Annotated in this window: 133 protein-coding genes and 1 other annotated feature (1 of these 134 running past the window's edge); of the genes, 93 read left to right on the plus strand and 40 right to left on the minus strand. The window is 41.1% G+C overall.

The window, feature by feature from the left end:
• The coding region (locus tag PQ511_RS16160; protein ID WP_273852942.1) for a transposase at positions 1-213 on the plus strand (213 nt) is incomplete at its 5' end.
• A gap of 101 nt (positions 214-314) precedes the next feature.
• Here the strand turns inward: PQ511_RS16160 and PQ511_RS16165 are convergent.
• A complete protein-coding gene (locus tag PQ511_RS16165) occupies positions 315-1478 on the minus strand; it encodes an MFS transporter (RefSeq protein WP_273852943.1) in 1164 nt (387 codons plus the stop codon).
• 184 nt (positions 1479-1662) lie between these two features.
• Here PQ511_RS16165 and PQ511_RS16170 point away from each other — a divergent pair, with 184 nt between their 5' ends.
• Positions 1663-2268, plus strand: coding sequence for a TetR/AcrR family transcriptional regulator (locus PQ511_RS16170; RefSeq protein ID WP_273852944.1), 606 nt, complete (start codon positions 1663-1665; stop codon positions 2266-2268).
• A gap of 20 nt (positions 2269-2288) precedes the next feature.
• Here PQ511_RS16170 and PQ511_RS16175 read toward each other — a convergent pair whose 3' ends face one another.
• From PQ511_RS16175 to PQ511_RS16190, 4 genes are read right to left on the minus strand one after another with little or no spacing between them, the layout of a single operon-like run.
• Complete coding sequence (locus PQ511_RS16175) at positions 2289-3014, minus strand: hypothetical protein (RefSeq protein ID WP_273852946.1); 726 nt, start codon at positions 3012-3014, stop codon at positions 2289-2291.
• 1 nt (position 3015) lies between these two features.
• On the minus strand, positions 3016-3711 hold the full coding sequence (locus PQ511_RS16180; RefSeq protein ID WP_273852947.1) for a fluoroquinolone export ABC transporter permease subunit: 696 nt from the start codon (positions 3709-3711) through the stop codon (positions 3016-3018).
• Complete coding sequence (locus tag PQ511_RS16185; RefSeq protein WP_273852948.1) at positions 3708-4565, minus strand: ABC transporter ATP-binding protein; 858 nt, start codon at positions 4563-4565, stop codon at positions 3708-3710. The genes PQ511_RS16180 and PQ511_RS16185 overlap by 4 nt, the downstream gene beginning before the upstream one ends.
• A gap of 3 nt (positions 4566-4568) precedes the next feature.
• On the minus strand, positions 4569-5147 hold the full coding sequence (locus tag PQ511_RS16190; RefSeq protein ID WP_273852949.1) for a TetR/AcrR family transcriptional regulator: 579 nt from the start codon (positions 5145-5147) through the stop codon (positions 4569-4571).
• A 349-nt stretch (positions 5148-5496) separates the two neighbouring features.
• Here PQ511_RS16190 and glaH point away from each other — a divergent pair, with 349 nt between their 5' ends.
• The 3 genes from glaH (at position 5497) to PQ511_RS16205 (ending at position 8517) form a co-directional block, all read left to right on the plus strand.
• On the plus strand, positions 5497-6429 hold the full coding sequence (glaH, locus tag PQ511_RS16195) for a glutarate dioxygenase GlaH (protein WP_273852950.1): 933 nt from the start codon (positions 5497-5499) through the stop codon (positions 6427-6429).
• A 20-nt stretch (positions 6430-6449) separates the two neighbouring features.
• Positions 6450-7661 carry an L-2-hydroxyglutarate oxidase gene (gene lhgO / locus PQ511_RS16200; protein ID WP_273852951.1) on the plus strand — a complete coding sequence of 404 codons (1212 nt, stop codon included), beginning with the start codon at positions 6450-6452 and terminating at the stop codon, positions 7659-7661.
• Positions 7662-7758: 97 nt separating this feature from the next.
• Entirely contained in the window at positions 7759-8517 is a 759-nt protein-coding gene (locus tag PQ511_RS16205) for an alpha/beta hydrolase (RefSeq protein ID WP_273852953.1), read from the plus strand.
• 42 nt (positions 8518-8559) lie between these two features.
• Here PQ511_RS16205 and PQ511_RS16210 read toward each other — a convergent pair whose 3' ends face one another.
• Genes PQ511_RS16210 through PQ511_RS16220 form a run of 3 tightly spaced genes read right to left on the minus strand, consistent with a single transcriptional unit; the run spans position 8560 to position 9680 of the window.
• A complete protein-coding gene (locus PQ511_RS16210; RefSeq protein ID WP_273852954.1) occupies positions 8560-8805 on the minus strand; it encodes a hypothetical protein in 246 nt (81 codons plus the stop codon).
• Complete coding sequence (locus PQ511_RS16215) at positions 8789-9325, minus strand: RNA polymerase sigma factor (protein WP_273852955.1); 537 nt, start codon at positions 9323-9325, stop codon at positions 8789-8791. The genes PQ511_RS16210 and PQ511_RS16215 overlap by 17 nt, the downstream gene beginning before the upstream one ends.
• Positions 9315-9680 carry a hypothetical protein gene (locus PQ511_RS16220; protein ID WP_273852956.1) on the minus strand — a complete coding sequence of 122 codons (366 nt, stop codon included), beginning with the start codon at positions 9678-9680 and terminating at the stop codon, positions 9315-9317. The genes PQ511_RS16215 and PQ511_RS16220 overlap by 11 nt, the downstream gene beginning before the upstream one ends.
• 130 nt (positions 9681-9810) lie before the next feature.
• Here PQ511_RS16220 and PQ511_RS16225 point away from each other — a divergent pair, with 130 nt between their 5' ends.
• Positions 9811-10383 (plus strand): hypothetical protein, encoded by a 573-nt coding sequence (locus PQ511_RS16225; RefSeq protein ID WP_273852957.1) that lies wholly within the window; start codon positions 9811-9813, stop codon positions 10381-10383.
• A 44-nt stretch (positions 10384-10427) separates the two neighbouring features.
• Here PQ511_RS16225 and PQ511_RS16230 read toward each other — a convergent pair whose 3' ends face one another.
• Positions 10428-10748 (minus strand): DUF3870 domain-containing protein, encoded by a 321-nt coding sequence (locus tag PQ511_RS16230; protein ID WP_273852958.1) that lies wholly within the window; start codon positions 10746-10748, stop codon positions 10428-10430.
• Between the two features lie 110 nt (positions 10749-10858).
• On the opposite strand from PQ511_RS16230, the gene PQ511_RS16235 reads away from it, so the two are divergent.
• The 5 genes from PQ511_RS16235 to PQ511_RS16255 all read left to right on the plus strand — a co-directional run bounded on the left by PQ511_RS16235 (position 10859) and on the right by PQ511_RS16255 (position 16585).
• A complete protein-coding gene (locus tag PQ511_RS16235; RefSeq protein WP_273852959.1) occupies positions 10859-11650 on the plus strand; it encodes an SDR family oxidoreductase in 792 nt (263 codons plus the stop codon).
• A 168-nt stretch (positions 11651-11818) separates the two neighbouring features.
• Positions 11819-13102, plus strand: coding sequence for a PucR family transcriptional regulator (locus tag PQ511_RS16240; protein ID WP_273852960.1), 1284 nt, complete (start codon positions 11819-11821; stop codon positions 13100-13102).
• A gap of 715 nt (positions 13103-13817) precedes the next feature.
• Entirely contained in the window at positions 13818-14735 is a 918-nt protein-coding gene (locus PQ511_RS16245) for a proline dehydrogenase (protein ID WP_273852961.1), read from the plus strand.
• Positions 14736-14765: 30 nt separating this feature from the next.
• Entirely contained in the window at positions 14766-16313 is a 1548-nt protein-coding gene (gene pruA / locus PQ511_RS16250) for an L-glutamate gamma-semialdehyde dehydrogenase (RefSeq protein WP_273852962.1), read from the plus strand.
• Positions 16314-16357: 44 nt separating this feature from the next.
• Positions 16358-16585, plus strand: coding sequence for a hypothetical protein (locus PQ511_RS16255; protein ID WP_273852963.1), 228 nt, complete (start codon positions 16358-16360; stop codon positions 16583-16585).
• An 11-nt stretch (positions 16586-16596) separates the two neighbouring features.
• Here the strand turns inward: PQ511_RS16255 and PQ511_RS16260 are convergent, their stop codons facing one another.
• Positions 16597-18189, minus strand: a complete 1593-nt coding sequence (locus PQ511_RS16260; protein ID WP_273852965.1) for an ATP-binding protein — start codon at positions 18187-18189, stop codon at positions 16597-16599.
• A gap of 218 nt (positions 18190-18407) precedes the next feature.
• Here PQ511_RS16260 and PQ511_RS16265 point away from each other — a divergent pair, with 218 nt between their 5' ends.
• From PQ511_RS16265 to PQ511_RS16285, 5 genes are all read left to right on the plus strand, one after another.
• Positions 18408-18728 (plus strand): YnfA family protein, encoded by a 321-nt coding sequence (locus PQ511_RS16265; RefSeq protein ID WP_273852966.1) that lies wholly within the window; start codon positions 18408-18410, stop codon positions 18726-18728.
• An 80-nt stretch (positions 18729-18808) separates the two neighbouring features.
• Positions 18809-19585 carry a class I SAM-dependent methyltransferase gene (locus PQ511_RS16270; RefSeq protein ID WP_273852967.1) on the plus strand — a complete coding sequence of 259 codons (777 nt, stop codon included), beginning with the start codon at positions 18809-18811 and terminating at the stop codon, positions 19583-19585.
• Between the two features lie 38 nt (positions 19586-19623).
• On the plus strand, positions 19624-20349 hold the full coding sequence (locus PQ511_RS16275; RefSeq protein WP_273852968.1) for a class I SAM-dependent DNA methyltransferase: 726 nt from the start codon (positions 19624-19626) through the stop codon (positions 20347-20349).
• Positions 20350-20605: 256 nt separating this feature from the next.
• Positions 20606-21385, plus strand: coding sequence for a TerC family protein (locus PQ511_RS16280; protein WP_273852969.1), 780 nt, complete (start codon positions 20606-20608; stop codon positions 21383-21385).
• A gap of 99 nt (positions 21386-21484) precedes the next feature.
• The gene (locus PQ511_RS16285) at positions 21485-21892 is read left to right on the plus strand and encodes an NUDIX hydrolase (protein ID WP_273852970.1); all 408 of its coding nucleotides are present in this window, start codon (positions 21485-21487) and stop codon (positions 21890-21892) included.
• Between the two features lie 50 nt (positions 21893-21942).
• Here PQ511_RS16285 and PQ511_RS16290 read toward each other — a convergent pair whose 3' ends face one another.
• Positions 21943-23232, minus strand: a complete 1290-nt coding sequence (locus PQ511_RS16290) for a histidine--tRNA ligase (RefSeq protein ID WP_337957778.1) — start codon at positions 23230-23232, stop codon at positions 21943-21945.
• Between the two features lie 270 nt (positions 23233-23502).
• Here PQ511_RS16290 and PQ511_RS16295 point away from each other — a divergent pair, with 270 nt between their 5' ends.
• On the plus strand, positions 23503-24426 hold the full coding sequence (locus PQ511_RS16295; RefSeq protein ID WP_273852972.1) for an aminoglycoside phosphotransferase family protein: 924 nt from the start codon (positions 23503-23505) through the stop codon (positions 24424-24426).
• 10 nt (positions 24427-24436) lie between these two features.
• Here the strand turns inward: PQ511_RS16295 and PQ511_RS16300 are convergent, their stop codons facing one another.
• Entirely contained in the window at positions 24437-25099 is a 663-nt protein-coding gene (locus tag PQ511_RS16300; RefSeq protein ID WP_273852973.1) for a DUF4396 domain-containing protein, read from the minus strand.
• Between the two features lie 119 nt (positions 25100-25218).
• Positions 25219-26202, minus strand: a complete 984-nt coding sequence (locus tag PQ511_RS16305; protein ID WP_273852974.1) for a zinc-binding dehydrogenase — start codon at positions 26200-26202, stop codon at positions 25219-25221.
• 199 nt (positions 26203-26401) lie between these two features.
• Between PQ511_RS16305 and PQ511_RS16310 the strand changes: the two genes are divergently transcribed.
• The 3 genes from PQ511_RS16310 to lspA all read left to right on the plus strand — a co-directional run bounded on the left by PQ511_RS16310 (position 26402) and on the right by lspA (position 27538).
• Positions 26402-26566, plus strand: coding sequence for a hypothetical protein (locus tag PQ511_RS16310; RefSeq protein ID WP_273852975.1), 165 nt, complete (start codon positions 26402-26404; stop codon positions 26564-26566).
• A 19-nt stretch (positions 26567-26585) separates the two neighbouring features.
• Positions 26586-26984 (plus strand): NUDIX hydrolase, encoded by a 399-nt coding sequence (locus tag PQ511_RS16315; protein WP_273852976.1) that lies wholly within the window; start codon positions 26586-26588, stop codon positions 26982-26984.
• A gap of 65 nt (positions 26985-27049) precedes the next feature.
• Complete coding sequence (gene lspA, locus PQ511_RS16320) at positions 27050-27538, plus strand: signal peptidase II (RefSeq protein ID WP_273853106.1); 489 nt, start codon at positions 27050-27052, stop codon at positions 27536-27538.
• Positions 27539-27557: 19 nt separating this feature from the next.
• On the opposite strand, the gene spx is transcribed toward lspA, so the two are convergent.
• Complete coding sequence (spx, locus tag PQ511_RS16325) at positions 27558-27953, minus strand: transcriptional regulator Spx (protein ID WP_159781425.1); 396 nt, start codon at positions 27951-27953, stop codon at positions 27558-27560.
• A gap of 247 nt (positions 27954-28200) precedes the next feature.
• Here spx and bcbE point away from each other — a divergent pair, with 247 nt between their 5' ends.
• The 3 genes from bcbE (at position 28201) to PQ511_RS16340 (ending at position 30923) form a co-directional block, all read left to right on the plus strand.
• Positions 28201-29397 (plus strand): bacillibactin exporter BcbE, encoded by a 1197-nt coding sequence (gene bcbE, locus PQ511_RS16330; RefSeq protein ID WP_273852977.1) that lies wholly within the window; start codon positions 28201-28203, stop codon positions 29395-29397.
• Positions 29398-29481: 84 nt separating this feature from the next.
• Positions 29482-29646: a hypothetical protein gene (locus tag PQ511_RS16335; RefSeq protein WP_273852979.1), complete on the plus strand. Its 165-nt coding sequence runs from the start codon at positions 29482-29484 to the stop codon at positions 29644-29646.
• 152 nt (positions 29647-29798) lie between these two features.
• Positions 29799-30923, plus strand: coding sequence for a M14 family metallopeptidase (locus PQ511_RS16340; RefSeq protein ID WP_273852980.1), 1125 nt, complete (start codon positions 29799-29801; stop codon positions 30921-30923).
• Between the two features lie 42 nt (positions 30924-30965).
• On the opposite strand, the gene PQ511_RS16345 is transcribed toward PQ511_RS16340, so the two are convergent.
• The gene (locus PQ511_RS16345; protein ID WP_273852981.1) at positions 30966-31265 is read right to left on the minus strand and encodes an MTH1187 family thiamine-binding protein; all 300 of its coding nucleotides are present in this window, start codon (positions 31263-31265) and stop codon (positions 30966-30968) included.
• A gap of 179 nt (positions 31266-31444) precedes the next feature.
• On the opposite strand from PQ511_RS16345, the gene PQ511_RS16350 reads away from it, so the two are divergent.
• Both PQ511_RS16350 and PQ511_RS16355 read left to right on the plus strand, forming a co-directional pair.
• Positions 31445-31738, plus strand: a complete 294-nt coding sequence (locus PQ511_RS16350) for a hypothetical protein (protein ID WP_273852982.1) — start codon at positions 31445-31447, stop codon at positions 31736-31738.
• Between the two features lie 75 nt (positions 31739-31813).
• Positions 31814-32101 carry a putative quinol monooxygenase gene (locus tag PQ511_RS16355; protein WP_273852983.1) on the plus strand — a complete coding sequence of 96 codons (288 nt, stop codon included), beginning with the start codon at positions 31814-31816 and terminating at the stop codon, positions 32099-32101.
• 163 nt (positions 32102-32264) lie between these two features.
• Here the strand turns inward: PQ511_RS16355 and arsC are convergent, their stop codons facing one another.
• The 3 genes from arsC to PQ511_RS16370 are packed head-to-tail and all read right to left on the minus strand — an operon-like array spanning position 32265 to position 34362.
• Positions 32265-32687: an arsenate reductase (thioredoxin) gene (gene arsC, locus PQ511_RS16360; RefSeq protein ID WP_273852984.1), complete on the minus strand. Its 423-nt coding sequence runs from the start codon at positions 32685-32687 to the stop codon at positions 32265-32267.
• Positions 32688-32711: 24 nt separating this feature from the next.
• Positions 32712-34004, minus strand: coding sequence for an arsenic transporter (locus PQ511_RS16365; protein ID WP_420541724.1), 1293 nt, complete (start codon positions 34002-34004; stop codon positions 32712-32714).
• 13 nt (positions 34005-34017) lie between these two features.
• A complete protein-coding gene (locus tag PQ511_RS16370) occupies positions 34018-34362 on the minus strand; it encodes an ArsR/SmtB family transcription factor (RefSeq protein ID WP_273852985.1) in 345 nt (114 codons plus the stop codon).
• A 195-nt stretch (positions 34363-34557) separates the two neighbouring features.
• On the opposite strand from PQ511_RS16370, the gene PQ511_RS16375 reads away from it, so the two are divergent.
• Positions 34558-34653, plus strand: coding sequence for a YjcZ family sporulation protein (locus PQ511_RS16375; protein WP_142329528.1), 96 nt, complete (start codon positions 34558-34560; stop codon positions 34651-34653).
• Positions 34654-34745: 92 nt separating this feature from the next.
• Here PQ511_RS16375 and desB read toward each other — a convergent pair whose 3' ends face one another.
• Complete coding sequence (gene desB, locus PQ511_RS16380) at positions 34746-35828, minus strand: Delta(10) desaturase DesB (protein WP_273852986.1); 1083 nt, start codon at positions 35826-35828, stop codon at positions 34746-34748.
• Positions 35829-36176: 348 nt separating this feature from the next.
• On the opposite strand from desB, the gene PQ511_RS16385 reads away from it, so the two are divergent.
• The 6 genes from PQ511_RS16385 (at position 36177) to bioB (ending at position 43420) form a co-directional block, all read left to right on the plus strand.
• Positions 36177-37010 (plus strand): basic amino acid ABC transporter substrate-binding protein, encoded by an 834-nt coding sequence (locus PQ511_RS16385; RefSeq protein ID WP_420541725.1) that lies wholly within the window; start codon positions 36177-36179, stop codon positions 37008-37010.
• 93 nt (positions 37011-37103) lie between these two features.
• Positions 37104-37763, plus strand: coding sequence for an amino acid ABC transporter permease (locus tag PQ511_RS16390; protein ID WP_224597650.1), 660 nt, complete (start codon positions 37104-37106; stop codon positions 37761-37763).
• Entirely contained in the window at positions 37760-38482 is a 723-nt protein-coding gene (locus PQ511_RS16395) for an amino acid ABC transporter ATP-binding protein (protein ID WP_273852987.1), read from the plus strand. The genes PQ511_RS16390 and PQ511_RS16395 overlap by 4 nt, the downstream gene beginning before the upstream one ends.
• A 56-nt stretch (positions 38483-38538) precedes the next feature.
• Positions 38539-38778 (plus strand) — a binding site (T-box leader).
• A gap of 46 nt (positions 38779-38824) precedes the next feature.
• A complete protein-coding gene (locus PQ511_RS16400) occupies positions 38825-39829 on the plus strand; it encodes a tryptophan--tRNA ligase (RefSeq protein WP_273852988.1) in 1005 nt (334 codons plus the stop codon).
• 65 nt (positions 39830-39894) lie between these two features.
• Positions 39895-42315, plus strand: a complete 2421-nt coding sequence (locus PQ511_RS16405; protein ID WP_273852989.1) for an EAL domain-containing protein — start codon at positions 39895-39897, stop codon at positions 42313-42315.
• A 109-nt stretch (positions 42316-42424) separates the two neighbouring features.
• Positions 42425-43420 (plus strand): biotin synthase BioB, encoded by a 996-nt coding sequence (gene bioB, locus PQ511_RS16410; protein WP_273852990.1) that lies wholly within the window; start codon positions 42425-42427, stop codon positions 43418-43420.
• Positions 43421-43454: 34 nt separating this feature from the next.
• Here bioB and PQ511_RS16415 read toward each other — a convergent pair whose 3' ends face one another.
• Together PQ511_RS16415 and PQ511_RS16420 are read right to left on the minus strand one after the other, a co-directional pair.
• Entirely contained in the window at positions 43455-44087 is a 633-nt protein-coding gene (locus PQ511_RS16415) for an STAS domain-containing protein (RefSeq protein WP_337957780.1), read from the minus strand.
• A 6-nt stretch (positions 44088-44093) separates the two neighbouring features.
• Entirely contained in the window at positions 44094-44297 is a 204-nt protein-coding gene (locus tag PQ511_RS16420) for a hypothetical protein (protein ID WP_273852992.1), read from the minus strand.
• Between the two features lie 323 nt (positions 44298-44620).
• On the opposite strand from PQ511_RS16420, the gene PQ511_RS16425 reads away from it, so the two are divergent.
• The 3 genes from PQ511_RS16425 (at position 44621) to PQ511_RS16435 (ending at position 48053) form a co-directional block, all read left to right on the plus strand.
• Complete coding sequence (locus PQ511_RS16425) at positions 44621-46138, plus strand: BCCT family transporter (RefSeq protein WP_273852993.1); 1518 nt, start codon at positions 44621-44623, stop codon at positions 46136-46138.
• A gap of 101 nt (positions 46139-46239) precedes the next feature.
• The gene (locus tag PQ511_RS16430; protein ID WP_273852994.1) at positions 46240-46947 is read left to right on the plus strand and encodes a Type 1 glutamine amidotransferase-like domain-containing protein; all 708 of its coding nucleotides are present in this window, start codon (positions 46240-46242) and stop codon (positions 46945-46947) included.
• A complete protein-coding gene (locus PQ511_RS16435) occupies positions 46944-48053 on the plus strand; it encodes a hypothetical protein (RefSeq protein WP_273852996.1) in 1110 nt (369 codons plus the stop codon). The genes PQ511_RS16430 and PQ511_RS16435 overlap by 4 nt, the downstream gene beginning before the upstream one ends.
• Positions 48054-48085: 32 nt before the next feature.
• Here PQ511_RS16435 and PQ511_RS16440 read toward each other — a convergent pair whose 3' ends face one another.
• On the minus strand, positions 48086-48910 hold the full coding sequence (locus PQ511_RS16440; protein ID WP_273852997.1) for an STAS domain-containing protein: 825 nt from the start codon (positions 48908-48910) through the stop codon (positions 48086-48088).
• A 124-nt stretch (positions 48911-49034) separates the two neighbouring features.
• Here PQ511_RS16440 and PQ511_RS16445 point away from each other — a divergent pair, with 124 nt between their 5' ends.
• Complete coding sequence (locus PQ511_RS16445; protein WP_273852998.1) at positions 49035-49364, plus strand: winged helix-turn-helix transcriptional regulator; 330 nt, start codon at positions 49035-49037, stop codon at positions 49362-49364.
• A 37-nt stretch (positions 49365-49401) separates the two neighbouring features.
• On the opposite strand, the gene PQ511_RS16450 is transcribed toward PQ511_RS16445, so the two are convergent.
• Positions 49402-50976: a peptide chain release factor 3 gene (locus PQ511_RS16450; protein WP_273852999.1), complete on the minus strand. Its 1575-nt coding sequence runs from the start codon at positions 50974-50976 to the stop codon at positions 49402-49404.
• Positions 50977-51118: 142 nt separating this feature from the next.
• Here PQ511_RS16450 and PQ511_RS16455 point away from each other — a divergent pair, with 142 nt between their 5' ends.
• The 3 genes from PQ511_RS16455 (at position 51119) to PQ511_RS16465 (ending at position 54038) form a co-directional block, all read left to right on the plus strand.
• On the plus strand, positions 51119-51529 hold the full coding sequence (locus PQ511_RS16455; protein WP_273853000.1) for a flavoprotein: 411 nt from the start codon (positions 51119-51121) through the stop codon (positions 51527-51529).
• Between the two features lie 337 nt (positions 51530-51866).
• Entirely contained in the window at positions 51867-53072 is a 1206-nt protein-coding gene (locus PQ511_RS16460) for an MFS transporter (protein WP_273853001.1), read from the plus strand.
• A 12-nt stretch (positions 53073-53084) separates the two neighbouring features.
• Positions 53085-54038 (plus strand): LLM class oxidoreductase, encoded by a 954-nt coding sequence (locus tag PQ511_RS16465; protein WP_273853002.1) that lies wholly within the window; start codon positions 53085-53087, stop codon positions 54036-54038.
• 24 nt (positions 54039-54062) lie between these two features.
• Here the strand turns inward: PQ511_RS16465 and PQ511_RS16470 are convergent, their stop codons facing one another.
• Positions 54063-56093: a sigma-54 interaction domain-containing protein gene (locus tag PQ511_RS16470; RefSeq protein ID WP_273853003.1), complete on the minus strand. Its 2031-nt coding sequence runs from the start codon at positions 56091-56093 to the stop codon at positions 54063-54065.
• A 173-nt stretch (positions 56094-56266) separates the two neighbouring features.
• On the opposite strand from PQ511_RS16470, the gene yfcC reads away from it, so the two are divergent.
• Positions 56267-57778, plus strand: a complete 1512-nt coding sequence (gene yfcC / locus PQ511_RS16475; protein WP_273853004.1) for a putative basic amino acid antiporter YfcC — start codon at positions 56267-56269, stop codon at positions 57776-57778.
• A 21-nt stretch (positions 57779-57799) separates the two neighbouring features.
• Positions 57800-58966: a beta-aspartyl-peptidase gene (gene iadA / locus PQ511_RS16480; protein ID WP_273853005.1), complete on the plus strand. Its 1167-nt coding sequence runs from the start codon at positions 57800-57802 to the stop codon at positions 58964-58966.
• Positions 58967-59006: 40 nt separating this feature from the next.
• On the opposite strand, the gene PQ511_RS16485 is transcribed toward iadA, so the two are convergent.
• Positions 59007-59525, minus strand: coding sequence for a ferritin-like domain-containing protein (locus PQ511_RS16485; protein ID WP_273853007.1), 519 nt, complete (start codon positions 59523-59525; stop codon positions 59007-59009).
• Between the two features lie 154 nt (positions 59526-59679).
• Between PQ511_RS16485 and PQ511_RS16490 the strand changes: the two genes are divergently transcribed.
• On the plus strand, positions 59680-60345 hold the full coding sequence (locus tag PQ511_RS16490; RefSeq protein ID WP_273853008.1) for a type 1 glutamine amidotransferase domain-containing protein: 666 nt from the start codon (positions 59680-59682) through the stop codon (positions 60343-60345).
• A gap of 127 nt (positions 60346-60472) precedes the next feature.
• On the opposite strand, the gene PQ511_RS16495 is transcribed toward PQ511_RS16490, so the two are convergent.
• Both PQ511_RS16495 and PQ511_RS16500 read right to left on the minus strand, forming a co-directional pair.
• Positions 60473-60754 carry a hypothetical protein gene (locus PQ511_RS16495; RefSeq protein WP_273853009.1) on the minus strand — a complete coding sequence of 94 codons (282 nt, stop codon included), beginning with the start codon at positions 60752-60754 and terminating at the stop codon, positions 60473-60475.
• 107 nt (positions 60755-60861) lie between these two features.
• On the minus strand, positions 60862-61620 hold the full coding sequence (locus PQ511_RS16500) for an MBL fold metallo-hydrolase (protein ID WP_273853010.1): 759 nt from the start codon (positions 61618-61620) through the stop codon (positions 60862-60864).
• A gap of 119 nt (positions 61621-61739) precedes the next feature.
• On the opposite strand from PQ511_RS16500, the gene PQ511_RS16505 reads away from it, so the two are divergent.
• The 5 genes from PQ511_RS16505 to PQ511_RS16525 all read left to right on the plus strand — a co-directional run bounded on the left by PQ511_RS16505 (position 61740) and on the right by PQ511_RS16525 (position 65061).
• On the plus strand, positions 61740-62153 hold the full coding sequence (locus PQ511_RS16505) for an Lrp/AsnC family transcriptional regulator (protein ID WP_273853011.1): 414 nt from the start codon (positions 61740-61742) through the stop codon (positions 62151-62153).
• 98 nt (positions 62154-62251) lie between these two features.
• Positions 62252-62428: a hypothetical protein gene (locus PQ511_RS16510; RefSeq protein ID WP_273853012.1), complete on the plus strand. Its 177-nt coding sequence runs from the start codon at positions 62252-62254 to the stop codon at positions 62426-62428.
• A 24-nt stretch (positions 62429-62452) separates the two neighbouring features.
• The gene (locus PQ511_RS16515) at positions 62453-63001 is read left to right on the plus strand and encodes a DUF3267 domain-containing protein (protein WP_273853013.1); all 549 of its coding nucleotides are present in this window, start codon (positions 62453-62455) and stop codon (positions 62999-63001) included.
• 13 nt (positions 63002-63014) lie between these two features.
• The gene (locus PQ511_RS16520) at positions 63015-63533 is read left to right on the plus strand and encodes a hypothetical protein (RefSeq protein WP_273853014.1); all 519 of its coding nucleotides are present in this window, start codon (positions 63015-63017) and stop codon (positions 63531-63533) included.
• A 202-nt stretch (positions 63534-63735) separates the two neighbouring features.
• Complete coding sequence (locus PQ511_RS16525) at positions 63736-65061, plus strand: cyanophycinase (protein ID WP_273853015.1); 1326 nt, start codon at positions 63736-63738, stop codon at positions 65059-65061.
• A 45-nt stretch (positions 65062-65106) separates the two neighbouring features.
• On the opposite strand, the gene PQ511_RS16530 is transcribed toward PQ511_RS16525, so the two are convergent.
• Positions 65107-65577 carry a nucleoside deaminase gene (locus tag PQ511_RS16530; protein ID WP_224597595.1) on the minus strand — a complete coding sequence of 157 codons (471 nt, stop codon included), beginning with the start codon at positions 65575-65577 and terminating at the stop codon, positions 65107-65109.
• Between the two features lie 92 nt (positions 65578-65669).
• On the minus strand, positions 65670-66896 hold the full coding sequence (locus PQ511_RS16535) for a glycoside hydrolase family protein (protein WP_224597593.1): 1227 nt from the start codon (positions 66894-66896) through the stop codon (positions 65670-65672).
• Between the two features lie 191 nt (positions 66897-67087).
• On the opposite strand from PQ511_RS16535, the gene PQ511_RS16540 reads away from it, so the two are divergent.
• The 5 genes from PQ511_RS16540 to PQ511_RS16560 all read left to right on the plus strand — a co-directional run bounded on the left by PQ511_RS16540 (position 67088) and on the right by PQ511_RS16560 (position 70218).
• Positions 67088-67438, plus strand: a complete 351-nt coding sequence (locus PQ511_RS16540; protein ID WP_273853016.1) for a potassium channel family protein — start codon at positions 67088-67090, stop codon at positions 67436-67438.
• Positions 67439-67628: 190 nt separating this feature from the next.
• Positions 67629-67898: a 30S ribosomal protein S14 gene (gene rpsN / locus PQ511_RS16545; protein WP_273853017.1), complete on the plus strand. Its 270-nt coding sequence runs from the start codon at positions 67629-67631 to the stop codon at positions 67896-67898.
• Between the two features lie 18 nt (positions 67899-67916).
• Entirely contained in the window at positions 67917-68255 is a 339-nt protein-coding gene (locus tag PQ511_RS16550; RefSeq protein WP_273853018.1) for a hypothetical protein, read from the plus strand.
• Positions 68256-68437: 182 nt separating this feature from the next.
• Entirely contained in the window at positions 68438-68863 is a 426-nt protein-coding gene (locus PQ511_RS16555) for a MerR family transcriptional regulator (protein WP_273853019.1), read from the plus strand.
• 71 nt (positions 68864-68934) lie between these two features.
• Positions 68935-70218 (plus strand): hemolysin family protein, encoded by a 1284-nt coding sequence (locus PQ511_RS16560; protein WP_273853020.1) that lies wholly within the window; start codon positions 68935-68937, stop codon positions 70216-70218.
• Between the two features lie 157 nt (positions 70219-70375).
• On the opposite strand, the gene PQ511_RS16565 is transcribed toward PQ511_RS16560, so the two are convergent.
• Positions 70376-71725 (minus strand): dipeptidase, encoded by a 1350-nt coding sequence (locus PQ511_RS16565; protein ID WP_273853021.1) that lies wholly within the window; start codon positions 71723-71725, stop codon positions 70376-70378.
• Between the two features lie 283 nt (positions 71726-72008).
• Between PQ511_RS16565 and PQ511_RS16570 the strand changes: the two genes are divergently transcribed.
• The 6 genes from PQ511_RS16570 (at position 72009) to PQ511_RS16595 (ending at position 79324) form a co-directional block, all read left to right on the plus strand.
• Positions 72009-73994 carry a hypothetical protein gene (locus PQ511_RS16570; RefSeq protein ID WP_273853022.1) on the plus strand — a complete coding sequence of 662 codons (1986 nt, stop codon included), beginning with the start codon at positions 72009-72011 and terminating at the stop codon, positions 73992-73994.
• Between the two features lie 102 nt (positions 73995-74096).
• Positions 74097-74969 carry an SMP-30/gluconolactonase/LRE family protein gene (locus PQ511_RS16575; protein WP_273853023.1) on the plus strand — a complete coding sequence of 291 codons (873 nt, stop codon included), beginning with the start codon at positions 74097-74099 and terminating at the stop codon, positions 74967-74969.
• Positions 74970-75041: 72 nt separating this feature from the next.
• Positions 75042-77042 (plus strand): penicillin-binding transpeptidase domain-containing protein, encoded by a 2001-nt coding sequence (locus tag PQ511_RS16580; RefSeq protein WP_273853024.1) that lies wholly within the window; start codon positions 75042-75044, stop codon positions 77040-77042.
• Between the two features lie 268 nt (positions 77043-77310).
• A complete protein-coding gene (locus PQ511_RS16585) occupies positions 77311-77835 on the plus strand; it encodes a DinB family protein (RefSeq protein ID WP_273853025.1) in 525 nt (174 codons plus the stop codon).
• A 12-nt stretch (positions 77836-77847) separates the two neighbouring features.
• On the plus strand, positions 77848-78762 hold the full coding sequence (locus PQ511_RS16590; RefSeq protein WP_273853026.1) for an alpha/beta fold hydrolase: 915 nt from the start codon (positions 77848-77850) through the stop codon (positions 78760-78762).
• Positions 78763-78766: 4 nt separating this feature from the next.
• A complete protein-coding gene (locus tag PQ511_RS16595) occupies positions 78767-79324 on the plus strand; it encodes a GNAT family N-acetyltransferase (protein ID WP_273853027.1) in 558 nt (185 codons plus the stop codon).
• A 39-nt stretch (positions 79325-79363) separates the two neighbouring features.
• Here PQ511_RS16595 and PQ511_RS16600 read toward each other — a convergent pair whose 3' ends face one another.
• The gene (locus PQ511_RS16600) at positions 79364-79519 is read right to left on the minus strand and encodes a Fur-regulated basic protein FbpA (protein ID WP_273853028.1); all 156 of its coding nucleotides are present in this window, start codon (positions 79517-79519) and stop codon (positions 79364-79366) included.
• 136 nt (positions 79520-79655) lie between these two features.
• Between PQ511_RS16600 and PQ511_RS16605 the strand changes: the two genes are divergently transcribed.
• Both PQ511_RS16605 and PQ511_RS16610 read left to right on the plus strand, forming a co-directional pair.
• The gene (locus PQ511_RS16605; RefSeq protein WP_273853029.1) at positions 79656-80396 is read left to right on the plus strand and encodes an alpha/beta hydrolase; all 741 of its coding nucleotides are present in this window, start codon (positions 79656-79658) and stop codon (positions 80394-80396) included.
• Positions 80397-80411: 15 nt separating this feature from the next.
• Positions 80412-80909: a GNAT family N-acetyltransferase gene (locus PQ511_RS16610; RefSeq protein ID WP_273853030.1), complete on the plus strand. Its 498-nt coding sequence runs from the start codon at positions 80412-80414 to the stop codon at positions 80907-80909.
• 77 nt (positions 80910-80986) lie between these two features.
• Here the strand turns inward: PQ511_RS16610 and PQ511_RS16615 are convergent, their stop codons facing one another.
• Positions 80987-81139 carry a YciI family protein gene (locus tag PQ511_RS16615; RefSeq protein WP_273853031.1) on the minus strand — a complete coding sequence of 51 codons (153 nt, stop codon included), beginning with the start codon at positions 81137-81139 and terminating at the stop codon, positions 80987-80989.
• A 213-nt stretch (positions 81140-81352) separates the two neighbouring features.
• Between PQ511_RS16615 and PQ511_RS16620 the strand changes: the two genes are divergently transcribed.
• From PQ511_RS16620 to PQ511_RS16735, 24 genes are all read left to right on the plus strand, one after another.
• Positions 81353-82777 carry a sodium:solute symporter family protein gene (locus tag PQ511_RS16620; RefSeq protein WP_273853032.1) on the plus strand — a complete coding sequence of 475 codons (1425 nt, stop codon included), beginning with the start codon at positions 81353-81355 and terminating at the stop codon, positions 82775-82777.
• The gene (locus tag PQ511_RS16625) at positions 82761-84443 is read left to right on the plus strand and encodes a sensor histidine kinase (RefSeq protein ID WP_273853033.1); all 1683 of its coding nucleotides are present in this window, start codon (positions 82761-82763) and stop codon (positions 84441-84443) included. Before PQ511_RS16620 ends, PQ511_RS16625 begins: the two co-directional genes overlap by 17 nt.
• Positions 84444-85820, plus strand: a complete 1377-nt coding sequence (locus PQ511_RS16630; protein ID WP_273853034.1) for a sigma-54-dependent transcriptional regulator — start codon at positions 84444-84446, stop codon at positions 85818-85820. It abuts the gene before it with no gap.
• A 139-nt stretch (positions 85821-85959) separates the two neighbouring features.
• Complete coding sequence (locus PQ511_RS16635; protein WP_273853035.1) at positions 85960-87189, plus strand: NRAMP family divalent metal transporter; 1230 nt, start codon at positions 85960-85962, stop codon at positions 87187-87189.
• Positions 87190-87207: 18 nt separating this feature from the next.
• A complete protein-coding gene (gene pxpB / locus PQ511_RS16640) occupies positions 87208-87945 on the plus strand; it encodes a 5-oxoprolinase subunit PxpB (protein WP_273853036.1) in 738 nt (245 codons plus the stop codon).
• Positions 87932-88705, plus strand: coding sequence for a LamB/YcsF family protein (locus tag PQ511_RS16645; protein ID WP_273853037.1), 774 nt, complete (start codon positions 87932-87934; stop codon positions 88703-88705). The genes pxpB and PQ511_RS16645 overlap by 14 nt, the downstream gene beginning before the upstream one ends.
• A complete protein-coding gene (locus PQ511_RS16650) occupies positions 88698-89648 on the plus strand; it encodes a 5-oxoprolinase subunit C family protein (RefSeq protein ID WP_273853038.1) in 951 nt (316 codons plus the stop codon). Before PQ511_RS16645 ends, PQ511_RS16650 begins: the two co-directional genes overlap by 8 nt.
• Before the next feature lie 14 nt (positions 89649-89662).
• On the plus strand, positions 89663-90121 hold the full coding sequence (gene accB, locus PQ511_RS16655) for an acetyl-CoA carboxylase biotin carboxyl carrier protein (RefSeq protein ID WP_273853039.1): 459 nt from the start codon (positions 89663-89665) through the stop codon (positions 90119-90121).
• Between the two features lie 11 nt (positions 90122-90132).
• A complete protein-coding gene (gene accC / locus PQ511_RS16660; protein WP_273853040.1) occupies positions 90133-91488 on the plus strand; it encodes an acetyl-CoA carboxylase biotin carboxylase subunit in 1356 nt (451 codons plus the stop codon).
• Complete coding sequence (locus PQ511_RS16665) at positions 91488-92243, plus strand: putative hydro-lyase (RefSeq protein WP_273853041.1); 756 nt, start codon at positions 91488-91490, stop codon at positions 92241-92243. Before accC ends, PQ511_RS16665 begins: the two co-directional genes overlap by 1 nt.
• Positions 92244-92372: 129 nt before the next feature.
• A complete protein-coding gene (locus tag PQ511_RS16670; RefSeq protein ID WP_273853042.1) occupies positions 92373-92567 on the plus strand; it encodes a hypothetical protein in 195 nt (64 codons plus the stop codon).
• 135 nt (positions 92568-92702) lie between these two features.
• Positions 92703-93083, plus strand: coding sequence for a hypothetical protein (locus PQ511_RS16675; RefSeq protein ID WP_273853043.1), 381 nt, complete (start codon positions 92703-92705; stop codon positions 93081-93083).
• A gap of 26 nt (positions 93084-93109) precedes the next feature.
• A complete protein-coding gene (locus tag PQ511_RS16680) occupies positions 93110-93598 on the plus strand; it encodes a GNAT family N-acetyltransferase (RefSeq protein ID WP_273853044.1) in 489 nt (162 codons plus the stop codon).
• Positions 93599-93673: 75 nt separating this feature from the next.
• Positions 93674-94219, plus strand: coding sequence for a GNAT family N-acetyltransferase (locus PQ511_RS16685; RefSeq protein ID WP_273853045.1), 546 nt, complete (start codon positions 93674-93676; stop codon positions 94217-94219).
• Positions 94220-94461: 242 nt separating this feature from the next.
• Positions 94462-94980, plus strand: a complete 519-nt coding sequence (locus PQ511_RS16690) for an SDR family NAD(P)-dependent oxidoreductase (protein WP_273853046.1) — start codon at positions 94462-94464, stop codon at positions 94978-94980.
• Positions 94961-95251 (plus strand): SDR family oxidoreductase, encoded by a 291-nt coding sequence (locus PQ511_RS16695; protein ID WP_273853047.1) that lies wholly within the window; start codon positions 94961-94963, stop codon positions 95249-95251. The genes PQ511_RS16690 and PQ511_RS16695 overlap by 20 nt, the downstream gene beginning before the upstream one ends.
• Positions 95252-95407: 156 nt before the next feature.
• Entirely contained in the window at positions 95408-95614 is a 207-nt protein-coding gene (locus PQ511_RS16700) for a hypothetical protein (RefSeq protein ID WP_273853048.1), read from the plus strand.
• 285 nt (positions 95615-95899) lie between these two features.
• On the plus strand, positions 95900-96466 hold the full coding sequence (locus tag PQ511_RS16705; protein ID WP_273853049.1) for a DUF4269 domain-containing protein: 567 nt from the start codon (positions 95900-95902) through the stop codon (positions 96464-96466).
• A gap of 59 nt (positions 96467-96525) precedes the next feature.
• Positions 96526-97182, plus strand: a complete 657-nt coding sequence (locus PQ511_RS16710) for a Type 1 glutamine amidotransferase-like domain-containing protein (RefSeq protein WP_273853050.1) — start codon at positions 96526-96528, stop codon at positions 97180-97182.
• 263 nt (positions 97183-97445) lie between these two features.
• Complete coding sequence (locus tag PQ511_RS16715; protein ID WP_273853051.1) at positions 97446-97808, plus strand: DUF948 domain-containing protein; 363 nt, start codon at positions 97446-97448, stop codon at positions 97806-97808.
• A gap of 190 nt (positions 97809-97998) precedes the next feature.
• Entirely contained in the window at positions 97999-98229 is a 231-nt protein-coding gene (locus PQ511_RS16720) for a hypothetical protein (protein ID WP_273853052.1), read from the plus strand.
• 138 nt (positions 98230-98367) lie between these two features.
• Positions 98368-98862 (plus strand): LURP-one-related/scramblase family protein, encoded by a 495-nt coding sequence (locus PQ511_RS16725; RefSeq protein WP_273853053.1) that lies wholly within the window; start codon positions 98368-98370, stop codon positions 98860-98862.
• 88 nt (positions 98863-98950) lie between these two features.
• Positions 98951-99460 carry a hypothetical protein gene (locus PQ511_RS16730; RefSeq protein WP_273853054.1) on the plus strand — a complete coding sequence of 170 codons (510 nt, stop codon included), beginning with the start codon at positions 98951-98953 and terminating at the stop codon, positions 99458-99460.
• A gap of 15 nt (positions 99461-99475) precedes the next feature.
• On the plus strand, positions 99476-99943 hold the full coding sequence (locus PQ511_RS16735; RefSeq protein ID WP_273853055.1) for a GNAT family N-acetyltransferase: 468 nt from the start codon (positions 99476-99478) through the stop codon (positions 99941-99943).
• A 92-nt stretch (positions 99944-100035) separates the two neighbouring features.
• Here PQ511_RS16735 and PQ511_RS16740 read toward each other — a convergent pair whose 3' ends face one another.
• The gene (locus PQ511_RS16740; RefSeq protein WP_273853056.1) at positions 100036-100467 is read right to left on the minus strand and encodes a hypothetical protein; all 432 of its coding nucleotides are present in this window, start codon (positions 100465-100467) and stop codon (positions 100036-100038) included.
• A gap of 3 nt (positions 100468-100470) precedes the next feature.
• The gene (locus PQ511_RS16745) at positions 100471-100665 is read right to left on the minus strand and encodes a helix-turn-helix transcriptional regulator (RefSeq protein WP_273853057.1); all 195 of its coding nucleotides are present in this window, start codon (positions 100663-100665) and stop codon (positions 100471-100473) included.
• Positions 100666-100868: 203 nt separating this feature from the next.
• Here PQ511_RS16745 and PQ511_RS16750 point away from each other — a divergent pair, with 203 nt between their 5' ends.
• Positions 100869-101504: a pyridoxamine 5'-phosphate oxidase family protein gene (locus tag PQ511_RS16750; RefSeq protein WP_273853058.1), complete on the plus strand. Its 636-nt coding sequence runs from the start codon at positions 100869-100871 to the stop codon at positions 101502-101504.
• Between the two features lie 74 nt (positions 101505-101578).
• On the plus strand, positions 101579-102187 hold the full coding sequence (locus tag PQ511_RS16755; protein WP_273853059.1) for a DUF7010 family protein: 609 nt from the start codon (positions 101579-101581) through the stop codon (positions 102185-102187).
• A 72-nt stretch (positions 102188-102259) separates the two neighbouring features.
• Here the strand turns inward: PQ511_RS16755 and PQ511_RS16760 are convergent, their stop codons facing one another.
• Together PQ511_RS16760 and PQ511_RS16765 are read right to left on the minus strand one after the other, a co-directional pair.
• Positions 102260-102493, minus strand: a complete 234-nt coding sequence (locus tag PQ511_RS16760) for a hypothetical protein (RefSeq protein ID WP_273853060.1) — start codon at positions 102491-102493, stop codon at positions 102260-102262.
• 20 nt (positions 102494-102513) lie between these two features.
• Entirely contained in the window at positions 102514-102726 is a 213-nt protein-coding gene (locus PQ511_RS16765) for a hypothetical protein (RefSeq protein WP_226659397.1), read from the minus strand.
• A 110-nt stretch (positions 102727-102836) separates the two neighbouring features.
• Between PQ511_RS16765 and PQ511_RS16770 the strand changes: the two genes are divergently transcribed.
• Positions 102837-103337 (plus strand): Hsp20/alpha crystallin family protein, encoded by a 501-nt coding sequence (locus tag PQ511_RS16770; RefSeq protein ID WP_273853062.1) that lies wholly within the window; start codon positions 102837-102839, stop codon positions 103335-103337.
• A gap of 8 nt (positions 103338-103345) precedes the next feature.
• Here PQ511_RS16770 and PQ511_RS16775 read toward each other — a convergent pair whose 3' ends face one another.
• Positions 103346-103567, minus strand: coding sequence for a hypothetical protein (locus PQ511_RS16775; protein WP_273853063.1), 222 nt, complete (start codon positions 103565-103567; stop codon positions 103346-103348).
• Positions 103568-103691: 124 nt separating this feature from the next.
• On the opposite strand from PQ511_RS16775, the gene PQ511_RS16780 reads away from it, so the two are divergent.
• Complete coding sequence (locus PQ511_RS16780; protein ID WP_273853064.1) at positions 103692-104072, plus strand: hypothetical protein; 381 nt, start codon at positions 103692-103694, stop codon at positions 104070-104072.
• Between the two features lie 182 nt (positions 104073-104254).
• On the opposite strand, the gene PQ511_RS16785 is transcribed toward PQ511_RS16780, so the two are convergent.
• The gene (locus PQ511_RS16785) at positions 104255-104890 is read right to left on the minus strand and encodes a spore coat protein (protein ID WP_420541726.1); all 636 of its coding nucleotides are present in this window, start codon (positions 104888-104890) and stop codon (positions 104255-104257) included.
• A 251-nt stretch (positions 104891-105141) separates the two neighbouring features.
• On the opposite strand from PQ511_RS16785, the gene PQ511_RS16790 reads away from it, so the two are divergent.
• Together PQ511_RS16790 and cypC are read left to right on the plus strand one after the other, a co-directional pair.
• A complete protein-coding gene (locus PQ511_RS16790) occupies positions 105142-105981 on the plus strand; it encodes an MBL fold metallo-hydrolase (RefSeq protein WP_273853065.1) in 840 nt (279 codons plus the stop codon).
• Between the two features lie 122 nt (positions 105982-106103).
• Complete coding sequence (gene cypC / locus PQ511_RS16795) at positions 106104-107369, plus strand: CYP152 family fatty-acid peroxygenase CypC (protein WP_273853066.1); 1266 nt, start codon at positions 106104-106106, stop codon at positions 107367-107369.
• A 41-nt stretch (positions 107370-107410) separates the two neighbouring features.
• On the opposite strand, the gene dacB is transcribed toward cypC, so the two are convergent.
• Together dacB and guaC are read right to left on the minus strand one after the other, a co-directional pair.
• On the minus strand, positions 107411-108886 hold the full coding sequence (gene dacB / locus PQ511_RS16800) for a D-alanyl-D-alanine carboxypeptidase/D-alanyl-D-alanine endopeptidase (RefSeq protein WP_273853067.1): 1476 nt from the start codon (positions 108884-108886) through the stop codon (positions 107411-107413).
• 253 nt (positions 108887-109139) lie between these two features.
• Positions 109140-110123, minus strand: coding sequence for a GMP reductase (gene guaC / locus PQ511_RS16805; RefSeq protein ID WP_273853068.1), 984 nt, complete (start codon positions 110121-110123; stop codon positions 109140-109142).
• A gap of 193 nt (positions 110124-110316) precedes the next feature.
• On the opposite strand from guaC, the gene PQ511_RS16810 reads away from it, so the two are divergent.
• The 3 genes in view from PQ511_RS16810 to PQ511_RS16820 are tightly spaced (at most 2 nt apart) and all read left to right on the plus strand, a layout consistent with a single transcriptional unit that may run on beyond the window.
• Positions 110317-110754 carry a VOC family protein gene (locus PQ511_RS16810; protein WP_273853069.1) on the plus strand — a complete coding sequence of 146 codons (438 nt, stop codon included), beginning with the start codon at positions 110317-110319 and terminating at the stop codon, positions 110752-110754.
• Between the two features lie 2 nt (positions 110755-110756).
• Positions 110757-111245 carry a GyrI-like domain-containing protein gene (locus PQ511_RS16815; protein WP_273853070.1) on the plus strand — a complete coding sequence of 163 codons (489 nt, stop codon included), beginning with the start codon at positions 110757-110759 and terminating at the stop codon, positions 111243-111245.
• Positions 111245-111284, plus strand: partial view of a VOC family protein gene (locus PQ511_RS16820; RefSeq protein ID WP_273853071.1) — the 5' portion only. The gene runs 398 nt beyond the window's last position; 40 of the gene's 438 nt are visible here — the first part of the coding sequence; its start codon is at positions 111245-111247; its stop codon lies beyond the right edge, outside the window. The genes PQ511_RS16815 and PQ511_RS16820 overlap by 1 nt, the downstream gene beginning before the upstream one ends.

Below are 111284 nucleotides of genomic sequence, written 5' to 3' on the forward strand. Positions count from 1 at the left end.
AAGAATATGATTCAACAGCTGCTTTCGGATGAAAAAACAGGTGAAATCTACGGTCAACGGAAAATCGATGTAGAGCCAGTTTTTGGATTTCTGAAGGCTATTTTGGGTTTCACTCGGATGTCCGTAAGGGGCAAAGAGAAGGTCAAAAATGAAATGGGCTTTGCGCTCATGGCGGTGAACATGAGAAAGTATACCGCTATGAGTGCGGAGTGATCCAATAATCTTAGGAATAACCAAACAAAAAAGGTTCCGTTCATCAAAAACGATGAACGGAACCTTTTTATCGATTTCAGGCTAGTTATGTCCCAGCCTCTTTATGCACTCATTTCGCTTTCAATTGTCGCAGGTTTCGGTTTCATCACCATGAGACCAATGCCCCCCACACTAAGTACGGCTGCCACAAGGAACGGCGCATGGGCAGAAACACTCTGACCAATTAATCCTGATAAGACAGGAGCAATGGCTGCACCAAGCCAGCGAAGGAAGTTATATCCCCCAGAAGTGATGCTTCGTTCGTATGGAGAAACTTCCATGACGTAGCTTGTAAACAAGGCGTTGTTTAGCCCAGAAGCAAGCCCTGATAGGATGACAAGTGTGATGAGTAACGGTGTTGATGGAACGACAAAGAGTAGTCCAAGTAACACAGCAAACGTTAGTAAGCTATACGGCAAGATTTTCTTCGGTAAGAACTTTTTCTCAAGCTGGTGACTTAAAATCGCTGAACCATACGCGAGCATGAGGCCCCAACCAAAGAATACAAATCCAATTTGAATGGCACCAAGTCCGATAATAAGCGGTGTATAAGCTAGAACGACGAAGAAACCATAGTAATAAAGCATCGCCGCTAGAGCAGATGTCACAAAAGGTTTGTAAGAAAACAATCCTTTTAATTCATGCATGCCAACAGGCTTTCGTTTTTGTTTTCCGTTAGGCTCAAACACAAAAAAGAGTACAAGGCAGAAAGCAGCTAGAATTAATACAGATGTAGCGAAGAATGGGAATCTCCATGAATAGCCACCAAGAATCCCACCTACAAGTGGTCCGCCTGCCATACCTAACCCAATAGCGGCTTCATAATAGCCGACAGCTTTTTGGGGGTCTTTTGATAAGGCGATTAACAATGTCATCGCAGTAGCAAAGAACATTGAGTTACCGAAGCCCCAACCGGCTCTAAAAATAGAGAGGCTTGCGATTCCGTTTGAAAGCGCACAGAGGAGCGCAAAGACGGTCACGATACACAAGCCAAATACCATCATGCGCTTATCGCCAAAGCGACTTGCGAAAATACCTGCAGGAATCATCATAATGGCCATTGTTAAAATGTAGGCAGTAAACAGCATTTCGACTTGCCAGTGGTTTGCCCCAATCTGCTCGGCAATCGTTGGAAGGATTGGATCAACAATCCCGATTCCCATAAAAGCAAGAAAGGTTGCTGCAATGGTAATCCAACGGGCTTTTGTAAATTTCTTCTCATTCATTCCATTTAACCTCCTATAAAAATCGTTCAAAAAAGAACAACGGTTGTTATTTATACAACAAGTGTCGTAAAATATTGTAACAGAGTCATGAAATTGAGCAATAATCAAGTTTTCGAGAAGTGATGTCTAAACGACAAGTCATAACAATTTGTTGAGAAAAAGATTAATTTGGAGGAGATTTCTTATGAGAGGGAAGGAAGACCCGCGCGTTACGCGAACGCGAAAACTCTTACAGGATGCGTTTATCCACCTAATGGCTGTAAAAGAATATGAGAAAATTACAATTGCCGATATTACTAAAGAAGCCACTGTTAACCGCGCTACTTTTTATTTGCATTATCAGGATAAAGAAGAGTTACTACTTCAAACAGTTGATGAAATGCTGAGGCAGCTTTTTGGCGAGGCGCTGACGATCCCACCTGGCAATTTGCCAATTGATGATTTGCAGCGATATATTGCAGAGCACATTTTCTCAAGCATTGCCGAATACGATAAGTTTTTTCACGTGATGTTAATTAAAAAAGGAATGCCGAATTTTCTTGATCATATGCGCAGCTTCTTCTTTGATTTCTATGACAATCGTATTGCGAAGGGGAGGTTTGACCCTCTGCCATTACCAAGTGAAGTGATTGCAAGCTATATTGCATCTGCTTATACAGGTATGATTTCCTGGTGGCTTGAAAATGACATGCCTTACACACCGAAAGAGATGGCTGAGCAAATGATTTTGTTAAATCAGAAAGGTCCTACAGGGATATTGAAGATGCACGTTAAGAAACAAAAAGAATGATAGGAAGTGAGAACTTCCTATCACATCGATCGCTCATATCGTTTTAAGAAATAGTGGAGCATGAGAAGATGATAAAGTATTCCTATGAAAAGAAAGAGGGAAGCGGAAAGGTTCCATCCATTTAAGGTAAGAAGATATCCTTTCAGTGGCCAGTAAGGAGGAAAGATTCCGGCAAGCATGAGGGCTGGATGATCAATGAAGTAAAGAGCAAGTGGAATGGCGAGGAGGATACTGACCACCTTTGCTACTGCTAAACCTTCTACCTTATTTTCCGCAATACTTGCCATGAAGAGTCCGATAATGGGGATTTCCAATAAGATTAGCAATAAAAAAGGCAGAAGCCGTAACGTTAAGATTTCTGTAAACCCTCCAATCAAGAGTACCGGAAAAGCGAGTATTAGACTAATGAGCATTGGCAAAGTAAGGCGATAGAGTAAATATCCTTTTAATTGAAATGGTGTAACGGCGATCGACATGGCGACGCCTTCATCTTTTTCATCGAGAAGAATAAATCCACTCATGATCCCAATCATGACAGGTGTTGAGAGTAGTAGAAGCAAACCGATGACCAGGTTTTGATCATGTGAAGTAAAGGATGTTCCTTCGAAAAACATATTATCTAAAATAGGTGTAACAAATCGAAAGAATAGCGCCATTAGAATCGGGGCGAGCATGGCGATTATCGTCATCAAGTCTTTCTGAATTGATCTTAAATCATAAGTTAAGAGAAAGAGAATACGCGTCAAATTAGACACCTGCTTTCTTATAAAAAGTACGTTCATAGTGATTGTTGGTCATAAAGAAGAAAAGAAAAATCCAACTAAATAAAACCATTAAATGAACTGCTGGATAGGAAATCGTGTGAAAACCACTTCCAATCAATTCAAGCGTACTATAGCCGGGTGTCCACTCGAGAAATGTTGGGGCTGCTGGCATGGAAAAGTAGTTTGCGAGCGGGAGAAAAAAGATTGGTACGAACAAAGGTGTGATGAGCAAGTACTGGTTAACAGATTTCACGTTAATGGCAATCGTCATCCCAAGAAACGTTGCAAATAAGGAGCAGCCAAATACGGCTAAAAGGATAGACGGATAATGAAGCAGGGGCCCAAAGCTTGCAAATAAAATAACAAAGCTTGCTGAAGTGGCAAGGCAAGAAAGAGATAACGCCTTGCTAAGGATATATTCAGATATCCTTAGTGGACTAATAAGGAGTTGATCAATCATTCCCTGGTCTTTTTCAAGAAGGATGATGCCACCGATGAAAAAAGATCCTAGAAAAGAACAATCAGAGAATATAAGGATGACAGCGCCAGTTTCTTTCCAGGCTAATGGGATGAATCTAAGAAAAATAATATAAATAATAGCGATTATAAAATAAGCAAGATAGAAACCATGTTTGATTTGAAAAGCAATATCTGTCTTTATCTGTGCCACGATCCTCACACCAGTTCCCTCCCTGTTACATCAATGAAAATATCTTCAAGGGTTGCTTCCTCCGTATACATCGATATCAGTCGATCACTTTGTATAATCTCCATAAATTGTTGGTTGCGAGCTAGATTTGTAGTTGGAAGTGTGAGTGATGACATTCCACCAGATTCTTTATGGAAAGTAAGGTGTAACGTCTTTTTGCTTCGCTCGCTCATAAGCTTTTGGGGAGAATCAATTAATTTTACTTTTCCTTCCACAATAAACGCCACGCGATCACAGATCTCCTCAGCAATGTGCATGTTATGCGTCGTGATGATGATCGTTTTTCCCTGTTGCTTTAAATCCAAAATGTAATCAATTATCATGCGTGCATTCGTAGGGTCAAGACCAGACGTAGGCTCATCGAGAAAAAGAATAGCTGGATCATGGAGAAGCGCTCTAACGAAGTTTAAGCGCATCTTCATGCCTTTCGATAAAGCGGATGCTTTCATGTGAGCAGCGTTCTCAAGACCAACGTGATTTAGAAGTTTAAGCGGTTCCTGGCCTTTTCTTTTATAAAATTTGGAGAATAGTTTCAAATTCTCAATCGCAGTAAACTTGGAATAAAAATTTGGAAATTCAAATGCCACTCCAATTTGTTCATAGAAATCAGAAGTCGTCTCGCGGATTTCATAGCCATTGACGGTTGCAGAGCCCTGGTAGTCTTTGATTAAACCAATCAAGATCTTTTGGATTGTACTCTTTCCAGCTCCAGAGGGTCCAAGAAAGCCGAAAATTTCTCCCTTTGGAACAGTAAAATGGAGTTCAGTTAAGGTTTGATGGTGAGAACGTGGATAACGATAACTTAGTTGATTGACCTTAATCATTTCCTAATCCTCCCTTAGTATTTCATGTGCTAGTGCCCTTGCATAAAAATGAAGCGTGTCTTGAAACTCGTCCTTCCCAATTTCCCTCTTATGCATCGTCAGAAGAAAGAATGCCCGTATCGCACTACTAATCGTCTTCTTTTTAGGATGATTTTGAATGGGAAGGATCTTCTCAATTGAAAACTGGTCTTGTCTCATATGACGATCAAATTGTTCCTTAGGTATTTTGCGAGAAAGTGCGCTCATTTGAGTAGGCGACATCATGAGCTCAATAAAAGGGTTATCACTGGCTAGCTCAATCCCTCTTAATAAGAAAGAAGCAATCTCGTCTGGTGATGTAACTTGCTCGAATTCATTCAACAAGGTTGCTTTAATTGACGCTTCTTCATTCTCGAGAATGGTAAAAATAAGCTCTTCTTTAGAAGTGAAAAATTTATAAAATGATCCAGGAGCGATTCCGATTGCATCCGTTACGTCTTTGATCCCGGTCTTAAATCCTTTTGTTTGGTACTGCTCTTTTGCTTCATCAATTAGTTGTTGACGAATCTCTCTTAATTCCTGTTCAGAAAAACCTCGTGCCATGTGTAAAACCCCTCCTTGTGAATATATGAATATTTTATATTTATATTCATATTAACATATTTCGTTTAAGGTGAATACGGTTTTTTATTTGACTAAAAATTCAATTTATTGTAAGGTGAAGAAAATACCTTATACTTCCCTTTAGAGAGGCATCCCCTTTCAAAATCAGGACAGTAGGGCATCGACTGAATGATAACAATCACAATAACTGATAAAACTGTTAAAACTCTTGCCGGAGTTTCGTACGCAGTTTAAAGCCAGTATATTTTTCTCGGAGGACGGGAGAAGTGTGCTGGCTTTTTTGTTTTTCTTGTCATTCTACTAACAATCTAAAGGAGAGATGTGTGCAATGGAACTTACAAGTACGAAGCAGGATGCAAGAAGTGGGAAGAAGGGCAAGGGGTATGAGATTAAACCGAGTGGTGCTCATGATCGCCTCTACGTAGTGGAGCTAGAACAAGAGGTCATCAGCCGCTTTTTTGAAGATGTTCGTGAGATTAGCAGTCAGCAGCTAGAATATATTCCTTACATGCGTTTTATTCTGACAGAGAAGCTATCACGGCTTCTAGATGAAAACTTTCAAAAAACAGTTCGAGCGATTCTTCATGACCGAAAGACGGGTGGATTTACCGTTGGAGTGAACAAGCAAACGACTGATCCAGAGGACTATGTGAAATTTTCAACGGCTTTTTCTCATCTTATTGGGATTCCTAATTTCGACGCCATGTCAGGAAACTATTACGCGCGTTTTTCAGTGAAACATACGGATACGAGTGATTCCTATCTTCGTCAGGCGTATCGTCTTTTTACGCTTCATACGGATGGAACGTATGTGGATGAAGCAACTGATTGGTTGTTGATGATGAAATTTGACGAGCAAAATGCGGTAGGGGGACGCTCACGACTTCTTCATCTCGATGATTGGGAAGAGCTTGAGCGATTCTATCAGCATCCGATGGCATCACAGCGATTGATCTATAAGGCCCCACCAAGCAAAAATGTGGTGAAGGAAGTGTTCCGAACAACATTCTATGAACAAAACAATGAACCTTGCATCTGTTTTATTGATCAGTTCGTTCATCCAGAAAATAGGGAACAGGCCATGTATTTACAGGAGCTATCACATTCGATGGAGAATTCGTCTGCAACAAAAGGACTTGAGCTTCCGGCGGGAGAATTGATTATGTTAAACAACCGGTTTTGGCTTCATGGAAGAGAAGCGTTTGAAGAAAACACTGGATTGCATAGAGAGCTTTTACGTCAGCGTGGGCGATTTGCTTAATTGGAATGGGAGGTAGCGACATGTATGATTATCTCGTGATTGGAGGAGGGATCGTTGGCTTATCCACAGCGCTTTCGATTCAAAAGCGCTATCCTCACGCTACTCTTGCAGTAGTGGAGAAAGAAAACGAATGGGCAAGTCATCAAACAGGCAGAAATAGTGGCGTGATTCATTCAGGTATTTATTACAAGCCAGGAAGCTTGAAGGCAATCTTAGCCAAACAGGGCAGTGAATCAATGGTTCGTTTTTGTGAGGAAAACGCCATTGCGCATGAAGTGTGTGGAAAGGTCATCGTAGCAGTTGATGATGCGGAAAAGGCAAATTTAAATCATTTGTACGAGCGGGGGATAGAGAATGGCCTTCATGTTCAGAAGCTTACAAAAGAGGCACTTTTGGACATTGAACCACATGTGAAAGGCGTTGAAGGAATTCGTGTTCCCTCGACAGGCATTGTTGACTATCGAAAAGTGACGAAAAAATTAGCAGAAATTCTAGAGAACCAAGGTGCTCACTTGTTTTCTGGAACAAAAGTAACAAACATAGAAGAAAATAAGGATGAAGCAATCATTGATACATCCAGGGGAACATTTAAATCCCGATATCTGATTAATTGCGCTGGTTTGCATAGCGACCGAATGGCCCGTCTCGCCAATATTTATACCGATCTTAAAATTGTGCCATTTAGAGGGGAATATTTTGAGTTAAAGAAAGAGAAAAGCTACCTGGTGAAAAACTTAATCTACCCCGTGCCGAATCCTGACTTTCCGTTTCTGGGCGTCCACCTTACCCGCATGATGGATGGAACCATTCACGCAGGACCAAATGCAGTACTTAGCTTAAAGCGTGAAGGCTATCATAAACTTTCGTTTAATGCCAAAGATGCACTTGACGTTCTTGGCTTTGATGGTTTTTGGAAAATGGCAGGAGGAAATCTAAAAGAAGGACTTAAGGAAATGGGTCGGTCGTTTCACAAAAAATCATTTGTGAGAAGTCTTCAGCGACTTGTTCCAGAAATTCAAGACCAAGACGTTATACCGACACACTCAGGCGTAAGAGCACAGGCACTCTTGAAGAACGGTCAGCTTGTGGATGATTTTTTTATCATTCCAGGGAATAGGTCCCTTCATGTTTGTAACGCCCCGTCTCCTGCTGCAACAGCATCATTGGAGATTGGAGAGGTGATCGCAGGAAAAGTGCCATCGTTTACTAGAAAAACAATATCTTTATCGTAATTTGTAAGCCATCGAGGAGCTCGATGGCATATTTTTATATAAAGGAAAATATGGGAGAGGGCTAGAATAGTCCTTTTTAAGGTGGAGGGGATGGAACGTGTTCATAATAAAGAAATATTGGGTTTCCGTGTTTGATGAAGAAAGATCGATTCGAATTTATTTACCAGAAGGTTATCAAGTATCTAAAGAGAGCTATCCTGTTCTCTATATGCATGATGGACAAAATGTGTTTGAAGATCGGGAAGCCGTAGGCGGAAGGTCATTACGAATGAAGGACTATCTTGAGAAAAACCATTTACCACTTATTGTTGTTGGAATTGATTCAGGTGCTAACCGGATGGAGGAATATCGCCTATGGGCTCCAGGAAAGCTGAGTGAGGAGCTGACAGGAAAAAGCGCTTCTCAGGAAGCAAAGGGGCGGGAATATCTCGATTTTATTGTCAAAGATCTAAAACCATTGATGGATGCTACGTACCGAACCAAGGGTGCCTCAACTTATATGGCTGGTATTTCTCTTGGGGGATTGCTAACAGTTTATGCCCTATGTCGTTACCCAAATGTGTTTACTAGAGGAGTAGGGCTTTCTTCTGCTTTTTTTCGCAATCAAGAGAAGTTGGAGGAGTTTATCTTAGAAGTTGATCGTGTTGGTCATCTCTATTTGGACTGTGGTGATAAGGAATCAGGTGATGAAAGAATTGATCATGCGTTTTTAACTTCAAATGAACGAATTTATGAGACGTTAGAAAAAATGGGAGCGAGCGTTGAATTTAAGGTGATAAAGAATGGGGAACATCACTATGAGTCATTCTCTCAGAGAGTTGATGACGTTATGTCATTTTTGTTGCGGGATGGCTGATGGAGTATAAAGGACCTGAATGAGGTCCTTTATGAATTGTCTCTACATGAAAAACAGTATGCCTGCTGAAAGACCAATCGTAAGGGCAATTGGAGCTAATTGAATTTTTAACAACAGCTCTGGTGTTAAGGCATGATGTTCCAAGGGATTTTGTACGGGGGCGCACACAAAATCCGCCACACGGTCTGCCTTTTTCTTCTGTAAGGAAAGCGGAGGAACATCGACGGTGTACTGATCGAGTTGGTCTCGGAGTTCTTTCGGTAGTGAGTGGTTATGGTGTGATTTCATCGTTTTCTCCCTCCAATAAATGTCTTAACCGTTTAATGGCTGTCGCTAACCTGGACTTTACCGTTCCAACGGGAATGTCTAGGATGCTTGCAACGTCTTGTTGTGTCATGTCGTGGTAATAGATTAGTAGAATAACCGCTCTCTGCTTCTCAGGTAGCTGCTTTAGAGCCCATTGAATCGTCATTTTTTCTACGGTATCAGAAGGAAAGACTGCTTCTTTTTTTACTAGAAAAGGGAGAAGTGATTGCCATTTTGCTCTTCGTTTCAATTTGTTAATCATGAGCTGATAACCTATTTTAAAAAGGTACGTTTTTAGAGAGGCACGCGTGACGTCATACCGATCCTGGAATTTATGGAATTTCACGAAAGTATCCTGCACAAGATCGATACTGAGTTGTTCATCACGAGTGTAACGATACAAAAAACGGTAGAGAGAATCTTTGTGAGTGAGATAAATGGTTTCGAATGTCATAGACAATGATTTCTCAAGAGGAATCGAGTTGTGTTCGTTAAAATTCATTCGGCCAGCGCTCTTTTATGCCTTTATACGTGTAGGCAAGACGGAAAATAAACCAGAGAAACGTAAGTAGTGGGAAGACAAACGTCTGATGCAAAAAAAACTGTACGAAGGGATTTTCAATGTTTTCTCCTTTAATGAGAAAGATAAATAGTCCTGTAATACATATGAAAGAATAAGCTGAGGACGCAATCATGACATAATCCCAGCGTGACCAATAGAAATAAAGCGTGGTCTTTTGAAAGTCGATTTTTCCATTTGTTTTGTGTACATGTTTTTGAAGCGTTGCGATTAAAACTGCAAAAACGGTTCCGAGAACTCCTGCCATCACTAACCCCATGATCCACCCAATCGCCATGTATTTCACACCTTTCATTTCTATATTTTCACATATTTATACAATTAAAAGGAAAGAAAAGTTCATTTTTCTAATGAGTTTTTTTAGGTGGGACAGACTAAGAGCATATTGTAGAAATTGGGTGAAACAATTGAATAAAAAAATAGGCGTGATTGCTAGCGGTCTTTTTATATTAATTCTACTGACGACTAGCATTGTTTCTGTCCAAGCAGAACGGCCGGTAAGCGAAGTCACATACATGAAATCTGAAACGAAAAAGGATACTGCGATTGAAAAAACATTCGCAAAAGAATTCGGACTTAAAAAGGGATCAGACTCCATACGCTATTTCTACAATAAAATTGATTTAAACAATGATCAGATACCTGAAACGTTTGTCTATTTAGTCGGTCCAACGGTATGTGGGACAGGGGGATGCAGTGGCCTGTTATTAGAAGAAAAGGATGGAGAGTATATAGTGAAATCTCGTTTTTCCTTAGTCAGAACCCCGATCATCATTCAAAACGAAATGACAAACGGGTGGAAGGACATCGTTATGTATGTAGCGGGTGGAGGGATAGAGCCTGGTTACCATCAGCTAAAATTTAATGGGAAAACCTATCCTTCTAATCCATCTGTTGAACCGATCATAAAAGACGAAAAGATAAAAGGAATTGGGATTTTAAACGATGAACTGACTCAGGATAATGGCATCGAGTTTTAAAAGAGGTAGAGGACAACTTTTTTTGTCCTCTACCTCTTCTATTTCTATGTGTTGATTGGTTCAGGATGCATCTCGTACTGCTTGTGGGCATCCTTAAGCGCAGCAGCTAGCGCGTTCCCTGCTTTTCCAAGATAGCCTTCTTTTAATTGATGAAGAGGTTCTGATATGCCATCTTTTAAACTGAAGCCTTTTAGTAATTGTTTGACGAACTGTTTGCTGTGTTCTGTTGCAAGGGTACAGGAGGCATCGACGATCACGCCATACTTTTTATCGACTTCAAGTGTGAGGGTTAAGGTGTCTGAAATGTTGTTAGCAGCCATGCCGGTTGGGAGTTTGGAGTGGCCGGCGACGAAAAGGGTGTTCATGAATGAAATCATCTCCTTTATTTGGTAACGTTTTCAATAGTGTAGCATAACAAGACTTGTTAGAGAGTGGTAGAATAGTAGAAAATGTCATTTGGAATGGAGTGTATAAGATGGATCTCAATCTAAAAGGAAAAACGGTCGTCGTAACAGCTGCAAGCAAGGGGCTTGGAAAAGCTTCAGCACGGGCATTTGCACAAGAAGGGGCACATGTGATCCTTTCAAGTCGAAGTGAAGATGAGCTTAAAAAAGCATGCGAAGAAATCAGCGAAGAGACAGGGAATGAGCAGGTTACCTGGATCGTTTGTGATATGACAAACGCAGATGAGATCAATCGATTGATGGCGTTTGCGGCGGACACGCATGGAACAGTCGATGTATTAGTGAACAACGCTGGCGGTCCGCCAGCTGGAGGGTTTGAGGATTTTAGTGATAATGATTGGCAAAATGCGTTTGAACTAAATCTATTAAGCTTCATTCGAACTTCAAGAGCTGCAATTCCATATATGAAGGAAAATGGATGGGGACGGATCTTGAACATTGCTTCATCTTCCATTAAACAATCGCTCGATAACTTGATCCTGTCGAACACATTTCGAGCAGGAATTGTGGGACTAGCAAAAAGCCTTTCACAGGAATATGCCGAGCATAATATTCTTGTAAATACCGTTGGTCCTGGACGGATTGCGACGGATCGTGTGGAGCAACTTGATCAAATCAAGGCAGATCAGTTAGGCATCAATGCTGCTGAATTAAAAAGCCAAGCGGAACAATCCATTCCGATGAAAAGATACGGAGAACCGGATGAATTTGCGAAGGCCATCGTATTTCTCGGCTCAGATGCTAATACGTATATGACCGGGCAATCGCTTGTTGTCGATGGCGGACTAGTGAAGGCATTGTAAAGAGGTGAGGGACGCGCTGCGTCCTTTTTTCTTTGAGAATCTCCCCCCTAATCATTTTTCTTTTAGGAAGAAACCGATATAATGGAAGAAGGTGAAAATGACTAATTCTGGTGTTGCTAAACCCTTTGGTTTCAAAGCAATTGTCGGTATAGGGAGGGTGATTGGCTGATGGATGTGAAAGAACGGATTCTAGAAGCGACGGATATTCATAAAGCAACTGAGATGATCAGCATTGCGACGAATAAGCCGGTGATTATTGAAAATAAAAATTTCGAATTGATTTCATATAGCACGGCGTCAGAGAGCTTTGATCAAACGCAACAAAAAACCATTTTATATAAAAAGTGTCCCGTTTTTATTATTGATCGTTTGAAAAAGGAAGGGATTGTCCAACAACTTGAGAGCAATGAAGCTCCAATCCGTATTGCTCCTATTGAGGAAATCGGTTTTTATCAACGCGTGGTTGTGAAAGCGGTTTATGAAGAGCGAACGATGGGGTATCTCTGGGTGCAGGAAACGAACAGTCCACTGACGGAAGAAGAGGTAGAGTTTCTAACTGAAATCACCCCCCACATCGGAAAGCTCATTCATGATTCCTATCAAAAAGGAAAAGAGCATGAGGGGAAGCAGGAGAAATTGCTGTGGAATGTGCTTCTTCATGAATATGAAAGCGAAAACCAAATGAGGCGAAAAGCCCAGGTGGCGAGCTTGCCATTACCTGAACGCTTTTCTGTACTTGTTATGTCCATTGGAGAGCCTTCTCAAGAACCGCTTTTGAATGAAGTGCTCGAGCTCCTGTCTAGGTTTAAGCGTCATAAGATTCAGGTGCTTAAAACGGAACTTCAAGTTGTCGCTGTCATCTCTGGGGATAAAAAGAGGAAGGGATCGGCTATTGAAAATAGTCGTGAGCTTGTTGAATATGTGAAAAGTGCCTTAACTCATGAAGAGTTTTATTCTTTCTTGATCGGAATTGGGAAAGAATATATGGAACTTATTGATATGAGGAAAAGTTTTCTAGAAGCTCTAGAAGTCATTGAGACAGCTGATTTTATTGGGCCAAGGCCCGACGTCATGCCGCGAGAATTTTCGAAGCTTGGAGTATACAGATATCTCGCCGCTCTTTATGAGAAAAACAATACGGAGCATTATTACAATCAGAATTTGCTTAACTTAATGGAGAAAGATTCAGTGAGTCATTCTAGTTTGTTGAAGACGCTAGAGGTGTATTTATCGAACAACGGTAAAGGTAAAAGCACAGCGGCAGAGCTGTTTATCCATCCAAATACGCTAAATTATCGCATGAAACAGATTCAAGATTTAACCGACATTGATTTTGATGATTTTAATATGAAAAGCCACATTTATATTGAGCTATTGTTGTTAAACAACATCCCGTCTTACTACAATCGGTACCTTTCCGCTGTAGAGGAGCAGAAAAGTACTGTGAAGTAGCGTATTTGGGGAGGATGGAGCTTGTTTATTGGCTAAACCGGGAAGCGGCACATTGTGCAGCTTCTTTTTGTCGTTGAGGGGATGGAAAGCGTGGTATAATCGCTGGTTTTCGTGGGGGAGAGAGTGGTTTATTGGCCAAAATGGAGATATATTGGCCAAAATCAGAATATATTGGCTAAAATCCAGATATATTGTCCAAATCGGAAATATATTGGCCAAAGCGAAAATTTCGCTCCTTAAAGGGGTGCCCCGCTTTTCCAGGCTCCAGCGCTTGTCGCCCCTAAACGCCCACTTCCGCTTTTCCTGAGATCCAGCTGCAGTGGGCAGGGGCTCGATTGCTTCACCCCACAAAATGAACACAAAGACCGTGTTCTTTTTGTGGGGCTCCAGCGCCTGTCGCCCCTAAACGCCCACTTCCGCTTTTCTGAGATCCAGCTACGACTCGCAGAAACTGCGATATTTCACTCTTTCACCAGAACACAAAGTGCGTGTTCTCGTTCAAGAGTTCCAATATCTTCGTTTCTAAACGCTCGTCTCCGCTTTTCCCATTGTGTGTAAACCACAAAATCTGAACTGAACTATTGTGTTTTGACCACGTTGCCAGATGACCCTTGAAATCGATATAATTTTCACAAGAAAACAAAAACTTTCTTTGGAGTATTTCACAAGCTTGATGAATGATTGGAGATATAGGGTGAAAAGGAGTGTGGTAGAGTTGGAAGCCATCAACAAGAGTTTTTTCCTTTTTCTCGCTAGTAGGCCCTCACTTGATCGGCTCGCCAAACGATGGGGAAGTAAGTTTGGTGCTGACAAAATTGTTGGGGGTGAAACCTTTGAGCATGCGGTGCCTCTTATTCAGAACTTGAATAGTCAGGGACTTCGGGTCACGGTGGATCATCTTGGGGAATTCGTTTCATCTGAAACAGAAGCGAAGGAACGGACACAAGAGTGTCTTAATACGATTCGCATGATTAGCGCTCATCAATTAAATTCTCAAATGTCTTTGAAAGTGACTTCACTAGGACTAGATATTAGTCGAGATCTCGTCTGGCAAAACATGATTGAGATTATGGAAGAAGCGGTGAAGCATGAGGTGTTCGTTACGATTGATATGGAAGATTCCACACGAACGGAAGCGACACTTGATCTTTACAAAGATTTGAAAAAGAAGTACGACAACATTGGCACCGTCATTCAGTCTTATTTATACCGATCTGATCAGGATCTGGATAAATTGAATGAAGTGAATCCGAATTTGCGTCTGGTAAAAGGGGCTTATAAGGAATCGGCGGATGTTGCCTTCCCAGCAAAATCAGATGTGGATCATAACTTGAAGCAGTTGATTAGAAAGCATTTAATGAATGGGAATTTTACAGCCATCGCAAGTCATGATGATGCCATTATTAACTACACGAAAGAATTCGTGAAAGAGCATAAGATTCCGAAAGACCAATTTGAGTTTCAAATGCTGTACGGCATGCGAAGCCAGAGTCAACTCGATCTTCTAGCGGAAGGTTATGCGGTAAGAGTATACCTACCTTATGGGAACGATTGGTATGGCTATTTTATGCGGCGGTTGGCGGAACGACCTGCGAACATCGCCTTTGCTTTTAATGGAATCTTTAAAAAATAAACTTCTTATATTTGAAAGGGGAATTTACTCATGGTAGTACCATACAAACACGAACCGTTTACTGATTTCACTGTTAAGGAAAATAAGAAGGCTTTCGAAGAAGCGCTTAAACTGGTGAAAGAAGAGCTTGGAAAAGATCATGATCTTCTGATCAATGGTGAGCGTGTCAGCACGGAAGATAAAATTGTTTCCATTAATCCTGCAAACAAAGAACAAGTCGTTGGCCGCGTATCGAAGGCAACAAAAGAGCATGCGGAACGCGCGATTCAGTCTGCAGATGAAGCATTTGAAGGCTGGAGAAAATGGTCGGCTCGCTCTCGTGCTGAGCTTCTATTCCGCGCTGCTTCGATTGTTCGTCGCCGTAAGCATGAATTTTCTGCTTATCTTGTCTATGAAGCAGGTAAGCCTTGGAAAGAAGCCGATGCTGATACAGCTGAAGCGATTGATTTCATGGAATATTATGCGCGTCAAATGATTGAGCTAGGGGAAGGCAAAGCGATTGAAAGCCGTCCTGGCGAGCAAAACCGTTACGTTTATACGCCAAGTGGTGTGGCACTCGTTATTCCACCATGGAACTTTGCTTTCGCGATTATGGCAGGTACAACGGTCGCTCCACTGGTAACAGGAAATACGGTTCTTCTTAAGCCAGCGAGTGCAACTCCGGTTGTTGCAGCGAAGTTTGTTGAAGTGCTTGAAGAAGCTGGACTTCCTAAAGGTGTCTTGAACTTTGTTCCAGGTAGCGGAGCTGAAGTAGGGGACTATCTCGTTGATCATCCGAAAACATCGATCATCACCTTCACTGGTTCTCGTGAAGTAGGTACGCGCATTTATGAGCGTGCGGCGAAAGTACAGCCTGGTCAGCAACACTTGAAGCGCGTTATCGTTGAAATGGGCGGTAAAGATACGGTTGTTGTTGATAACGACGCGGATCTTGAGCTAGCGGCACAGTCGATCGTTGTCTCTGCATTTGGCTTCTCTGGACAGAAATGTTCTGCAGGATCACGCGCGGTCATTCATAAGGATGTGTACGATCAAGTACGCGATCGCGTTGTTGAACTAACGAATGAGCTAACGATGGGCGAAACGACAGGACCAGATGTTTACATGGGACCGGTCATTGACCAGGCGTCATTTGATAAAATCATGAGCTACATTGAAATTGGAAAAGAAGAAGGTCGCCTTGTAGCTGGTGGTGAAGGTGATGATTCAAAAGGATACTTCATTAAACCAACGGTATTCGCTGATCTTGCTCCAAAATCTCGTATGCAGCAGGAAGAAATCTTTGGACCGGTTGTCTGCTTAACGAAAGTTGATAACTTCGATGAAGCCATTGAAGTAGCAAATAACACAGAATATGGCCTTACAGGTGCAGTCATCACGAATAACCGTGCACACATTGAGCAAGCGAAAATGGACTTCCATGTCGGTAACCTATACTTCAACCGTAACTGTACAGGAGCCATTGTTGGTTACCACCCATTCGGAGGATTTAAAATGTCAGGTACGGATTCAAAAGCTGGAGGACCTGATTATCTTGGCCTCCACATGCAGGCTAAAACAATTTCGGAAATGTTTTAAGCGAATAGGCTAAAAAGGCTGTCACCTACTAGTGGTGACAGCCTTTGTTTTTGTTCAAGCTTGAAAGGGAAAATGATGGAGAAGGAAGTGGTTTTATTGCAGCAGCATTAGTGATGATGATTGGCATTATCTCGGTTCGTGTGGTTGGTTTCTTTTCTCCATCATTTCTGGAGTTAAAAGGAAAACGTTTATCTGAAAGACAAAAGTATGCGGTTGATGCCCTAGCAATTGGAATTCTACTCATTACGCTCATTATTGTTTGTATGATGTAAAAGGTGGGTGTTTAGCTCTCTTCCTTGTGAAGTGGGAGAAAGAGGTTGGCAGTTGTACCAGCACCTTCAGTTGAATCGATAAGGATTTTCCCGTGATGAGCTTCCACAATATCAAAACAAATCGAAAGGCCGATCCCTAGTCCACTGCTTTTTGTGCTATAAAAGGGCGTTCCGAGCTGGTTAATCTCTTTTTCACTCATCCCCTGACCGTTATCATTAACCGAAATAATGACGTCTTTGTCTTTTTTTATTAAAGAAACCGTAATATCTCCACCGTTTGGCATGGCTTCTATCGCATTTTTGATGAAATTAATAAGCACTTGTTTGATCTGGGAAGAATCCATCCAAACAGTGATTTGCTCCTCTTCAGCATCTAAATAAAGTTCAACATTATGTAAATGAGCGTTACTTTTCATCAATTCAATCGTTTCAAATACGAGGGGATATAAGTGACATGCTTTTCGTTCGCTGCTCGTTTGTTTCCCCATCATCACAAATTGATTCACCAGGTTTTTCATTCGCTCAAGTTCAGTTCGGATAATATCAATATAATGTGATTGCTTTTTATCCACATCCAATAGCTGGGTAAAGCCGATGATCGAAGTGAGAGGATTGCGGATTTCATGAGCTAATCCAGCCCCTAATTTGCCGATAGCTGAAAGTTTCTCAGATTGAATCACCTGCTCTTGCAGTTGATAATAAGAAGTCATATCGCGAAACTGAGCAAATGCACCGCTTAATTGGTGATTGTGATCATAGAGAGGTAAAATATCAAGTAAACATTTTCTTTCATCTAGCATTGTAAAGGTGATCTCGATATTCTCAATCCCTTTTTTTCTTGTTAGCACATGATCGAAAAAGGGTTTAAGTACAGGAACCTTTGATATATGAGATCTGATCATATTCTTCTTGTTTAGACCGGTTAGCTGTGCAGCACTATTGTTAAATTCTCTGATTTGGCCAAACTGATCTGAAATGACAATACCAATGGGGGTTGTGTTCATCAGCATTTGATTATAGAGATGAAGCTGTTCGTTTTGTTCATTAAGACGAATTTCACGTTCAATCGTGTCGATTGAAGAGGAAAGCAGGCCAAGGTGTAATGAGGAGGCGTGCTCTTTTGGCGTCATAATGGAAATGGTACCGATTACTTCTCCATTACGATAGCGGTATGGAGCTGAATAACACGCCACATCGCTAAAACAGTCATGGTAATGATCATCGCCAATTAAGTGAAAAGGCTTGTTATGTTTTAGCGCAAGGGTAATGGCATTCGTACCTGCCTTTTCTTCATCGAATTTAACGCCATTTTGAATGCCGAGAGACGCTGTCATTTGTTTAAGACGTTCGTCTCCATAGGAATCTAACACAACGCCCTGGTCATCGGTCGTTACGATCACAGTGGGGATATCGGATAAAAAGCTTAAAAGTTTTGTCATGAATGTTTGAATGATAGAAAGCGCTCGTTCGTAATTTTGCAGGCGCTGACTTAACTCTTCTTCCGTAAGTAAAACGTGAAGAACAGGAACTGAGTTTGGATCCATTTGGTAAACATGCTCGCAGGTGTTTTTCGAGTTTTTAATGTACGTTTCACGTTGCGTCATGGGGCATCCTCTTTTCCTGGTAATAATGAAATTAGTTTTATATATAAAGTTTTAACTATATACAGTATTTAATCATTTTTTATAGATTATCATACTTTTGTACATGCTGGTTCATTTTTACTATAAATTAGGATAAAAGAAAATCAGTAGTTTGAGGATGCCATCAAGTAAAAAAGGATAACAAGATAAGCAGAAGACAGTAGAGAGGGGAAGATGGGATGAGAGCAATTCTCTTATTTGCATTAGCAGGCCTTGCTGAAATTGGTGGAGGCTATTTAATATGGCTTTGGCTACGTGAGGGATATTCAAGTTTACTAGGTTTAGCTGGTGGACTTGCTTTGGTTCTATATGGTGTCATTGCCACCTGGCAAGTTTATCCAGATTTCGGAAGGGTGTATGCGGCGTATGGAGGGGTGTTTATCGTGATGTCCATTCTTTGGGGATGGGGAATTGATAAAAAGATTCCAGATCTTTATGACGTAGTGGGAGGTGCGATTTGCCTTGTAGGCGTCGCTGTTATGCTCCTCCCTCGTCACTAGCAGGTTATAAAATGTGAAAAGGATTTTCATACCATTAAGAAGAATGAAAGAAAGGGGGAATGAAAGGAGAGTAACGTTCAATGAAAATCAATGAGCACAATCGGGTTGTATGGGATAAAAAAGTGGCCGATGGCGTTTCCTATACAAAGCCAGTCACAAGTAAAAGGATTGAAGATAGTAAGAAAGGAAATTGGCGCATTACTGTAACAACGGAAAAACCCGTTCCACGTGAGTGGTTTCCCACTACGCTAAAAGGGGTTAAAATTCTTTGTCTCGCGTCTGGTGGTGGGCAGCAGGGACCAATCCTTGCTGCAGCAGGAGCAGAAGTAACGGTTGTTGATCTTTCTGAGAAACAATTGGAGCAGGATCGTTTTGTTGCTGAAAGGGATCGTTTGCAGCTTACGATTGAAAAAGGAGATATGACGGACTTATCATTTATTCCTAATAACACCTTTGATCTGATTGTTCATCCGGTCTCGAATGTATTTATAGAAAATATTTTGCCCGTTTGGAAAGAGGCGGCAAGAGTATTAAAAGACGGTGGCACGCTTATTTCAGGATTTACGAATCCATTGCTCTACCTTTTTGACGATGAGCAGGAAGAGAAAGGAATTCTTGACGTGAAAAATAGGATTCCATATTCTCCGCTCGATCAATTAACTGAAGATGAGCTTCAGGTATACAAAGAAAGCAATCAAGCATTTGAATTTGGCCATACGCTAGAAGATCAAATTCAGGGTCAAATTGATGCTGGCTTTCTGATCGCTGGTTTCTACGAAGATGATTTTGGCGGAAGGCGCCTTATTGATCGCTATACTCAAACGTTTATTGCTACAAAAGCGATAAAATCAAAATAAAGTTGCCAGTCAAGTGGGATAAACAAGGGGGAGTTAACATGGAATACGGTGGATCATCGGTGTACGATCATAACGATTTCTACGAGCAATATATGGCTAGACGTCATCGCGAAGAAAGTCCCAACAAAGTAATTGAATATCCGGCATTAATGTCTTTACTCGGAGACGTAACCGATCAGACAATACTTGATCTAGGTTGTGGAGACGCCAGCCTTGGAGAAGCGTTACTAAACAAACAGTGTAAAGAATATGTAGGGGTGGATGGCTCTCAGAACATGGTGAAGCAAGCGGAATTAAAGCTAAATGGGACGAAAGGAAGCGTTGTTCACACCTCGTTAGAAACCTATTCTTATCCAGCTGATGCTTTTGATCGGGTCGTTTCTCAATTAGTCCTTCATTACATAGAAGATTTAGAAGCGGTTGTGAAGAACGTATACGAGACGTTAAAGCCTGGTGGAAGGTTCGTTTTCAGCGTTCTTCACCCGCTCATGACCGCTTCTTTTAAAAGTATGACGGGAAAACGAGCGGATTGGATCGTGGATGATTATTTTCATACGGGGAAAAGAATTGAACCATGGATTGGCGAACAAGTAGTGAAATTCCATCGGACGATTGAAGACTATTTTCTAATTCTTCAAGACGCTGGCTTTACGATACAGGGATTAAGAGAGGGAACGCCCCAACGTGAGAATTTCCAAGAGGAAGAAGAGTTTAAAAGAAGGCAGCGTATTCCGTTATTTTTAATCATTTCCTGCATAAAATAACAATTGACAGCGATGAAGAATTGACTTATGATCATCTCAACTAATTAAATAACGCAACTCCTAAAGGGGAGTAGCTTTTACAGCAAAGTCGTCATTCCAGAGCTTATTCGCTCTCGGCTTTGTTGGCAACATTCGTGTTGTTAGCAAGACCTTTACTTTTACGGTAAAGGTCTTTAATTGTTTCAATAGACCTTTTGCCAAGCGGCAGAGGTCTTTTTTTATGCAAGGTCATTTGAAAAATAAGGGGGATTTCCTAATGGATGTGTCAATGTTGTTGGAATACGGATGGGTTTTGTTACTTCTCATTGCACTGGAAGGGTTGCTTGCGGCCGATAATGCGCTCGTTTTAGCGATTATGGTGAAACATTTGCCAGAAGAAGAGCGGAAGAAAGCTTTGTTTTACGGGCTAGCTGGGGCTTTTGTTTTTCGCTTTGCCTCCCTATTTGCCATTTCTTTTCTCGTTGGTGTGTGGCAAGTGCAAGCGATCGGTGCGCTTTATCTCTTATTTATTGCGATCAATCACATTGTACGAAAGCTGTTACTGAAAAAGGGCAAAACGGAAGAGGAGAAGAAACCGAAAAAACAATCAGGGTTTTGGGGGACGGTTTTTAAAGTTGAACTTGCTGATATTGCATTTGCTGTTGATTCGATTTTAGCAGCTGTGGCATTAGCAGTAACGCTTCCTGATACACTGCTCCCAAAAATCGGTGGATTAGATGGGGGGAAATTCCTTGTTATTTTTGCAGGGGGACTAATCGGTTTAATTGTGATGCGTTTTGCAGCTAATTACTTTGTGAAACTATTAAAGGCGAAGCCCGGATTAGAAATAGCTGCTTTTATGATTGTTGGTTGGGTTGGTGTGAAATTATCTGTTTACACCCTTTCTCATCCAGAATTAGGCGTTCTCCCTGAAGCTTTTGCAAAATCTCCCGAGTGGAAAATCACATTCTATGCGGTACTACTGCTCCTTGCGATAGGGGGATGGTTCCTATCTTCTTCGAAAAAAACAGAGGTTGCCAGGGAAGAAACGCTATAAAAAGATTAGTTTCTAATGAGAGTCCCCAAATGGAGTAGGATATTTGGTAAACTATATAGGTAAAAAATGGTTGGTTGTATTTAAAATGGGAGGTATAGGATGATACGAGTGGATGTGGTGTATACCCTGCTTTATAACGAGAGCGACGATCGTGTAGTAATGGTTCAAAATAAAAAGCATGACAACTGGTCCCTCCCTGGTGGATCTGTGGAAGAAGGAGAAACACTCATGGAGGCGGCAGTTCGTGAAATGAGAGAAGAAACGGGGTTAACGGTCAAAGTGGGAGAGGTCTTGAGTGTAAATGAAGCATTTATAGGAAATCATCACGCTCACTTTTTTACGTTTCGAGGTGAGATCACAGACGGGGATATAGCCATTCAAGACATAGAAACGATTGCGGAAGCTAAATGGATGGATCGAACTGAGGCAGATAAGTGGATGCCTTATTATCAAGGCGGAATTCGTTCCCTATTACAAGCATCCGTGCCTTATGTCTTTCAAGGCTAAATGGAAAAGCGATAAGGGCAAAACCCTTACCGCTTTTTTAATATAAAAGTTTAAAAACGGAAGGAGATGCGTTCTTCTTTTCCTTCATTTAATGATTTTATAATAATCTCGCTATTCATTACTTCCTCGTTTCCAATAAGGATCACTTTTTCAATTCCTCGTTTACTCGCTCTTTCAAGCGATTTGCCAGTTCTCTTTTCACTCATATCCACTTCCATTCGATAACCTAATTTTCTATAAGCGGAGGCAACGATTAAGGCTTCACGCTTGGCGTCGATCGGAATGATCACATAGTCAGGCTTTTCATCTTTAACAATGGATGGCTCTCTTCTTTTTAACGCAGTGAGAATCACATCAAGACCGAATGAAATGCCAACGGTTGAAAAGGATTCTTCACTGCCAAGTAAACCAGCAATGGCACTGTCATAGCGACCGCCACTGCCTATGCTCGATGAGATGGACTGATCACTGAGAAAAATCTCGTAAATGGTTCCAGTATAAATATCAAGACCTCTTGCAAGAAATGGATTGAAAGCACAATTCTTCAGAATGTTAAGTCCATCTAAGTAGGAGGTTAATTCGGAAAGCTCATTTAATCCAGTTTGGACATTCTCATTCTTAGAAGCAAATTGTTGGAAATAAGCGAGGTTTTGACCGCTCCAGTCTTGCGCGTAGCGCTCAATGTTCCAAATGGCGTCTGCAGCGATGTCTTTTTGTTGAAGTTCTTTTTTAACACCTTCTATTCCAATTTTCTCGAGTTTATCCATTGTCAGGATAACATCATTTAATCGCGAGGAAGGGATCGATAGCGTCTGTAGCATTCCTGCAAGAAGCTTGCGATTGTTATATTGAATCGTTACGTTAAGTTCAAGTTGATTGAAAATATCAAGAGCCATTTCCAATAATTCGGCTTCTGCCATTTGCGAACTCACGCCAGTGATATCGACATCACACTGGGTGAACTCACGGAATCGTCCCGGTTTGACAGGTCCATCTCGAAATACCTTTCCAATTTCATACCGCTTGAATGGCATGCGTAAACCTGGATTCATTGCCACTACTTTTGCAAATGGAATGGTAAGGTCGTACCGAAGGGCAAGCTCTCTTTTACCACGATCACTAAGTGTGTACATTTCTTCTAAGATTTCATCGCCACCGGCGTATTTGGAAGCCATTAGTTTTTGTTCATTCAGAATAGGCGTTTCTAGTGGAAGACAATTGTATTGGATAAACGTATCCTCAAGCGTTCGCCTCACTTTTCTACGTATTTGCTCATCCTCAGGTAAATAATCCATGGTTCCTTTTACATTTTGATCTTTCAGCTTTTTCAAATCGCTCATCCTTTCGTTTTTGAATACAAAAAGCCGCATGAACGGGAGAAGATTTCTTCTCAATTCATGCGGTTACGAGTAATAGCCTTCCTATACGCGATTTTTTATAAATCGGATAGCAAGGCTAATTGTGATGATGAAGTTGTACGATGAATAAGTGTCTCATATCGCTCACCTCTTATTTTCAAACATATTAGCACACGAAGATTGTTATGGCAATCTTTCTTTTCTTCCGAATATTTGGTAGGATAATATTTCCTTTAGAAAGGTGGGGGAGAAATGAAAAATCTTACAAAAGAGAAAATCATCACGATGATCCCTGAATTAACAGATGAGACACTGATTCCAATAACTAAAGGGTATTCGTTTGATTTAAAATACATCACACAAATTAATGGAGAACGAGTATTGCTTCGAATTTATGAGCTAGCTTTAAGTGAACGTGTACAGGAAAAAGTAGCAAAGATGCGTGCGTTTAGGGAGAGTGGGGTTCGATGTCAGGAAGTGTTTGCTTTTGGTGAGATTTCTGAGGAAGATTTCTGTTATACAATTTTTTCGTTTCTTGAAGGAGAAGATGGGGAGGTAGCTTTACCTAGCTTAACAGTTGAGGAACAATATGCAGCTGGGTATGAAGCCGGCAGAGATCTTTGGAAAATGCACGAATTGCCTATCGTTGCTTCTAAATCCGCACATATGGCTTTTTTAACAACTAAATTTGAGAACGCGGTCGAGCGTTATTTAAAGCTTGAAACACGCATTCCACATGAGCAAATGATCATTGAATATGTAAGGCGGAACTTGCCTCTTATTGGAGAGAGTAAGCTTGTGTTTGCCCATCATGATTATCATGCGGGAAACTTGATTATTCAGCATGGAAAATATGGTGGCGTCATTGATTTTAATCGCTGTGGTGTAAACACGGCCTATTCCGAGTTTGATAAGCTCGAATTGTTTTCGAGTCGTTTGAGCATTCCTTTCTCAAAGGGGATGGTTCAAGGGTACTTCTCTGGCACTGTTCCTGACGTTTTCTGGAAGATTCGTTCGGTCCATATGGCCCAGCTTTTGATTTTTCATATGAATTGGGTCACAGATAGCTTTCCTGAAGATCTTCCGCTTGCCGAAGAGGCAATCGCGTATGTATGGAACATGTATGAAGGCTTTCAACGGAAAATTCCAAAATGGTATGAAGAAAGCCAGGCGTAGGCCTGGCTTATTACATGGCTTCTTTAATCCCTTTTTTAACAAGCCACCAATTCGCTGGATAACTTGTCGCAAATCCAAGAATCATCGCAATTTGCATCATAAACCAATAGACGGCTGAGTCGGGCTTTGGTGGCTCCGTAAATAAAACAAAATGAACAATGGCCATCCATCCAAACATGCCTACTTCAAAGGCAATCAAAGAAAGCGTATCTGCTTTTGCAGCTTCTTTAATCGCATTCCAAGCCCCTTCCTCTTTGTTCATTGGGTAAATCGCATAGAATTGAAAGAGGATACCAAAACCATAGGCGAGTAAGAATTCGACGAGGTAATGAGTATAAAGAATAGATCCAAGAAGCGCAAAACCCGTTAACGCAACAATTGGAACGCCAACAGCATCGCCAAGAGTACAGCCTGCAGAACAATGACTTGTAGACATAAATACTTTAGCAGGTTTTCCTCGATTGTCTTCATAGTCGAGGTTTTGTGCTTTTAATCGACCCCATTTAAAATAGGCCCAGATCGCAAAGGGTCCAAGAAACCAACCGTTAATTGGCCAAACGACATTCATGATTTTCATCATTTGAGGGTGTCTTATGATGTCAATAAGAATGACGAGTGAGGAAAGCAATCCAATTGAAAGTGCGAGAATGGAAATAAGCTGTATGGTTGTCACAAAATATCACCCCTGCTATTAATGTATGTACTTATGCTTTACCCACTAGGGGTATTCCTAAAACTGGAGTAACCTTTCACAATAAAAAGAACCGCTCCATTGAGAGCGGTTCTTACAAATTATTCGCTAATTTTCGTTACAATTTTCCCAGTCACATGACGCTCGGAAAGCTCAACTAACGCTTGTGGAACCTCTTCAAGTGAAATGGTTTTTGCAATCATCGGATCGAGGTAGCCACCTAGAAGAAGTTGAATCATTTCATCACCCATCATCGCAAGGTCAGCCTGTTCTGCTAAGTTAGGCGATTGATACACGCCTCCGAGTGCGATCTGGTGGAAAGAAAGTGGTCGAGCGAAAGAAACACCCTGTTGGAAGTCAGGGGCACCGGCAATGTAGGCAATTTGCCCGTTAAAGGTAAGGGTATCAAGTGATTTTGTTGCATTATCTCCGCTAACGGCATCAAGAACGGCGTGAACGCCAATTCCATTTGTGATTTCAAGCGCTCGCTCAACAAAATCCTCTTTTTTATAATCAATTGCATAGTCAGCACCGAGTTTTTTCACGAAGTCATGATTATGACTTGAAGCTGTGGTAATGACGGTTAGCCCCATATACTTCGCCATTTGAATAGCAAAACCACCAACTCCTCCAGCACCAGCGTGTATAAGGATCGTTTGTCCACGATGGATATGAAATTTGCGGAAAAGGGCCTGATAAGCGGTGTAACCTGCTGTTGGAAGCGCAGCGGCATCAACGAATGAAATAGCCTCAGGGAGTTTCGAAATCGTATGGGCTTGTGCAATGGCATATTCGGCAAATGTTCCTTTTTTCATAAGGTCGCCGTGGTACACAACACGATCCCCTGATTTCCAATCCGTTACTTCTTCACCAACTTCTTCAATCACACCAGCGCCGTCAAGGCCGAGGATATGAGGGTATTCCCAATTAGGATTTCCGTTTGTTGCTGTCTTATAATCAACGGGGTTTAATCCCGCAGCATGTATTTTAACTAGAACTTCACCTTTTTTCGGAGAGGGGGTTTCGACCTCATGTACTCCCATGGAATCCCACTGTTTTTTTTCTTTTAGTAACAGAGCTTTCATTTTTAATTCCTCCTCTAGTATGAATATGGATATGAATATGGATATGATTCACCTGAATTCGTTTTTGTAAACCTAAGCGTTTCGCCATTATAAAACAGATGGTTTTTTTTGATAAGTAGGCACTTTTTAGTAACTATGTGAAACAAAATACCTTCGAGAATCGTAGAAAGAGTAGAACATGTAAATAAGGAATGGAGAGATGACGCTAATTGGCTGGTCTTTTTGGGGAACGATAGCGGCAATAATTGTGATTGGTTTTCTATTTCAAAAAATGTTTGGAACAAAATCACCGATTCGAACGAAGAATGAAGTAGCGGAAGAAGAAGTGAAAAATCATACAAGTCAATGTGTTCATAAAGATTGAAATTAAAGGGTGAATGGTTATGCAAGAATGGATTGGTGCAGCAGCAGTTTGTACGAATGATCAGGGAGATTTGCTGATGATTCAAAATGAGAAAGAGGAATGGGCGGTTCCCTCAGGCGAAGTTGAAAAAGATGAAACGCCTGAGATGTGTTGCATTCGTGAAGTGAAAGAAGAAACAGGCTATGAGGTTGCCATTGAAAAGCCGCTATTTGTGAAAGATCAGGATAGGAATGGGTTTCATGTCACCACTTATTATTATGAAGTGAATGTGGTTGGAGGCATGATCTCACTTCCAAAAGATGAACAAGACGTAACTGAAATTGAGTGGAAAACAGTGGAACAAGTGGAGGCACTTGCTCATGCTTATCCTGAGGATGCCTCTTACTTAACGCATTTCTTATATGAAAAGACTCCTTAACAGGGTTAAGGAGTCTTTTGTACTTCAAACAGATCGTATAAAAGGATGTGTACAATTTGAAGCGAATGATCCTTCTCGTTACCGTCTTTCTTATGGTGGATCTTCTAACAAAACGTTGGATTGACTCAGTTCTCACGATTAATCAACGGATTGAAGTGATTGATGGTATACTAGGCTTCCAGCTTTACTATAACGCTGGTGCCACAATGGGATTATTAGAAGGATATACAGGTTTATTGCTCTTACTACAAACCGGAATCGTTATTTTGCTGATTTATGGGTACATACGCGCAACGCCAAAACGCTTTGCCGTGCAAGTAGCTTTCAGTTTGCTTATTAGTGGGGGGATCGGAAATTTAATTGATCGCCTTCAATATGGTCACGTTATTGATTTTCTTTCCGTCACGTGGAGTTCAGGTATTTTTAATGTCGCGGATATGGAAATTCGATATGGCTTTATCTTGATCGTCATTCTTTTCTTTATGAAAAAATTTACGATAAAAGGGTTGGATGATGAACCACATCAAAACATACAAAAAAGCGAGAGAGGATAATTCCTCTCTCGCTTTTATTTTATTGAGCTTCTTGAAGAATCTGTTCAAGTTGAAATGCTCGCACTTTCCTTGGAAGAAAGCTTCTAATTTCATCTTCATGAAAGCCGACCTGAAGGCGTTTTGTATCAAGTAAGATTGGTCGCTTTAAAATGCCTGGGTTTTCTTTGATCAAGCTATAAAGTTCTTGAAGCGTCAGTTCGTCGAGCTCTTTATCGAGTGCTTCAAATGCTTTTGAGCGCTTTGAGATGATTTCTTCTGTTCCTTTTTCAGTCATACGTATAATCGCTTTAATTTCATCTTCAGATAGTGGTTTCGCGAACATGTTGCGCTGTTCATACGGAAGATTGTGCTCCTCAAGCCATGCTTTTGCCTTTCTGCAAGATGTACAGCTTGGTGACGTATAAAGTGTAATCATGTGTTTGACCTCCAAACGGATTTTACATGGTTCATCTCCATGTTAAGTATACTCTAAAAAATGTTTCGCTGACTGTAAGCTATGTTACACATTTTTGACGATTATCTATGTTTGATTTGCGAAGAATGCAAATAGTGAAAGTGACGTAGATCATGTTGGATAGAGATAGCCAGGTTTTACTAAGGTATACCCACAAACAAGAGCAGGCAAACTAGATATGAAGTGCAGATGTTAATGGAGGATGCTCATGGATGATAAAAAAAAGTGGGATTTGATATCTCTTGCTTCGATTCCACTTGTAATGACTCTTGGAAATTCAATGTTAATTCCAGTTTTACCACTTATCGAAAAAAAGCTTGGCATCACGTCCTTTAAAGTATCGATGATTATCACAGTTTACTCAATCGCCGCTATCTTGTTAATTCCAATAGCCGGCTATTTATCTGATCGTTATGGAAGAAAAAAGGTCATCATTCCCAGTTTATTTATTGCGGGCATTGGTGGACTGGTGACAGGGTGGGCATCATGGTCTTTAAAGGACCCTTACATCATGATTCTAATTGGAAGGGTTCTACAAGGGATTGGGTCTTCTGGAGCAGCCCCAGTTGTTCTTCCTCTTGTAGGGGATCTATTTAAAAGTGATAAGGACGTAAGCGCAGGATTAGGGTTAATTGAAACCTCAAACACGGTTGGAAAAGTTCTTAGTCCGATTCTGGGGGCGTTTCTTGCTTCTTTTCTATGGTACTTACCGTTCTTGTCCATTCCGGTTTTCTCTCTTATTTCAATTATTCTTGTCATTTTCCTTGTAGAGTCACCAGAAAAAAAAGAAGAGCCACAAACTTTTTCATGTTTTTTATCGTGTTTAAAAAAAATTTTCCACAAAGATGGAAAATGGTTAACGGCGATATTTGCGATTGGTGGGGTCATTATGTTTGTTCTGTTTGGTATTCTTTTCTACCTCGCTGGTTTTTTGGAAAAAGAGTTTCAAATTGTAGGTGTTAAAAAAGGGGCGATCATTGCGATTCCACTTGTTGCCCTCTCTTTGACGTCCTATATCGCTGGGAAACGAATTGGTGAAAACAAGACGACAATGAAATGGTGTATCTTTGCAGGTCTTTCATTACTCGCTGCTGCCTCAATTGGTGTATCTTTTACCGAAAGACTTTGGTTCATGTTACTCATATTGTTTGTAGCTGGGATAGGAATTGGAATGTCCCTGCCGTGTCTTGATGCGCTTATAACAGAAGGTGTTAAAAAAGAAGAGCGAGGGACCATCACATCGCTTTATAGTTCCACACGTTTTCTTGGTGTAGCGGCTGGCCCACCAATCTATGCCATCTTGATGAAGCAATCTCATGAAATTGTTTTTTATACGTCAGCAGCTGTGACTGCTGTCGCCATTCTTCTTTGTTTTGTTTCAATTAAACCCGAAGCGGATGTTTAGAGTGCCGAAATAACGGGTATATAATTAATTCCCACGTAAAGTAACAAGGGGAATGGAACAAGTGAACAAGAGAGGAATGAAAGAATGTCTTTAGAATTAACTTTACAATTTTTAATGCTAAGCATTGGTTTTATTGCAGTAGCTGCACTATTTCTAAATGTAGATAAGAAACGAACTCAGAAACGTTTGGAAATAGAGTTAGCTGAGTATGAACAACAGCATGAACAAAATTATGAGCAGCACAAATAAGATGAAGACTCTGAAATGGGTTTTCATCTTTTTTTGTGCTTTCAGTAGGGATCTTTCAGCAGAAAAGTTTGATATTTGAACACGGTGGAATGTAAAGGTTAGCTAACTTATTCCGAACCGGAACAGATTACGTATAAAGGAGAGAATTCGACATGAACGATATTGACCATTATTTTGCTAAAAATTACGTGGAATCGCGCGAGAGTTTTCGCGATCATCTCGAATACATTCAGAAGAAGTGGCCCGATGCAACGTTAACCACTAAAAATATAGGGAAAGAAGATGATAATACAATTGATATGATCTATTCGGAAGCACTGTCATCAAACGATCGTGTGCTTTTTTTCACGACAGGTGAACACGGTATTGAAGGATATGCAGGTGCAGCGGTTGTCCACTATTTTGTAGAAAATTATCTCGATCAAATCGATGCATCCACAACAGGGATTTGCCTCATTCATGCTCTTAATCCATGGGGGATGCGCCACTTTCGTCGTGTAACTGAAAACAACGTCGATCTTAATCGTAACTATTTCTATGATGAAAATTCCGTTCGTAAAGATGTGAATAAGAATTATGCGAAAGAAAGTGATTTGTTTTTACCGAATGGAAGAATAACAAACTTGAAAGAAGAAAGGCATAAGCTCTATGCTCAGTTAATGAAAGGGCTCGCAAAAGAAGGCTATGCTGGACTGAAAAAAGCAAAGGGAATGGGGCAATTTCAATTTGAGCGAGGGGTCTATTATGGAGGGGATACGGCAGAAGAGTCAGCTGTGTTCTTAAAAGGAATGCAAGAAGAATTGTTAGGGACGTATCCGAACGTTATTCATATGGATTGGCATACGGCTCTTGGACCCACGAACGAGGTTACGATGGTCATTTCAGAACATGATGGCCGAAGCGTAGATGAATTAAAAGAGGCCTACGATCTTAAGAATGTTGAAAAATACACTCCTGAAAAAGTAAAAGGAGACTCCACAAATCATTTCTATAAATTAAAAGAAGAAGCATATCCAGAAACCTATCTTCTTTCCGCCTTGTTTGAATTTGGTACGTTTGGAACAAACAAACAGGCAGAACTGCGGGAATTCATGACTATTATTTTGGAAAATCATTTGTATCACGAAGGGGCAGAGTCTGTCGATGATATCCAGTGGATCCTTGGAGAATTTGAAGCCATGTTTTATCCAAACGATCCCGTGTGGAAGAAGTCTGTATTAAATGAAGCCCGTACTGGAATAGAAGGCGTATTAAAGCATGAAAGAATTCTAAAATAAAAGAAGGAGGTAGCGCCGGTAGCGCTACCTCCTTCTTATTGACTATCCAATTGAACTTCGAACTTCATTTACTTGTCCATCAATCGTAAGCGCTTTGTCCTCACGATCTTCGATTTTAATGTTTGTTATTACGCGATCTGTCCCTTTCCGAAGGGCGCTAGTATGAATGTCTCTCGCTAATTCAAAAAGTTCATCTACATTTCCTTCAAAGACAGTAGAGGTGGGGCCGATATGATAGGTGAAGCCCTCTTTTTCAGCGAGTCGAACGGCTTCTGTGACAAAATGACTCATGCTCGTTTGACTTGTACCAATCGGTGTGACACTAATTTCTAATAAAGCCATAAAAAATCTCCTCCAGTAAATTCATGATAGTAGTCTATTGACAGTTCTTTCTTTTTTAAAACATTGTATAGCTCAACTTACTTCAAAAGTACTAAATGAAAATTCCTTATTTTACAAAAAGTGAAACGTTATAGAGCCTCTCATCGTATAAAGACTATAAGCTACTGGAGGGATGCTCGATGTTGAATTTTATTCTCATGATTGCAGTTATCGTTGCCTCATTAACTGGATTCAATTGGCTAATGGGATATCGGAAAAACCATATTCAGATTGATTTGGACGATCGCTATATTGATTATAATGAGTATGTACGAGCATTAAAAAGTGAGTTGCGCGCCCAGGGGAGAGAGGTTGACTACCTAGGGGATCGTAGATTTAAAATCGATGGCAAAGCATACATGTTTATTGAAAGAAATGTAACGATGGGTGGAGTACCACTACAGCGAACGATTTTAAAACCAGTGAAGACCTAAGCATATCAATTGCTTTGATAAGATCATGCTTCTATGCTTATCCTAATCTTAAACAAGCATTGGAGGTAGAAACAAATGGAGCAAATCGCTGTTACGGCTATATTAAAGCCAAAAGAGGGGCAAGAAGAAAATGTATTGCATGTGCTTCAGGAAGTGCTCATTGGGTCACGTAATGAAGAGGGAAATATTCAGTATGATGTTCACCAGTCGATAGAAGAACCAACGTTTGTGATCTATGAAGTTTGGAAAGACCAGCAGGCGATCGAGACGCATGTTAACTCAGAGCACTACGAAAAATATCGTCAGGATATAAGTTCCTTGATTGAGAGTAGAGAAGTATACAAAATGAAAAAGCTGGATTAATGCGATCGTTGATCGTTATCGGTCTTCATTTCCGCGGAAATAACCGTGAAATCGCGGATAAATTTCGAAATTCGCGGAAAAAATCCCGAAATTCGCGGAAATAACAAAGAATTGCTTAGAAAAAGGCACGTTGGATGACCATCCAGCGTGCCTTTTATCCGTATTAGCGTCCTTCTTTTGCAAAACGTGCCATACGTTCTTCAATTTCATCGCGAACACGCTGGAAGAAAGCCCATTTTTCTTCTTCTGTTCCTTCTGCTTTCGCCGGGTCATCAAATCCCCAGTGATCACGCTTTACATGAGGAGGAGTAACAGGACATTTGTCATTAGCATCGCCACAAAGTGTGACAACAAAATCTGCATTGTTTAAAAGCTCCATGTCAATTTTATCAGAAGTCTGGTTAGAGATATCGATACCGGATTCCTTCATCGCTTTCACAGCATTTGGATTAAGACCATGAGCTTCAATTCCTGCAGAATAAACATCATACGTATCTCCGAGGTGTTTTTTACCAAAACCTTCCGCCATTTGGCTTCGGCATGAATTTCCTGTACATAAGAAATAAATTGATTTTTTAGTAGACATGATGTGCTCCTTTTGAATCGTATTTTAGAGGATAAGTAGCCAAATATATAGGCCAAGTAACGTAATAAGCAACGTCGGTATCGTTAAGATGATTCCGATTTTAAAATAGTAACCCCAAGAAATTTTAACGCCTTTCTGTGAAAGGACATGAAGCCATAACAAAGTGGCGAGGGACCCGATTGGGGTGATTTTCGGTCCTAAATCAGAGCCGATAATGTTTGCGTATATGAGCGCTTCACGAAGCGTACCTGAGGTAGTGGTCGCTTCAATGGCAAGCGCATCAATCATAACCGTTGGCATATTGTTCATGATTGATGACAAGATCGCTGCGATAAACCCCATTGAAATTGTTCCAACGAGCAAGCCCTGATTAGCTGCAGCTTGAATGACATTTGCAAGAATATCCGTCAGCCCCTGGTTTCGAAGACCATAAACAACGACATACATGCCAATGGAGAAGAAAACAATAGCCCATGGCGCTCCTTTAATCACTTTCTTCGTTTCAACAGCGCTACTTTGCCTTGCCATTAATAGAAAGAAGATGGCAACGATACCAGCGATAATGGAAACTGGAACACCGATAAACTCACTTGCAAAGTAACCAATTAGAAGGACAACAAGAACTATCCATGAAAGTTTAAACATGCGTGCATCTTTAATGGCCTCAGTTGGCACGCGGAGTTCATCAACATTATAGTTTGCTGGTAGATCTTTTCGAAAGAAAAGATATAGTACAAGAATGCTTGCCCCTAATGAAAAGAAGTTTGGCACAATCATCCGGGAAGCATACTCAACGAATCCAATGTTAAAGAAATCGGCGGAAACGATATTGACCAAGTTACTAACGACAAGTGGAAGCGAGGTTGTATCGGCAATAAAACCACTCGCCATAATAAATGGAAAAATCATTTTTTCCTTAAAGTTGAGGTTTCGAACCATGGCGAGAACAATGGGTGTTAATATCAGAGCGGCGCCATCATTTGCGAATAACGCTGCGACAACAGCTCCAAGCAAGGATACGTAAATAAACATCCGAAGGCCGTTTCCTTTTGCGGCTTTAGCCATGTGAAGAGCAGCCCATTCAAAGAAGCCAATTTCATCGAGAATAAGTGATATGAGGATAATGGCAATAAATGCAAACGTAGCATTCCAAACGATCCCCGTCACTGTTAACACATCCTGAAAGTCTACTACACCAACAAGTAAAGCAAGAATGGCTCCTCCGCAGGCGGACCAACCAATGCCGAGATTTTTAGGTTGCCAGATAACAAGCACTAAGGTAAGAACAAAGATAAGTATAGCTAGTGTAACGGTCAAGCAAATTCCCCCATTAATCGCAACAAATGCGTAATCCTTTTTTTTCTAATTCACTAAGTTTTTCCTTTTGTTCAGGAATATAGGTTAAAATTCCTTCAATCATCAAAAAGGCGTCATGATCTGAATTTAACGTGTAGAAAACCCACTGTCCTTTTTTTCGTTCCTTCACCAACCCGGCGTCTCTCAATTTCCTTAAATGCTGACTGACCGATGGTTGACTCATTTGAAGAACTTCGACAAACTCGCAAACGCAACATTCGCCATCTTTTAAAAGTCCAATGATCGTTAAGCGGGTTTTGTCTCCCAGTAATTTTAAAACAGAAGCTGCAGGTTCTAGATCAATCACTGTTTTCTCCATCATGTCACCTCCGACATAATTATATAAGCATGTACTTATATATGCAAGGGTTATGAAATCAATTCCATGACAACTCAGAACAGGATGGACAGAAGGAATTGAAAAGTATCCAGCAAAACTAAACAAACGCCCATCCATCGAATTGATTGTTGCATAGTATGTATTAAATCCATGATGGAAAGGAGGTCATACTCCATGGGATACGGTTACGGCAGTGGGTTTGCTCTAATTGTAGTGCTGTTTATTCTCCTTATCATCGTAGGTGCAGCTTTTGTTGGAGGAGGCTACTAATTCTCAAAACATAAGCTGTATTCAGCAGACTATGTTTGCTGAAAGAATATGGGTTGAATAATAAACGCGCAAGAAGGCTGATATCCATAGATTCAGCCTTTTCTTGTAGGTTTATGTAGGACAGGCTTCTTCATGGAATCGCTGTTCCGTAAAATATAGTTTAGGTTATTTCCAAGAGAGCCGTATGTTTTTTGGTTTCTCGGATCAATGAGGATTGTCTGCTTTTGATAAACACGGGGGGTTTGCCAGAGTGCATGTAATGCTTGCATCATCGGCATTTCATGGTAACGATCAGGCCACATCGCTTTAATGTGCTTCTTCACACTTGGATAGTATTTAGGATTCATTCCTGGGAATAGATGATGTTCCGTGTGATAAGAAAAATTAAAATGAAGAACATCTACAATTCTCGGAACGGTTACTGTAAGGCTGTTCGCAAGAGGGTCATTAACTGGTGTTAACGGATTTAATCGATGATTGGTTGAAATATAAGCCATGACAATAAAGTTTGCGATGAAAAGCGGAATAAGATAAGCGAAAATCCATTTGCGAAATCCGATGACAAGGATAAGACTTAACCAGGTGACCCAGGGGAGAATCATTTGTAGCCAGAGGTCTCTTTGTTTTTTTCGATTGAATTCATTTACATAAGTAAAAAACATTTTCATAGAATGAGCGCTAAATTGTACAGTAAGTGACATAAAGGAAATGAGTGATCGGATAAACAAGGGAAGGCCATAGACCCATTTAAACCATTTCATTTTCGAAATGCGCTCCAGCGTTGGCCAAGCGTCAGGATCGTTTTCATCATGCTGTGTATGTACGTGATGATTCAGATTGTGCCATTTTCTCCAAAGTGTCGGTCCCGTATTTAATGGCCAAAAAGCCACTGCACCTAGTAGATCACGAACCCATGCTTTTCGTATGACGGTACCATGCAAGATTTCATGTCCAAGAAAGCCAAGACCTGCAAAACACGAGCCAAGGATAACGGATAAAAAGAGCGAAATGAGCGGATGGAAATCGTTGAAGCTAATCAGTAAAAAAGTGATGATCGTGATTAAAAGATAGGTGAGTCCGCCATATAGTCGAGTTGGAACGGGCTGAAAGGCTTCAGGTGGAAGGTGTTTTTTTAATTTAGCAGCATACCAGCTAAATGAGTGTAGATCGTCCATCATATTCCTCCTTACAGGTGTTTCAGAAGTATTATTTTCCTAATCTAGGAGCAAAAAGCAAAAAAAATGAGTTAGATAAACTTACATTATCTGGGAGAGCACCTTCTGCTTTTTACATTTATAAAGCATGCCCAATTTATTTTGAAATAGCCTTATATTCTTCATTTGATGTAATATCCCCCAGTAAACGGTAATCATTTACATGTATTTTTGTTATTTAAATGATTTTAGCAGAGAAAAAGATAGAAAAATCATACTTTTTAGCAAATTTCAATATTGTTATTATAAAAGCGATGTGTATAATTTAAAATATTAGAATATTAAAAAAATAAAACCAGGGGGATTCTTATGAAGATGTTTATGAAAGGGTTATTGATTACTGTATTAGCCTGTTTGCTGGCGCTTACCACAGCTTGCGGTAGCAACCAAAGCAGTTCGACAAGCAATTCTGATGGCGATGGAGAGAAAAAAGAGAAATTAATTGTTGGAACAGACGCAGCCTTTGCTCCATTTGAATACATGGACAAAGGTGAAATCGTTGGATTTGATATGGATTTTCTGGATGCGGTTATGAAGGAAGCAGGGTATGAGTGGGAGCCGAAAAACATCGGTTGGGACCCGTTATTTGAAGCTGTGCGTCAGGGGAAAGAAGTGGACATGGCCATTTCAGGAATTACGATTAATGACGATAGAGAGAAAACATTTGATTTCTCAAACCCTTATTTTGAATCAACACATATGGTGATGTTTAAAGAAGGAACGGATATTCAGACGGCAAAAGATATCGAAGGCTTGACTGTAGGGGTTCAAAATGGAACAACTGGACAGGCAGCAGCAGAGAAGATTATGGGGGACAAAAGCTCAAATATTAAGAAGTTCGAAAACAATGTAGTCGCCATTATGGCGTTGAAAAACAATGATGTTGAAGCAGTCGTAACCGATAACACAGTTGTTAATGAGTATGTGAAGAATAATCCGGAAGATAATTTCAAAACAATTGAGGACCCTGAGAATTTTGAATCAGAATTTTACGGATTAATGTTTCCTAAAGATAGTGAATTGAAGGCGGAATTTGACGAAGCAATCAAAGAAGTGATCGAAAGCGGAGAATACGCGAAAATTTATGAAGAGTGGTTTGGAAAAGAGCCCAATACAGATCATTTACTTGAGCAAGCAAAATAAACCAATAAATCGACCTACGACGGTCTAAGTCATACAACGGCCGTCGTTGATCCGTCGGTTATCCATCGCAGAAAATCAAAAAGGAGATCGAATATGGGCGTATTTTCAATTGAAATTGTTCGTGAGTATCTTCCTTTCTTTCTAAAGGGAGCTATGGTGACAGTTGGGGCTTCTTTAGCCGGGATACTAATTGGAAGCATTTTAGGATTATTTATGGGAATTGGCCGAATTTCAAAATCATGGTGGATTCGCTATCCGTTTATCTGGTATATCAATGCATTTAGGGGAACACCGTTATTTGTACAAATCCTTTTGATTCATTTTGGTTTAATCCCGTTAATCATGGAATCCGTGAATCCGCTTGTATCACTTATTGTCACGTTATCTTTAAATGCCACGGCGTATATTGCTGAAATCTTCCGCGCTGGAATTCAATCAATTGATCGTGGACAAATGGAAGCGGCTCGTTCGCTTGGGATGACGCATGTCCAGGCAATGCGTTATGTGATTCTGCCACAGGCGTTTAAACGAATGATTCCTCCACTTGGCAATGAATTTATTGTGCTATTAAAGGACTCTTCGCTTGGCGCTATTATCGCTGCACCAGAACTAATGTACTGGGGCAGAGCAGCTCAAGGCCAATATTATCGCGTTTGGGAACCGTATTTAACCGTAGCGATCATTTATCTGATTCTAACCCTTTCGTTAACGTATTTATTGAATTACATCGAGAGGAGATTGGATACAGCATGATAAAAGTTGAACGTCTAAAGAAATCTTTCGGTGATTTGGAAGTGTTGAAAGAAATCAGTGTTGAAATTAAGCCTCAAGAAGTTGTCGTCGTGATTGGTCCTTCTGGATCTGGGAAGTCTACGTTCCTAAGATGTTTAAATCTTTTAGAATCGATCACTGGTGGAAAAGTGATGATTAAGGATCAGGATTTAACAGCGAAAGGGACCAATATCAATCAAGTGCGAACGAACGTTGGAATGGTTTTTCAACAGTTTAATTTATTTCCTCACAAGACCGTTCTTGAAAATATTATGATGTCCCCTATGAAAGTGAGGAAATGGCAACGCAAGCAAGCTGAAGAGAAAGGACTTGCTCTTCTCCGCAAGGTGGGTCTATATGAGAAAGCGCATGTCTATCCAGACTCCTTATCTGGAGGACAAAAGCAGCGAGTTGCGATTGCGAGAGCACTTGCGATGGAGCCTGAAATTATGCTGTTTGATGAACCAACTTCTGCTTTGGATCCGGAGATGGTAGGAGAAGTACTTGAAGTGATGAAAGATCTTGCTAAAGAAGGCATGACAATGGTAGTGGTTACGCATGAAATGGGGTTTGCTAAAGAAGTTGGGGACCGTGTGTTGTTTATGGACGGGGGATACATTGTCGAGGAAAACGTCCCAATAGCGTTATTTGATAATCCACAGCAAGAGAGAACAAAAGCTTTTTTGAGTAAGGTGCTCTAACAGTTGTTAAGAAACTCTTGCTCTTTTTCATTTAAACAAGTAAGATAAGAAAAAATAACCTGGCAATGAAGAAGAAAAGTAATCATGAGTAGTACTTCAGAGAGCTGATGGTCGGTGAGAATCAGCGTGCGCGAATGATGAATGGGCTTCTGAGCTTCCGGAACTGAACCATTTAGTAGGATTCGGCGGAACGTCTTACCGATACAAGAGACACCTTATTGAATTTCTGTAAGGGGTAAGTGCGTTTACGTCTGTAAACGAATAAAGGTGGCACCACGGGGTCTCTCGTCCTTTTTTAGAGGATGAGGGGCCTTTTTGTGTTGTCTGAAATGGAGGAGAACGATGAAGAAAACGGTTTTAACAGGTATCAAACCAACAGGCCGTGTACATTTAGGTAATTATATTGGGGCCATTAAACCTGCGTTAGATCAAGCAACGAATAAAGAGTTAGAACCTGTTTATTTTGTCGCCGATTATCATGGATTAACAAAAGTTCGAGATCAGAAACAGATGCAAGAACTGTCTTACGGGATTGCGGCCACGTGGCTTGCGCTTGGTCTCGACCCGGACCATTCTATTTTCTATCGCCAGTCAGATGTACCTGAAATCTTTGAATTATCATGGATTCTTGCCTGTTTTAGCCCTAAAGGATTAATGAATCGAGCTCATGCCTATAAATCAATTGTTGAAAAAAATCGCGTGGAAAATCGTGAAGAAGACGAAGGGGTGAATATGGGACTATTTACGTATCCGATCTTAATGGCCTCAGATATTTTGTTATTTCAATCGAATTATGTTCCTGTTGGAAAAGACCAAATTCAGCATGTAGAAATTGCACGAGATGTAGCTTTAGCTTTTAATCGTCAATTTGGGGAAACATTGACGCTGCCGGAACACATCGTTGATGAAAATACGCCGGTACTGCCAGGGTTAGATGGTCGGAAAATGAGTAAAAGTTATCATAATACGATTCCACTGTTTGAAGAGCCAGCTAAACTGAAAAAAATGATTAATCGCATTACAACAGATTCCTCTGGTCCTAATGAGGCGAAGAATCCAAATCATTCCACCGTGTTTGCTTTTTATAAAGCATTTGCTAGTGAAGAACAAACAATTGAAATGAGAAAGAAATTCCAGGAAGGGATTGGATGGGGCGAAGCAAAAGAAGAGCTTTTTCTTGTCATGAATGACTTCTTTACTAAGCCACGAGAAACATTTCATTACTATATGTCTCATACGGAAGAACTTGATCGTATTCTTGAAGCAGGGGCTAAGAAAGCAAGGGCGAAAGCGAAACCTCTATTAAAAGAAGTAAAAACAAAGCTTGGTATTCAAGGGCAACCTTAATTTCTTTTACATTTATGCCGATAAAGAGACTGTACTGATTTTTTTAACGTCGGAGGCACAGAATTATGATTGAAATGTCAGGACAGTACAATTGGTGGATTGTTTTACTGTCGTTAATTATAGCGATCTTTGCATCTTATAGTGCATTAGATCTTGCAGGACGCGTGGCTTATTCAAAAGGGATTCGAAAATGGATATGGGTTGTTGGAGGGGCCGGTACCATGGGGATTGGTATCTGGTCGATGCATTTTATTGGCATGCTGGCTTTTTCAATGTCGATGCCGATGACTTACAACGTTCCGCTCGTTTTCTTATCCATTGGAGCAGCATTCTTAGGGTCATTCATCGCTCTTGTGGCTGTGGGTGGCAAACAACTATCCATAAGGAGACTTGTTGTTGGAACACTTTTTATGTCAGGTGCGATTATCGCGATGCATTATATCGGGATGGAAGCCATGGAGATGGTCGAGATCACCTATAACCCCTGGCTACTAAGTTTGTCCGCTCTCATTGCGATTGTGGCATCCTTTGGAGCCCTTAAATTATCCTTCACTTTTTCAAGACCTAAAAAAACACGTCATATTATTCTTTTGAAATTAGGTAGTGCAAGTGTGATGGGAATGGCGATCGCAGGCATGCATTATGTGGGGTTAGAAGCTGCCACTTTTTATATGGCGCAATATCATAACCCTCTCATTAACAGTTTAGATACCTCAGCCCTATCAATTGTGATTGCAATTGGCACACTTTGTATTCAGACCATTTTAATTTTCGGGATTGTCACCGAACGTAAGTTTATTAAGCAAGAAACGGAATTGAAGGGAAACGACTACCGCTTGCGTTCTCTTTTAACTCATAGTATTGATGCCATCTTAACACTAACGGTAGACGGCAGAATTCGCTCGCTAAATCCTGCTGGAGAAGCATTGTTTCAAGTGAAAAAGAATCAGCTTAGTCGCATCAATCCCATCGATTTTTTTGGGGAAAAGGAACTTGAGCGTGTACGGGAATTCTTCCTCACCGTTCATAAGACGAGACAGGCGGTCAGTTTTAACACAAGTATTGTGACGCTTGATCAAGAGGTGAGTGAGCTAAATGTCACGTTTGTTCCCATTTATTTAAATGAGAAATTGGATCGGATCTATGCGATGACAAAGGATATTACAAGACAACAAAAAGCAGAAAGACAAACGCATCACATGGCTTATTATGATGCCTTAACTTCGTTGCCGAATCGTCGTTCATTTGTTGAACATTTAGAAAACTATCTAAAAGAAGATCAACGAGAAGAGTTGGCTGTCATGATGCTTGATTTAGATCGATTTAAAGTAATCAATGACGCTCTTGGTCACAATACAGGTGATATGTTTCTCTGTGCAGTCGCAGAGCGTCTACAAACATGTATCTCACCATATGGTTTTCTTGCTCGTCTTGGAGGAGATGAATTTGTCATTGTGCTAAGTCATTTTACTACCATTTATCCTGATGAACTGGCGAACCAAATTATTGAAGCGTTTGATACGCCTTTTCAAGTAGGCTCGCACGACCTTTCAACCTCGGCAAGTATTGGGATTGCTGTATCTCCAGCTGACGGGACCGATGGAGAATCATTAATGAAACATGCTGATATTGCCATGTATTCAGCGAAAGGACGCAACCGGAAGAAATACCAGTTCTATTCGAAATCAATGGGACAAAAGAGTGAATTAAGACTCATCGAAGAAAGCTCATTAAGAAATGCTTTACTTAATCGGGAATTTATTTTACATTATCAGCCGCAAGTGAAATGTCAGGATGGCTCCCTATCAGGGGTAGAAGCACTTGTGCGCTGGCAGGTGAGGGAGGGGGAACTTCGCTTTCCGGGTGATTTTATTTCTCTTGCTGAAGAGACCGGACTTATTGTAGAGCTAGGGAGACAAGTATTGGATATGGCTTGTCAGCAGGCAAAGAAATGGAGTGATCTAGGACATCCCTTGCGCGTTTCGGTAAATCTTTCCCCAAAGCAATTTCAAAGCGATGAACTGATTACCACCTTAAAAGAGACGTTAGCGTATTACAAGCTTGATCCAGCTTTAATAGAGCTTGAAGTAACTGAAAGTATGACGATGGAAAATTCAACTCGCTCTTCATGGATGATTACGTCGCTTCGAGATCTTGGTGTGAGTATTTCAATTGATGACTTTGGGACCGGACACAGCTCATTAAGTTATCTAAAAGACTTTTCCATTAATCAGGTGAAAATCGATAAATCCTTTATAGATGAGCTGACGCAAAATGTAAAATCAGATCAAATTACGAGTGCAATTATCGCGATGAGCAAGCAGTTAAAGCTACACGTCATTGCGGAGGGCGTTGAAACGAGTGAGCAAGTTGATTTTCTTTCGGAAAAAGGCTGCGATAGCATACAAGGCTATTTTTACAGCAAGCCCGTTTCTTCTCAGCAAATTGAAGAAAACTATTTAACAATCGATCAGGCACCTGCATAGAAACTTGTTAGACTTCAGTCAACCATACGATTGACAGTTTGTTAACCTGGTGATAATTTAATGTTAACTACTATTTTAATAGAGTTAACATATTGGCGGGAGGCGTATGATGCAAAAAGTACAGGAAGAAACATTGGGGAGCTGGGAGCATTTTGCTGATCTAGCACTAGCGGGAAAGGCCTTAACAAGGGAACAGGGGATATCGGTTCTATCATCATCGGACGATCAATTATTACCACTTCTACATGCCGCTTTTAGAGTAAGGAAGCATTTCTATGGTAAAAAAGTAAAGTTAAACATGATTATCAATGCTAAAAGCGGACTCTGTCCTGAAGATTGCGGCTATTGTGCTCAATCCGCTTTTGCTAACACGAACGTAAGTAAGTACCCTTTACTCGATCAAGAAACGTTGATAAATGGAGCAAGGGAAGCGCTAGAGCGGAAAGCCGGTACATATTGTATTGTGATGAGCGGGAGAGGTGCAACAAATCGAGAATTAGATAAAGTAATTGAGGCTGTCGAGCATATAAAATCGGAAATGCCCCTTAAAATTTGTGCCTGCCTTGGGATTCTTTCTGAAGACCAAACGGATCGCTTAAAGCAGGCTGGTGTAGATCGCTATAATCATAATGTTAATACCAGTAAAGGATATCATGGGAAGGTGACCTCCACCCATACATACGAACATCGTGTAAGTACCGTAAAAAATGTGAAAAAATCCGGGATTTCTCCGTGTTCTGGTTGTATTATTGGCATGGGAGAATCTTATGAAGATGTGTATGAGATGGCAGAAGAACTTCGCAAAATAGATGCTGATTCCATTCCTGTTAATTTCCTTTACTCTGTCCCTGGGACAAAGCTTGAGAAGATGGATGAATTGAATCCCCGCTACTGCTTAAAAGTGTTAGCGCTTTTTCGCTTCATGAACCCAGCGAAAGAAATTCGCGTTTCAGGAGGGCGAGAGGTGAATCTCCGCTCACTTCAAGTGATGGGGCTTTATGCGGCAAATTCTATTTTTGTTGGAGACTACTTAACGACAGATGGTGCGGATGCAACAGCTGATCATCAAATGATCGAAGATCTTGGTTTTGAAATAGACTCATAATGAAAACAAAGGACCGCAGCTGCGGTCCTTTGTTTTAGTTTTTAATGAGCCTGTACCCAATCCAGTTTAACGCCTGTTGCAAATTGGATTTTACGACAATTTGATCAAACTCATTTGTGGCCTGAACAGCTTTCATCGCAAGATCGGGACGAATGCCGGTGACAATCATTTGAACACCGATTAGCTTAAGAGATTGGCCAATTTTAAGAAGATGTGCGGCACTTTCCCTATGAATGTTCACTAAGCCAGAAAGATCAAATATGAGATAATCAATCTGGTTTTTAGCACTTTCAGCAAGCGCACGTTCCATTAATCGTTCCGTCCGTACTTCATTAACTTCACCAATAATTGGAAGAACGGCGACTTCCTTTGAAATCGGAACGATGGGAACGGAAAGGGATTCAATTTCGGAGTTTGCACGTTCTAATTCTAAAACATTTCCTAACAAATTGGCCATTGCTTTAAATAAGTCAATATGGTCCTCTGTGTAGTGAAACGGCTTTGTATCTAGACCGCATAGCGTCCCATAATTATCGCCATTTCGGTAATAAATTGGTGCACCGATTAATGAGCCACCACCGAGGTTTTTTGTTACTTCCATATCCTTAGTAGAATCATGAGTAGCTAGATTATCAATGATAAGGGGTTCACGACCGCCTTTAACAATGAATTGTCAGTAAGAGTCTCGATAAAGGGTTTCAAAACCAGATTCGAGAATGATTTCATCTCGATTAAAAGATGAAATAATATCGACATCGGTTTTATCGTTTTTTGCGATAAAAAACGTATTCACTCCAACGAATTTACTGATAACTTCTAATACGTCTTTTGAAGCATCTTCAATTGATGTATAGGTTGGGATATTTGATTGAATCAATTCATGCACCTCTTTTTCAAACGACATTAAACCAATACTATCTCTATAGTATCGTATCACTGAGCGGATAGATATGAAAAATTAAACCATTATAGAAGAAGAGGGTTTTTTAATGAAGACAAAAGAAATCGGATTGAAAAAAATTTTCATTCTTTTAAAATTCATAGCTTAAATCTTTTTGATTAGGGTAAATGAAGAAAAGGGATTTTGAACTGATTTACATAAGGAAAGAAAAATGGTTACAAAGAAGAGGGGGATCCGGTCGTTTCCTTCTTCATAGGTGCGTAACCCGAAAAAAAGTTAATTTTTTGAGAGGTGAGTTAATGAAAAATGCAACGCTTGTTTTTTGGTACAGTCTTATTGTCTGTGGATTCGTTGTATTATGGGGAGCAATTTGGCCAGACCATTTACAGTCCGTAACGTCCACAGCTACCACGTATATATCGAGTCGATTTGGATGGTATTATCTCCTTTTAATTATGGGGATTCTTGTTTTCTGCGTCTATTTGATTTTTTCGAGATTTAAAGATATTAAGCTTGGTGGAAAAGACGATAAACCAGAGTTTAGCTTGCCAACCTGGTTTGCGATGCTTTTCAGTGCAGGTATGGGAATGGGCATGGTTTTTTGGACGACTGCAGAGCCCATTTCTCACGCCTTTAAAAGTAGTCCGAGCGGGGAATTAGGAACAAATAAAGCGATAGAAGAATCGCTTCAGTATTCCTTTTTCCATTGGGGGATTCATGCGTGGGCTGTCTATGCCCTTGTTGCTCTTGTGTTAGCTTATTTTAAATTTCATAAAGGTTATCCTGGATTAATTAGCGCTACGTTGACCCCCTTGTTTGGAGAAAAACGAATGCAGGGTATGCTCGGATATATGATCGACACGCTTGCTGTTGTAGCGACAGTGGTAGGAGTAGCAGCAACGCTTGGATTCGGATCTGCCCAAATTAATCAGGGACTTAAGTTTTTGTTTAATACGCCAGCGAACTTCTCTGTTCAACTGCTTATTCTCGTCATCTCAACAGCATTGTTTATTGCTTCAGCATGGTCAGGGTTAAAGAGAGGCATTAAATACTTAAGTAATATTAATATGATTCTCGGATTTGCCCTCATGATTCTCCTGCTTATTGTAGGACCAACGCTTTATATTATGAATATGTTTACTGGATCTTTAGGAGGTTATATCTCTAACTTTTTTGATATGAGTTTTCATATTGAGCCAATTAATAACGATCAAAGATCTTGGGTTGATAGTTGGACGATTTTCTACTGGGCATGGTGGATCTCCTGGTCACCATTTGTAGGTATTTTTATTGCTAGAATTTCAAGAGGACGAACGATCAAAGAATTTATGCTTGGTGTTTTATTTGTTCCATCACTTGTCTGTTTCATATTTTTTGCGGTCTTTGGTGTATCTGCTCTCGATTTACAACAGAGTGGCATTGCTACGATATCGGACTATTCAATAGAAACAGCAACTTTTGCTGTTTTACAAGAATATCCCCTTGGTACACTCATGTCATTTATTACGATTTTCGTTATTGCCATTTTCTTTATCACTTCAGCTGATTCAGCAACGTTTGTCTTAGGGATGTTAAGTACAACAGGTTCATTGAATCCTTCAGCACTGATCAAAATTGTATGGGGATTAGCTCTGTCTGCGATGGCGGCGATTATCGTGTATTTTGGTGGAACACAGGGGTTGCAAAACATGTTAATTCTCGCAGCTTTACCATTTTCAATCGTCGTGATTTTGATGGGGTACTCCTTCTATCGAGCAGCAAGTAAAGAGGTATTATCAAAAAGAAGAAGAACGAAAGCACAACAAAAAGCGGTTTAATGAGATGGATAGCTGTGTCCCGATGGGGGCACAGTTTTTTTTGCAGGGAAAAAAGAAGTGGTATGGAATTGTTAATGGATACGGGAAAGGAATGAGTAACAGTGAAACAGATTATCGCAATTGGCGGTGGAGGGTTTTCGATGGAACCTGACAACCCGCTATTAGATCGTTACATCCTAAATCAAGCCAACAGCAAAGAACCAAAAATTTGTTTCATTCCGACTGCTAGTGGAGATGCAGACGGATACATAGCGAAATACTATGCCTTTTTTGAGAAACAATCTTGCGTGCCATCGCACCTGTCGTTATTTAAACCACATGTAAAAGATATAGAAGGCTTCTTGTTAAGTCAGGATATTCTCTATGTAGGAGGAGGCAACACTAAGAATCTCCTCGTGCTTTGGAAAGAGTGGGGACTGGATGGAATCATGAAAAAAGCCTGGGAGCGGGGCATTATTTTAGCTGGAATTAGTGCAGGAGCGATCTGCTGGTTTGAAGAAGGGGTCACCGATTCATTTGGGGATGAGCTCCATGCGATTGAGTGTCTAGGTTTACTAAGGGGCAGTAGCTGTCCTCATTTTGATGGAGAAGAAAAGAGAAAATTTGCTTATCACGATTTGATTAATTCAGGTCAAATCCAACCGGGAATAGCGCTCGATGATGGGGCGGCCGTTCATTACATTGATGAGAATCTAAAGCGAGCTGTAAGTTCACGTGAAAAGGCATACGCCTATAAAGTTGAAAGAAATCTCGTAGGAGAAGAACGAGTGGAGACAATTTATTTGGGAGAGGCAGAGGACATCAAATGAAATTCCTTACAACGCAAGCTGTGTCAGAACTTGACTTGATCAATCAAGCTATTACAAACGAGGGGTTACAGTCTATATCCCATCAAGCAGAAGTTTCTCTACTAGGAGAAGGAGCCTGGCATTTCGCCTTTTTGTTAGAGAAAGAACAACTTGTCCTTCGTATACCAAAGAAGATAGCCTATGAAAAAGAAGTTCTATTTCTTCAGAACGAGTTAACAGCAGAGTATGCTGCAACAAAGGCGTTTTATTCTCATGCGAATAGGGCGAAAGGAGGCGTGTGCCCCGAACAATTCACATTTTTCGTTCAAGAAGAATTAACGTATACGCTAGAATCGTACTTAGGCAAATCAAGTGACATTGGCGACCTCTCAACAAACGAATCACTTCAATATGGCATTGAAATAGGAGAATTTTTTCTTGCATTAGAAACGATGGAAGCTCCTTATAAAGGAATCGGATATTTAAAGTGTGATGAGGATGGTCAGTTAAATGGAGGGCTTGATATGACCCAAAAAGAGTTCTTATATGAAGAGACGAAAGAGTATGATGAGGAGTTAAGTCGTTTACTTGCGAGCGAGTATGAGTTTGATAAAAAAAGGGTGGAAGCAGTTGGGAGAGAGCTGATCTCTGCTCGATCCCTGGACGGTGAAAGAATAACGTTTACGAATCAAGATACTTCTCCGGAGAACCTGATCTTTTCAGAAAATGGCTTTAAGATGATCGACCCTTACCCGCTTCTTTCTCCTGGAGTTTCGCTAGCTGCCAATCACGTCTTTAATTATACCTTTTTGTTCCCTTTGTTTTATAATACGATTAGATATCGTAAAGGGAACTATCAACAATCTCTTCTGCAATTAAGAGCAAACGCTTCAGGATTCATAAAAGCATATGCTGCTCATTCAAGTCAGAAGCAAACCAATTTACATATTGAAATGTATTTAAAGCTTCTTACAATGGCGCATGAGCATGGAGAGTTGTTAAGCGCAACAACATTAAGTCGTGAACAGATCATTCGATATGGCACAAAAGCACAAATCGAAGAACGTTTCGTTTATTTTCTAAAAAACTTAGCACAATATCCAGTTGAAATCCCCTCTGTTTGTTAGCGAAAAAAAACCACAACAAGGTGTGGTTTTAGTTATCCATCAATCATGCCGAGAGACTTTAATGCCCCTTCTACATTCTGTTTAATTGTAAGGGATTGCAAATCGAGACCTAACGAAACAACGCCGATGGCAACTTCGGAACTCACGCCTGTGACAATGATGTCTACACCCATGACTTCAAGGGAATCCACAATCTTAAAGAGGTGCTGGGTCATCATCGTATCTAGTGTAGCCACACCCGATAGGTCAAGAATAAGGCAATGGATCTTCTTGGCGCTTGATTCCATCAACGTACGTTCAAGAATGAGGTTGGCGCGTTTCTCATCAATTTCTCCGATAATTGGGCAAATCGCTACACGCGATGAAAGCTTAATAATAGGTACAGATAAAGCATCATCCTGGGAATATTCAGATTGAATACTAAGTGTTTTTTGCTTTAAATAGCTTTCCGTATAAAACTGAATGTAATGATCAATTAACGGATCAATTAACTTTGTGACGGTTAGAACGTCCGAAGCGGTTAGGGAGAGCGTATGCTGGTTCTCTTCCATGTAGCTAAGGAGCGAATGTTTAACGACTGAAACGCTCATTAACATTGTATCTAAATAGCCAGGTATCACATCGTTTATTTTAACATTCGGAAGTTCCTCAGTAGGATAAGATAATTCGCCAGCTTCAACCGATTCGCCTAGTGCTTTAATAAACGTTTCGATAAAATGAACAGGCACAATAGCTGGGAGATTTTGTTCTTTGACGGAAATTTCAATTTGATGTCGCGCGCTTGCTGTGATTTGATCGATGTTTTGTATGATGGATTGTCCTAAAAGTTGGACAGTGTGTGAAATGTTTTCGGACATAGAAACTCCCCTCTAACTTTGTAGTCAACTTATGATAAAATAAGAGTATTATATGCTTATCTTACTACAATGCACGGTTTTGTGAAGAAGTATATTACTATATACCTGGAGGTGCAGGGGGAATTTGAACAGATCCGTTGAGGATATGAAAACGACGCTTGATGTTGTCTGTGGGAAGTGGAAAGCTGTTTTGCTGCTAGAATTAGTGGAGACGCCTCTTCGATTTAGTGAGATTAAAAAGGCGATTCCGCGCATTCCTCATCAAACGTTAATTAAACATTTAAAAGAACTTGAGCATGATGGATTAATTAACCGGGTCGAATCGGATGATGTACCTCCGAAAGTCGAGTATTCGTTAACTTCATATGGTTATGCTCTTGAACCATTGCTTCAAGAAATGGAAAAATGGGGAAGAGTTCACCGCTCTCGTTCAGAAGAAACGATTGCAAACTAAAAGGAACGTGCAGATGCACGTTCCTTTTTTCGTCTACTTATCTTGACTCTCTTAGTGGAATATCCGGGTTTTTATCCTGGAACCATCTAAGCGCAAAGTCATTTTGAAATAGAAGAACAGGTCGCTTAAGCTGATCGTAAACAAGCATATTACGAACACTGTCTACTTTTTCTTCTGGGTTATCCGTTTCAATCCATCGAGCATGCTGATGCGGCATTGTATCAAATTGAATATCGACGTTGTATTCACCTTTCATACGATATTCAAAAATCTCAAACTGTAGACGTCCTACTACACCGATGACGATTTCATCCCAGTGAGCGGTACGATAGACTTGAATCGCCCCTTCTTCTGAAAGCTGCTGTACGCCCTTGTAGAAATGCTTCTGTTTCATCGCTTTTTGGGCACGAACCTTCGCGAAATGCTCTGGTGGGAACGTTGGTAAGGCACCGAAGGAATAGACGTTTTTCGAACCAACGAGCGTGTCGCCAATTTGATACGTTCCTGAATCATAGAGTCCAACAATATCACCAGGGTATGCTTTTTCTACATTGCCTCGAGAGGAGGCGAAGAAAAGTTGCCCCTGCGATAACTTCAGGCTCTTACCTGTACGCTCAAGCCATGCTTCCATTCCTTTTTCAAATGTACCTGACACAATACGTAAGAATGCCACGCGGTCACGGTGAGCGGGGTTCATGTTCGCTTGAATTTTAAAGATAAACCCTGAGAACGTTTCGTCATCTGGCTTCACTTCACCTTCAGAGCTCTCGCGAGGTGCTGGAGAAGGAGCGAGATCAAGAAAGTGGTTTAAGAATGTAGGTACACCAAAGCTTGAGATCGCACTTCCGAAGAAGACTGGCGTTTGCTTACCAGATTGAAGCGCTTCTTCGCTATAAGTTGCGCCAGCTTCGTCAAGTAGCATCACGTCTTCTTGCAGCTGACTTACAAGATCTTCACCAGCTTTTTCTTTCAGAACAGGATCATCAAGATCTGAAATTTGCATCGCCTGTTTGTTATCGCCTTCTGTATCATAAAACTCAACTGCTTTTTGATGACGATCATAAACGCCCTGGAATGATTGACCGATACCGATTGGCCAGTTCATTGGATAGGATTCAATCCCTAGAACATCTTCAATTTCTTCAAGAAGTTCAAGTGGTTCGCGACCCTGGCGATCCATTTTATTAATGAAGGTGAAAATCGGAATGCCGTGCTCACTAACAACCTTAAATAGCTTCTTCGTTTGTGACTCGACCCCTTTGGCAGCGTCGATAATCATGACGACACTGTCGACAGCAAGGAGTGTACGGTACGTATCTTCACTGAAATCTTCGTGTCCAGGTGTATCTAGAATGTTAATGGTATGACCTTTGTAATTAAAGTTCATCACACTGGACGTAACAGAAATACCACGCTGTTTCTCGATTTCCATCCAGTCAGATGTGGCGTACTTAGATGATTTACGAGATTTAACGGTTCCTGTTGAACGAATCTGTCCACCTAAAAACAACAGTTTTTCTGTTAATGTCGTTTTACCAGCATCGGGGTGAGAGATGATCGCAAAGGTCCGTCTCTTTTTTATTTCTTCTTGTAATTCTTTATGGTTACTCATTATGTCATTTAGTCCTTTCAATATCACTTCTTATGTAATATAACATATTCTTACGGTTGTTCCTATTGCTTGAAGGGGATGAAGAGAGAAGGGATTTCGATATCGGAGCACGAATGTGGGTAGAGAAAGGAGATGGAATGGGATGAGTGGATTTCAAGAATTTTTAGATGATTTTCTAACGAGCTGGAAGAACTCTTCATTAGAGGAAATAAAGAGTAAAATAAACGATACGTATCAAGCTAGAGAAATTTCAAGTCAATCTGAATTATACGATTTTGGGTATGAGGAATCGATTGAAGGCTGGGATCAAGCGTTTACGTCCTTTCAAAAAGATGGGACGAAGTGGATTCTAGAAAAGCTTACGGTTACACCGCTTCGACGAAATGAAATGCTTGCCATTATTTTTGCTTCGATTGAAGTAGATGGGGAAAAAAGTGAAACAGGAAATCTCTTTTTTAACACTTTTCGAAAAGAGGCCCAAGGAAATTGGAAGCTTGTTAGGAGTTATATTGAAGCTGGAATTCCAGGTGAACATGTAAGAGCATTTGAATAGAGCAACTCAAAACCTCTCGCTAAATTTTTAGCGGGAGTTTTTTGTGTGCAGTTCCTGATGCGAATCATTAGGCACTTATAGGTGCCTATATTACAGGAAAGTACGTACTTTTCAGATGGATGGAACGAGCGCATAATCAGAGTCAGCTTGTTCCTAGTGGTTTTGACCAAAGGGATAGGCACTAATAAGTACCTATCATACTTTTTGGGTACTGCGTTACAAAAAAGTACGTACTTCCATTGTTGTCTAGAAGGTTGCATAATCAGTTGTACTGCCGAATGGGGAGGCGCCTCCCTTTCATTTCGGCACTAAAAAAATTCAAGGAGGAATTCGCTTTATGAGTTCTCAAACACATACAATGTCAAAATCAAAAGAAAAATCCAGCGGCACTCTCGCTCTTTTAGCACTCGCGATTAGTGCATTTGGAATTGGAACAACCGAATTTGTTCCTGTTGGGCTTCTTTCTTCTATTGCAGATGACTTATCGATTTCAATTACACTGGCTGGGCTGCTGATTTCAGGCTACGCCATTGGGGTAGCGATTGGTGCTCCGGTTCTTACGGCTTTAACTGGAAAGATGAATCGGAAAACGCTCTTGATGTCATTAATGGTCGTTTTTATTATTGGTAACCTTGTTGCAGGAATATCGACATCGTTTGGCTTGTTGCTTGTTGCGAGATTTATTACGGCTTTTTCACACGGGATTTTCTTCTCAATCGGTTCAACGATTGCAGCAGATCTCGTTCCAGAAAATAAACGGGCAAGTGCGATTGCCTTTATGTTTACAGGATTAACCGTTGCAACCGTGACAGGAGTTCCACTTGGTACATTTATTGGCCAAGCGTTTGGGTGGAGAGCCACATTCCTTGGAGTCGCTCTTCTAGGTGTAATCGGTATTATCGCAAGTGCGATTCTCGTGCCGAAAGATTTGAAAGAGGCGCCACCAGCAAAGTTTAGTGAACAGTTGAAGATTTTAACAAATGGAAAATTACTATTAGCTTTTGCGATTACAGCACTAGGTTACGGTGGTACATTTGTTGCCTTTACGTACCTTGCCCCACTTCTTGAAGATGTGACAGGTCTTAGTGCAAAATTTGTTAGTGTCATATTACTTGTCTATGGTGTGGCCGTTGCAATTGGAAATATGGTTGGGGGTAAAGCATCGGATAAAAATCCATTAAAAGCATTGTTCTGGATGTTTGTCCTGCAAGCGATCATTCTTTTCGTGATGACGTTTGCCATCCCGTTTAAAGTGGCTGGTATTGTGACGATCTTCTTTATGGGATTGTTTGCTTTTATGAATGTTCCTGGTTTGCAAGTGCTCGTCGTTAACCTTGCTGAAAAGTATGTACCATCAGCGGTAAACGTCGCATCTGCCCTCAACATTGCTGCCTTTAACGTTGGGATTGCCATTGGCTCATTTGTGGGGGGCGTCATCGTAGACTCCATTGGTCTCATTCACACTCCTTGGATTGGTGGCATTATGGTCGTCGGAGCCGTTGCACTTACAGGCTGGCTTCGAGCAATGGAAAGAAAAGCATAGGAGGTTCAAAATATGAATGTATTTGAAAATCATAATGCTTATAATCGAACGTATCAAAAAGATGAGCTAACGCTTGGTCTTCATATTCCGCTTGAGAACTATCAGTTCAGTACACCGACGATGGAAAAGCAGGTAGAGCTTGCGCAGGCTGCGGAAGAGTATGGCTTTACAGCATTGTGGTTGCGTGATGTTCTTCTCAATGATCCGCAATTCGGTGATCCTGCCACAGGTCAAATTTACGATATGATGATTTATTTAACGTATCTCGCCTCGAAAACAACAAAAATTGGTCTTGGAACGGCAGCGGCTGTTTTGCCGCTGCGTCACCCATTGCGAGTCGCCAAGGAAGCAGCAACGATTGATCAGCTTTTCCCAGAAAGGCTTTTTCTAGGTGTTTCATCAGGTGACAGACAATCGGATTTTCGTGGGTTAAATGCGTCCCATGCAAACCGAGGTCATGATTTTGTCGAGGCATTTCACTATTTAAACGAAGCTTTGTATCAAGAGTTTCCATCGATTCACTCTGAACAGGGAACGGTCCATGGGGCAAATCTGGTGCCAAAGCCGACAAAACGGGTCCCCACATTTATTACAGGATTTGCCCAGCAATCGATGAAATGGTTCGCGGAACACGGTGATGGATGGATGTACTATCCTCGAGGACCAGTACAACAAAGAGAAGCCATTTCAGCATGGAGAGAGCTTTCAGAGAAATATCATCCCGGTGTGTTTAAGCCATTCAGTCAGCCGATGCATCTTGATTTGGCAGAAGATCCGAATGAGCAGCCAACACCGATTCGTCTTGGTTTTCGGATTGGACGGAACGTGTTGAACGAGCTTCTCAACATCTATAAAGAAGCAGGAGTTAATCACCTCTTCTTTGCGCTCTTTGACAGCAACCGTCCTGCAGATGAAGTGATTCAAGAGCTTGGAGAAGAGGTTGTTCCTTATTTTCCAGCACGATAAGACGAAAGCCGTTAGGGAAGCTCCCTAACGGCTTTTTTCGTATGATGTTAACTGAGCTAAATATTGCTCGCCTTCTAAGGTGATTTGGGATCCTGCCCGGCCGCGTCCTTTTATAACATATCCTTTGCTTTCAAGATCGTTTAAGCGCAAGCGGATTTGCTGAGGAGAAAGTGGGTGTGAGAAGGTAGCACTTTCTTTTGAAAGAAAATCTCGACTGGCGGATTTGCCATCGTCATTCCGATTTTTCATGATTTGAAGGATAACATAGTGATCCTTGGCATCGATGCTACTTACCGGGAGGGGAACCTGTTGTTTTGACGATTGAAGCCGCTGATGTGGAAGGTCATCCATCGTAATCGTTGAGCCACTTGCCACAACCAGGGCATAGTCGATCATGCTTTTGAGTTCTCGTATATTTCCTGGCCATTGATGGTTCGTAAATGCTTCAATGACTTTTGGATCTACTTTCATCCAGGTTCCACTTTTCGTCACAAAATAGTTTGTCAGTAATTGAATGTCGCTTAGACGCTCACGTAATGGCGGGATGGAAAGCTGAAGAACATTTAACCGATAAAATAAATCAGATCGAAATGTGCCTTCAATCATTTTTTGTTCAAGGCTTTTGTTTGTTGCGGCTATGACCCTCACATTAATCGGAGTAATTTTTCTTCCACCAATTCTTCTAATTTCTTTTTCCTGAAGCACTCGTAATAAATGCGCTTGAACGGTTGCGCTAATGTCGCCAATTTCATCTAAGAAGAGCGTTCCGTTATCCGCAAGTTCAAATAATCCTTTCTTGCCACCGCGCTGTGCTCCCGTAAACGTCCCTTCTTCATATCCAAACAGCTCACTTTCTAAAAGCGTTTCGGTTAAAGCACTGCAGTTAATCGCAATAAACGGTCCATTTTTACGAAGAGATGTCCGGTGCATGGCATGTGCGAAAAGCTCTTTGCCTACACCTGTTTCCCCATTAATGAGCACTGGATGTTCAGCAATGGCTAGTTTTTTTGCGATACGAACACAGTCAAGAAGAAGCGAATGTTCACCGAGAATGTCTTCAAAGTCATATTTGGCAGAAAATCCTTTTTTTTGTTGCTCTCGCTGGGCCGTTTTTTCGATTTCGAATGCTTGATTTACGCTTTTAAAAGTGACAACAGTTGTTTCTTCCTCTGGGATCGATTGACGAAAGGCGACCACATCGACACCGTTCATGGAGACAAATTTATTTTCTTCTTCTCCATTTAGAATAAATTCTTGTAGTTCATGATCGACTACATGCGAGAGTTCGAGACCGATAACATCGTTCGCATGGAGCTGAAAGAGGGCTTCAAGTCTATGGTTAAACAAGGTAATCTTCTTTTCTTTATTAACCGCTAGAATGCCATCATCTACCGTATTGACAACATTATGGTAATGCTCTGTTGTTCGTAAGGCATCTTGCTCAGCCACTAGAATTTTCCGATGTAAAACAATCATACTTCTGATGTAGCGCTCTGATACTTTGGAAGAAACAGAGTCGTCTAGTTGAAAATAGTTCATCACCTTAATGATGGTCGCCATATCAAAAGGTCTTACTCCGATATCGATGATTGTGGGGATATAGGAGGGGCATAAATGCGTTTCACCGGGCGAAACGGCAACATCAATATTATCGTAATACAATTGCCCGCGTTTAAATGGAACAAACGTCACGTGATTAATCCTTAGTTGGTAGAGAGATTCGATCACATCGATCGTGGAAGGATCATCATCATTCACCATTAATACCCTTTCACCTTGTGGAATCGTTAGCAAACGATCAATGTAGTCATGACGGATTGTTCGTTTTCCGACGATGGATTCGTCTCCTGCGATGTTACTTATTGAAGCAGCTTCTTTTTGGGTTGTTTCCGAAGAGTATAATATAACGCGATCTTCAATCTGATGAGGTAACATTTCGTCGATCGCAAAAGCTTTTACGGTTATGTAGTCGCCAGCTAATTGTTGTAATTGGTCATAAAGCACATTTTTCGTTTGTGTGCTCCCAGCAATGAGAGTTAAGGTCGGTCTTTTCAAATGGTTCACCCCTTTATGTTGGTTCTATTTTAACACCAGAAAGAACTCAGTAGAACCAATTATACGGTTTATTTTAATGACTTTTCGGACAATTCAAGGATTAATAGAGTTGGCATGAATCTTGCGAGTATATAAGTTAGAAACTCATGATCAAAACGGAAGGAAGGGGAAAAATGGAACAAGAAAAGAGAAAAAGAGAAATGAAAATGCCTCATACGTTTGTCATTGTCTTTTTTGTCGTACTGGCTGCTGCCGCACTAACGTACTTTATTCCAAAAGGGACGTTCGAAACGGAGGATGTGACATACATCCAGCAGGGAGAGGAACAAACGAAAACTGTTCTTATTCCAGACAGCTTTCAATATGTAACGGATGATGGGGGAGACGCCGTTCGAGAAGGGGTTTCCTTATTTGAACCATATGGTGGAACGGGTTTTCTTAATTACGTTTTTGAGGGGTTAGTATCCGGTGATAAATGGGGATCTGCAGTTGGGGTTGTTGCTTTTATCCTTATTATTGGCGGTGCGTTTGGGATCATTATGCGCACAAAGGCCATTGATCAAGGCATCCTTTCCATTATTGATAAAACGAAGGGTAGAGAAGTGCTCATTATTCCGATTATGTTCTTCTTATTTTCTTTAGGTGGAGCAGTTTTTGGAATGGGAGAGGAGGCGATTGCTTTTGCCATGATTCTCATCCCGCTTGTTGTTGCGCTAGGGTATGATGCCATTACTGGGGTAATGATTACCTACGTTGCGACACAGATTGGCTTCGCAACGTCGTGGATGAACCCGTTTAGTGTCGCCATTGCTCAGGGAGTATCTGGCATTCCTGTTTTATCAGGATCGCCTTTTCGAATGGTGATGTGGGTTGTATTTACGATCATTGGGATTGCCTATACAATGTGGTATGCGAATGGCGTTCGGAAAGATCCGAGAAAATCGCTTAGCACAGATGCCAATCGCTACTTTAAAGAGTACAATCAGAACCAGGATCTTAACAGCAAATTCACCCTTGGTCATGGACTTGTAATTTTAACTCTTGTCGCGGGAATTGGCTGGATTATCTGGGGTGTAATTGAGCATGCTTACTATATTCCAGAGATCGCAACGCAGTTCTTTACAATTGGCCTCATTGCTGGTTTAATTGCTGTCATTTTTAAGTTGAATGGCATGAAGGTAAATGATATTGCGGAAGGCTTTACAGAAGGAGCAAAAGATTTATTGCCAGCAGCATTAATCGTTGGGATGGCAAAGGGGATTGTCATTATTTTAGGTGGCGATGCAGCAGGAGAACCGTCTGTCTTAAACACGATGTTATATAGTGCAGGAAATTTAGTTGATGATTTTCCAGCTGCCATGTCGGCTTGGTTTATGTTTGTCTTTCAATCTGTTTTTAATTTCTTTGTCGTTTCTGGAAGCGGGCAGGCAGCACTTACGATGCCACTCATGGCACCGCTATCTGATATCGCCGGGGTAACCCGTCAAGTTGCCGTCCTTGCCTTCCAGCTTGGTGACGGATTAACAAATATTATTGTTCCAACATCAGCAGCTCTTATGGGGACACTTGGGGCAGCTAGAATGGATTGGGGAACGTGGTTTAAATTTATTATTAAGTTTCAAATCCTGCTGTTTGTTCTTGCGTCCGTCTTTGTGATAACAGCTTCGCTAATGAGCTTTCAGTAACAACCGTTTGGAGGAAAGACAATGCTTACAGTCATACGAAATGCCGAAGTTTATAGCCCAGATTATTTAGGGAAAAAGGATTTATTACTAGCTTTTGATAAAATTGCATTGATTGAAGAGGACATTCAACTACCGGATACCATCCCGCATGAGGTGATGGACGCGGAAGGAAAAATCATTTTTCCTGGATTCATTGACTCTCACGTTCATATTACAGGGGGCGGTGGTGAGGGAAGCTACCGAACAAGAACACCAGAGTTAACGTTATCGAAAGCGACGGGCGCTGGGGTAACGACGATTGTTGGGGTGATCGGGACCGATGGCACAACACGTACAATGCCAGATCTTATTGCGAAGGCAAGAGGGTTAGAAGAAGAAGGCATTACCTGCTATGTGCATACGGGGAGTTATCAAGTTCCAGTCAAAACATTAACGGGGAAGATTGAAGATGACATTATTTTAATTGATCGGGTCATTGGAGCGGGGGAGATCGCGATTAGTGATCATCGTTCGTCTCAGCCGACGATTGAAGAGATGGCAAAGATTGCGTCGGCTGCAAGGATTGGTGGTATGCTTTCAGGAAAAGCGGGTATCGTGAATGTTCATTTAGGTGACAGTCCATCCAAACTTTCTCTACTTGAACAAGTTGTAGAAACGACAGATATCCCAATTAAGACGTTTCATCCTACTCATATCAATCGAACGGAAGAACTTTTTAATGCGGGAGTCGCTTATGCAAAAAAAGGCGGGAACATTGATTTTACAACAAGCACGATTCCTCAATTTCTTGAAGAAGGGGAAGTGAAATGTAGTACTGGTTTAAAGCGTGCGCTTGAGGCAGGTGTTCCTGTGGAACGAATCACTTTTACCTCAGATGGACAGGCGAGCTTACCTGCTTTTAATGCTTCAGGCGAGTTTGAAGGATTACAAATCGGTTCTATTGCATCGCTATATAAAGAAGTGCGAGATGCCATTGTAGAAGATGAGGTGCCGATTTCAGATGCCATTAAAGTGATAACGAAAAATCCAGCGTCACTTTTAAGGTTAAGCCAAAAAGGTGAAATAGGCGTAGAGAAAGATGCAGATTTGGTGATTGTCGATGCGGATTTTCAGATTGATACCGTGTTTGCTCGAGGAAGAAAAATGGTTGAAGCGAGAGAGTGTCTTGTAAAAGGAACGTTTGAATAGAAGCGAAAGCTCCCCGTCAAGTGGCGGGGAGCTTTTTTCCTTATTGATACTGACTTAACCCTTTTTTAAACGCAGCAAGGTGGTTTTTCGAAGCATCTCCAAGCCTGACCATAACGGTTCGAACATCCTGCGGCAGGTCAGGTAAATCGGCTAACTTTTGGTACATCGCAATGTTATCAATCTCCCCTTGTACGCCAGCTTCAAACGCTTCTTTTAGCGTTTTTGGTGTCGTTGTATACTGACTAGCATTATCTTCTGGAACGCTAATGTTGTACCTTGTAAATAAGGGAAGAAGGGCAGTGATGTGCCTTTGTTCGGCGATTTTTATTTGAGAAAATGGCCTGATCTCGCCAAACTCTTTCATAATCGCATCGTATCTCGCTTGCGCAAGATATTCATCCTGTATGGCGTAAGTTAAGGCTTCCTGCAAGGAAATCGAGGAATCTTGTAAGGCACCTTTTGCTCCGTAGTCCTCGGGAGGGGCTTCGGCTTTTACATCAATTTGACTAAAGTTGAGAAAAATAAAGCTGATAATCGCAATTATGATCCCTTTTTTCAATGTGCTCATCCCTTCTTTGCTATATGTTGATTAAGCTTCCTATTAAGGGAATGTTTTATGTAAATTTTTTCGGGAGTCATTTTGTTTGATTTCGCATGAAAAACGAATTATGATTTTAACTGTAAAATGTATAATTACAGTAGGAGGTTCAGTCATGAGTAAACGAATATTAATGGTTGTCACAACCGCAGATACAATGAAAGAAGGACATAAAACAGGTCTCTGGTTATCCGAATTTGGAGAAGCGTATATTGAATTTGAAAAACGCGGCTATCAAATGACGGTAGCAAGCCCACTCGGGGGAAAAGTACCAGTAGATGAGCGCAGTCTAGAAGGGAGAGAAACGCCGCAGGAAATTCTTGATACGGTGAAATACCTTGAAGATACTGAAAAGCTAGAAAAGATTGTTGGTGCAATGACATTTGATGCGATCTTTATGCCTGGTGGGCATGGAACGATGTTTGATCTGCCAGAGAACGATAAACTTCAGCACCTGATTCGTGAATTTTATGAGTCCAACAAAATTGTTGCTTCTGTTTGCCACGGTCCTGCTGGGCTTGTTGGCGTAACACTCTCAGATGGAACACCGCTTGTATCTGGTAAAACCATTACAGCGTTCACAAATGAGGAAGAAAGAGAGACAACACTCGATCAATTTATGCCTTTCTTGCTTGAATCACGACTTCGTGAACTTGGTGCTAATTTTGTAGCAAAGCCAAATTGGAACGACCATGTTGAGGTTGATGGTAAGTTAATTACAGGACAGAATCCTCAATCAACAACAAGCGTGGCAAAAGAAGTGTTGAATAAGCTTAGTTAATTAGAGTCAAGAAATTGCACTCAATGTGATAGAGCCATCTAAGAGCTTTGCATCGCTAGATAATTGGGGATATCGTAAAGCATATAAAAAAGACTCCGATCATCTTTCGGAGTCTTTTTGTATGGGGTTATTCCTTTTCTTTTTTCTTTCCAAAAACCTTATTTGAAGCCCCTTTGAGTACATTTGAAGCCGTATCCACAGATTTTCCAACCACTTTATTTCCGGTTTTACTAACATTTTTCACAAAGTCCGTTGAAGCATCAGCCGCTTTCCCAACAAGGCCGCCTTCTCCACTAACAGACTTGACAAGATCGTTCGCAGTGTCAGCGGATTTATTCACAAGCTCGCTTGCGCTTTTTGATGTCTTCTTAATGATATTCTCTTCTTTTGTTGAATTCTTCTCCGACATCTCAATCCCCTCCTTCGCGAAATTTGGTACACCTCTATGCTTATGAAGAGGAGGAGGGGATTATGAATTGTAATAAACGAGTACCAGATTAAAAATATAACGCAGCTTTAGAATGAGAGGGTTTGATCATCGTTTGGAATAAGAACTTTAGTCGATAGCTTTTTCTCTTCGATAAACTGTTTTAATTCCTCACGTGTTAAAAGACAGTGGTTGAGTGATTCCATATGAACGGCTACAATCGTCGCATTTGGTGCTTCTTGATGCGTTTGTACGACATTTTCTTTTGTCATCGTAATTGGACCGCCCTCAAGAAATTGAGCAGCGCCAGCGTTCACCACAATAATTTCAGGATGATGCTTTTGGATCGCTTCCTGGACATCCTTATTGAAGAGCGTATCCCCAGCGATATAGATTGTTTTTTCTTGTGAATGAGAAAAGACGACACCCGAAACTTTGCCCGTCTGTTTTAAAATCTCACCTTCTCCGTGCTTTCCTTCTGTCCGAGATAATGTGATGTCTGCCAAAGAGGATTGTTTCTCAAGTGAAACGACATTTTGAAAACCTTCTCCTTTTATTACTTCGACATCTTCTTCGTTTTGTGCAAAAATGGTGATCTCTTTTGGAAGCACCTTTTTGGCTTTTGCATCGAAGTGATCAGGGTGAAGATGGGTAACGATCACTGCGTCTACATCGATTATTTCATTGATTGACGTTGAAAGCCCAACAGTCGGGTTGGAGAGATGTTGGTTTGCGGTATTTGAGAAAGGAGGCATCGCTCCTTTCTCAGATAAAAATGGATCGATTAAAAACTTCTTATCGGCATATTCAAGAACGAGTGTCGCGTTACGAATAAAATGAATCTTCATTATGTGTTCCTCCCTTTGATCTGATTCCTCTATAGGATAATATAAATGCTAAGAAGGCATACAGAGATAAAATCAAGTGTTTTCGGGATAATGCTTGATAAGTGAAAGGAAATGGTCCCATGTTGGATAAAACAGATCAGAAAATCATTGAAGAGCTAACGAACAATGGACGAATGACGATGAAGGAGCTAGGTGAAAAGGTGCACTTAACAGGTCAGGCAGCTTCATCACGAGTCGCTCGTTTAGAAGATGAAGGAATCTTAGAAGGCTATACAATTAAGGTTAACAAGCAAAAAATCGGATACTCCGTTCACTGCTTTATAAACATTTACACCCGAAATATTCACCATCAACCTTATCTTTCTTTTTTGGATTTGGAAAGCGAATATGTACTAAATAACTATAAAATTAGTGGCGATGGTTGTTACTTATTAGAATGCCGTTTTCCATCCAATAAGGAATTGGACGCGTTTCTTGTTCAGCTGAATGTCCACGTGAATTATAAGCTTTCCATTGTGATTAACCAGTCGTAGTCGAGAATGAAACCTTTTTGTTATGAAAATCGTAGCTATAGATACAGTGTTAAGAATTAGTTATTTATAGGAGATTGAGATGAAAAGGAGCGCGATCAATGGGATTAAATCTAAAATTAATCACAATGGTTTTATTCACTGCAATAGGCGTAACCATAGGCTATTTTATTTTCACTCCAATTGTAGACGATCTCATCTTAGGTCTAGTCATTGGACTATGCATAGGCGTAACGATTGGGATTTCCATTATTCCAAAGGTTAAACCCAAATCATAAAACTGACTTAAAAGGAGTAAAGATTTGATTCAATCTGATAAAACGGAAGCTCAGACGCTCGTTTGGGAAGAAATGAAAATACCTAGAATGCTCAATGTAACAATAGTAAGTCTTAGTCTTATTAGTATTTTAATAGGACACTACTTTGTTTCGATGATCGCCTTGTTCCATTTCATTAAACAGGAGCCTGCGATACTACTTGCCTTTTTATGCATCACTTTTGTTTATATCGCCCTACATGAGCTGATTCATGGGGGATGTATGAACTTTTATAGTGGCATAAAGGCCACTTACGGGATAAGCGGCCCGTTTATTTATGCGAAAAGTGAAGCGATTTTTAATAGAAAGGCTTACCTCATCATTACACTTGCCCCAATGTTGATTCTGGGACTTAGTGCTGCTGTACTAAGCGTTTTGTTACCTGGAATAGGATTATGGTTTGGGATATTTGTGTGGGTTCTAAACCTTTATGCTTCAAGAGGGGACTTGCAGGCAGTCATGGTCGTAAAAGAACTTCCGCGTACATATGCAATTCAGGACGATGGTCATTCTCTGCAGATTTACCACAAATAAAAGGGGGAGGAAGATGCGTAAGAAGTTATTTCTAGTAATCACGATAGGCTTATCTTTATTAGTAGGATGTTCGGAACCAGAGACTTTTGAAGACTATTTTCATAAAGAGATGGAAGAAAACAAAGCCCAAACGGATGATGCGAATGATTCCTATTCTTTAATCCATCATGAACAGGACGTTGTTCATCAAAACGATGCGATCGCCATCTATACAGAGAAGCAATTTCAAGAGGAACGCATCCTCATAGCTTACATTGAGAAAGAAAATGATCAATGGGAATGGAGACAAACGAGAGGGGCAGCGTGGGGTGATCCGGCGCATTGGTCTTCAATGAATTCAGAGCCTTACATTTATTCTGGGACGATACAGGATGATGCGGTGAAAGAAGTATATGCCGGAAGAGAAAAAGCCAAAATTATTAATGTGAGTGAGGGCAAGAGATTTTGGTATGCGGTAAGTGATAAAAAAGAAGTGGACGTCAAAATGGTAATGGAAGATGGCGCCGAAGAGGTCGTTGAGGAATTAGGTTGATACGAAAAGAGAATAGCGAATCAATGTTGTCATACCTAAAATGCATTTTCCTACTGGAGAATGCGTTTTTAGGTTTTTATTGGTTTCTAATACAACCAATAAAGAACTGATCCAAATGCTCATTCCTTCTATTACAGTCATTTTTCAGTTGGAACGGAACTTGCATAATAGTTTGACAATGATGATGAAGGGAGTGGAAATGATGGGGAAATGGAAAAGTGCGCTAGGTTTGTTTACTGTGCTTTTGTTAGGTACGGTGCTCATTACTCAGGAAATGGACGTCGAAACAAATGCAGCGGATAAACAGGAAAAAGGGTCTCTCGTTATCGTAGGGGGAGCCCTAAGTCCAGATAATGCAGAAGTGTATGACGCGTTTCTATCATTAGCAATGGATTATCGAAACAAACCAAAAGAAGAAGTAAAAATCGGGATCATGCCAACTGCAAGTGCAACACCGGTCCAAAGCGCAACTTCCTACAAGGAAGATTTTATTCGCTACGGTGCAGATGAGGAGAACATTGAGATCCTGCCGATTGCTGTAAGTGACGATCCGTCAACAGAAGAGGATGAAGCGAAGTGGAAAGATGGGGCGAATGATGAAAAACTTGCCGAACAAGTGAAAAAGTATGATGCAATCTGGTTTGTTGGCGGCAATCAGTTGGATTACACGGATACGCTTTTAGCTAACGGCAAGGATACGCCAGTATTGGCATCCATTCGTGAAAATTATTCAAACGGGGCCGTTCTAGGAGGGTCTAGTGCTGGTGCAGCCGTTATGAGTGATCCGATGATCGGTGCAGGGACGAGTATTGGTGCGTTAAATCAAGGTGTTACAAATGAAGACAATTACGGGGATGCAGAAGACAATCGCGTCTTCCTTACAGATGGCCTAGGTTTTTTTGAAGCAGGCATGGTTGATCAGCATTTTGTAAAGCGTGGGCGTTTTGGAAGACTCATCGTTGGGGCATGGGATGCTGGTAATGAAATGGGATATGGCATAGATGAGAATAGTGCGATGATTGTGCATAATGACAATCAATCAATCGAAGTCATTGGGGAAAGTGGACTTGTGATCGTTGATCTTTCAAATGCAAAGAAAACGAAAGAATATCCGACAGCAATGAAAGATGTCACCATTAGCTATATTGAAAAGGGAGATCGTTATTTCTGGGAATCGAAAACCTATCAGATCACTGAAGACAAACCACTTATAGAACAGCCTTATTATCCTGAGAGCACGACAAATACAGGGATTTTTGGAGAAGACGCGCTTAAGCAAGTTTTGACGTATGATTTGGTTGATAGTGATTCTGATGAAGCGGTAGGTCTAGCCTATGAATTGACCGACGAGAAAAAAGGAGAAGGGTTTAAATTAGTCTTCTCGGAAGTGGATCAAACAAAAGGATACTGGGGAAAGATCGATGGCGTAGAATCGTACGCAGCGATTAACGTTTCGCTAGATATCATTCCTATGGAGATCAAATTAAAGGTGGATAAAGTAAACGAAAAGAAAATGGAAAAATTCTAGTCGTGAGGATATGGAAAGAAGGATGTGCACAAGGCACATCCTTCTTTAGTATTCTACACGTTCTCCATGTTTGTGCCAGTTTTGAAAAGGCTCGTTCTTTTCTTCCATTTCAATATGATGAAAGGGAATCTTCCTTTGTTCAGGTTTTTTCTCAATTTCTTCATAGATGACTGCATCGTCAAACCCCGCATCGGCTGCTTCATGCCTTGAAGCAGCGAAGTAAACGCGATCAGGACGTGACCAGTAAATCGCACCGAGGCACATCGGGCAAGGTTCACAGCTTGCGTAAATGATGCATCCGTCAAGTTGATGTGTGCCGAGCTTTTGGCAGGCATTCCGAATGGCGACAACTTCTGCATGGGCAGTGGGGTCATGATCGCTTGTCACTTGATTAAAGCCTTCGCCAATCACTACGCCATCCTTTACAACGATGGCACCAAATGGCCCGCCATGATAATCTGTCACGCTTTTAGATGCTAATTGAATCGCGTGTGTTAGCCAATCCTTCTCTGTCATTTCATCACACTCCTATCTAATAGGTATTAGACATTTCTATCATCATTCCCTATCAATAGAAAAAATTTCAAGGAGAAGTGGCTATTTGTTCGTTACGTCACGCTGTTTGTCGCATAGCCTATGTTCAAGTCGCTTGTCGAACCGGCTGGTGCACCAGTCATCCAGAGCTTATAAAATACAGCGTCACCATTCCCATCAAATTTAGTCGGACTATAAAGAACAGAAGGAGTGTAATTTCTTCCTGAACGCCAGGGAACGCCATCATTAATGCTAAAAACGGGATTAAGTGGACTCTTCACCCAGTTGATGCCATCTGTTGATCGAGCACATCCGATTCCTTCGCTTGTATCCAACCTGCCGCCACTGTACCACATAACAAATTCGTTGGAAGATATCTGTAAAACTGACGCTTGTCCTGTAGCATAGCGATCATCCCACTCTCCAGCTGTTCCTTTCGCAAGAACTGGTAGTGGACCGACACGTGTCCAACTGATGCCATCTGAAGATACAGCAAGAGCGATTTGGCCGTCACTTCCATTATCAATTGAATAATACATCACGTAGCGGTTATTAAAAGGATTCACGGGATCGACTACAGCTGGGTTATCAGGATAATACAGAATATCTGCTGGTCCTACAGATTCGTAGTTTGGTGCTAGTGCAATTGGGACAATAAGAGGAGAAGTTGTATCTTGAATTAACGTTTGATCATTTGTCCATGTAATCCCATCGGTTGAAGTTGCTGTTCTTATCATGCGAAGAACACTTGGAAATAGTGGATCAATTTGAAAGTATTGCGAGTCCCAATACCATATTCTATATGGTGAGCCAATACCGAATCCATCAGGATCGTAGAGTACTTTAGAATGACGCTGGCGTGCAGCGAGCCCAATCATATTGCTTTGGAATGTCCAGGTTGTCCCGTCTGGCGACGTGGCAAGTGCAATTCCACCATTTCCATCAAAGTCATACCACATTTTATATACTTCAGAAGCAGCGAAATTCATTCCATCATATAAAACGCGATTATAGTAAGCTCGAGTGGCTGGGTTATAAACTGGATTTCCTACAAATTCATCCCACTCACAGTTAGGGCTCGGTTGTGGAGGAATAGGAGGTGTTGGTGAAGGAAAGGCATTTGTATATTGAATAGACGTTACTTTGGAACAATCGATCGTCACAAAAGCGCTATTAGCATCTAAGCCATTGACGCAACCATTTGAGACGTTTAATACTCTTACATAGACGGTCTCAGATACACCTAATAAAGTGAAACCGATAATTGTTCCTGGCGTCACTTTTTTAAAACAACAAGGCATTGCATGATCTCCTTTCATAGATTTATTACTAGAATATGATAGAGATGGAAGAATGATTGTGTGGTTTTCCTATTAGCGGGTGACAGGCACCACCCGGTTTAGCTCAGATGTTGTCGAATGAGCAGCGTGTGGTAAAATCAGTTTTATGCGATTATGACTGGTGGTAGGACACACTTAGCTGGGAGGCTTATATGATTTCGTTTCTGCTGACATTAAAGAGAATGCTATCTGCTTTATGGCGGGCAATTAAAGATAAAGAATTTCAGGTACTCTTCTTTTTAACAACAATGACACTTATTTCAGGAACGATCTTCTACCATACTGTGGAGCATTGGTCCGTGTTGGATTCACTCTATTTTAGTGTTGTTACGTTAACAACCGTAGGGTTTGGTGATTTTAGTCCGCAAACTGATTTTGGTAAGATTTTCACCATCATCTATTTGTTCACTGGAGTTGGATTAATCCTAGGGTTTATCAATAAACTTGCTTTGCATATGGGAAGAAGTAAGACGAGGGATCGCGAAAAGAAGAGCTCAACTTAAACAAAAATTGAGCTCTTGTTTAAACTCGAAGTTCAAATTCTTGCGTTATAACGAATAGAGGTTTACAATACAAAACGTAATTATTACGATTTGATGCGAGGAAGCTTCCTTGCTCGGTTGTGGATAAGTATATCGAGCACGCTGAAAAAATAAATAGCATAGAGTAAGATAGATGAAGGGATGAATTCATTTGGCTAAGAAGTCGAAAGTCGTAAAAGAACAAAAACGTCAGGAGCTCGTTATGAAGTATGCCGATTTACGTCAGGAGTTGAAAGCGAAGGGTGATTATGAAGCTTTACGGAAATTACCGCGAGATTCTTCGCCAACTCGTCTGAATAATCGGTGTGAAGTGACGGGACGACCTAAAGGGTACTTACGAAAATTTCAGATGTCTAGAATTGCGTTTCGTGAATATGCTCATAAGGGGCAGATCCCTGGAGTGAAGAAGTCAAGCTGGTAAAAGGGTAGGGGAAGATGGATGGAGTGCAATGAACATTTATTGAAGATGCTCATTCGTGATAGTGTGGCAAAGCTCCCAGAGAAGGAGAAAGCCCTTTATCAGTTCATTGATGAACTGGAAGTAAGATTAATTGAATCGGCAGCCACACCCGATCAATATATGAACCTTTTGAAAAAGTACTCTCCATATCATGCAGCAGCGAAGCAATTTGATATTTCTCCTTATAAAGCGAGAACCATGATGCATCGAATTGAGTGGAAGATTGCAGGGAGAGTGGAGGAAAAACTTCATAACCTCAAGTGGGTGGAGCAACCTTCTGGTGGAAAGAGAGTGAAAAAAGGTTATTTGATGTTATAAAATAAAGAGAAGCATCATGAAATATAGGATTCGGTTCATTTCAATATGGAAAATTTTCATTAAAAAGAGCTGCGAATTTATCAACCATTCGCAGCTCTTTTGATATATGTGTAAATGATGTGAAAAGTATAACGTTCTACTGTACAGTTCTTGTGTTTTAACTTAGAATGAATGATGAGGTGATGAATCTTGGGGTGTTGTTAAAAATAGGGGAGTTAGCTGAAGTTTGCCATGTTTCGAAACGGACAGTTGACTATTATACAAAAATGGGTTTATTACAGTGTGAACGCTCTGAAACAAATTACCGCTTCTATGGAGAAGATGCGATTGATGATATTAAATTCATTGAACAATGCAAAGAAATGCAAATGACGTTAAGTCAAATCCACCAACGTCTAAAAGTAAAAAAAGCTGATCAAGTTGATACAGAAATGGTTCATAGTCAGGTGAAACAAGTCATCGATAAAATGGAATATTTAGGGGCGGAACTAAAGGATATTCACGAAAGTGTTGGGAAGTTAGATGAAGAAACTCAAACGAAGATTAAGAAAAACCTTTCGCCTCAAACTGTCGCACTTATTCAATCGTTACTTCTGTACTCAACTTGATCGTGTGAATAGTAGAAATGCCATTTTTATAAAAAGTAAGGTTAAACAACAACTCAGGAGAGTGAAATTTTTTGAATGATATACCACTGGATTCGATTCTTTTATTAGGTTCCTTAATACTGTTATCTGCTTTTTTCTCATCAGCTGAAACAGCCTATTCAAGTGTTAACAAGATTAGGTTGAGAAATTTCGCAGATGAAGGAAGGCGTGGAAGTAAAAGAGCTTTAGCCATTGCTGAAAACTTTGATAAAGCCTTATCAACGATTCTTATCGGAAACAATATTGTCAATATTGCTGCTGCAAGTATTTCAGCTGCTTTAGCAACTGATTTATTTGGCGGAAACACAGGGCTGGTTGTTAGTACGGTGTTCATGACAATATTAATCTTAATTTTTGGTGAAATACTTCCTAAATCGTTAGCAAAGGAACACGCAGAATCTTATTCCTTAATGATCGCAACAGTGTTATATGTTCTCATTAAGCTGCTTGCACCTCTCAATTTCTTTTTTGTTAAATTGAAAGTGTGGGTATCAAGTCTTTTTGCGAAAAACAGCACAATGCCATCTGTGACAGAAGAAGAGTTAAAAGTGATGTTAGATATTAGTGAAGAAGAGGGCGTCATCGATAAAGAGGAAAGAGACCTCATTCATCGATCGATGGATTTCGACGACACGCTTGCAGGTGAGGTTTTAACACCGCGAATTGACATTGTGGCCATTGATATTGAACAGTCTGTAGAAGAAATGAAAGAAATCTTTTTTGAAGAAAGGTTTTCAAGAATTCCTGTCTATCAAGATAGTATTGATAATATAATTGGGATTTTAACGGAGAAAGAATTTTTTACTCACTTAATTAAGTATCAAACGGTTGATATTAAAGAATTAATTCGAGAGCCACTGTTTGTGGTAGAATCCATGAAAATTTCCTCTCTGTTACCAAAATTGCAAAAGGAAAAGGTTCACATGGCCATTGTCCTGGATGAATTTGGTGGTACTTCAGGAATTGTGACATTAGAAGACGTACTAGAAGAGATTGTAGGAGAAATCTGGGATGAGCAAGATGAGAAATTCAGTACCATGCAGCGGATCTCTGATCGTAACTATCGTTTTGATGCTCAATTTCAGCTAGATGATTTCTTTGATTTAATGGAAGAGCCTACACCTGAAAGTTCTTATCACACGATAGGTGGATGGGTCATTGAGAATCTCGGAACAGTTCCTAGAAATGGAGATTCCTTCTATTATGAAAATCTTAAAATTATCGTCGAACAAGTGGAAGAGCGTCGCGTCAGAAAAATACTAGTAGAAGTGCTTCCGAAAGATCAAACGTATGACGATATGATGGTAAGAGCTTAAAGGTCTTTTTTAGACCACATAGAAAACAACGGAAGCAGCTGATACGAATGGCTGCTTCTTTTAAATGAATGATCTGCAAATATACTAAGAAAAAAGGCAAGCAGTTGATCAATGATTCTAGTGCTTGCCTTCTTTTATCTTCATAATGAAGTTCCTATTAAAGCGATTTAAAATACGTACAAACCGTTTCAATTCCTTTTGTGAAATTTTCGATATGAAAATGTTCATTTGGCGCATGTAAATTCTCTGAAGGGAGTCCGAACCCCATGAGCACAACAGGTGCTTCTAGAACGCGCGCAAATACTTCAACGATGGGAATCGAACCACCTTCTTTAGGAAAGAGCGCACGCACGCCATATACTTCTTCATAAGCATCGGCCGCTTTTTGAATCATCGGATCGTTTGAATCAAGTGAGACAGGACGGGCCTGAATAAACTGATTCACGGTCATCGTTGTTCCTGCTGGTTGATGGTCGAGAAGGTGCTTTTCAATTTTTTCATAGATTTCTTGAGGGTTTTGATCACCAACAAGACGACAGCTAATTTTACCTGTTGCTTCCGATGGTACGATCGTTTTAATGCCATCACCTTGGTAGCCACCAGAAATTCCATTTAGTTCAAGTGTTGGGCGAATTCCCGTTTGCTCTTTAAAAGTGAACCCTTTTTCGCCAAATAAAGAAGTTAATCCAAGTTCTTTTTTCATTGCCTCTTCATCAGAAGGAATGCGGGCAATTTCTTCTCTTAATTCTTCTGTTGGTTCAGGCACCCCTTCGTAAAAACCATCAACCGCAATCCCGCCATCTTCTCGATGAAGGCTATCGAGTAGACGAACAAGCGAATGAACGGCGTTTGGAACACCGCCACCATACACGCCAGAATGAAGGTCGGTATTCGCTGTTTTCACGTTCACTTCCATTGCAAGGGCGCCACGTAGCGATGTACAAATGGCAGGTAATCCTTCTTTAATAAAGGACGTATCTGAAATGACAACCGCGTCAGCAGCGAGCTTATCGGTGTTTTCTTCAATAAATGGTCCAAGATGAGGACTCGCGATTTCTTCCTCCCCTTCAATACAGAACTTCACATTAACGGGTAACTTCCCATCTTCTTGCATCAAAAGTTCTATCGCCTTAATATGAATAAACAGTTGCCCTTTATCGTCTGTTGCGCCACGGGCATAAATCTTATTATCGCGAATAACAGGTTCAAAAGGAGGCGTTTCCCAGAGATCAAGCGGATCAGCGGGCTGGACGTCATAATGGCCGTAGATCAGAATCGTCGGCTTCCCTTCTGCATGAAGCCAATCAGCGTAGACGATCGGATGACCGTCTGTTTCGATGACTTCAACATTTTCCATATTCATGCTTTTAAGCGAGCTTGCTACCCATTCCGCCCCTTTTTTTACATCTGATTTGTGAGCACGAACGGCTGAAATACTTTGGATTTTCAAAAATTCTTCTAGCTCTTTTAGGTAGGTTTCTTTATGTCGTTCAATGGTATTTTTCATAAGTGATTCCCTCCTTGGTTAGCTTGTCCTTATTATAAGCGAGCGCGTGGCATTTGCACATGGATAGACCTATTGCGGCGTAAGAAAAGGATATTTCCGCGAATTTCGGAATATATCCGCGATATTTATTTTTATTCAGCGAAAATCATGATAATTCCGCGATATTCTCAAGTATTCCGCGAAATGCTCACTAATTGAAAATAAATAGGTCCTTAGAAGGGGTTTCCTTTTCCTGGATTGGGGAACAAATAGCTATCTTGTAAATAATGGGGGATGTATGAAAATGGAAACATCATTTTCTAATTCAGAACAGCAAAAGTTTGTCAGGACTCTTCAGTCATTCAAGGAAAACCGTCAGAATCCAGTTGTGTTAGAAGAATTGTTATCAGACGCTGCCGTTCTCATTGACCAGAATAAATTGGAGTCACTTTATCAGCTTGCAAGTGATTATGACCAAGCGGGCATTTTTGAAGGTGGACCGTGGGAAGAACCTCGTAAATTACAACCGCCCCTTGTAGGTGGATCGTTTAAAATAGACGGAAACTATTCGATCTTTGAAGTTCTAAGTGAGCTACGTATGCTTGCCATTGCAAAGGGTGAGTATAATCATCCAGACGTATCATCTGATCAAGCACGCACCTTTTTAAATAAAGTAATGTCTCTTAATCTTGATATGATTTTTCCAGCCGAAACAGAGGAATCGAGAATTAACCAGGGACAGGAACAAAGAAGAGGAATCATCTTATTTCAATTCTTAGCTGAAAAACTGTCGCTTGGATCCCTTTCAGCGACGTTTGTGGATGAAATCGATCGACTAACTGCTCAGCGCCCAATTATGGTAAAACGAATTAAAGAAATGATCGGTTATGCTGAAAACCTCTTATCATCAGACGACATCAGTCCGGAGGGACGAGAAAGCATTCAGCGTTATCTTGATAGTGTGCATGCACCAACAAAACTGAGCAAGAAATACCCTGAATTTGCTGACTACCAAAGTCAGTTTAATGCGCTATCTGAGACGGAAAAAGAATTAGAAGCAGAACGATTTGCAGACGTCATGCGCGATACAGGGCTTGTCTCGCCAGTTCATGCAAATCTTGCGCGTTTTCTTGCAGAAGAAGATGCTTCTCAATTGCTGGTGTTAACGCTCGGGTTGACTGAAAAGGGTGAAGCAAATTTAAATGAACATTTTACATTAGTCAAAGAGCTCAACTCTTTAGCAATCTATCCAGTCACAGCTCAGTCGCTTTACGGACTTGCACGCATGCTTGAGCGCGGCGTTTTGTCCTCTCCGCCTGTGATCCCAGGACTTGAACGTATGATCGAAATTGAGATGCTTCCAGAAGTCGAAAAGGATTTACTCGCATCACGGGACAATCCAGCGGACATCACACCGGTAGGAATTCTATTATCAGGACTTTTAAGCGTATTGGGGCAACCGCTTGGTATTGGACAGGGAATGAACCCGACTTGTCAATCTGCGAGAGGCATCAGCCTCTGGTCACAGCATGATCCTGGCTTTTTGCTTGAACTTGTAGCAAGAGCGTGTCGAGACGGAGAAATTGATATCTCATTCGAAGGCGCTGAAATTAATTCGTCTCTTATCGCGGGAGGACTTGCCCCAGATCTTCATAAAGAACTTGATGCCGTTTCGCTGATTCTCGTTCCCCATCTGGACCGCGTATACGACGAAATGATGAAGCGAAGTGCTCTACGTGGTGAAGATGGACATAAATTTGTGAACCCAGAGTTTTATGGGCAATGGATTTCAAAAGAGTTTTCGTCAGTGATTAATCCCGTAACGGGAGCCGTGACAAATTATGAGCAGTTTGCCCGACTTTTTTATGCAACACATCACCCGGATTACAATGAAGGACATCAGCTGATTTACCCGAATCCAGTTGGAATCTTCGTAACGACGGCAAATGCCGATTTACTTGGTCTTCATGCGATTAGCATTCAGCGCATCGTTGCAGATGCGTCTGGTGAAACGAGAGTCTACTTTTATAATCCGAACAACGATAGCGGTCAGGATTGGGGACAAGGGATTAAGTCAACGGTCCGAAATCACGGGGAAGAGGAAGGCGAAGCTTCCCTTCCATTTGATCAGTTTTTATCTCGTGTGTATGCGTATCATTACAATCCAAATGAAATGGGAGATCTTGAAGCGATTCCAAAGGAAATCATCGATCGCGTGACAACATTGGCAAAAGAGAGCTGGGGACAAAAATACCAGTGGACAGATTTAGCCAATCCATTTTTAATTTAAGGATGACATGGGTTCCCTTCTAACTTATAGAAGGTGGACCCTTTTCTTATTAAACGTTAAAGTAGAGAGAATAGAAGATTCACTAATCAGGAGGTACAATTTATGGAAGCAAAACTAGTCATTGATGCACGCGCAATACTCGGGGAAGGACCTTGCTGGGATGATCAGAGTCAGCTTCTTTATTGGGTTGATATCGAAGGAAAGAAGGTCCATGCCTACAACCCGATGACAGCTGGCAATATTGAAATGAAGCAGGAGCAAATGGTTGGGACGATTGCACCACGTGAAGCTGGTGGCCTTGTGATGGCGATGGCTGGCGGGTTCTACGCGATGAATCTCTCAACAGAGAATGTCGAGCCGATTACAGATCCAGAAAGTCACTTGCCTGATAATCGGTTTAATGATGGAAAATGTGATCCGGCCGGACGCTTCTGGGCGGGTACGATGCATTTGGAAGGATTAAAGGGTGAAGGCGCGCTCTATTGCCTTAATGAAAACCTTGAAGTGACGAAAAAAGTGGATCATGTGAGTACGTCTAATGGGCTTGCTTGGTCTCCGGATACACGATACATGTATTTTATAGATACGCCTACGAAAAAGGTCGTTCGCTATGACTACGATCTTTCCACAGGTGATATTCGGAATCCTGTTGAAGTGATTACGATTCCTGATGGGGAAGGCATGCCGGATGGAATGACGAGTGATGAAGAGGGAAATTTATGGATTGCGCATTGGGGCGGTTCAAAGGTTACCCGCTGGAACCCGGACACCGGTGAAAGATTGCTAGAAGTTGACGTACCGGCTGTGAATGTGACGTCATGCGTATTTGGTGGGAAAGAGCGAAATGAGCTTTACATTACAACAGCACGAACAAATACGAGTGAAGAAGATCTGAAGCAGTTTCCGTATGCTGGCGGAGTGTTTCGCGTGAAAACAAATGTCAAAGGAAGTCGCACTTACGCTTTTAAAGGATAACCCGTATCTCTTCCTTCTTGTCTTAAAGTCTTTTATAATAGTAGGAAAATAATTGAAAAAGAGGGACCGAGAGTGAAACTAAAATCTATCATAGCCATGGGGCTCTTTTTGCTGCTTCTTGCAGGCTGTTCGGATCAACCATCAGCCGTTGATGCATTTGATACATACGTGAAAAACTGGAACAAACAAGAGTTTAGTAGCATGTATGAGCAATTATCTCCAGCTTCACAAAAATCGATTTCGGAAGATGAGTTCGTTGAGCGGTATAAATCCATTTATGGAGATGTGGAAGTTAAGGATTTAAACGTTACTTTTAAGAAACCTGAAGAAGAACCTGAGCCAAATGATGAAGGAGAAGTGACATTTCCTTTTTCAGTGTCCATGCAGACACTAGCAGGGGAAGTTTCGTTTGATAACGAAGCAACACTTACCTTGACCGAAGGAGAAGATGCTGATTCTTTTGGCGTAAATTGGAATCCTTCGTTTATTTTTAAAGAATTAGAAGAAGGCGATGAGGTGGCTATTCGCTCTGCTACACCAGTGCGTGGTGAAATTACCGATCGAAATGGCGATGGATTAGCGGTTAATGGTACCGTGAAACAAATTGGTATTGTGCCACAAGCGATTGAGTCAGATCAAGAAAACATTGTGAAAGAGCTTAGTGAGACGTTAAAGCTTAGCGTAGAGGAGATTGAAAAGCAACTGAACCAGGGATGGGTTCAGGCTGATCCATCTCAATTCGTCCCACTGAAAAGCGTGTTGGAATCAGAGGAAGAACTGATTGATGGTGCACGTGAGATTACTGGCGTTCAGATTAACGATACAACCAAAAGAATTTATCCTTTTGGTGAAAGTGCAGCTCATTTAACAGGCTACATTCGACAAATGCAGAAAGAAGATCTTGAGAAGTATGCTGAAAAAGGATATTCCAGTTATGAAAGCATTGGAAAAGCTGGATTAGAACAAGTGTATGAAGAGGAACTGCACGGAGTAACCGGTTGGTCCATTGAAGTAAAAGGAGCCGATCCTGCGAAAGTAATTGCTAGTAAAGAGAAAGTGGATGGCGAGAACATCCAGGTTACGATTGATGGCGCGATTCAAAATAAGTTATTTGAAGAGCTAGGAAAGGCTCCTGGAACAGCGGTCGCTCTTCATCCGAAGACGGGTGAGACGCTTGCGTTAACAAGCTCACCCTCCTATAATCCAAATGATTTTACACTTGGCTTCGATGAAGGTGAATATGCGAAGTTGGCTGATAATGAAAATCGCCCCTTCTCAGCGAAGTTCAATAAAACGTATTCGCCTGGATCAACGATTAAGCCACTTACTGCTTCAATCGCACTTCGGGATGGTGATTTAGATCCGAATGCCGTTGAGAAAATTGATGGCTTGAAGTGGGGGGCTGATTCAAGCTGGGGCGGATATAAAGTGACGCGCGTAAAGCCAGCAGATCCTGAGGTCACACTTGAAGAAGCGCTTATGCATTCGGATAATATTTATTTTGCACGAAAAGCGCTTAATCTTGGTGCTGAAAAGTTCCAAAAAGGATTGGAATCGTTCCAAATTGGGCAGGAAGTCGAATTTCCTTTTCCAACTGAAAACTCATCGATCTCAAACGGTGGCCTCGCTGAAAATGACATTCTTTTAGCTGACTCTGGCTACGGACAGGGGGAGCTACAGATTTCCCCTTATCAGCTTGCGATGACGTATACGACGTTTGCGAACGATGGCGTGATGCTGAAGCCAACGCTTCGAGTGAGAGAGGGCGAGTCAGCGGAGGAGTATGAAGTGATCTCACCTGAAATTGCCTCGATTGTGAGCGCTGATCTTGCGAAGGTGGTATCCGATCCGGAGGGCACGGCTTATAATCCTGTAGTGAAGGGGATTTCTCTTGCTGGTAAGACAGGAACGGCCGAGTTAAAGGCGGCAGGTGAAGAAGAAGGTCCAGAAAATGGGTTATTTGTCGCGTATAATACGGATAAGAAAGACTTACTTGTCGCAATGATGGTCGAAGGAGCATCAAGTCACGATATTACAGGCAAAGTGAAAGACGTTTTCGCTGAAATGCAGTAATGCTTTGGTTGAGGCGATGGCGGGAGGACGGCCGTCGCCGTTTATTGTCCAAATTTCGGATATATTGGCCAAACTGCGTTTTTATTGTCCAAAATTTAATTATATTGTCTAAAACGAGATTTTATTGGCCAAAGGCACAAAACCCTCGATTCTACACAGAATCGAGGGTTTTTTCTGGAAAAGTAAGGAACTATAAAGGGATTTCCTTCTCTCCTATGGAAAGTAGTTAAGAATAAAGGAGATCCATTCGAAAGGAGGATGTCGAACGATGCTAAATCATCAGCTTTGTATGATTGAGCGTAAAGAAGGGTTCACGCCAGAGATCGGGCGACTCGTTTCAATGATGGATTATGCCAGATCGACAACCGAAGAAGCGATTAGAGGTTTAACAATCGAACAGCTCGATTTCCAATTAGACGAAAAGAGCAATTCCATTGGGATGCTTCTTCATCATATCTCTTCAATCGAAAAGGCCTTTCAAATCATGACGTTCCAAGAGCGGGAATTGAATGACGCAGAGTGGGAAGAACTTGAAACAGGCATTGATCTCGGTGAAAAAGCGAGAGCGGTGATTCGGGGGCGTGATCTTGATTTTTATTGGAGTGAGCTCAGTCTCGTTCGTGCGAAAACGTTCGATGAGTTAAGGGAGAAAGACGACGTATGGCTTGAAAAAGTGACGCCATACGGCTGGGATGAAAAGGCGAATCATTATTTTAAATGGTTCCATGTGATGGAAGATGAAATTAGTCATCGTGGACAAATTCGCATGATTAAAAGAAGGCTGATAACTTAGAGGTGAATGAAGGTGCATAACGGAACACTTATAACGATACGAGACAAAGCGTTATATATTGAAGAGCACGGCTCGAGACATCATCCTCCTCTTCTTTATTTACATGGGGGACCTGGGGAGAGCTGTTTTGATTTCTCTTACCATCAAACGGACCGACTGAAAGAGAAGTTTAGAATCATTGCGATTGATCAACGAGGCGTTTGTCGTTCAGAGGGAATCACTAACGAAGAAGAGTTTAGCTTGATGGATCTGATAGAAGACTGTGAGGCGATTCGAGAGCATTTTCACCTTGAATCCTGGTCAGTACTTGGTCACTCGTTTGGGGGATATCTTGGCGTTCTTTATGCCAGTCTCTATCCTGGATCGATCGCCCATTTGCTACTTGAATGCCCAACGTTTGATTTTACATTAACTTCAAGAAGCTTGTTGAAAAAAACGAGTGTTCTCTTAAACAAATATGGAAAACAAGAAAAAGCTAGGGAAAGTTTAGAGATTGCTTATGATTCTCGTATTAAAGATCGAGAGTTGGCGGAGCTTTATGCTTCGTATAGTGATGAATTGGAAGAGAATCGAATGGAGATTTACATTCATAATACGAGTAATCCTACCGATTATAGCTACTATAGTGAGGCGAAATGGGATGAGCTCTATGATAAATCTGAGGTTCACTATGATCTTCTAAGAGAAGAAGGGGCTATTTTTCATTCCTTGATTCCGAGCCTTTCAAAACTAACGATGCCAACTCTCTTATTAACGGGTGAACACGATCCCGTTACGTCAGAAGAGCAAATCAAAGCGTTTAACCAATTTGTCGAAAATGGTGCAATCTATCATTTTGCAAACAGCGGACATACCCCACACGATGAGGAAGCGGATCACTTTGCTCACGTTGTGACTCAATTCATAGGAGCTAAAAGAGGAGAATAGACAGATGTTTACTTATCAAATTAACCAGGATCTCTATTTAAGAATGTACACAATTGACGATGCAGAAGCACTCTATCAACTCATCGATGAATCAAGAGGTCACTTGAAAAAGTGGCTCGCATGGGTGGATTACAATACGGATGTTGAGTCTTCCCGTGATTTTATCCAAAGTACGTTAAAAGGCGTTAGTGAAACAGGTGGGTATCCGAAGACGCTCGGCATGTTTTATAAAGGTGAGCTTGCAGGAACCGTGGGGTTTAATGAAGTGAATCGTACCCATCAGTACGCAACGATAGGCTACTGGCTAAGTGAGAAATTCCAGCGAAAAGGGATTGTGACCGAGGCGTGCCGGGGAATCATTCATTTAGGATTTAATGAAATGGGATTAAATCGGATTGAGATACGGGCGGCAGCGGAAAATAAAAAAAGTCGTGCCATTCCTGAAAGACTAGGGTTTACGAAAGAAGGTGTTCTCAGACAAGTAGAAATTGTAAACGGAGAATTCTATGATCACGTGGTCTATAGCATGCTGGCGAGTGAGTGGTCGAAAACGAATATCTAGATGCACAAAAATAATCTCCAGGGGTATCCACTAGAGATGTTAAGGTAGCTCAACCATATAAACAAGTCGTTCTAATTCTTCCATTGTGCATTCATAAAGCTGTTTATCTTTTAATCTATAAATTCCTCGGTCTAATAGACGTTGAATAAATGACTGTTTTTGCTCGGGATCATGTTGCTCCACTTGATGTGACACGGTTCATTCCTCCTGTTAAGTATATCCAGGTAATATGTTCCACCTAACGAGTCGATTCAAACCTCGATTCGCACATTTCTTAAAAGGAATAAAGCGTTTTCTTGACGAATTACAAAAAACATTAGGAGGGATTAAAATGGAAAAATATACTGTTCAACAAGGCGCCGAGCCATTTTACTTTGAAGGAAATAAGGTCGGCGTTTTGGTTCTTCATGGTTTTACAGGCTCCACCCAAAGCATGCGGTATCTCGGAGAACAACTGGCTTCGGAAGGCTATACGGTATGCGGCCCAAGATTAAAGGGACATGGTACGCATTATGAGGATATGGAGCAGAGTACATATGAAGAGTGGATCCAGTCCGTTGAAGAGGGCTACCAATGGTTGAAGGAACGGTGTGATACGCTCTTTATCACTGGACTATCAATGGGGGGTACGCTAACGCTGTATTTGGCTGAACAGCACCCGGAAGTAAAAGGGATTATGCCGATTAATGCCGCCATTGACTTGCCTGATCTGGAACAAATGAGAGGAAAAACAGAGCCGCGCTTCCTGGATGCGATTGGTTCAGATATTAAAGCAGAAGGCGTGGATGAACTTGCTTATGAGAAGACGCCGACGAAGTCCATTCAAGAGATTCTTAAGCTAACAGAGCTAACGCGACGCGATCTTCCTTCTATTAAAATGCCAGCGTTAATTTTTAAATCAATCGAGGATCATGTCGTGCCACCAGAAAATTCAACGACGATTCTTGAAAAAATCGCTTCTACAAAGAAAGAAGTGATTGAATTACATGATAGTTACCATGTAGCAACGCTCGATCATGATAAAGAATTAATTGCAGAGAAGTGTAAGTCTTTTATGAAAGAACTCATTTAGTTTAGGAGGTTAGAGATGGAAGTCAGACAGTTAAAGGCAGATGATGCTGAAGCTTATTGGGAGCTTCGCTTAGAAGCACTAAAAAAAAATCCTGAGGCGTTCGCATCAAGTTACGAAGAGGCGATCTTAAAAGATGATCCGATCAAAAGCACAGCGAGAAACATGGAATCAGGTGCTACTTTTGGCGCTTTTGATAACGAAATTTTAATCGGTGTGATTACGTTCGTTAGAGGGTCTGGAATAAAGGTTCGGCATAAAGCAGATCTATATGCTGTCTACGTTACTCCAAAATATCGTGGTAAAGGGGTAGGGAGAGCGCTTCTATCTCGCGTCATTGATTATGCAAAGAACCAGGATGCGCTGCTTAAATTAAGTGTATCTGTCGTATCAACGAATGAACGAGCAAAGCATCTGTACAAGAGTTTCGGTTTTAAAACCGTTTATATTGAGGAGAAAGCGCTCTATGTGCAGGGGCAGTTTCTAAACGAAGAGCACATGGTGCAATATTTCTAATTAAAAGCAGGCGTCTATACGGCGTCTGCTTTTAATGTGTGGAAAATGATCGTTATAGAGGGCAACGGTGTAAGGGGTCAGCTTGCCTTCATGATGCCCTCTCGCACCGCAGGATCCTTTTTTATCAGTGCTTCTGCCACTTCTTCAGAGGGCTCTTTAACGACACTCCCAAATGAGGACGGATCATTGTTAAGCGTGCGTCCTGCCATCATGAGCGTATCGTTTTTCATAAGCTGCTGAAGTGCTCGGTGAGAATGAATGGTTTCCTTTTAGAAAAGGAAGCAAAGGCGCAATCGACAAAAAGTCGCGTCCTTTAAAGGAAAGCGGCTTTTTTATGCTATGGTTAGGAGAAGTGCCGCCTGGTTCATACAAGTGATTTTGTATATAATGAAACCTAGACAAAATGTGCGAATGAAATAGACAGAAAATGGAGGGGAGACGAAATGGATGAACTATTATATTTAAGCGTTTTCCTCATTTATACCATTGCCATTCTTATTCTAGGAAAGCATGGTTTTGATAAAACGGATGAACTGAAGGGCTACTTTCTAGCTGGAAGAAACCTTCCTTTATTTCCAAGTGTGGCTTCTTTCTGTGCAACCTGGTTTAGTGCAGCCTCTTTACTTGGATTGCCAGGATTGATTTATGAAGGTGGAGTCTCCGTGATTTGGACGACTGCCATCGCCTGGTTACTTGGCATTATAGGGTTATTTTTTCTAGCCTCCAAACTTTATACATATAACGTGGTCACCGTTCCGGAATTTTTTCTTGTCCGCTATGATTCAAAGTTTCTTCAAATTTGGGTCGGTGTCATTCTGAGCGTGAGCTACCTTCTCTATGTTGTGATCCAAATTCGAGGATTCGGGATTGTGGTTAGCCAGATGCTTGACATTCCTTATACGGTTAGCGTGTTTTTAATTTATCTTTTTGTTCTCTATACGACGTTTGGCGGTCTTCACTCTGTGGCAAGAACCGATATTTTTCATTTTTGCTTAATTCTCTTTGGATCCATCTTAGGCGGCGTTTTTATTGTGAAAGAAATAGGAGGAATAAGAGAGCTTGCGACAGGTCTCTCCACTCTAGATCAAAGTGGATCCGCTTCTTATTTAGCGCTCTTTCCTGAAGGCGGCTTATCGTTCTGGGCATTGGTAAGTGCGTTCTTCTCGCTCGGCCTTGGTGTAGCGGCGAATCCCCAATATGCGGTTCGTATTCTTTCCTCACGCTCTAAACAGGTTGCGCTAAAAATGGTCGGCACCAGTACTGTTTTTCTCGTGCTCATCTACTTTTCCATCTTTGTCATTGGGATTGGATCTCGAGTTCTTGATCCAAACGTTCCATTCACAAGCACGGATGAAATCTATCCGTTCATCATTGCATATTTACTAGAAACACCGTTAAAAGGAGTGCTGTTAATTAGCGTTGTCGCTGCGGCGATTTCGACAGCAAATTCCCAGCTACTGATTATGGCGACGAGTTTTGTGTATGATATCACCCTTCCTATTCGAAAAAAGAAAGCCCTTGATCTTAAAGTCATTTCATGGACAAGGTGGATGATTTTTATCTTTGCCACCTTTTCTCTTGTGATTGCCTTTACACCCCCACAGGGGATTGTCCAATTTAGTGGTCACATTTGGGGGATTATTGCTGTGTCCTTGTTCTTTCCGCTGTATGGAGGTCTCTATACGAACGTTAATCATCGTCAAGCACTTCTCTCAACATTTGGTGGGTTAATTACGTATATACTGGCTTTCCTCCTTATCCCAAATGCGTTACAGCCAGTGTATCATCCAGTTCTCCCTTCGCTTATCATTGCAGGCATTCTTTTCTTTCTAAAAGGAAGGGGGCGTTTAAATGCGTCATTCCATTGAACGAAAAATTTTAGTGCCGTTTTTAATTATTGTCCTCATCCCGATCTTTATTATTGGTGCCGTTTCCATGTGGTCAAGCTACCAATCAGAAAAGCAGTTGAAGCAGGCAACGGTCCAAGAACACTTAACGAGTCTCGACCGGTATGCAACGAAGCTTGAGAATCGTGTGAATAGCGGGATGATCAGTGAAGAAGAGGCAAAGTCACTCATCAAAATGATGATCAATGAAACGAAAGGTTTATATGTAGAAGAGGCAGACGGAACGCTTTCAACAGAAGGTGAAGTCGTTCAAGCAAGTGAACTTGATTGGTACAATGGAGAGGCAAAGACGAGCATTTTTACGGAGAGAACCGTTCTAACGAAACAAATCGAACAATGGGGCTGGACGCTGTATCATCCAATGACGTTCTCTTTTTATTCAGGCTCATTGCCTAATATTCAAAAGTACACGCTACTTATTAGTATTTTTACGGGTGTCATTGCGGTACAATTTACGATTATTCTTTCTTACCACCTTTCAAAACCGATTAAGAATTTAGCCGCTTTTTGTAAAAAAATTGCGTTAGGTGAGCGAACGAACGGCGTTGACATAGATAACCGAAAAGATGAGATCGGGGTTTTGTCATCGTCATTGAAAGATATGGTGGAAACGCTTGATGAACGGAACGCGCAAATCGATAAAATCAAGAAGTTGAATGAGACGATTTTAAATAGCGTTCATGTTGGCATGGTGCTTGTGATTGAAGGGGCTGATTCTGTTTATAATGAAGCGGCTCAAACGATGATGAACGAAGATCCGCTTTTAAAGGAACGGCTTGGCAAGCTAACGATTCATGAAACGAAAAGAAGAAGCGAGGAAATTTGGGATCATAAGCGGAAGGAAGAGAAAGTTTTTTATGCGGTGAGCTATAAAGTACTCGGAACGTCAGAAAAGCAGCGTTCCATTATTACATTTGAAGACATCACGCATCGTCGAAAATTAGAGCAGCGCGTGGAACGAATGTCTCGACTTGCTTCGTTAGGTGAGATGGCTTCTGGTATTGCCCATGAAATTCGTAACCCACTTGCGGGTATTAAAACGACGACGGAATTGTTAACTCGCAGACTTGAGCTAACGAAGGATCAGCTGATTTTAACGGAAAATATGCTGCTGGACATTGATCGGGTGAATAAGATCATCACGAATATTTTGCAGTTTTCAAGGCCAATGGAAACGAATCCTTCTTTGTTAAAAGTTGACGATACTCTGCATTCACTTGTGTTGCTCATGAAAACGATCGCGGATGATAAGAAGGTGGTTCTTCATCATATCGAAAACAACACGGAAATCTTCGTGGATCGCGATCATCTTCGTCAAATCCTTTTAAATCTCATTCTAAATGGAATGAATGCGATGCCCGATGGAGGAGAGCTGATTCTATCAAGTTTCCAACGAGATGATGATGTGACGATTTTGATCTCTGACACAGGTGTGGGAATGGAGGATGCCGTGATGGAGAAGATTTTTGATCCATTTTATACAACGCGTGCAGAGGGAACGGGACTTGGATTATCGATTGTTCATCAATTGGTTGTTCAAAACAATGGGGAAATTGATGTCAATAGTATAAAAGGAAAAGGAACAGAGTTTTCAATCACATTTCCAATAGGAAGGGAGGAGAAATAAATGGCTGTGAAAGTAGGCATTATTGATGATGAAACGACGCTTCGTCTCACGCTCCAAATGTTTCTAGAAGACGAAGGATACGATGTGAGGGCAGCAGCAACGCTTGAAGAGGGCTGGCACATGCTTGAAGAATTTAGTCCGCATGTCCTACTATTGGATATTCGCCTGCCTGATGGAAATGGACTTGATTCGCTCCATGAATTTCGAGAACGCTATCCTGAGATGGCCGTGATGATGTTAACGGCCTATGGAGATGCGAAAACGGCTGTTCGCTCGATTAAAGAAGGTGCCTTTGATTATCTAACGAAGCCTTTTGAGTTAGAAGAACTGAAGATCATTCTTCAGAAATGGATTAAACAGCACCATCTTGAGAAGGAAGTCGAGCGTTACCGTGAGGAAGAGCGACGGACGAAACTTGTTCAGATGATCGGTGAAAGTAAGCAAATGCATGAGTTAAAAGATAAAATTTCCTTAATCTCAGAAAGTAATAATACAACGGTTTTAGTTCGTGGTGAAACAGGTACCGGCAAGGAGCTTGTGGCAAGAAGCATTCATCAGCAAAGTAAGCGTCATGATGGACCGTTTGTCGCTGTGAATTGCGCCAGCATTCCAGCGGACTCAATTGAAATTGAGCTTTTCGGTCGAGAAAAGAATAACGCGACGGAGCAAGCGAATCCGAAAGTTGGCTTAATGGAGTGGGCAGATGGAGGAACCTTGTTTCTTGATGAAATAGGAGATCTTTCACTCGATATTCAAGTAAAGCTTCTACGTTTTCTTGAAGATAAAAAGATCAAGCGTCTTGGCAGTGTGCATGATATTGAGATCGATGTGCGCGTCATTGCTGCCACCAATCGTTCGCTTGAGGAAATGATCCAAGAGAAGAAATTTCGATCGGACCTCTACTATCGCTTAAACGTTGTCCCGGTAAAGTTAACACCTTTACGTGAGCGTGGCGATGACATTATCATGCTAACGGAGCATTTTCTTTATGAATTCTGTCAGCAAATGAGAAAAGAAACACCTTCATTACGAGCTGATGCGAAAAAGCGTTTAGTAAGTTATCACTGGCCGGGGAATGTTAGAGAGCTGAAAAACACGATTGAACGAATCGCGATTCTTCATCAGGAAAAAGAGCTTGCGGCTTATCACTTTGATTTTCTAAATCCTGTTGAGGGAAACGTGGAAGGTGCTAAATCAGTCGATGACGTCGTCTTTGATGAGCAATTTTCATTAGAAGATCATATTGAAGCGATTGAAAAGAAATACATCGAAAAAGCCATTCAAGAAGCGAAGTGGAATATTACGCAGGCAAGTAAGCTATTAGGAATGAGCCGGTACGCCCTTCAGCGGAGAATTGATAAATATGAGATAACATGAGCGAAATCGCCCGAAATGGGCGGTTTTTTTGTGCGGAATCTTATAAAATTATCTGAAAATTACGTGATATCGTAGAGGTAAGAGAAAAAACGCATCGATTCATGTAAAGAATGAATCATATAGAAAAAGGGGGAATTTGATGGGTATTGAAAAGCAAAAGCCAACAGAGCTGGAGAATGGCCCAACGAAAAGCAAATGGGGTGTCATACTAGGTGCAGCCTTCTTAATGGGCTCATCGGCTATCGGACCAGGCTTTTTAACACAAACGGCAGTTTTTACTGAGCAGCTACTCGCAAGTTTTGGATTTGTGATTTTAATGTCAATTATATTAGATATTGGGGTTCAAGCGAACATTTGGCGAATTATTGCTGTCTCTAAGAGAAAAGGACAGGACATTGCGAACATGGTTGTTCCTGGACTCGGTTATTTCCTCGCGTTTGCAGTCGCACTTGGTGGACTGGCTTTTAATATCGGTAACGTCGGTGGGGCAGGACTTGGTATGAACGTGCTGTTCGGCATTGATCCACGGATTGGCGCAGCGATTACCGGTGTGATTACAATTGGAATTTTCCTTTCGAAAGAAGCAGGGGTAGCGATGGATAAAATCGCACGAATTCTTGGTGGTATCATGATTTTACTGACATTGTACGTTGCATTTCAAAGTAACCCACCAGTTGGCGATGCGATTGTTCATACATTCTCGCCAGATAAGATCGATGTTTTTGCCATTATTACACTCGTAGGTGGAACAGTAGGTGGCTATATCACGTTTGCTGGTGGGCACCGTTTACTTGATGCGGGTATTTCAGGGAAAGAGAATTTACACCAGGTAACGAAAAGCTCGGTTTCAGGTATTTTAATTGCGTCGATCATGCGCGTCTTTTTATTCCTAGCGGTGTTAGGTGTTGTCGCTACAGGGTTTAAACTAGACCCAGCTAACCCACCCGCTTCTGTTTTCCAACAAGCAGCCGGTGCGATTGGCTATAAAATGTTTGGTGTGGTTTTGTGGGCAGCAGGAATTACCTCAGTCGTTGGCGCAGCGTATACATCCGTTTCATTCCTTAGAACGTTATCGAAGAAAGTGGATCGCCATCATTCTGGTGTAACCATTGGTTTTATTGCCGTATCAACCATCATTTTTGCCTTTATCGGTAAGCCGGTACTGTTATTAATCCTTGCCGGTGCGTTTAACGGATTGATTTTGCCGGTTGCACTTGGAACGCTTCTTGTAGCCGCTTATAAAAAATCCATTGTCGGTGACTACAAACATCCGTTATGGCTCACGATTTTTGGAGGATTTGTCTTCCTGATTACCGCTTACTTAGCGATCGTGACGCTCATTGATAAAGTACCACAGCTTTTTTCTTAATGGTTAGGAGGAACATGTGTGAAACTTGATTATTATCCTCTCGGGGATACAGGCATTCAGCTTGTATTTGGGACCGAGATTTCAGAAGAAACGAATCAAAAAATTAGAATGTTTGCCAATGAATTAGCGCAACATCCGATTGACGGTGTTGTTGAATGGGTTCCAGCGTATACCACTTTAACCATTTATTATCTTCCGAATAAAATTTCTTTCAAGGCATTAAAAGAAAAGCTAGAAGCGTTAGACGAACAACAACATGGAAGAGAAGCAGATGCTGCTTCTCTTGTTTATATCATTCCAACCTACTATGGCGGCTCAGATTTGGCGTATGTAGCGGAACACAATGGATTGAGTGAAGAAGACGTGATCTCGATTCACGCGAATAAAGATTATCTCATTTATATGATGGGCTTTGTACCTGGATTTCCTTATCTAGGTGGCATGCCTGAAGAAATTGCGACACCGAGACGTGAAAATCCGCGTGCTGAGATAGAGCCTGGATCTGTTGGTATTGCTGGTGCTCAAACGGGCGTTTATCCGCTAGAATCACCAGGTGGCTGGCAACTTATTGGACAAACCCCTGTGAAACTATATGACCCTACAGGAGAGCGACCGATTTTACTCGAGTCAGGGCATTATTTGCGGTTTGTTCCGATTAGTAAAGAAGAGTTTTTAACTATAAAAGAAGCGATCAAACGTGGAGAGTATGAAGTCGAAACCGAAGAAAAGAAGGTGAGCGTTCATGAAGTCGGTTGATTTAAATAGCGACTTAGGAGAAAGCTTTGGTGCTTACAAGATTGGAAACGATGAGAAGGTACTCGAATTTATTTCATCAGCGAACATTGCCTGCGGTTATCATGCAGGCGACCACAATGTCATGATGAAGACAGTGGCAGTAGCGAAAGAGCTTGGCGTTTGCATTGGTGCACATCCGGGATTTCCTGACCTTGGAGGATTCGGCAGACGGGAAATGAAGCTATCGCCTGATGAGGTGTTCAACCTTGTTGCTTATCAGATTGGAGCGATCCAGGGTATGGCGAATGTTCACCAAACAAAAGTCCAACATGTGAAGCCACATGGGGCACTTTATAATCTAGCAGCGAAAGACCCAGCTATTGCAAAAGCCATTGCAAACGCTGTCTACGCAGTGAACCCAGAGCTTATCCTCTATGGTTTAGCGGGGAGCGAATTAATTAAGGCAGGTAGAGAAAGTGGACTAACAGTTGCTCAGGAAGTTTTCGCGGATCGAACATATCAGCCTGACGGTACGCTGACACCACGATCTAAACCGAACGCCATGATTCTTAATGCCGATCAAGCGGTTGAACGTGTGATTCGCATGATCAATGAACAGCAGGTGAAAGCCGTCAATGGTGAAGACATTGCGATTCAAGCGGACACGATTTGTGTGCACGGGGACGAGCCTGAAGCCCTGCAATTTGTTCAACAGTTAAGAGAACGATTAGTAAATGAAGGAATTCGTATTCAACGGGTTGGAGTGAACGCCCATGTCTAAACCAATTTTTAAAGTTCGGAAATCTGGGTTGCTTTCGACCATCCAGGATAGCGGAAGAAAAGGCTATCAACAATACGGAATTGTGGTTTCCGGTGCAATGGATCCTTTTTCAATGAATGTGGCGAACTTTCTCGTAGGAAATAAAGGCGATGAAGCCGTTCTTGAAATTACCGTTATGGGGCCAGCTTTCGATGTGCTTGATGATGCTGTGATTGCGATTTGCGGTGGTGATCTATCCCCGAAAGTGAACGGAGAAAAAGCGCCAATGTGGAAAAGCTTTACTGTGAAAGAAGGCGATCGTCTAGAGTTTGGACAACCTCTCTCTGGTGCTCGTTCATATATTAGTGTCGCAGGTGGTTATGAGGTACCGCTTGTGATGGGAAGTAAGTCGACCTATTTGAAAGCTGGAATTGGTGGCATTGAAGGACGCGCGCTTGTAAAAGGGGATGTCCTTCAAACTTCTGGAAAGATAAAAGGAATTAGCGGACGTGCTCTTCATCCGGATGAAGTTCCTTCTTATAAAAAAGAATTAACCGTCCGAGTCGTACTTGGACCGCATCAGCATGCATTTACGGAAGAGGGGATTGACACATTCCTTTCTACCCCATATGAGGTAACGCCTCAGTCCGATCGCATGGGCTTTCGCTTAAAAGGGGAAAAGGTGGAGCACGCAACGTCTGCGGATATTATTTCAGAAGCGATTCCGCTTGGAGGGATTCAGGTTCCGGCAAATGGTGATCCGATTATTTTAATGTCAGATCGGCAAACGACAGGTGGGTATTCGCGTATTGCTACGGTAATCTCAAGCGATATTCCGTACTTAGCGCAAGCGATGCCAGGCTGTACGATCCACTTTCGTGAAGTAACCGTGGAACAAGCGCAGGAAGTATTTGAAACGAATGATCGCTTTCTTCGAACGTTAGAAAAAGTATCTGTGAGGTAAAGGGAGGACGCAGCATGTTAAGTTCAAAAGAAATCATTGAGATGATTAAATATGTCGATGGGTCAACAGTGGATGAAGTCCATTACGAGCACGATGGTTTTGTCGTTAAGGTGAAAAATCAGAATCCAGGCGAGCAGCAGGAAGCGAAAGCCCAGGTTCCTACCGTTGTTGCAGAGCGGGGGCAGGAGGATCTAACTCCTACTCCAGAGACAGAGCAACAGGAAACAACAGAAACGCATACGGTGAAAGCCCCTATGGTTGGCATGTTCTATTCATCTCCTTCTCCGGATGATCCAGCTTTTATTCAAGTAGGAGATACGGTGAAGGAAGAAACGGTCGTTTGTTGTCTTGAAGCAATGAAAATGTTTAACGATGTGCAAGCAGATGTGAACGGTGAGATTACTGATATTTTAGTAGAAAACGGAGATCTAGTAGAATTTGGCCAGCCACTCTTTACTGTCAAACCAGCTTAGGAGGGAATAAGATGGGAATCAAAAAAGTACTGATCGCGAATCGCGGCGAAATTGCTGTACGCATTATTCGCGCCTGTCACGAGCTAGATTTAACTGCCGTCGCCGTCTATTCTGAAGCGGATCGCGATGCTCTGCATGTGCAATTAGCGGATGAATCTTATTGCATCGGTCCTACGTCTTCTAGTGATAGCTATTTGAACGTCGGAAATATCATGACAATTGCTACGAATAGTGGCGTGGATGCGATCCATCCAGGCTATGGCTTTCTTGCTGAAAATGCCGACTTTGCGGAGATGTGTGAGGATTGTAACATTGCTTTTATCGGTCCAAGCAAAGCATCGATTCGTCAAATGGGAATAAAGGATGTAGCAAGAAAGACGATGCAGGATGCGAACGTCCCGGTCGTTCCAGGTTCAAAGGGCATTATTTCAAGTAAAGAAGAAGCGCTTGAGCTTGCCAACGTAATGGGATTCCCTGTGATTATTAAAGCAACAGCAGGCGGTGGCGGCAAGGGAATTCGCGTAGTAAGAGAAGAAGAGGAACTAATTAAAGCGATTAACATGACCCAGCAGGAAGCGGAAAAGGCATTTGGTAATCCTGGGGTATATATAGAAAAGTTTATTGAAGATTTTCGTCATATTGAAATTCAAGTTCTCGCGGATCTTTATGGCAACGTCATTCATCTCGGAGAACGCGATTGCTCCATCCAAAGACGGATGCAAAAGCTTGTCGAGGAAACGCCATCTCCTGCTTTAACAAAATCGATTCGATCGGAAATGGGAGAAGCCGCTGTTCGAGCAGCGAAAGCCGTTCATTATGCCGGCGCCGGAACAGTCGAATTTATCTATGACCAGGACGGAAACTATTATTTTATGGAAATGAATACGCGCATTCAGGTCGAGCATCCTGTTACGGAAATGGTCACGGGTGTTGATTTAATTAAAGAACAGATTAAAGTGGCTGATGGCGAGCGATTATCCCTCACGCAAAAGGAAGTAGAGATGAGCGGTTGGGCGATCGAGTGCCGCATTAACGCAGAAGATCCGGATAATGGCTTTATGCCTTCACCCGGAACAGTCGAAACGTATCTCCCACCAGGTGGCTTTGGCGTTCGAGTGGACTCGGCCGTTTATCCAGGATATGTGATCCCGCCATTCTACGATTCAATGGTTGCAAAGCTCATTACATACGGCGCAACTCGAACAGAAGCGATGCAGCGGATGAAGCGAGCGCTTAGGGAATTCAAAATCGAAGGCGTGAAAACAACCATTCCGTTCCATCAGAGATTATTTCATCATGAGAAGTTTGTAGAAGGCGATTTTAATACAAAGTTTCTTGAAATCTATGAACTTAAGGAGATGGTTTAATGGAAACGCCTTATACTCAGCGACGAAAGTATCGCGACAATCTTGAGACCGGGACAACATCAGGCGTCTGCGATGGCTACTTGCAGGCGAATATGATTACCCTTCCTTCAAAGTACGCTTTCGAGTTTCTCCTATTTTGTCAGCGCAATCCGAAGCCTTGTCCGATCGTTGATGTCCTTGAAGCGGGTCAGGTTAAGCCTCGCATTGCGGATGCAGATATTCGTACAGATCTTCCAAAATACCGCATTTACAAAAACGGAGAGTTGGAGAAGGAGACCTTTGATCTTAAGGACATTTGGCAAGATGACTATGTCACTTTTCTATTAGGATGTAGCTTTACGTTCGAAAAAGCGCTCGTAGAACGAGGCATTAGCCTTCTTCATCAGGAAATGGGTCTTGTTGTGCCAATGTATCAAACAAACATCCCTTGCGAAGAAGCGGGCCAGTTTAACGGGAATATGGTTGTCAGCATGAGAGCCATTCGAAAAGAAGAGCTTGATGAGACCATTGCGATTACATCAAAGTTCCCACACGCGCACGGTGCTCCGATTCACGTCGGTCACCCTTCGGAAATTGGCATTCAGGACATCGAAAAACCGGATTACGGAGAATTCCCTCCTTTTGATGAAGGAGAACGTATCCCTGTGTTTTGGGCGTGTGGGGTCACCCCTCAGTATGTTGGCTTGAACGTTAAGCCTGAAATGATGATCACCCATGCGCCGGGGCATATGTTGATTACAGATCAAAAAGAATAGTACGTGAAAGCCGTTTAGTCGAGGACCGCTTCTGACTGAACGGCTTTTTCTGTCCAGAATAAATGATTAGAGACATATGATAAAATGAAAGGTATAACCGTGTTGAGTTAAGTAGGAGGATGATACATCATGACAATCGTAAGCTTCTTACTTATTGCCTGGATTTTAAGCTGGTTTAAGTTTGAGCAGCTATTTATTCAAGCGTTTCAAGAGCTTTTTAATAAAACAATCACAAAAGCAAGCTATTATTTTATTTTCTTTTGTATCGGTGCACTTGGAGATATTGTGCTTCTTTTGAATGGAACGTTTTACGATAAGCTGTAATGGTGAAAAGGCTGAAGTTGAATCTTTAGCCTTTTTTTGCGTTAACCGATGAATCATTATCAAAAACAGATGACAAAATCTACCGGAAGTGAAAAAATGAAAATAGATGCTGAGCGAAAGAGAGGCGGCTAAAAAATGAAGAAAGCAAATCGACTGTCAGTGCTTTTATTTAGTTTTACGTTATTGAGCTTAGGTGTGATGGCTTACTTGATGTATTGGAATGATACTTATCTTTATGCACCAGTAGTGATTATTGGGTGTTTAGCTTACTTTTTTTTGTCCATTCTGTACTTCATTCTGATGGCGGTATGGAATACGAGAAAGCTACACAAGCACGAACGGAAGGAGCGAATCGGTGTGTTGATTAAATATTTTGCCGGACTGAGCGCAATTCACATGCTCGTCTCATTACTCACTTCTTCCAGCATTGACGGGTATCAGTTATTTACTTCCTTTGGTCTAGCAGCTGGAATTGCGTTTAGCGATTTGATTTTTCAGAAGAGAAGGTCTTTCTGAACCATATTTTAACGGGAGTTGAGTAAATGAATGTAACGCTACGTCTGATTAAAAAAGAGGATCTTCCGCTCATTCAACATTACCTATCCATAGAGGACGTTTCGAGAATGACAAATGTACCCGAACCATATCCACCAACTGGAGCGAAAGAGTGGTTTGAGATTGTTTCGGAAGCACATCAGGCAGAGCGCCACTATCCCTTCGCAATCGTAGTAGATGGAGAATTCGCAGGAAGCATTTCCGTTAGACGTGAACAGGATGGTAAAGGTGCAATCGATTATTGGGTAGCCCCACCGTTCTGGAAGAAAGGGATTGGAACAAAAGCTGCGAAACAAGCGGTAAACTTTGGTAGACATGAGTTAGGATTTAAATCGTTTGAAACGTGCTGTCTAATTGAAAATAGAAGCTCTGCTCTTCTTCTGGAGAGGGTTGGTTTTCAGAAAGGCGAGGAATTTCAAATTGAAAGCGGAGAGAAACATGAAGGGAAAATAGCGAGGATGTATTATTTGAATTGAGGGATTAGTAGTCGTCTACTGTTATTTTGGCATCATTGTGGAATTCACAAAAAACATAAAAGGAAGTGTGTAGTCGTGGATAATGAAAGTAAAATTACTATTTACCCTTTAAATAAGGAGTTAATAGAGGATATCAATAAAACAAATGATTATTTTAAGTTATATGGTAGAGTTGTCCCCAGTTTACAATCAGGAAAATGGTCTTATAAAGAGGTCCTTTTTGATGAAGTAAGAGAAACACGTTTTCCAGATGACGAACTTGATTGGAGTCAGTACATAAACCGTGATAATAAAACGATGTTTTTAGCATATATGAATAATACTTGCATAGGACAAATTAGAATCATTAAGGATTGGAATCGTTTTTGTTATATTGAAAACATTGCTACTAAAAATCAGTATCGAGGCATTGGAGTCGGAAAGTTGCTCTTAAATAAAGCGGAAGAGTGGGCAAAACAAAGAAAATTGATTGGAATGTCCTTGGAAGCACAAGATGATAATCTTGGTGCATGCAGATTTTATGAGAAACAAGGATTTATACTAGGTGGAGTTGACACACTAAAGCAGTCATCTAATCCTAATATTGGAACCACTTTATATTGGTATAAGTTATTCAAATAATGGTGTGCTTTTGTGGTATAAGAATTAGAATTAATTATTGTTCTTTGGTCAAACCGTACGAAGTTTTTGATAAGTCGCATATTAGTTAATAAAACGGAGGATTTTCTTCTTAAATGTTTAGCGCTAATAAATTTATGGGAATATAATCTCAACGAAGCCTACCATTAAATTATTGTTAGGCTACCGAAACCCCGGTGAAAAATAGTGTTTACATTTGCATATAAATGATAGGAGCGAATATGATGGCAGATCGAAAATTTGTAATGATTACAGGTTCAACATCCGGTTTGGGCTTTGAGTTAGCAAAATTATTTGCGAACGATGGTTATGATGTGGCGATGTCTGGATCTAGTGAGAACATTTATAACTCAGCCAAAGAAATTGAAAAATCAGGAGTAGAAGCTTACCCTTTTCAAGCTGATGCCTCAACGTATGAAGGGGTAGAAGCCTTTTGGAAGTTTGTAAAAAGCAAGAATAGAAAGCTAGATTCAGCTGTATTGAATGTTGGAATGAGTATTGGTGGTTCATTCTTAGATAATGATTTAAAAGAAGAGTTGAAATTAATTGATCTTAATATAAAAGGAACTGTACATATGGCGAAGCGTGTCGTTCGAGATATGGTCCCGAATAAAGAGGGAGATATTCTAATTGTTTCTTCTGTCTCTGCGACTTTACCGACACCTTATGAAACGGTATATGGTCCTTCTAAAGCATTCGGGTTTATGTTTGCAGAAAGAAGCTTTGAGAGAAGAGTTAAGTGAAACAGGCGTGAATGTAACAGCCATGCTTCCTGGTGCGACCAATACTAATTTTCATCTTAATGCTGGCATGGATTCTACTTACTTTGGGGACGAAAAGAACAAAAATGATAAAGAATTAGTAGCAAAACAGGGGTATGAAGCTTTAAAGAATAAGCTAGATCACGTAGTTTGTGGTGATGAAGCTACGAAAAAAGAAGCAGAAGACAATAAAACAACACCTGAAGATGTAAAAGCGTCGAGACATGCTAAAAAAGCCAAGCCTCAACAGTAATTTTCTAATCTCCCTAAAGAAGGAGCTTATCTAATCAGATAGGCTCCTTCTTAATTGTCATCAAAGATTGAGGTATGATGTGTTTTTTGAAATAATTGGTACTAAGGTTTTGGGAAGATAGTTTTGGGCGATTGAGTGGAAAGGGAGCTGAGCTTAATGGAAAAACTCCTAGGTAAACTAGTCTATTTACTCATTACTAGTTTGATCTTATACGGATTCTTTAAGATGATTCAATTCATTTACAATAAATATATACCTTACAGTTTTGCTACAGATGCAGTCGGCGTCATCGTATTTGTCATTATTTGCATTCCTCTTTCACTAGTCATCAGCCATAACTTATTAAAGGCAGCAAGGAAATAATCGTAACAAGGTGAAAAGATTTCTGTAAATGTAGGAAGAACCATGTGAATATTGAAGTTCTAGTAGAGGGATTGATTGGCAGCTGAGCCTTGGAAACTATAACTCATTCATTCCGAATGGCGATTGAGTGTGATAGCTTTAGCGGCATTTAGCGGGGGAAGTACAGGAAGTCAACTCGTGTTTCTTAAAGAGGTGCCCTATCTCCCACCTGATTATGATGAATGGTGATGGCTAATGTCATGTATGTGCTCTATAAGAGAAGGAAGAAAGGCAGGGCGGAAAACAATGATCATGGATAAGTTCCTACTGTACTGGGAGAATAACTTATTTAAGCCAATGAGAATAGGTAGTGATAAACAGAAGCAAGCATTTAAAGCAATAGAAGAACTGGGAATTTTAAACGAATTAGAGCCCTACCATCCAACATTGTGTGGCACCATCCCACTTGGTGTCGATGTCGAGGGCTCCGATTTGGACATGATTATGGAGGTCATGAATTTAGATGAATTCGAACATAAATTAAAAGCTTTGTATGGAAATAAACAGAATTTCAAAATGAAGCGAACCACGATAAGAGATAAAGAGGTTGTTAAAGCGAAGTTTGTTTTCAATGATTTTGAATTTGAGTTATTAGGCCAAAACGAGCCTGTCCATCATCAGAACGCCTATCTTCATATGATGATTGAATTTCAGTTGCTTCAAATGTTTCCTGACCTGCAACCAAAAGTATTAGCTCTTAGAAAACAAGGTTACAAAACTGAACCAGCATTTTGTAAGATACTCGAAATTACTGGAGATTCATATAGTGGGCTAATCCACTATGGAAGGAAAATGAAATGGGATCAAAAATGAATTGAAAGAATGGATCTGGAATAAATGATTACATCCAACACTTGGCTACGGAGGCACATATGAAAACTCATTATTATTTAGGTTGGTTTACCAATTTCTTTCCAAAGAAACTGAGCGAGGTGTTACAGGAGGAGCTAACGGATAGGAAATCGCTTGTTATGATTAGCTCGAATCCTTCTATGTATGAAGAAGTGGGGGCTACTGAACGCTCGTGGCTTGATCAGGCTGGTCTCTTTTTTGAAGAATATCACTTAATAAATGATCGTGTACAGAAGGGAGAGGCTCTAGCGAAAATTGAAAATGCTTCCGTCCTTTTCTTATTAGGTGGAGATACCATGAAACAAAATGATTTTTTGATGCGCTATGAATTATCGCAAGCAATAAAAGAAAGCAATGCCGTTGTGATGGGAGCAAGTGCGGGTGCAATCAATATGTCCACTAAATGGCTATGCTCGAAAACCTTCGGATATGAAGTGGACCAGAGCTCAGTTTATGACGGAGTCGGTCTTGATGATTTTTCGATCTTATCTCATTTTGACCTTGAAAATAATCTTGATGGGGTTCAAAGCGAGTTTTCTCTCTTATCGGAAGAAATGAATATTTATGCCTCGAACAAAGATTGTGCTGTACGTGTCAAGGGAGACAAGATTGATATTTTGGGAGATGTTTTTTTAATTTCTCATTCAACGATTCGGAAATTGGATGAGACGCTCTGAGTGGCGTATCAGTGTGATCCTCCTCGGTGGACTTCTTGGGACGTTTAGTACGATTTCATTCCTTCGACATGAATTGAACCTGACATACGCATTAGGATACCTGGCCGTTTGGGTATTCGTCTTGATTGGTAATGCGATTTACGTGATTTATAAAAAAAATAAAAACGGTTAGAACAAGAACCATCCTTCAGATAAGTTGTACCGAATAGAATGTCCGAACACCCCCCTTCATAGACTTAGAGAAAAGAAGGGAAGTGATCCTAATGTTTGGATGGAGTGCGGTTGTTGTAGCTGCAGCGTTTGTCATTCTCGTTGTCTATTTGATTCTGACGTTACGAAAAGTGATGGCAACACTGGCTGAAACGAAAGAAACGCTGTCAGGTGTCCGACATTCAGTTAATGGCATTACAGAAGAAGCGGAGGAACTGATTCATACCGCTAATCAAATTTCGGATGATGTGAAAGGGAAAATGGAAGCTGTTGATCCATTAATCGAGTCTGCTCATGATGTGGGGGATATGATACATGATGTCACGAGCAACATAAAACGAACGGCTTTACAGAAGAGTAGTCGGAAAACCATTCGTACTCAAGAAAGCAAGCCGGTGCAAGTGAGAGTGAAGTAAAGAAAGAGGCGCTTCCTTGACAATCGAAGGTTTCCTAATCTATTAGCAAAAAGAAGCCTGCGGGCTTCTTTTTTGAGTTGGGAAGAAAAGAGGATTGAGTTATCTGTCTTATTTTGGAATAATTGGTACAAAAGCATTGTAGATTGTGATGATCATTAATCTCAAATTAGAGGGGGCATAGAGCACAGCCATGTACACTTTACTTTGGATGGTAATAATTTTCTCAACAATTGGACTGATGATCCTTGTGTCTTTGAAGAAAAGGATGGAAAGTAAGCTAGCATTTATAAGAGCAGCTGGTGAAACTGAAGAAAGTGCCCGAGCGAGTCGGTCTATTATTTTATGGATCTGGAGTGCAGTAGCATGGGGAATCGTGAGTATGAGTCTTATTTCTTGGTGGTTTAATCACTATTTTGGATAACCGTGGTTTGAGCATATTATGACATTTACTAGGTTTAAGAGTGATTAACCAACGAATTAAGTTGAATGTCATGCATTTCTGGAACCAAACAGCGATCTAACTCGTAAGTCATAAAAAAGACAAACGGGAGGCATTGGTATGAGTCAACTTTACATAAAACAGAAGGTCTTCAGCCTTAGCGGGAAATATACAGTAAAGGATCACCAAGAGAACGATCAATACTACGTGGAAGGGAGCTTTTTACAGGTTCCAAAGACTTTCTCCATTATGAACACTTCACGAGAGGAAGTAGCCCTTATTGAGAAAAAAGTCTTCAGCTTTTTACCCAAATTTTTAGTTGAAGTAAACGGTCAGGAAATATTAACCATTAAGAAGGAATTTTCTTTCTTAAAAGCACGCTATACCATTGATGCAGCGGGGATTAAAGTGAATGGAAATTGGTGGGACATGGATTTTCAAGTGTTGCAAGATGATGAAATCATAGCGGAAGTGGGTAAGGAATGGTTCACCTGGGGCGACAGTTACAAAGTACAAATCCTAGACGATAAGATGGAAACAATTATTATTGCGCTCGTTGTTGCGATTGATTGTGTGAAGTCTGACCAGGCAGCTGCTGCTTCAGCATCGATGTAATAGGCAGAAATAAAGTGAGGAGCTTATCGGCAATAAGCTTCTTTTTAGTTGAATTAAGAATGAAAAATAAAAATGAAGAGGGAGTTAGATGAAGCAAAAACCTAAAACAGCGATCTTACCTGTGCTGCTATTATCTTTGGCTTTGAATATCTTTCTTACTTCTCACTATTTTTACGAAAAGAAGAGAGAAGAGGAAAGTTTAGGTCAGGTGATAAATTCCATCATGTTTAATATGAATGAAGCGGTCATACAATTAAATGATCTTGATCAAAGCAGCCCAGATGATAAGGGCCGTCTGATCATAGCTCAGAGTAAGGTTGCGGAAAATGAAGGATTGATCAATGCACATATAAAGGAAATGCCACAAAACCTCGTTTCCTGGAATGGTGGAATGGGTGTTGGGTTAGGTAACGGAATAGTTGGAGTAAGTGAAGTAGGCGCAAAAGAAGCAGTAGAGGACATTTTGAATTTTAAGAAGGGGTATGACAAGGAGATACAACACGTTAATCCAGAAGAGCAACCTTATGAAGCCATACAAGTGATTGAAAATGTTCTGAGTAGCAAGAAATATATGGGGGAGCGTTTTATATATAAATAAGGGAAGTGTGTCGAAATGTTGGATTTCAAAACCATCAATCTCTCAAAACATCGTGACGTAGCTATACAATTTCGCAAAGATTCCTTTCTCGTCAGTTTTGGCGACCTTACCGAGTTTGGAGATGAAAATGAATACATCAAAAGGCTAGAAGAAAAGATAAATGAATTTCCAAGTGGTTTTGTGATGGTAGAAAAAGATGGAGAATGGATCGGACAGCTTGAATTATCCGTAAAAGAATATGAAGGCAGAAAAATTGGGTATGTCAACTTATATTATTTGGTCCCTGAATTTCGTGGGAATGGAATAGGAAAAGAGCTGCATCAGTACGCATCAAATTTTTTTACTGCAAACCATTTAAACGAATTTCATTTAAGAGTTTCGCCTTCAAATTTAGCTGCATTAAAATTCTATCATAAACTTGGTATGGAAAAGATCGGAACAGAATTAGACGGCAAAGTGATTAGGATGAGAGGAGTTCTCTAATTACATTTTGTTGTATTTTTATTAACCTTTATCCTGCAAATGTAAGGTGGGAGCTCAAACATGAGGCTCCCGTTTTTGTAATAAACTCTTGGTTAGCTTTTAAGAATATGTCGAAAAAGAAATGGAGCGAATAAGGAGAAAAGCAGCACACTAAGTGTTATCCACCACCCAATTGATTGAAAGATGTCTTCGGGGCTAACAAACGTGTATCCTAAATAGGATAAAAACAAAAGCCCTTGTAGAGCCTTCAACGTTTTCGCTTCGGCTTCATTCTTCTCGGCTACAACTCTTTCATCTGTCTCAGAAACCATCCATTGAGGATGCTTTCTTATTTTCATCAGTTTAAGAGAGCTTGCGAGTGCTGCACTGAAAGGAATTAGCGATAGCGCTAAAAAGGCTTTGTTGTTAATAAAGAAAGTGCCTGTTGTTTCCAATACTACCCAGGTGGCAAAAAGGACTAAACTAACAAATAACGTAAACCAAATGATTAATTTCGTTTCCTTAACGAGCTTTTCAACACTCATGAATCATTCCTCCCAAAATAAATCATCTAACGTTTTATTTAAGACTTTGCATATTGCTGTACACAATTTTAGGCTTGGGTTATAGTTGCCACTTTCAATTAAATTAATCGTTTGCCTTGTTACTCCAACCATCGCTGCTAATTTTTCTTGAGAAACATCTGCTTCCACACGAGCGATCTTTATTTTTTTGTTTTTCAATAAGCATCAGCACCTCCTGTTGTTCTCAGTATATTATGTAGCATCTTACAAAATGTCACTTATAAATGACATTTTGTAAGGTGCTGCTTCCGATCGTTTGTAGGAGGGTTCGTGCCTTAGGACGTTGAATATACATAATGAGTCTATTTATTGGAGGAGCGTTAAAAGGCTCTACAGATAATAATCATACTTGGGGGACAAACATGATAAAGTTCGAATTAGAAAATGGCATTACGAATAAGGAAGAGCTGAGAGCGTTAGTCGGGGAACCGAGTGAAAGGGCTAAGAATAAAGTGATTTCTCATATAGATGAAAACTGTAGAAATTTCTTAGCGATGTCACCATTTCTCATGATGGCCACATCAGATTCAGAGGGGAATTGCGATAGTTCGCCAAGAGGAGATGCTCCTGGTTTTGTTCAAGTTATGGATGATCAGTGGCTCGTTATTCCTGAGCGGCCTGGAAATAAGCGACTGGATTCAATTATGAACATTCTCTCCAATTCACGTATTGGGTTAATTTTTCTAATTCCAGGATTAGAAGAAACGTTACGAATAAACGGAAAGGCGACGATCATGAAAGATGAAAAAGTCCTTAAGACCATGCACGTAGGTGGAAAAGTACCACTTCTCGGCATCGCAGTAAAAGTAGAAGAGTGCTTTATACATTGTGCAAAAGCATTGAAGCGATCCAACCTTTGGGATAGCGAGTCATGGCCGTCAAAAGAGGTATTGCCAAAACCGGCAAAGATTTTAGCTGAGCATACGAATTTACCAGGAATGACAGAAGAAAAGGTGGCGGAAGGTTTAAGAGAGAGTTATAGCAAGAGAATGTATTAAGCTTGTGAAACGGGAGATTCAAGGTTAAATGGAGAGGAGCGATGGATGAATTTTCTTGGGAAGGGGAGTGTGTAATGGAATCCACTGTTTCAAAATCAGATGTACGAGGTACTGCTTCAGGAGTTATGTTTATGGCTTTTTTTGGTACTGTATGGGCTGATGTTGGGATTGGAGGTTTACAAGAATTACGATCAGTATGGTTGTTGCTTCTAGCTATCTTGATTGGTGCCACTTTGTTTTTTTTCGGAGTTGCATTAATTAGAGCTTCGAGAGACTTGTCTAATACGAGGGCGTTCACGAATAAAAATGTTTATAAGTGGTTTAATCTTGTTTTTATAACCGAATTTCTTCTTATCTTTTTAGCTGCCTACGTCTGTCAGTCCACTGGACATTTTGATTGGTTTTTCCCAATCATGGCGGTAATTGTAGGTATCCATTTCCTTCCACTCGCCTATCTTTTCCAGGTGAAGGCATATTATTATACAGGTACGCTTATTACTTTACTCGCCATTGTAACGATGCTTTTTGTTCCTATGTACGTGACAATAGGAGGCTATCAAATTAACACATGGTGGTCATTAGTTGGCTTTGGTTCAATGTTGATCCTTTGGATTACTAGCGCGATGATCCTTTCGATGGGAAGAATGTTGCTTAGAATGTCTAGGAACAGCCGGAAAAACTAAAAAAGAGGAGGGGGATGCATGATTCAGACATCCTTCTCCTCTTTTTATTAGTTATTATTGATTAGTGATCTTCTAAACAACACTGTTCTTAATGGAGTTCGAGTCACTTACATCAGCATCAACAACGTAGCTGATGGGGATATATACAGCGGTAATGTCACCGTTTTCCTCTCCAAATCCCTGGTTTCGTTTCGTAGATAAAAACACATCGGCCTGTTGCGTTGCAGAAAAGTTAATCATGGAATTTCGTTCCAAAATGTTAACTTTAAAGCCTAACAAGTTGATGACCGTAGGTGCAAAAATCATGATGCCTCATCCTCTCTGTCTTACAGGTATTTGGTTGCGTTCGGATCCATAATGCTTGGCATATCGATTCCGTCCCGGTCATCGACAACACTTCTTGTTCCAAAGAAGCCGCTGTCATCCCCAAAATTTTGGCCATAACCTTGATTTTTCTTATCTGTGTTATTCCAGTCTGCCAGGAAGTTTTGCCCTACATTGACTGCCGAAGCATTTTCAAAGGAATTAATCTTAAACATGAAAATATTAATAACTATAGAAGGTGAACTCAATTTTTAACCCCTCCTCTGGTTAGAAATATATGTTTCCCTCTTCACTTTATGAGCTTCGAATTGATTGGGAGGTGAGAATGTTGGATCCTGAACGCCTCAAACAATGGATGGAAATGGCGAAAAGCTTTCAAGGAAATGATTTTTGGTCAAGTATCTTTGATAATGATCAGCCTGGAAACATGATGAATCCGTTTACTGATATGGGGAAAGGAAACCAAACGAAACCATCCCATCCTTCCCATCCTTTGCAGCCTTCATCGAAAAACGTGTATCCAAAAGTGGATATCTATATGAGTAATTACGAAATCGTCCTTGTGTTTGAACTCCCTGGTGTAAGAAAAGGGGACCTTGACCTTGCGATTTCTGGCCGACATATCATCATTAAAGGAATAGTGAAATCAGATAACAAAGACATTCGGGTCGTTCAAACGGAAAGGTTTTATGGACAGTTTGAACGAACGGTTGAACTGCCAGAACCTGCTGATGAAACTAGTGTGAGTGCTGTTTTTCAGGAAGGACTTTTAGAAGTGACTTATCCAAGGATTCAAAGAGAACAAAATAAGATTAATATTAAGTAACGCTCTTTTTACTTAATGGCGGTCGAATCATCGATGTCAGAATCATTTACGATATAACCTGGATTCACAAAAACGCATCGATCTGCATTATGAGAGCCAAATCCCTGGTTTTTTTTCACTGAAGAGTAAACCCCAATTCGTTGAGTAGAAGAGAACGAGAGGTTGGATAGATTATTGATCTGGTTAATTTTTAGATAAGGCATGTTAATTTGAGTGGACTTGAATTTCATCTTCTTTCCTCCTTTTCATTCATTTTTGGACAACCCCGTCATAGGTATTAAAACAGGGGTTATTTACACCTATATGCGAAGAAGGAAAAGGCCATTCATAAGTGAGAAGGAATAGGGTGTTACTATGGCGATGAAATCCTTTTTTAAATTTATGATCACAGGTAGCAAAGAAATGGATGCGATGAAGAAGAAAGTAGCTCTGCTCCAGGAAGAAGTGAAGAAAAAGGAAGTAGGAGAATCGCTTCATGTGGAGCATGTAACGATTGAGAAACTTATTATTGAAAAGCTAGAATATCAAAATAACTTTGGGGCGCTCGGAATTAAAGAGTTAAGTGGTAAATTGAATATAGGAGCAAATTATGATCATTTACCACTTAAAAACATGCCAGGAATGCCAGAAGAATTCACACCAATTGAAATAAAAGATCAAAAAGGAACGCCTCCTTCTAAGGAAGAGAATCCACCGACACCGAAATATAAAATCAGGGGGAGAAAACAGACGTAGTTGTGTGGTGATCGTTTATCAGTGCAACGTTTATTGGCCAAATTTTCGTTATATTGGCTAAAACTGAAATATAATGGCTAAAACTGAAATATAATGGCCAATTCCGAGTTTTATTGTCCAAACTCAAATGATAGTGTCCGAAAATATAAAAAGTTGAACGCAGTCGCGTTCAACTTTTTATATTACTGAAGGGTTCCCTGACTCGGAACGGGTGCATAGCTTTGGAGCATGAGTTGCATATCCTGTTGAGACAGCTGAGGAACTTGATAATAAGAATGCTTATTTTGGTACAGGAAAATTTCATAACTTAACTCAATTAGGTTTGGCACACTGTCACTCACAACGCGTCGTAAAATTGGATTCGTCATTTCAAGAGCGGTCATCGTGAATAAAGATGCTAGTGCTTTTGTGTGACCTAACATATAAGCGGTTAACCCTTTGTCAGAGAGGTCATTGACAGACTGGTTTGGTTTTTTCGGTTGGCCTGGTTTAAGGCCATACACAACCTCATTCGATTGTTGCATCGTATATTGTCCTGTTGGAACACTTGGATCCTGTCCGGTTTGAAAGCTCTGAACAATTGTATTATACATAGTGGTGACGAACTGAGATTGATGTTGGAGGATGCTCTTTAATTCAGGATCCTGGACATGTTGTTCGTACATTTGATAGTGATCCAATAAATTGATGATGCCGGCAATCACCTCATGAGCATCGAATAATTCGTGGCCACCATGATTGGTGTTGGTTATGTTTTGCATAGGCTGCTGTGCATTTGGCATTCCCTGATTTTGTTGATTTGGTCTTTGTTGCTGCATCCTTATTCCTCCTTTTTCGTTTCGAAAAGCTTCAGAAAAAAGCAGAACTCTTTCTAAATAGAATCCTCGAGAGAGATTTCTATGACAAAAAATTGGCTTCCTTAGTGAAGAAACACAATGCTTATCTTCTGCTTTACTGATGAATATATACAGGCGACTGGAATGAATTACTTACTCCAATTGAGAATGGTTTGATCTAAACTGTCAAAAACTGAATAGATCGGACTATGGGCAAAATAGGAGGAACGACTTTGAAACCATTAGATAGTGATTTTTCTAACGTTCATCTTCCGTTTACGAGTAAGAATAACGGTAAGGGGCAAGAAGTGTGTAGCGATCTTTATTATTGGACCAATCAGATTGTGAATATTTGTTTGTACGGTGATACCGATGCAGGTGAGTGGGTGTTGATTGATTGTGGAATGCCTCATTCAAAGCATGCCATTATGGAGGTTGCTGCAGAAAGGTTTGGACATTCAAAAAAACCTAAAGCGATTGTATTGACACATGGTCACTTTGATCATGTGGGGTCACTTGAGCCTTTGCTAGAAGAGTGGGATGTACCGGTTTATGCCCACAAAAACGAACTTCCTTATTTGAGTGGAGAACTGGATTATCCAAAGGGAGATCCGAAAGCGGACGGTGGTTTAGTTAGCGAGCTTTCTCCCTTGTACCCCCATCATGGAATTGACATTTCACCTAACCTGTCTGCTCTACCAGCCAATGGTGAAATTCCGTACATGAAGGACTGGACCTGGGTCCATACACCTGGACATACGCCTGGACATATTTCTCTTTACCGCGAAAAAGATGGTGTCTTGATTGCGGGTGATGCCTTTGTCACCGTGAAGCAAGAATCCTTGTATCGCGTGGTTCTTCAGAAGAAGGAAATTAGCGGCCCTCCAAAGTACTTTACGATGGATTGGGAAGAGGCGAGACAGTCTGTAGCTAAGCTTGCTGATTTACATCCTATCCTAGCCATAACGGGGCATGGAGAAGAAATGGAAGGGGAAGAGCTAGAGGCGTCTTTAAAAAGGTTAGTCAATCACTTTGATCAAATTGCTTTACCGGCGAATTATAAGCGACATTAAGAGAAGCAGCTTGCTGCTTCTCTTGTTTACGTTTCACACAGGAGTTCACGTTTCGTTCAGATACTTAAGTGGAAAATAATAGGGAGATCAGTAGCGAAATCATGTACCTAGGAGGAAGCGCTATGTCCAACCATAAAAGCATGCCAAAAGATAAAGGGTTAGATCACACGTTAAGTGTATTAAGGGAAGGGTATGAATTTATTCTTAATCGAAGCAATAAGTATGACTCTAACATTTTTGAAACGAAGGTATTGGGTGAAAAAACAATCTGTTTAACTGGGAAAGAAGCGGCAGAACTTTTCTACGACAATGCTAAATTTATGAGAAGCGGCGCTGCACCCAAACACGTACAAAAAACACTATTCGGTGAAAACGGCGTTCAGGCATTGGATGGAGAAGAGCATCAACATCGAAAGGCGATGTTTATGGCTCTCATGACTAGCGACGCGCTTAACGAAATAGCCGAATTAACGAAAAAGCATTTAGAAGCGTTTGCTGCTCAATGGGAAACGCAAGAGAAGATTATCGTTTATGAGGAAGCAAAGAAAATCTTAACCCATGTAGCTTGTGAATGGACCGGCGTGCCGCTTGAAGATGAAGAGGTAGACGAGCGAACGAATCAACTTGCAGATATGTTTGAATCTGCCGCTTCCATCGGGCCGGAATACTGGAAAGGACGGAGATCCAGAAATGCCGGAGAAGAGTGGATGGAGGAACTAATACAAAAAGTGAGGGACGGAGAGATGAATCCGCCTTCCCACCGTGCACTAAAACAGTTTTCCAACCACCGTGATCTAAACGGAGAGTTGTTAGATAAGCAAATTGTGGCAGTTGAACTTCTAAATTTATTGCGTCCGATTGTCGCGATTTCTGTCTATATGAGTTTCACAGTTCTAGCTATGATCGAGTATCCGGATCAAGTGCTGTCATTGAAAAGCGGGAATGAAACAGATAGGCAAAACTTTATCCAAGAAGTTCGCCGGTATTATCCTTTCTTTCCTTTTGCCGGTGCGAGAGTGAAAGAAGATTTTACGTGGGAGGGCTATAAATTTGAAGAAGGTACGCTGACACTTCTTGACTTATATGGTACCAATCATCATCCTGATTTATGGGATGACCCTAAGAAGTTCAATCCAGCTCGATTTGAATCATGGCAGGGAAGCCCATTTGATTTTATTCCACAAGGAGGCGGGGAGTTCGACTTTGGACATCGCTGTGCTGGGGAATGGCTAACGCTCGATGTATTAAAAGAAACGTTGAGCTACTTCGTAACTGGGTTAACCTTTGAAGTTCCGGAGCAAGATCTTTCGTATCGTATGTCTGAAATGCCAAGCTTACCAAAAAGTGGCGTTCAACTATCTAATCTCGTGCGTCAAAAAAATGGTTAACAAAGAAAAGGGGAGACCGATTTGGTCCCCCTTCCCATCTATTATTTATCCTCACCGTAAGTAGCTAAAACAACAGCGATTTCATCTTCTATGTCCTTTATATCATCCTCTTCAACAAACTGATTCAGCATAATCGAAAACACAAGACCGTTGTCGACATACCCTGAAAGAGAAGAGACGCCAGTTAACGAACCCGTTTTCGCGTGAACAACTTGTTCTGCAGCGGTATCCCTCATACGATAACGAAGAGTACCCCCTTCAAACCGATCGGCATCACCCGCAACAGGGAGTGAATAGTTAAATTCTTCAAACCAGTTTTTATCTTGTATGCGATACAGGTAATCGGAAAGCTGGCTTGGTTTGATTAACGAAACGTGAGAAATGCCCGATCCGTCTCTTAGTCGCATTTCCTCTGTATCAAGTCCAACTTCTTCTAGGAAATCGTTCATGACTTCCAAACCAGCTTCCCAGCTGCCTTCCTTCTTTTTCACTTTACCGATTTCTTTTACTAATAGTTCTGCGTGACCGTTATTACTAAGCTTCATGAAAGGGATTAGAAGCTCCGATAGTGGCATGGATTTCTTTTCAACGAGTAGAGTAGCCTCTTTAGGTGTAGTGCGCAGCACCAGGTCACCTTTCAATTGAATCCCAGCCTCCTTCAGGGATTGCTTCATTAAACTAAGCGCATATTCCGCTGGATTCCAAACCGCAATCCATTCGCGCTTACGCGTTGCATCCACAGATATTTCCCCTTCAACTAAAATGGTATTTGAACCATGTTCACGTGTAATGCTTAATTCCGCATCCTCGTCTGCACTGACCGTTTTCGCGCGGTTCTGTACTGTGATCACTTCTGAAGAAGGAGACAGACGAACATCAACTGGATCGCCAGGGTGTTTGCCAGGATAGGCTTCTACGATGATCGTACCGGCATCATAATCTTCATTTGGTGAAGCGGTTAAGGCAGAAACCTTGGCGCCGTAGTAGTTATCTTCATCTGACCAGGAGAGATCTTGGGACAGAGCTTCATCTTCATACCAGCTGTTATCCCCAATCAGATCGCCTTTAATTTTATGTACACCTTTTTCTTTGAGCGAGTGAGCGAGTTCATCGAAATCTTCTTTGAGGAGAGTAGGGTCACCTTTTCCTTTAAGGTAAAGATTGCCTTTCAAAAATTTGTTCTTCAATTGACCATCCGTTAGAAGTTCAGTCGTAAATCGGTAATCGGGTCCTAATGTTTCGAGTGCAGCCCCAGCCGTAAATAACTTCATATTCGAGGCGGGAGTAAGGCGAGTATCACCGTAGTTCTCATAAATTATTTCTCCTGAGCTCGCCGATCGAACACTAACGCCGGCAATCGCACCATCAAGCCGTTCATCGGAGAGGATCTCATTAAGCTGTGTGGATAAAGTACTATTCGTTTTGTCGGCACTTACATTCTGGTTTGATGATAAAGGGGGAAGGACAAGGAGGACGAGCAGTAGGAGAATCAGGCTTGTTTTCCATGCTTGTTTCAATTCATCAGCTCCTCTAATTTAGTATGTTCTAATAGCCTATTGCCTAAAAGGTATGAAAAAAGATTAATTTAGTTCACCTCCTGATCCATTAACTGAATATTCGCTTTACATGAACTTTCGTTTAACGCATTCAAATCCCCTTTGATTTCATGAAAGTTGAATCTTTTTACACATCGATCAAGAAGAGAAATAGTTCATTCATCCTATGCGAATAAAATATAAAAAAGCAGCTGCACGATCGCAGCTGCTTTTCTTAATAGACTTTATCCCCATTAAAAATAGAATTCTTTACGACAACATAATCCACAGTCCGGATTGATTCAAGCTTATCTCCACCGGAGTAAGAAATGGCTGACTGGAGATCCTGTTCCATTTCCGTAAGCGTGTCTTGAAGGCTCCCTTTATGTTCTACAAACATCTTCTTGCCTTCCACATTTTTCTTCTCGCCTTTTTGGAATTCAGAGGCTGATCCAAAGTACTCTTTGTAGCGCTTGCCATCGCGTTCAACCGTTTCGCCAGGAGATTCTTCATGTCCTGCAAAAAGGGAGCCGATCATGACCATGGAAGCACCAAACCGTACGGATTTTGCGATATCGCCATGTGTGCGAATGCCGCCGTCAGCGATAATTGGCTTCGTTGCTGCTTTTGCACACCAGCGAAGTGCTGCTAACTGCCAACCGCCGGTTCCAAAACCAGTTTTGATTTTTGTAATACACACTTTTCCGGGACCAATTCCAACCTTGGTGGCGTCCGCACCCGCATGCTCAAGCTCACGGACTGCTTCGGGTGTACCCACATTACCCGCAATGACAAAGCTATCAGGCAAGTGGTGTTTAATGTGGCCAATCATCTCGATAACCGCATTCGAATGACCGTGCGCAATATCAATCGTAATGTAATCTGGTGTAAGCCCCTGTTCTTTAAGCTGTTCGATAAACGCGTATTCCTCGTCTTTTACTCCAACGCTAATCGATGTAATCAATTCACGTGCGTTCATCTCTTGAATGAAAGCGATTCGTTTTTCTGGCTCAAAACGATGCATCACGTAGAAGTAGCCTTTTTCAGCTAGGGAAACAGCAATGCGTTCATCAATAATCGTCTGCATGTTCGCAGGTACAACTGGTAATTTAAATGTATGCTTGCCTAATGTGACGGAAGTATCACATTCTGATCGACTGTTTACGACACATTTAGCGGGAATTAGTTGAATATCTTCATAATCGAATACGTTTTCCATGAGATTCACTCCTAAAAACGAATAATACGTTTTGTATTTATTTTAACGTTCGTCCATTTGATAATTTACAGCAATTCTACATCAATGTCAAAGAGTATTTTTTTAACCTATTTTATGACTTCTATCAAAAATGGAAGGGATTTCATTCATATTTATGGAAAAGTACAGAAGAAAGAATGAAGGAGATGATGGGATGAAGCAGTCACTGCTTCGAATTGGTACGACTTATTTACCTGTTTCAAATGTTGAGAGAGCAACAGATTGGTATGTATCGAATTTACGTGCTGAGCTGCGTTATCAAGATCAGGATAAAGCGATTTTAAATATGGCCAACCAGAGCTTTTTTCTAGTAAAAGCCAAAGAAACGGAATGTGCGAACTTCTATGATCGTGAAGGAAGAGAACACTTTTCGTTAACATTTGAAGTGGATGGTCTTCAGGAGCTTGAAATGCTTCGAGATGAATTCGTTGCGAAAAAGATGAGGGTCGGTGATCTAGAAAACAGAGGACATGCCGGTAGAAACTTTGTCTTTTATGATCTTGATGGGAACATGTTTGATGTGTGGAGTGAAATCAGTCCGGAATTTAAAGAGCGTTACCTTGTCCCAGATCCGATTAATGAGGAGTCGTAGGATTGCTGGAGCGTATTGTTCACTTTGAAACGTTGGGTCAGCTTCATCTTGTCGGTATCAGAGTTCGCTGCTCGGGAGAGGAATATGTGTTGCAAATTCCGTTAGCGGCGAAACAGTTGGATGAAAGAAAAGAAGAGATTGCCAATGTCTTAAATCTCCCTTATCAAATTGGTGCCTTTGTCGTAGATGCTTCTTCTGAAGAAGAGGAAGGGTACTGGGTTTGCTACCAAGTCAAAAAAATAGAGAATGTCCCTGATGGGATGGTGACCTTAACAGTCCCATCTCAAAGCTATGCCGTGATGAAGCATAAGGGATCGAACAAGACGATTCTACATACGTATGAAGAACTTCACAGCTGGATCGAAAAGAGCGATTCGAGTAGAAAATTAGATGCCTGGCACCTTGAACGGTTTTATCATTATAAGGATACAGAACGGATTGAAGTCGATCTGATGGATACCATTCAGGAAGATACAAAGGAGATGATGTGATGATTCGTATTGGCAGTGTATTTATTCCAGTAACTGATC

The organism is Guptibacillus spartinae (assembly GCF_028610625.1).
In the GTDB taxonomy this organism is placed as follows: domain Bacteria; phylum Bacillota; class Bacilli; order Bacillales; family Guptibacillaceae; genus Guptibacillus; species Guptibacillus spartinae.

Excerpts from the sequence above, each read along its gene's own strand:
- PQ511_RS16165 (WP_273852943.1), bottom strand. The coding sequence starts at position 1,478 with ATGAATGAGAAGAAATTTACAAAAGCCCGTTGGATTACCATTGCAGCA.
- PQ511_RS16170 (WP_273852944.1), top strand. The coding sequence starts at position 1,663 with ATGAGAGGGAAGGAAGACCCGCGCGTTACGCGAACGCGAAAACTCTTA.
- PQ511_RS16185 (WP_273852948.1), bottom strand. The coding sequence starts at position 4,565 with ATGATTAAGGTCAATCAACTAAGTTATCGTTATCCACGTTCTCACCAT.
- PQ511_RS16190 (WP_273852949.1), bottom strand. The coding sequence starts at position 5,147 with ATGGCACGAGGTTTTTCTGAACAGGAATTAAGAGAGATTCGTCAACAA.
- glaH (WP_273852950.1), top strand. The coding sequence starts at position 5,497 with ATGGAACTTACAAGTACGAAGCAGGATGCAAGAAGTGGGAAGAAGGGC.
- lhgO (WP_273852951.1), top strand. The coding sequence starts at position 6,450 with ATGTATGATTATCTCGTGATTGGAGGAGGGATCGTTGGCTTATCCACA.
- PQ511_RS16210 (WP_273852954.1), bottom strand. The coding sequence starts at position 8,805 with ATGAAATCACACCATAACCACTCACTACCGAAAGAACTCCGAGACCAA.
- PQ511_RS16215 (WP_273852955.1), bottom strand. The coding sequence starts at position 9,325 with ATGAATTTTAACGAACACAACTCGATTCCTCTTGAGAAATCATTGTCT.
- PQ511_RS16220 (WP_273852956.1), bottom strand. The coding sequence starts at position 9,680 with ATGGCGATTGGGTGGATCATGGGGTTAGTGATGGCAGGAGTTCTCGGA.
- PQ511_RS16230 (WP_273852958.1), bottom strand. The coding sequence starts at position 10,748 with ATGAACACCCTTTTCGTCGCCGGCCACTCCAAACTCCCAACCGGCATG.
- PQ511_RS16235 (WP_273852959.1), top strand. The coding sequence starts at position 10,859 with ATGGATCTCAATCTAAAAGGAAAAACGGTCGTCGTAACAGCTGCAAGC.
- PQ511_RS16240 (WP_273852960.1), top strand. The coding sequence starts at position 11,819 with ATGGATGTGAAAGAACGGATTCTAGAAGCGACGGATATTCATAAAGCA.
- pruA (WP_273852962.1), top strand. The coding sequence starts at position 14,766 with ATGGTAGTACCATACAAACACGAACCGTTTACTGATTTCACTGTTAAG.
- PQ511_RS16260 (WP_273852965.1), bottom strand. The coding sequence starts at position 18,189 with ATGACGCAACGTGAAACGTACATTAAAAACTCGAAAAACACCTGCGAG.
- PQ511_RS16265 (WP_273852966.1), top strand. The coding sequence starts at position 18,408 with ATGAGAGCAATTCTCTTATTTGCATTAGCAGGCCTTGCTGAAATTGGT.
- PQ511_RS16270 (WP_273852967.1), top strand. The coding sequence starts at position 18,809 with ATGAAAATCAATGAGCACAATCGGGTTGTATGGGATAAAAAAGTGGCC.
- PQ511_RS16275 (WP_273852968.1), top strand. The coding sequence starts at position 19,624 with ATGGAATACGGTGGATCATCGGTGTACGATCATAACGATTTCTACGAG.
- PQ511_RS16280 (WP_273852969.1), top strand. The coding sequence starts at position 20,606 with ATGGATGTGTCAATGTTGTTGGAATACGGATGGGTTTTGTTACTTCTC.
- PQ511_RS16285 (WP_273852970.1), top strand. The coding sequence starts at position 21,485 with ATGATACGAGTGGATGTGGTGTATACCCTGCTTTATAACGAGAGCGAC.
- PQ511_RS16290 (WP_337957778.1), bottom strand. The coding sequence starts at position 23,232 with ATGAGCGATTTGAAAAAGCTGAAAGATCAAAATGTAAAAGGAACCATG.
- PQ511_RS16295 (WP_273852972.1), top strand. The coding sequence starts at position 23,503 with ATGAAAAATCTTACAAAAGAGAAAATCATCACGATGATCCCTGAATTA.
- PQ511_RS16305 (WP_273852974.1), bottom strand. The coding sequence starts at position 26,202 with ATGAAAGCTCTGTTACTAAAAGAAAAAAAACAGTGGGATTCCATGGGA.
- PQ511_RS16310 (WP_273852975.1), top strand. The coding sequence starts at position 26,402 with ATGACGCTAATTGGCTGGTCTTTTTGGGGAACGATAGCGGCAATAATT.
- PQ511_RS16315 (WP_273852976.1), top strand. The coding sequence starts at position 26,586 with ATGCAAGAATGGATTGGTGCAGCAGCAGTTTGTACGAATGATCAGGGA.
- lspA (WP_273853106.1), top strand. The coding sequence starts at position 27,050 with ATGATCCTTCTCGTTACCGTCTTTCTTATGGTGGATCTTCTAACAAAA.
- spx (WP_159781425.1), bottom strand. The coding sequence starts at position 27,953 with ATGATTACACTTTATACGTCACCAAGCTGTACATCTTGCAGAAAGGCA.
- bcbE (WP_273852977.1), top strand. The coding sequence starts at position 28,201 with ATGGATGATAAAAAAAAGTGGGATTTGATATCTCTTGCTTCGATTCCA.
- PQ511_RS16335 (WP_273852979.1), top strand. The coding sequence starts at position 29,482 with ATGTCTTTAGAATTAACTTTACAATTTTTAATGCTAAGCATTGGTTTT.
- PQ511_RS16340 (WP_273852980.1), top strand. The coding sequence starts at position 29,799 with ATGAACGATATTGACCATTATTTTGCTAAAAATTACGTGGAATCGCGC.
- PQ511_RS16345 (WP_273852981.1), bottom strand. The coding sequence starts at position 31,265 with ATGGCTTTATTAGAAATTAGTGTCACACCGATTGGTACAAGTCAAACG.
- PQ511_RS16350 (WP_273852982.1), top strand. The coding sequence starts at position 31,445 with ATGTTGAATTTTATTCTCATGATTGCAGTTATCGTTGCCTCATTAACT.
- PQ511_RS16355 (WP_273852983.1), top strand. The coding sequence starts at position 31,814 with ATGGAGCAAATCGCTGTTACGGCTATATTAAAGCCAAAAGAGGGGCAA.
- arsC (WP_273852984.1), bottom strand. The coding sequence starts at position 32,687 with ATGTCTACTAAAAAATCAATTTATTTCTTATGTACAGGAAATTCATGC.
- PQ511_RS16370 (WP_273852985.1), bottom strand. The coding sequence starts at position 34,362 with ATGGAGAAAACAGTGATTGATCTAGAACCTGCAGCTTCTGTTTTAAAA.
- PQ511_RS16375 (WP_142329528.1), top strand. The coding sequence starts at position 34,558 with ATGGGATACGGTTACGGCAGTGGGTTTGCTCTAATTGTAGTGCTGTTT.
- desB (WP_273852986.1), bottom strand. The coding sequence starts at position 35,828 with ATGGACGATCTACACTCATTTAGCTGGTATGCTGCTAAATTAAAAAAA.
- PQ511_RS16385 (WP_420541725.1), top strand. The coding sequence starts at position 36,177 with ATGAAGATGTTTATGAAAGGGTTATTGATTACTGTATTAGCCTGTTTG.
- PQ511_RS16390 (WP_224597650.1), top strand. The coding sequence starts at position 37,104 with ATGGGCGTATTTTCAATTGAAATTGTTCGTGAGTATCTTCCTTTCTTT.
- PQ511_RS16395 (WP_273852987.1), top strand. The coding sequence starts at position 37,760 with ATGATAAAAGTTGAACGTCTAAAGAAATCTTTCGGTGATTTGGAAGTG.
- PQ511_RS16400 (WP_273852988.1), top strand. The coding sequence starts at position 38,825 with ATGAAGAAAACGGTTTTAACAGGTATCAAACCAACAGGCCGTGTACAT.
- PQ511_RS16405 (WP_273852989.1), top strand. The coding sequence starts at position 39,895 with ATGATTGAAATGTCAGGACAGTACAATTGGTGGATTGTTTTACTGTCG.
- bioB (WP_273852990.1), top strand. The coding sequence starts at position 42,425 with ATGCAAAAAGTACAGGAAGAAACATTGGGGAGCTGGGAGCATTTTGCT.
- PQ511_RS16425 (WP_273852993.1), top strand. The coding sequence starts at position 44,621 with ATGAAAAATGCAACGCTTGTTTTTTGGTACAGTCTTATTGTCTGTGGA.
- PQ511_RS16435 (WP_273852996.1), top strand. The coding sequence starts at position 46,944 with ATGAAATTCCTTACAACGCAAGCTGTGTCAGAACTTGACTTGATCAAT.
- PQ511_RS16440 (WP_273852997.1), bottom strand. The coding sequence starts at position 48,910 with ATGTCCGAAAACATTTCACACACTGTCCAACTTTTAGGACAATCCATC.
- PQ511_RS16450 (WP_273852999.1), bottom strand. The coding sequence starts at position 50,976 with ATGAGTAACCATAAAGAATTACAAGAAGAAATAAAAAAGAGACGGACC.
- PQ511_RS16455 (WP_273853000.1), top strand. The coding sequence starts at position 51,119 with ATGAGTGGATTTCAAGAATTTTTAGATGATTTTCTAACGAGCTGGAAG.
- PQ511_RS16460 (WP_273853001.1), top strand. The coding sequence starts at position 51,867 with ATGAGTTCTCAAACACATACAATGTCAAAATCAAAAGAAAAATCCAGC.
- PQ511_RS16465 (WP_273853002.1), top strand. The coding sequence starts at position 53,085 with ATGAATGTATTTGAAAATCATAATGCTTATAATCGAACGTATCAAAAA.
- yfcC (WP_273853004.1), top strand. The coding sequence starts at position 56,267 with ATGGAACAAGAAAAGAGAAAAAGAGAAATGAAAATGCCTCATACGTTT.
- iadA (WP_273853005.1), top strand. The coding sequence starts at position 57,800 with ATGCTTACAGTCATACGAAATGCCGAAGTTTATAGCCCAGATTATTTA.
- PQ511_RS16490 (WP_273853008.1), top strand. The coding sequence starts at position 59,680 with ATGAGTAAACGAATATTAATGGTTGTCACAACCGCAGATACAATGAAA.
- PQ511_RS16495 (WP_273853009.1), bottom strand. The coding sequence starts at position 60,754 with ATGTCGGAGAAGAATTCAACAAAAGAAGAGAATATCATTAAGAAGACA.
- PQ511_RS16500 (WP_273853010.1), bottom strand. The coding sequence starts at position 61,620 with ATGAAGATTCATTTTATTCGTAACGCGACACTCGTTCTTGAATATGCC.
- PQ511_RS16505 (WP_273853011.1), top strand. The coding sequence starts at position 61,740 with ATGTTGGATAAAACAGATCAGAAAATCATTGAAGAGCTAACGAACAAT.
- PQ511_RS16510 (WP_273853012.1), top strand. The coding sequence starts at position 62,252 with ATGGGATTAAATCTAAAATTAATCACAATGGTTTTATTCACTGCAATA.
- PQ511_RS16520 (WP_273853014.1), top strand. The coding sequence starts at position 63,015 with ATGCGTAAGAAGTTATTTCTAGTAATCACGATAGGCTTATCTTTATTA.
- PQ511_RS16525 (WP_273853015.1), top strand. The coding sequence starts at position 63,736 with ATGGGGAAATGGAAAAGTGCGCTAGGTTTGTTTACTGTGCTTTTGTTA.
- PQ511_RS16530 (WP_224597595.1), bottom strand. The coding sequence starts at position 65,577 with ATGACAGAGAAGGATTGGCTAACACACGCGATTCAATTAGCATCTAAA.
- PQ511_RS16535 (WP_224597593.1), bottom strand. The coding sequence starts at position 66,896 with ATGCCTTGTTGTTTTAAAAAAGTGACGCCAGGAACAATTATCGGTTTC.
- PQ511_RS16540 (WP_273853016.1), top strand. The coding sequence starts at position 67,088 with ATGATTTCGTTTCTGCTGACATTAAAGAGAATGCTATCTGCTTTATGG.
- PQ511_RS16550 (WP_273853018.1), top strand. The coding sequence starts at position 67,917 with ATGGAGTGCAATGAACATTTATTGAAGATGCTCATTCGTGATAGTGTG.
- PQ511_RS16555 (WP_273853019.1), top strand. The coding sequence starts at position 68,438 with ATGAATCTTGGGGTGTTGTTAAAAATAGGGGAGTTAGCTGAAGTTTGC.
- PQ511_RS16565 (WP_273853021.1), bottom strand. The coding sequence starts at position 71,725 with ATGAAAAATACCATTGAACGACATAAAGAAACCTACCTAAAAGAGCTA.
- PQ511_RS16570 (WP_273853022.1), top strand. The coding sequence starts at position 72,009 with ATGGAAACATCATTTTCTAATTCAGAACAGCAAAAGTTTGTCAGGACT.
- PQ511_RS16575 (WP_273853023.1), top strand. The coding sequence starts at position 74,097 with ATGGAAGCAAAACTAGTCATTGATGCACGCGCAATACTCGGGGAAGGA.
- PQ511_RS16585 (WP_273853025.1), top strand. The coding sequence starts at position 77,311 with ATGCTAAATCATCAGCTTTGTATGATTGAGCGTAAAGAAGGGTTCACG.
- PQ511_RS16595 (WP_273853027.1), top strand. The coding sequence starts at position 78,767 with ATGTTTACTTATCAAATTAACCAGGATCTCTATTTAAGAATGTACACA.
- PQ511_RS16605 (WP_273853029.1), top strand. The coding sequence starts at position 79,656 with ATGGAAAAATATACTGTTCAACAAGGCGCCGAGCCATTTTACTTTGAA.
- PQ511_RS16610 (WP_273853030.1), top strand. The coding sequence starts at position 80,412 with ATGGAAGTCAGACAGTTAAAGGCAGATGATGCTGAAGCTTATTGGGAG.
- PQ511_RS16615 (WP_273853031.1), bottom strand. The coding sequence starts at position 81,139 with ATGAAAAACGATACGCTCATGATGGCAGGACGCACGCTTAACAATGAT.
- PQ511_RS16620 (WP_273853032.1), top strand. The coding sequence starts at position 81,353 with ATGGATGAACTATTATATTTAAGCGTTTTCCTCATTTATACCATTGCC.
- PQ511_RS16625 (WP_273853033.1), top strand. The coding sequence starts at position 82,761 with ATGCGTCATTCCATTGAACGAAAAATTTTAGTGCCGTTTTTAATTATT.
- PQ511_RS16630 (WP_273853034.1), top strand. The coding sequence starts at position 84,444 with ATGGCTGTGAAAGTAGGCATTATTGATGATGAAACGACGCTTCGTCTC.
- PQ511_RS16635 (WP_273853035.1), top strand. The coding sequence starts at position 85,960 with ATGGGTATTGAAAAGCAAAAGCCAACAGAGCTGGAGAATGGCCCAACG.
- PQ511_RS16645 (WP_273853037.1), top strand. The coding sequence starts at position 87,932 with ATGAAGTCGGTTGATTTAAATAGCGACTTAGGAGAAAGCTTTGGTGCT.
- PQ511_RS16650 (WP_273853038.1), top strand. The coding sequence starts at position 88,698 with ATGTCTAAACCAATTTTTAAAGTTCGGAAATCTGGGTTGCTTTCGACC.
- accB (WP_273853039.1), top strand. The coding sequence starts at position 89,663 with ATGTTAAGTTCAAAAGAAATCATTGAGATGATTAAATATGTCGATGGG.
- accC (WP_273853040.1), top strand. The coding sequence starts at position 90,133 with ATGGGAATCAAAAAAGTACTGATCGCGAATCGCGGCGAAATTGCTGTA.
- PQ511_RS16665 (WP_273853041.1), top strand. The coding sequence starts at position 91,488 with ATGGAAACGCCTTATACTCAGCGACGAAAGTATCGCGACAATCTTGAG.
- PQ511_RS16670 (WP_273853042.1), top strand. The coding sequence starts at position 92,373 with ATGACAATCGTAAGCTTCTTACTTATTGCCTGGATTTTAAGCTGGTTT.
- PQ511_RS16675 (WP_273853043.1), top strand. The coding sequence starts at position 92,703 with ATGAAGAAAGCAAATCGACTGTCAGTGCTTTTATTTAGTTTTACGTTA.
- PQ511_RS16680 (WP_273853044.1), top strand. The coding sequence starts at position 93,110 with ATGAATGTAACGCTACGTCTGATTAAAAAAGAGGATCTTCCGCTCATT.
- PQ511_RS16690 (WP_273853046.1), top strand. The coding sequence starts at position 94,462 with ATGGCAGATCGAAAATTTGTAATGATTACAGGTTCAACATCCGGTTTG.
- PQ511_RS16700 (WP_273853048.1), top strand. The coding sequence starts at position 95,408 with ATGGAAAAACTCCTAGGTAAACTAGTCTATTTACTCATTACTAGTTTG.
- PQ511_RS16705 (WP_273853049.1), top strand. The coding sequence starts at position 95,900 with ATGATCATGGATAAGTTCCTACTGTACTGGGAGAATAACTTATTTAAG.
- PQ511_RS16710 (WP_273853050.1), top strand. The coding sequence starts at position 96,526 with ATGAAAACTCATTATTATTTAGGTTGGTTTACCAATTTCTTTCCAAAG.
- PQ511_RS16715 (WP_273853051.1), top strand. The coding sequence starts at position 97,446 with ATGTTTGGATGGAGTGCGGTTGTTGTAGCTGCAGCGTTTGTCATTCTC.
- PQ511_RS16720 (WP_273853052.1), top strand. The coding sequence starts at position 97,999 with ATGTACACTTTACTTTGGATGGTAATAATTTTCTCAACAATTGGACTG.
- PQ511_RS16725 (WP_273853053.1), top strand. The coding sequence starts at position 98,368 with ATGAGTCAACTTTACATAAAACAGAAGGTCTTCAGCCTTAGCGGGAAA.
- PQ511_RS16730 (WP_273853054.1), top strand. The coding sequence starts at position 98,951 with ATGAAGCAAAAACCTAAAACAGCGATCTTACCTGTGCTGCTATTATCT.
- PQ511_RS16735 (WP_273853055.1), top strand. The coding sequence starts at position 99,476 with ATGTTGGATTTCAAAACCATCAATCTCTCAAAACATCGTGACGTAGCT.
- PQ511_RS16740 (WP_273853056.1), bottom strand. The coding sequence starts at position 100,467 with ATGAGTGTTGAAAAGCTCGTTAAGGAAACGAAATTAATCATTTGGTTT.
- PQ511_RS16750 (WP_273853058.1), top strand. The coding sequence starts at position 100,869 with ATGATAAAGTTCGAATTAGAAAATGGCATTACGAATAAGGAAGAGCTG.
- PQ511_RS16755 (WP_273853059.1), top strand. The coding sequence starts at position 101,579 with ATGGAATCCACTGTTTCAAAATCAGATGTACGAGGTACTGCTTCAGGA.
- PQ511_RS16760 (WP_273853060.1), bottom strand. The coding sequence starts at position 102,493 with ATGATTTTTGCACCTACGGTCATCAACTTGTTAGGCTTTAAAGTTAAC.
- PQ511_RS16765 (WP_226659397.1), bottom strand. The coding sequence starts at position 102,726 with ATGTTTAAGATTAATTCCTTTGAAAATGCTTCGGCAGTCAATGTAGGG.
- PQ511_RS16770 (WP_273853062.1), top strand. The coding sequence starts at position 102,837 with ATGTTGGATCCTGAACGCCTCAAACAATGGATGGAAATGGCGAAAAGC.
- PQ511_RS16775 (WP_273853063.1), bottom strand. The coding sequence starts at position 103,567 with ATGAAATTCAAGTCCACTCAAATTAACATGCCTTATCTAAAAATTAAC.
- PQ511_RS16780 (WP_273853064.1), top strand. The coding sequence starts at position 103,692 with ATGGCGATGAAATCCTTTTTTAAATTTATGATCACAGGTAGCAAAGAA.
- PQ511_RS16785 (WP_420541726.1), bottom strand. The coding sequence starts at position 104,890 with ATGCAGCAACAAAGACCAAATCAACAAAATCAGGGAATGCCAAATGCA.
- cypC (WP_273853066.1), top strand. The coding sequence starts at position 106,104 with ATGTCCAACCATAAAAGCATGCCAAAAGATAAAGGGTTAGATCACACG.
- guaC (WP_273853068.1), bottom strand. The coding sequence starts at position 110,123 with ATGGAAAACGTATTCGATTATGAAGATATTCAACTAATTCCCGCTAAA.
- PQ511_RS16810 (WP_273853069.1), top strand. The coding sequence starts at position 110,317 with ATGAAGCAGTCACTGCTTCGAATTGGTACGACTTATTTACCTGTTTCA.